Raw genomic sequence first — 112,286 nt, forward strand, 5'->3', positions numbered from 1 at the left:
CGTGTAGCGCCGCCAGGCTTGCCGGGCCGTACACCTGCAAACTCACCACGCTGCGCGAGTAGCCGGCCAGGGTGAAACGGGGCGGGTCCGCGGCGCCCGGGAAGGTGGTGATCGCGTTGACGCCCTGCTGGATTTCCTGGTAAACGCGCATGGTGTCCACGCCGTCGATCAGCGTGGCGCGCACCACGCCGCTGCCTTCGCTGGCGGTGGCGGTCAGCTCGTCGATGCCCTCCACGTTGGACACCGCCGCCTCCACGGGCAGCAGCAAGCTCTGCTCGATATCCTCGGGCGTCGCGCCTGGGTAGCTGATGGTGACCTGCACGGTTTCGCTCTCGAACTCGGGGAACACCTCTTTTTTGATCGCAAGCGAAGCCATCAACCCCCCGACGATGAACAGCACCATCAAAAGGTTGGGGGCGACGCCGTGATCCACCATCCAGGCGAGCGGGCCTTTGCGCATCATGAGTCTTCCTCTGACTGCTGGGCGGGGGTATTCGCCGGCGCGCGCGGACGAACCTGCTGGCCGACGCGGGGCTGGGCCAGCCCGCCGGTCACCACGCGCTGACCCGGGGAGAGCCCCGCGCTGATCAGCGCCTGCTCTTCGCCGCGGTAGGCGAGTGTCACCGTGGTGTTTTGCAGGCGGTCTTCGTCATCGAGCCACCACACCACATCCCCCGGGCGCAGCGCCGCGGAGGGCAGGGCAATCAGCGGCTGGCGGGCGGTGGTGTGATAGCGCAGGCGCATGACGTCGTTCAGGCGCAGGGCCGGGCCGGAGGTGTCGAGGGCCAAGGGGTCATCGATCGAGACCAAAAGCTGCGCCTGTAGGCCATTCTCTTCCAGGCCCGGCAAAATCGAGGTGAGCCGGCCTTCGCGGCTTTCCCCCGGCGGCCAGCTCTGGCTGGTCAGGGTGACCCGGTCGCCGGGGGAGAGCCAGGTCAGGGTCTCGCCGGGGAGTGAGGCGCGCACCCAAAACTCCTCCACGCCCACCAGGCTCAGCACTTCGGTGCCCTGGCTTAAAAGTGTACCGGCGCCTACCGTGCGCTCGGTCACCATGGCGCGCCAGGGGGCGCTCAGGGTGGCGCGCTCCAGGTTCAGCGCCGCCTGGTTACGTACCACCCGGGCCTGGCTGAGCGCCGCTTCGGCCTGGCGCAGTTGGGGTTCGCGCAGTACCAGCGCGCGGCGCTCGGCGCTTAGTTCGCGCCCGAAACGGGCGTAATCGGCGCGGGCGCGCTCCTGCTCGGCCTCCTCCAGCGCAAGGCCAGCCTGGGCGGTGGCGACCTGGGCGTCGGCGTCCTCGAGCGTTAGCTCCAAATCCGCTCGGTCGATATACACAAGCGGGGCACCCGCTTCCACCACTTGGCCTGGCACCACGTTGGGGGCGAAACGGTCGAGCTGGCCGGCCACGCGGCTGGCAAGCTGGGTCGATTTTTCCGCCTCTACCCGGCCGAACCCGGTGAGTTCCGGGGCCTGGGTTTGCTCGTCGACGGTGATGGTATCGACCACCGGCACGGGCGCCGGGGGTGGCGCGCGGCGCTCGATACGCGGAGGCTGGGTCATAATCCACCAGGCCAGGGCCAAACCCCCGACCATCACGAACAGAGCCAAAACAGCGCCAAGGCGCACCCGGCCAGACTGGCTGGCAGCCGTCGAATCAAAAAGAGTCATTGCCGCGCGTCATCCGTAATAAAGACTAAAATGCTTGAAGAGAAGCCTGATATGCTAGCATCTACGTTCGTTAAGCAGTGACTGGGCAAGTAATATGTAAAGAACGTGCAAGCTGGCGCCCAGCCCCACGGCATGCCATTTTTAATAAATATACCGGCTTCAAGATCGGTAGCGGTATCCGAACGACAGGCTCAAACAACGCTATGAAAAACATCGCAACCCGCGACAAACTGATTAATACCGGTGCCGAGCTGATCTCTCAGCACGGCTACACGGCCACCGGGATTAACGCCGTTCTGAGCACCTGCGGGGTGCCCAAGGGGTCGTTTTATCACTACTTCTCGAGCAAGGAAGATTTCGGCCTGGCCGTGATCGAGCGCTTTGGCGAAGAGTACGACGAAGACCTTGCTGCCTTGCTGGAAGACGACTCCCTCGACCCTTGCGAGCGGCTGCGCCTCTATTTTGCCCAGGGGCGCGCCTACATGAGCGACTGCAACCATAAAACCGGCTGTTTGATCGGTAACCTGGGCCAAGAGCTCTCCGGCCAGAGCGACACCTTCCGCGACGCGCTCAACAACGTGTTCAAGCGTTGGGAGAAGCGTTTTGCGGTGTGTATCGAAGCCGCCCAGGCCAAAGGCCAAATCGCGTCTCAGGCGCCCGCCGAGGCCCTGGCCAGTTTCATTCTCTCCGGCTGGGAAGGCGCCATTCTGCGCTCCAAAACGCTCAAGTCGGCGGCGCCGATGGAGCAGTTCGAGGCCATTTTGTTCGAGGGCGTGCTGGTCGATGCGCCGGTTGCGCAACCGGCCTGATAGCGCTTTTACGCCGCTTTAGAGGCCTCGCTTAGCGGGTTAGTGGACCGGGCTGATGATCAACGCAGCGTTCACGCCCCCGAAACCGAATCCGTTGCACAAGACATGCCGGGTAGCGTGGCTCCGGGCAGCGGTGACGAAGGTCAAATCCTGCATGTCATCATCGCACTGCTCCATGTTGAGGGTAGGCGGGAGCGTTTGATGAATGGCTGTCAGGGCCGAAAAGATGCTTTCGATGCCCCCGGCGGCGCCCAGCAGATGCCCCGTCGATGCCTTGGTGGCTGAAATGGGAATAGAGGGCAGCCGCTCGCCGAAGGCCGCCCGGAGAGAGGCAATTTCCGCACGATCGCCGACCGGCGTCGAGGTCGCGTGAGCGTTGACGTGGTCGATGTCGGCCCCGCTCAATCCCGCCATGTCGAGCGCGCTATTAATCGCCAGGGCAGCACCGGCGCCATCTTCTGGGCCCGCCGTCATATGATGCGCATCGGCGCTGGTACCATAGCCGCTAAGGACGGCAAGCGGCGTAGCGCCCCGTGCCTGGGCGTGCTCCAGCGTTTCGATCACTAAAAGCCCGGCCCCTTCTCCCATGACGAAGCCCGAACGCGCCCGGTCGAATGGCCGCGAGGCGCGCTGCGGCGCCGTGGACTCGGTGGATAGCGCTTTCAACGCGTTAAAGCTTGCCAGGGACAAAGGGTCGATACACGCCTCGGCGCCGCCGACCAACGCGACATCCGCCTCGCCGCTGCGAATCAAGCGCATGCCATCGCCAATGGCCTGCAGGCCGGCGGCGCAGGCGGTGACCGGGCACCCCAGCGGCCCTTGAAAACCGTAGCGAATGGAAAGATTACCGGCTGCCAGGTTGGCCAAAAAGGCCGGCACGGTAAAGGGGGAAAGCTTGCGATGACCCCGCGTGCTCAGCGTTTGCTGCGCCTGGGTGATCGTCGGAAAGCCGCCGATCCCCGAGCCCACGATGGTGGCGGTGCGGCGTTTATGAAACGCCTCGGTCGGGTGCCAACTTGCCTGGTCCAGCGCCTCTTGGGCGGCGGCCAACGCATAGAGGCTGAACAGATCGAGCTTGCGCCGCTCCTTGGGGTCGGCAATCGCGTCCAGGTCCAGGCCGTGCTCCGGGTCCTGGTCCAGCGTCTTGACGGCGCCGGATATCTTGACCGGGAGCTCGCCGGTATCAAAGCGTTCGATGGCGCCAATACCGGACTGGCCATCCAGCAAGCGTTGCCAGCTCGTATTGACGCTACTGCCCAGAGGGCTGACCATACCCATGCCGGTAATAACAATTGGTGATTGCATAGCGGTTCCTGAGTGATTGATGCCGCCACCCTAGCAATCCGCATTATATGATCAAGATAATATTAAGCGTGCCCAGTCCGAGGTCACTATGCCTTACCCCAAGAGTCGTAAGTCGAAAACGAAAGAGCGTATTTTAGCCTCGGCCACCGAGCTTTTTAGCCGCAACGGGTTTCACAAGGTATCGATTGGCCAGATCATGAAGCTCGCTAAAATGACGCATGGCGCTTTTTATGCCCATTTTGCCTCGAAAGAAGCCTTGTACCACGAGTCCGTACGTTTGACCTTGAACGAGAGCCGCGCTGCCCGGTTGGTGAAAGGGCCGCTTTCGCTTCAGCACCTGACCGAACTGGTCGCCAATTACTGCAATCTTCAGGAGCTCGAAACCCGGCAAAAACCGGGCCCGGAAGCGGTGCTGTTCAATGAAATCGGCAGCGAACAAGCTGAAATTCGCACCCTGTTCGAAGCCTCGTATCTGAGTATGAAAAAGATGCTGGAGATGCGCCTGCGTGCGTTGGGCCGGCTCAATAAACTGCCGCTAGCGGATGACCGCCAGGCGATTGCGGATAAATCCCGCGTCATTCTGGCCGCTTTGGTGGGCGCGGTCGCCATTGCCAAAAGCCTGCCCGGCGAAGCGGAGCGCAAGCAGGTACTGGTCGCCACCCAGCGCTATATCTTGCAAATGCTGGGCGTCAGCGACGATGACGCGGATACCATGATTCAAACCTGACGCGAGCATTTAAAAGGCCGGCTTTAAAAGCCGGCCTTTTGGCGTACGGGGTTTTGAAAGCGTACCCCTACGTATTCAGTACGACCCCGCCGTTCAAGTGCAGCGTTTGCCCGCTCATGTAGGAAGAGTCCTGGCATGCCAGATAGACGTAGGCGGGGCCCATTTCGCTGGGCTGACCCGCGCGTTTCATGGGCACCTGGGCGCCGAAACCGGCGACTTTGTCGTCATCCATGCTGGCGGGAATCAACGGGGTCCACACAGGCCCTGGGGCCACGGCGTTGACACGAATGCCGCGCTCTACCAGCGACATGGCAAGCGAGCGTACCAGCCCCTGAATCGCGCCCTTGGTCGCGGTGTAGTCGATCAGCGTATCGTTACCCTTGAAGGCGTTGATCGACGAGGTAGCGATAATGGTGTCGCCTTCGTTTAGGTGGGCCAAGGCCGCCTTGACCATGTAGAAGTGGCTGAAGATATTGGTCTGGAAGGTACGCTGCAACTGGTCATCGGGAATGTCGGTGATGTCATCCCAGTCGTACTGTTCGGCGGCGTTGTTGATCAGGATGTTGATCTGGCCGTATTCATCGAGGGTGCTTTGTACGATCTCGCGACAAAAACCGGGTTCACCGACATCACCCTTGAGTACCAGGCACCGCCGGCCTTCCGCTTCCACCAGCCGCTTGGTCTCTTTGGCGTCTTCGTCTTCTTTGAGGTGAACGATCACGCTGTCGGCGCCTTCCCGAGCGTAATGCACGGCCACGGCGCGGCCGATACCGCTATCGCCGCCGGTAATGATCGCTACTTTATCGAGCAGCTTGTTGGAGCCCCGGTAGCTCTCCCGAATGTACTCGGGTTCCGGGCGCATGGCGTGCTCGTCGCCTGGCTGCTTGTTCTGATGTTGCGGGGGTTGCAGTTGATCGCTCATGGTGTCTTTCTCCTTGGCTAACGGCGTAGGGCGGGCGCCTGGCTCAAAAGCCGGCCGGCGGCCGCTTCCTCGGCCGCGGCTATGTTTATAAATGGATGCTTATGGTCATCCTAAGCGCCTATGTTCACCCTAGTCGAAAGCCGTAAAAGGGCCAAACCCACGACGCACCACGGCACACTTTCGTTTAATAACCTTTGTTAATTTAATCAGGCCGGTCTAATGGCGCTTTAAATAAACTGTTTATTTTTCAATGAGGTTCTTTTTGCAAATAAGTTAGTTATATTTAACCCTCTTTTATGAGTTTCGATTTCTAAAGCTTTTTAATTATTCAACTGTTTGAAGTTAAAGTTAAAATCCATGGTTTTATTTGAGGTTTTGGGTTTTTATAGCACTTTTTGAATGCCGTATTTATAAATTGACAGTTTTCGTTGCCTCGCTATATTTCAATGGTGGCGTATTATTAATTTCCACTAATAATTATTCTTTGTTTTAAAAAGGAAGGCGCTTTTATTAGCGCTTGAAGTTCATTTTGTTTATTACCACCAGCTGCAACGCATGGAGGATGCAATCAATGAGCGATCAAGGAAAGTACTCCCACTCCGGCTCGAGTGGCGGCAGCGCCCATCAAACGCCCGGCGCGCATGACCACCTGGATACGGAACGCCTCAAGGAGCAGGGCCGGGAAGCGGCTCATGATATCGGCGGCGCCGCCCAGCACCAGGCCGAACACTTCTATGACAGTCAGCGCCAAACGTTTGCCGAACACGCCAGCAAGTTTACCGGTGTGATGAAAAAAACGGCGGACGAGTTCGATAGCCAGCAGCAGCCGTTCTTTTCCCAGCAGGCACGTAAAGTGGCCGACCTGGCCGACGGCTTCTCCCACCAACTGCGCGACAAGGACCTGCGGCGTATTTGCCACGATGCCCAGGACTATAGCCGCCGTGAACCGGCGGTTTTCATCGGCGGGGCCATCGCGGTGGGCTTTTTGGTTGCGCGCTTTTTGAGAAGCTCGAGCGACCATCAGCACGGTTCCTATAGCGAGCGGCGTACGGACATGAATGCCTCGGGGTCGCGCTACGCTTCCCAGCACCCGGCGTCTCGCCATCCTTCGTCGTTTGATAATGACAGTATGCGACCGAGCGGCGGCGGCGCGCCCCTCCAGCGCGAGCCCGCAGAGCCCAGTGCTTACGGCTACGGCGAGCCTGCCCGGCCGATTACCACGCCAAGGCCCGGCGATGACCCTTTAGCCGGTGATAACGGCCCGCACCGTTCACCCCGCTAAGGGTTACGTGGTTTAACGTTCATCGACTTGCCAGTACGCACGAGGCTTATATGGAAACGCAGCATAATAGTACGACGCAGGGAGCGTCCGTTGGCTCGCTTTTAACGACGTTGACCCGTGAAGTCACCGATTTGGTTCGCAACGAGGCCGAGCTTGCCAAGGCCGAGGTATCGGAAAAAACCCACCAGGCCATGACCGGCATCGCCGCCATCGCCATTGCCGGTGCGGTCATTTTTGCCGGCTTTCTGGTGCTGTTGGCAGCGGCGGTCTTCCTACTCAATGAAATCCTTCCCCCGGACATGACACCCTGGCTTTCCGCCGCCATCGTGGGCGTTATCGTGGCCGTGGTGGGCATGATCATGCTCAGCGTAGGGCTCAACAAGATCAAGGCGCGCAGCCTGATGCCCCATCGCACCATGCAAAGCTTTAAGCAGGACAAGGCGCTTGCGAAGGAGCATCAGCACAACGTCAAGGAGGAGTTGAAATGAGTGAGCATCCGGACCAACGAAGCCCCGAGGAGATCGAAAAGGATATTCACCGCTCCCGTGAGCGTCTCGACTCCACGCTTAGCGAAATCGAAGAGCGTTTTTCGCCCCAGCGCCTGCTCAACGCCTCCTACGACTACCTGCGCCACGGCGGCGCGAACGAGTTTTTCACCAACCTGAGCACGACCATCAAGGAAAACCCGGTGCCGTTTTTGGTTACCGGGGCCGGGCTTGGTTGGCTGGTGACCGCCCAGCTCAGCGCCAATACGCAGCGCCAAAGCGGGGCAGCGCACTTCGCCAACTCCGAAGCCTACCCGCATAGCGGCCCGACCGGGCGCTTCGATAACACCGGTTACCGCGAAGGCCAGGCGACGGGCTTTTCGGCCGGCCAGGCGCCTGGCCGTGGCCCGCGGGAGCAGGAAAGCGACGCTTTTGGCGGTGGCCATGCGGCCGGGTTGGAGGCGGGCTCACCGCCCCGGCCTTTTGGGCGCCCGGCGCCCAGCGCGTTCTCCCACCCGCCGGCGTTTGACGAGGCGTATGGCGATGACCCGGCTGCTTCCCGCCACAACGAAGGGCCGAGCATGAAAGAACGCATGGCCGAACGAGCGCGTCATTTTGGCCACGGCGCCAGCGACGCAGCGCACCACTTGAGCGACCGGGCACACGATATGGGAGGCAGCATGCGCGACAGCACTTCGCATTTTTACGAATCATCCCAACACGGCGTTCAGGACGCCACGCAGTGGGCGCAGGACGCCGGCCGCCAAACGTCTGATTTCATTCAGCAGCACCCGCTGGTGGCCGGTGCGTTGGGGTTTGCCATTGGCGCGGCGCTGGGCGGTATTCTACCCTCTACACGTAAAGAGGATGAGTACATGGGCGAGTATCGTGACCGCTTCATGAGCGAGGCGGCGGATAGGGGCCACGAGCAAGCGGACAAGATGCAGCACACGCTTCACGAGAGGACCGAGAAGATGAAAAACGACACCGATAAGGACCATCAGGAACACGACCCCAAGCGCACGCCAAGCGATACCGAGGGCGAATCGATGCGCTACACCGACGAAGCCATGCCCGGGCACAACGCGGCCTCTGGCCCGGCGGGTAACCCGGGCAAAGAGCCCACGCCCCACGAGAAGGACCGCCGCAAAAACGAGCACGGCCTGGCCGACTCGGATACGCCTTCCGGCAATACTCAGGGCGACGATACCCTCGAGCCGCCCAAGCGTTAATCTGAAACACCCCACTTAAAGCGATACTTTGAGTATCGCCATAGCGCCCGGCCCACGCCGGGCGCTATTTTTTATGGCGGCGTTTTACCTCGACGCTCAAACGCCCCTCACCCAGGCGCAACGAAAGCTTCTGGCCCGGTGCGGTGTCCTGGGCGCGGTGTATCACCTGGCCCTGGTCATCCTGAGCAATCGCGTAGCCCCGGCCCAGTACGGCCAGTGGGCTCACCGCGTTCAGTTCCCGCGCGGCGCTGGTCAGCCTGGCCCGGCGCGCTTCAAGGGTGCGCTGCATGGCGCCTTTTAGGCGCCGCTCGAGCTGGTCGATGCGCGTTTGCTCTGCCTGGTGAAGCCGCGCCATGTCTTGGCTTGCCAGGCGCTTGCCAAGCTGGGTGGCGCGGCCCTGCTGTTGCGTCAGGGTCAACTGCATGGCGCGTTGAAGGCGTTGGCCTAGCTGCTCGACCTGCTGGCGCTTTTGGGCGAGCTGCTCGCCGGGGTGTTTAAGCCGGGCGCGCAGGTTGTCCAGCCGCTGACTTTCGCGTTGAAGCTTTTGCTGCATGGCCCGGCGCAGGCGCGCCTCGCTCTGGCCAAGCGTTCGGGCAAGCGCTTGGCCGTCCGGCACCAGCCGCTCCGCCGCGGCCGAGGGCGTGGGGGCGCGCACATCGGCGGCGAAGTCGGCAAGGGTGGTGTCCACCTCATGACCCACCGCGGACATCACCGGCAGGCGCGAGTTGAAAATCGCCCGGGCCAGGTGTTCGTTGTTGAACGCCCACAGGTCCTCCAGGCTGCCGCCGCCCCGGGTGATCAGTATTGCGTCCTGGTTCGGGTCCAGCCGCGTTTGCCGGTTCAAAAGCGCCAGCGCCGAGACCATCGCCGGCGCGGCCTCGGCCCCCTGAACCGGCACCGGGATCAGCGTTACGTCCGTCAGCGGCCAGCGCGCTTTGAGGACCGCCAATACATCGCGAATCGCCGCCCCGGTGGCGGAGCTTAGAATCAATAGCTTGCGGGGCGGGTAGGGGAGTTCCCGGGCGTTGGCGAACACCCCCTCGCCATCCAGCTGCGCTTTCAGCCGCTCGAAGGCCGCTAAAAGCTCGCCAAGGCCTGCCGCCTGCACCGCCTCGGCAATCAGCTGATAGTCGCCCCGGGGCTCGAACAGCGAAACCTTGCCGCGCAGCTTGACCTGGTCGCCGTCGCGCATGGGCGCGGCCACGAAACGCGCGCGCTGACGAAACAGCGCGCAGCGCACCTGGGCCCGGTCGTCCTTCAAGGTGAAGTAGATGTGGCCCGAGGCGGGTTTGGAAACGTTGGAGAGCTCGCCCTCGACCCAGACCTCGCCCATGTCGCGCTCCAGCGCCTGGCGGGCCTGCTTGTTGAGGGCGCTCACGGAAAGCGCTTGGGAAGAAGGTGAGGTCATGGAAGGCTTAGGATCGAGAAAGCGCTTAGCCTAGCATTAATTGCGCGTGAGCAAATGGTCCAGCTGGCTATGGGCGGTGAGTTCCTGCTGGCCGCTTGCCGAGAACGTGACGCCATCGAGCTCGCCGAGTAGCTGGAGCGACTCGCCCTCCCGGCGAAGCGCCGTGCCTTCACGCAGGCCGACCACCAACGCCTGGGGGGTGAGCGCCAGGTACTCGCTCAAACGCTCTTCACGGCTTTCGCCGTTGTGCCCGGCGGGTTTACCGGCAAGAAAGTGCGGGTTGAGCTGAAACGGCACCAGGCCCAGGGTTTTAAAGCTGGGCGGCTCGACGATCGGCATGTCGTTGGTGGTACAAAGCGTCGGCCCAGCGATATTCGAGCCCGCGCTCCAGCCCATGTAGGGCATGCCTTGGCCCACGCGCTCCTGAATGACCGGGAGTAGATCCGCCTCGTAAAGGCGTTTGACCAGCGCGAAGGTATTCCCCCCGCCCACGGCGATAGCTTCGGCGTTGCGCACCGCTTGCTGAGCATCCGGGGCTTGATGAATGCCCTCGACCTCGAGGCCCAGCGCCTCGAAGGCCGGGCGTACTTGCGCGAGATAGTCATCGAAGGTTTTGCCTACACCGGCGAAGGGCACGAACAGCACCCGCTTGACCGGGGTGGGGTTGTCGCCCAAAAAATCACCGATGAGGGGCTTTGCGTGGTCGAGATAGCCGGTGCTACCGGCGCGGGAGCTGCTCAATAAAAGTAAACGCGACATGGTGTGACTCCTAAACAGTGCGGGCGGCGCAATCGCGTCGCCCGTAACCTTAGATTACCGGGAACCCAGTTTAAGGGTCGAGGAGAAGAAACTGTAAAGCGCCGAACCGGTAATGAAACCCGCCCCCAGAATATAGAGCTTATGGCCGCCGTCGGTGCCAAAGCGCTTGACCACCAGCCAGCGGATGACCAGCGCAATATAGATCACGATGCCCGCCACCGGCGATGTGATGAGCAGCCCCGTGGCCAGCAGCACCCCGATCTGGCGGGACATACCGCCCACGGCCTGAATGATGGCACCTACCACGCCCCAAATCAGTAGCTGCTGGGCGACTTCCATGCTGGCGCCGGCATCGATGGTGGCGACATAAACGCGGGCGACCGGCGGCACCAGGTCGGCGGCGAAATACGCGTTGAAGACCAGCGCCACGATGACGATGGCCACGCCGAAGCTAAAAAGCTCCGCAAAGTACTGCTGACGGCGACCGTCCAGTTCGTATTCCCGGTCGGTGCCTTCGCCACGAATCACCCAGCCGGCTTTCAGGTCGTAGGCCATATCCGCAAACGCCGGGCCGGTGGCCACGGTAAAGGCGACCAGTATGCCCAGCGCTTCGCTTGGAAAACCGATCAACATGCCGATGACCAGAAAAATGAGCGCCGTCGCGAAGGAGGGGAACCACCCGGAGTGCATCGCGGCGATGCCGACGATCAACTCCGAGGCCATGGCCGCAAGGGCCGCAAATACCATCCAGCCGAACAGCATACCCAGCGGCATGTCGGTATAGATGCCCGTCCCCAGCGCCAGTGTCATCGCGATAATCAAGTAAACGCCAAATCCGTTCAGCATGGCGGTGCGCATTTGAAGCGCTGACCGCGTGGGCCGCTGGGTCGACTCGCCCTCGTTCGACTTTTCGCGACGGTCTCGACGCATCAATAAAAGGATTTGAACCAGCGCCACCAACCCGGCGCCGATCATGATGCCGTGGGGGATATAGGCGGTGCTGATATCGAAGCCGAAAAACTGCTCCGAGTAGCCGCGCAGGATCAGCCCAAGGCCCAGCGCGCACATGGCGAAGACGTTGGCGATCCAGGCGATACCGAACATTTCCGCGGGAATGCCAAAGGCCTTGCCGGTCAAGCCGCCCACCATGCCCACCAGCAGCAGAAGGGCGTTACGCCCCTTGTTGGCCGCTGCTTTCAAGGCTTCTGCCGTCGCAAGCCCCGGCGGCCAGGCCGCCCGGGCGGTGAATATCTTGCTGTCAAAAGAGAAGTAAAGAATCGAGGCATCGGTAATCACGGCCAGTGCTGCGCCAAAGAGCATGGGCACCAGCATTTGCGATTCGCCCATCAAAAACGGGATCGCCAGGGGCAAGAGCAGACCGTTGGCCGCCGAGAAGGTCGCCCCGGAAATCGTGGTTTGCACCAGCGTTTGGCGCTCGAGGGAGCGGTAGCTGCGAAAAAGGCGCAGCGGGATATACGAAAGCAAAATGGCGATCAACGCCCCGATGATCGAGGTGTTGGGCGTAATACCGACCCGGGTGATCAACTCGAGGCCGATGATCGCCCCTAATACGCAGACGATGACGTTGGTGATCATCTGCCAGGGCGAGAAGAATTTTGGATGTTGGCGCGCGAACTGTGGGGGCTCGCTATCGGCCTGCGCCGACGAGGTCGTATCGTTCATGATGGCTGTTTCCGTGTCGATGTCGTGTTTTTTTATGTAGCGAAGGTGCCGGCTAGCTCAAGAGCAGATTGGCGGCGCTGAAGACCAGTTGGCGCGGTGTCAGCGTGCGATGGCCGGAGAGCTTTGCGATGCGCGCGCGCTGGGCCAGGGTGTACCCCATGCAGTCAAGGTAGAGCGCCTCGCCTTTCAGCAAGGCGGCCTCCCGGGCGGCGCGTTCTAGTTCCTGTGTTTCGCCGTAGGGCGACGCGCTGAGCATCTCGATCTCGAAGCCCGCTTCTTCCCACCGCGCCTGGGCGTAGGCCATCTGGCGTGGCTCCGGGGTCATCACCAGCAGTTTGCCCCTGGGAAAAAGCGCTTGAAGGCCGTGGCGGACCAGCCGCTTGGGCGAGAGAACGGGCACGGGGAGTTCGCGGTAGTCGGGCAGCTCGCCGGTGCACAACACGACGATGGCATCGACCCGCTCATCCTCGGCCATCGCGCGGATCGCTGTGTCCAGCAAGGGCTCCAGGTCCTGTTCGGCGATGGTGACCTGGCGGCCATCGCGCATGCGCGAGACGAGCACCTGGGCTTGTTCGGGGATGGGGTAGCGGTGCTCGACCTCCTCGAGGGTTAGCTCATCCAGCGCCCCGCGCTCGATTACCTCGATATGTTCAGCGAGTAGCGTGGCAAGGTCCTCGTGAAGGTCGGTGCGCGGCGCCTGGCCGATCGTCACGATGCCCAAACGTGTGGGGGCGATGCTCATTGTCGTGCACCGCCTTGCTGGAAGTGGGTCTGCTCGCCGTAAAGCGCGATAAGCCGGTCGAACTCCTCGGCATCGAAGAACTGGCAGATACCGGCGGTGAAGTCTTTGGCGACCTCGACGGCGAAGCGCGCGGCCTGTTCGATATCGACTTCATGGCTTGCGCCGGTAGCGCAGCCGGCAACGGCGGTTTCCGCCGACAGCGCCAGGCCGATCACCGGCGCCTGGGTGGCCACCGCAGGCTGGAGGATGCTGTTTAGATGATGCAGGCCGTTGCCGTAGGGCGTGATGTCTTGCTGGGTCAGCGCGAAAATATCGGGCAAGCGGCCGGTCACCCGGGAGAAGACATCCATCAGGTCTTCGCTGGTGCGCAGAATGTAGCCCTGCTTGACCGTCGGCGACATGGCCACGCCGCGCACGTTGATCACGCGATTGCCCTTGGTGGTATCGATCGAGACGATGGCGTCCATCGCGGTGTCGATTTCGTGCTCCCAGGTATCCTCGAAGCTGATCGGCGAATCCATGAACGGCACCGGGTGGTGCTCGCGGGTGGGGGCATCCGGGCAGATATGTGTGGTGATGATCACATCGCCGGCTAATTGGTCACCGTTGGCTGCCATGCCAATCAGCTTGGCCGCGGCGGCCAGGGCCGCCAGCGCGCCGTCGCCGTCGGATACGAAGCCGGTAATGTCCGGGCGGGCGCCAATGCCGCCCAGGCGGCCGATCACCCCAAGCGTAGGGGCCTCTTTGCCCGCCTGCTTACCGCTGTGGCCGGCCACGGTGATATGCAAAAAATCGCTCGCGCCTTTCTCGGACTCTACTCGGGTAACGCGAATGCTCTCCGGCGCCGCGCCGCAGGCGATGAGATGCTCCTTGACCCGTTCCCCGCTGGCGCTAGGGGTATCCAGAATTTCGTGAAGATCGATCACTTGCTTAAGCATGGGCGCTGCCTCGGTAGAGTATTAGACGTAAGTAGATTACGCTTAAGCATTGATTGTATAAATTTGAATAAAAGATGGATTGATTGGTATCGCCAATGAATAACGTGACCGCCCGCCAACTCGAAGCCATCATCGCCGTGGCCGATTTGGGTAGCTTCACCGAAGCCGCTGAAAAGCTTCACATGTCTCAGCCGTCGCTTAGCCAGCTGGTGCGTCAGCTCGAGGACATGTTGGGCGTACGCCTGTTCGAGCGCACCACGCGACAGGTGAGCTTGTCCGCCGCCGGGCGGGAGTTCTTGCCGGTGGCCGAGCGGGTGCTCTCAAGGTTGGATCGTGGCCTGCAAAGCATGCGCGCCTTCGCTAAGGGCCAGCAGGGCCAAATCAGTTTCGCCGCACTCTTGACGGTGGGAGGCAGCCTGGTACCGGCGGCCATGGCGGAGTTTCAAAAGCGCTACCCGCAGATAGGCACGGAGTACCTGGAGGAGAGCGACGAGCCGATCTATCAGCAGGTGATGGCCGGCGACGTCGATTTCGGCGTGAGTGTGGCCCCCACCCATTCCGAAGAGGTCAATTTCCATCCGATCTACAAGGATTATCTTTATTTCGTCTGCGCGCCGGATCACCCCTTGGCCGGGGAGGAAGAGGTGAGCTGGCATCAGATCGTCGAGTGGCCGTTCATCGCCATGAAAGCGCGCACCAGCATGCGGCGGCTAACCGAACAGGGCTTTGCGATTGCCGGTAAACCGATGGAACCGGTGCAGGTGGCGGGGTATCAATCGACCATTCTGGGCATGGTCGCCAACAATATTGGCGTGAGTGCCTTGCCGTCTTCGCTCAAGCTGATGTTTCACCGGGACGACGTGTGCTTGATCCCCATCAGCGAAAGGCTTTACCGCGACATCGGCGTGCTGACCTCTCGCCGCCAGGAACTAACCCCCGCCGCGCAAGGCTTTATCGAAGTGTTGATGGAGCTGGTCGAAGCGAACCGTTCGCTGCTGCCAAGCCCGGAATGACCAGACCGGGTGTCGAAAAGCGCTCAGGGAACGCGCCCTCAAAGTAGAGCACCGTGGCAAAACCGGGGCGCTATAGCCAAACGCTATTCACCAGGATGCAGCCTCCACATTGATGGCGAGGCCCTCGAAACGCTATAATGGTCGATTAACTTTACCACGCCCCATCTTCCCACTTTCCATTGGGTGTTGCCGCTATGCTACGTATGGCCCAAGAAGCGCTTACGTTCGATGACGTACTCCTCGTTCCTGGCTTCTCCGACGTTCTTCCCAAGGATGTCAGCCTCAAAACCCGCCTGACCCGCAATATCACGCTCAATATTCCGCTCGTCTCCGCCGCCATGGACACGGTGACCGAAGCGCGTTTGGCGATTGCAATGGCCCAGGAAGGCGGCATTGGCATCATTCACAAGAACATGACCATGACCCAGCAAGCCGCCGAGGTGCGCAAGGTCAAAAAGCATGAAAGCGTGATCGTGAAAGACCCGGTCACCGTGAGCCCCAAGGCGAAGCTCGAAGATCTGCTGGCCATGGCCCGCGAGTACGGCTTCTCCGGCTTCCCGGTGGTCGAAGGCGAAACCCTGGTGGGGATCGTGACCGAGCGGGACATGCGCTTTCAGCCCAACGTGGGCGACAGCGTTGCCGACATCATGACCCCGCGCGAGCGCCTGGTCACCGTCGCCGAAGGCACTGATCTCGAAGCCAGCAAAGCCAAGATGCGCGAGCACCGCATCGAGAAAATGCTGATCGTCGACGACGCCTTCCACCTGCGCGGCCTGGTCACCTTCCAGGATATCGAAAAAGCCCGCACCTACCCGAACGCCGCGAAAGACACTGACGGCCGCCTGCTGGTGGGTGCTGCCGTAGGCACCGGCCCGGAAACCGGCGACCGCATCACGGCACTGGCCGAAGCGGGCGTCGACGTGGTGATCGTGGATACCGCCCACGGCCACTCCCAGGGCGTGATCGACCGTATCCGTTGGGTGAAACAGCACTTCCCGGACATTCAAGTGGTGGGCGGTAACATCGCCACCGCCGAAGCCGCCAAGGCGCTGGCCGAAGCGGGCGCCGACGGCGTGAAAGTGGGCATCGGCCCCGGTTCTATCTGCACCACGCGTATCGTCGCCGGTGTGGGCGTGCCGCAGATTACCGCGGTTTCCAACGTGGCCGCTGCGCTCAAGGAGTTCGACATTCCCTTGATTGCCGACGGCGGCGTGCGTTTTTCCGGCGACCTGGCCAAGGCGATTGCCGCCGGTGCCAGTGCGGTGATGGTGGGTGGCCTGCTGGCTGGTACCGAAGAAGCGCCGGGCGAGGTCGAGCTTTACCAGGGCCGTACCTACAAGGCGTACCGCGGTATGGGCTCTATGGGGGCGATGTCGCAAAGCCAGGGCAGTGCGGACCGTTACTTCCAGGATAAGAGCGCTGGCGCCGAGAAGCTGGTGCCGGAAGGCATCGAAGGCCGCGTGCCCTACAAGGGCCTGATGAGCGCCATCGTTCACCAGATGATGGGCGGGCTGCGCGCCTCCATGGGCTACACCGGCTGCCACGACATCGAAGAGATGCGCACCAAGCCGGAGTTCGTACAGATCACCGGCGCCGGCTTCAACGAATCCCACGTTCACGACGTGCAGATTACCAAGGAAGCCCCTAACTACCGGGTGGGCTAACCGGCACGTGAGTTAAACGGCGGCGGGCTCTGGCCCGTCGCTTGCTTTTTATAGCCCTTGTTAGAGCCCCTGTAAAAGCCTTAGCGGCCGCGCCTACACTGCTTGAGAGATACCGCCATGACAGACATTCACGCCCACAAGATTCTGATTCTCGACTTCGGCTCCCAGTACACCCAGCTGATCGCCCGCCGGGTGCGCGAAATCGGCGTTTACTCGGAAGTTCGGGCTTTTGACATCACCGAAGAAGAGATTCGCGAGTACAACCCCAACGGCATCATCCTTGCCGGTGGGCCGGAATCGGTCACCGAGCTCGAGTCCCCGCGGGCGCCGCAATCCGTGTTCGAGATGGGCCTGCCGGTCTTTGGCATCTGCTACGGCATGCAGACCATGGCCGAGCAGCTCGGCGGTAAGGTGCAGGGTTCCAATAAAAGCGAGTTCGGCTACGCCCAGATCAGCATCGACGCGGACAATGCCCTGTTCAACGGCATCAAGGACCACGTGGACAGCCAAACCGGCAAGGGCCTGCTGGATGTATGGATGAGCCACGGCGACAAGGTGGCCGAAGCGCCCGCCGAGTTCACCGTGACCGCCTCTACGCCGAGCTGCCCGATTGCCGCCATGGTGTGGGAAGAGAAGCAGTTTTACGGCGTACAGTTCCACCCGGAAGTGACCCACACCCTGCAGGGCCAGCGGATGCTCGAGCACTTCGTGCTGGATATCTGCCAGTCCGAAAAGCGCTGGACCCCGGCGCAGATCATCGAAGACCAGGTCGAGCGCGTACGCGAGCAAGTGGGCGACCGCCACGTGCTGTTGGGCCTCTCCGGCGGCGTGGACTCTTCTGTCGTTGCGGCCCTTCTCCACAAGGCGATTGGCGACCAGCTCACCTGCGTATTCGTGGATAACGGCCTGCTGCGCAAGGCGGAAGGCGACCAGGTGATGGAAACCTTCGCCAACCACATGGGCGTGAAGGTGATCCGTGTCGACGCCGAAGACCTGTTCCTGGATAAGCTAAAAGGCGAAAACGACCCGGAAGCCAAGCGCAAGATCATCGGCAACACGTTTATTGACGTATTCGATGAAGAAGCCAGCAAGATCGACGGCGTGGATTTCCTGGCCCAAGGCACCATCTACCCGGACGTGATCGAATCTGCCGCCTCCAAAACCGGCAAGTCGCACGTGATCAAATCCCACCACAACGTGGGGGGCCTTCCGGAAACCATGAAGCTCAAGCTCGTCGAGCCGCTGCGCGAGCTGTTCAAGGACGAAGTACGCAAACTCGGCCTTGAACTCGGCTTGCCCTACGACATGGTCTACCGCCACCCCTTCCCGGGGCCGGGCCTGGGCGTGCGTATTCTGGGCGAGGTGAAGAAAGAGTACGCCGACATCCTGCGTGAAGCCGACGCCATCTTCATCGAAGAACTGCGCGCCTCCGGCTGGTACGAAAAAACCAGCCAGGCGTTCGCCGTGTTCCTGCCGGTGAAATCCGTCGGCGTCGTCGGCGACGGCCGCCGCTATGAATGGGTCATCGCGCTACGCGCCGTCGAAACCATCGACTTCATGACCGCCCGCTGGGCGCACCTGCCGTATGAGCTGCTGGAGAAGGTGTCCAATCGGGTGATCAACGAGCTGGAGGGGGTGTCGCGGGTGACTTATGATGTTTCCAGCAAACCGCCTGCGACGATTGAGTGGGAGTGATTTTTTCCCAACGCGTTGTATCCAAAAACCCGCCAAAAGGCGGGTTTTTTGTGCGCTGAAACAATGGCATGTCGTAGTTGGCTGCAGTAGCATAAGTTTAACTATCTAATCCAAGTGAATGATTAATGCAAAGTACCGAACAGCAATTTTTGAAAGCGCTTGAAGACAAGCTCTGGAGCGCCGCCGACAAGCTGCGCAACAACCTCGATGCGGCCAACTACAAGCACGTGGTGCTGGGGCTGATCTTTTTGAAGTACGTCTCCGACGCGTTCGAGGAGCGCCAGCGCGAGCTGCTGGCGCTTTTTAAAGACGACGCCGACGACAACATCTACTACCTGCCGCGAGAGGATTTCGACAGCGAGGCCGAGTACGAACAGGCACTCGCTGACGAGCTGGAAATTCTCGATTACTACCGCGAGGCCAACGTGTTCTGGGTGCCGAAAGAGGCGCGCTGGAACACGCTGAAAGAGAGCGCCGCACTGCCCACCGGCTCGGTGCTTTGGCAAAACAGCAAGGGCGAAGATGTGCGCCTGCGCTCGGTGGGCTGGCTGATTGACAACGCCTTGGAGGCCATCGAGAAAAGTAACGACAAGCTCAAGGGCGTGCTGGAAGGCATCAGCCGCTTTCAGGTCGATAACGACAAGCTGATCGGGCTGATCAACTCCTTCTCGGATACGTCTTTTACTCAGCCGACCCTCGACGGCGAGCCGCTCAACCTGCGCAGCAAGGACATCCTCGGCCACGTCTATGAGTACTTCCTCGGCCAGTTCGCCTTGGCCGAAGGCAAGCAGGGCGGACAGTACTACACGCCCAAGAGCATCGTCTCACTGATCGTCGAGATGTTGGAGCCCTACAAGGGGCGGGTGTATGACCCGGCGATGGGCTCGGGTGGCTTCTTTGTCTCTTCCGACAAGTTCATCGAAGAGCACGCCCGCGAGCACCACTACGACCCCGCCGAGCAGAAAAAGCACGTGTCCATCTACGGGCAGGAATCCAACCCCACCACCTGGCGGCTGGCGGCGATGAACATGGCCATTCGCGGCATTGACTTCAATTTCGGCAAGAAAAACGCCGACAGCTTTCTCGATGACCAGCACCCGGACCTGCGCGCCGACTTCGTGATGGCCAACCCGCCGTTCAACGTCAAGGACTGGTGGCACGAATCGCTGGCCGACGACGTGCGCTGGCAGCACGGCACCCCGCCCAAGGGCAATGCCAACTTCGCCTGGTTGCAGCACATGCTGCACCACCTCGCCCCTGTGGGCAGCATGGCGCTGCTGCTCGCTAACGGTTCAATGAGTTCCAACAGCGGCGGCGAAGGCGAAATCCGTCGCCGCCTGGTCGAAGAAGATCTGGTTGAGTGCATCGTCGCCCTACCGGGCCAGCTCTTCACCAATACCCAGATTCCCGCCTGCATCTGGTTTCTGACACGTGACAAATCCGGCGGTTTCTCGCCCAACGGCGTCGAAAAGCGCCGCCGTAAAGGCGAGGTGTTGTTTATAGACGCCCGCCAGCAGGGCTATATGCGCGACCGCGTGCTGCGCGATTTTACCGCTGATGACATCGCCAAAATCAGTGACACCTTCCACAGCTGGCAGCGCACCGACACGTTTGAAGACGTGCCGGGCTTCTGCGCCGCAGCCGAGCTTGCCGCGATTGAAAAGCACGACTTCGTGCTCACACCGGGGCGCTACGTGGGCGCCGCTGCGCAGGAAGAGGACGACGAACCCTTTGCCGACAAGATGACGCGGCTAACGGCACAACTGAAAGGGCAGTTCGAGGAAAGCGACCGGCTGGAAGCCGAGATCAAGCGGAATCTTGGAGGGCTGGGTTATGAGTGCTGAGTGGCCTTTGGTCGTCTTGGGCGAACATGTTGATTCTTGCCTAGGAAAAATGCTGGATAAAAATAAAAATAAAGGTGTCGATAAACCCTATCTAGGGAACAGCAATGTTCGCTGGGGAGAGTTTGAGTTATCTGATTTAGGCAGAATGAAGTTTGAAGATGGTGAGAGCGAGAGGTATGGAATTAATGATGGTGATCTAATTGTCTGTGAAGGTGGAGAGCCAGGGCGTTGTGCTATCTGGAAAAACGATCTACCTAACATGAAAATTCAAAAAGCGCTCCATCGTATTAGAACAAGAGAATCTCTGAACAATTATTACCTTTATTATTGGTTTCTTTACGCAGGTAAACACGGACTTCTTGAGCCATATTTCACTGGTACAACAATTAAACATCTAACTGGCAAGGCGTTAAACTCTTTAAAGATACCTTTGCCGCCTCGCAGCTTTCAAGATTTTATAGCTAATACTCTTAGTGTTTTTGATCAAAAGATCCAGGCTAATAAAAAAATCAACCAAACCCTCGAACAGATGGCCCAGGCCCTCTTCAAAAGCTGGTTTGTCGATTTTGAGCCGGTCAAGGCCAAGATCGCCGCGCGCCAGCGCTGGCAGGCGCTCCAGCCAGAGAATGAATCCGCATCCCCCGTCTGCTACGCCGCCGAGTTTGACGAGCCGCCCGCGGTAGGCGATCTAGAAACGACCATGAACCGCGCCGCAATGCAGGCGATTGCCGGTAAGACGGCGGCGCAGCTCGATGCACTGCACGCGGAAGATCCCGAGCGCTATCAGGAGCTGTATGAGACCGCCGCGCTGTTTCCCTCGGCGATGCAGGCGAGTGAGCTGGGGGAGATTCCGGAGGGGTGGGAATGCTCAACCATTGGCGCGGAAGTCGAGATCAAAGGGGGGGGGACGCCGCCCACAAAAAATAAAGAGTATTGGGAAAGTGGTAGTATCAACTGGACTAGCCCAAAGGATCTTTCTGGTGCTCAAAGTAAGGTCATGATTTCGACAGAAAGAAAAATCACGGAGGCTGGTTTAGCAAAGATAAGCTCTGGTCTACTTCCTATAGATACGGTTTTGATGTCTTCTCGTGCGCCGGTTGGCTACCTTGCTTTGGCAAAAGTTCCTGTGGCCATTAATCAAGGCTATATTGCCATGATTTGCAAAAAAAGGCTGCAGCCCGAATTTGTTCTTCAATGGGCTGAATCTGTTATGGATGATATCAAGCAGCTCGCTAGCGGAAGTACATTTGCGGAGATAAGTAAGAAAAGCTTTCGCGGTATTCCTGTTGTGGTGCCTGCCGGCAATTTAGTATCGGTTTACTCCGATACTACAAGGCTAAAGTATTTAGCTGTAGAGCTGAATTTAAAAAGCTCAGATAGACTGTCAGATATGCGCGACTCATTGCTCCCAAAACTTCTTGCGGGAGGAATAAGCCTCTCTTCCCAAGAGGTTTAGACATGGAGTATTTAAAAAGTATGTTTGATTCCGAATTGCGCTGGGTTGAGGGTGCGGGCGAAAACGAGGGTAAGTTAGGTTTTGGAGATATTTATTTCTACCCTAGCGAGATTCTAAAAGGCCTTGATACTGCAGGGTATGAAAATGCTTTTATAGAATGGTGTAACCAAAGACGTAATGAAAGACTTCAAAAAGCTGATGAAATATTGGCACTTTACGATAATAAAGATCGTTTTGTTAGGCTCAAGGAAATATACGCAAAAGGAGCAGTAACTCCCTTTATAGGAGCTGGCTTGTCGAGGCCATCGGGTTACCCAGGTTGGACTGAATTTCTAGAAAGAGTTCTTCCAGAAACAGACGTTGACAAAACTAAGTTTGATAGCCTTATTGATGATGGTGATTTTGAAGAGGCTGCTGAACTCTTATGTAATGATCTTCCAAGAGGGAGTTTTCTAGAGCAAGTCGAAAATGCATTCGGTGTGTCAAGAGATATTGATGGATGCGTCCGAAAACTTCCTTATGTTTTTACATCTGCTGTAATTACAACAAATTTTGATAACGTATTGGAAAGAGTTTATAGCGAGAGCGATCTTGGAGCATTTGATGAGAACTTGTTAGCTGGTGACGCTGAAGAACTGCCTAGAGCGTTAGGAGAAGGTAAAAGGACCTTAATAAAGCTGCACGGTTCAGCTAATAAGTCAAAAAACCGGATTCTAACAAAGTCTGAATATGATCGACACTATCAAAAAGAAGGGAGTCTCGAAAGCGTGATAGAGGCTCTTTCTACGAGAACACTTCTTTTTTTTGGGTGTAGCTTGACCGTAGATAGAACGCTGACGTGTCTGAAAGAGATAGTTGCGCGCAAAGGGGTAGAAAATTCACCAAAGCATTATGCTTTTTTAAAAACATCAGATTTAAAAGCCAGGAATAGACATAAGCGTCAGTTAGCAGAATGCAATATCCATGTTATCTGGTATACCGATGACCATGACGAGTGCTTGGACGCGCTACTCGAAAAGCTAATGGAAGGAGTAGACGCATGACAGAAGATCAGTTGGAACAGCTATGTCTTGGGTGGTTTTGCGACGTAGGATGGGAAGCCGTTCACGGGCCGAACATCGCCCACGACGGCGCCAACCCTGAGCGCGACGATTACAAACAGGTGTTGCTGCGCGCCGATCTCGAAAAAGCCATCACTTGGCTCAATCCGCAGTTGCCCGATGATGCCGTTCAGCAGGCAGTGGCGCAGGTCAGCAAACCGCAAAGCCCTGATTTGACCATAAGCAACCGCGCCTTCCATCAGTGGCTGCTCGACGGCGTGCCGGTGCAGTATAAGCGTGATGATGACGAGGTCATTTATGACCACGCCTTTCTGATTGATTTCGAGCGCGTCGAGGCCAACCGCTTCCGCGCTATCAATCAGTTTACCCTTCAGGGTAGCAAGCAGCCCCGCCGCCCGGATATTGTCTGTTTCGTCAATGGTCTTCCTCTGGCGGTGATTGAGCTGAAAAGCCCGAGCAGTGAAACCGCCGATGTCACCGGCGCCTTCAATCAGCTGCAGACCTACAAGACAGAAATTCCCGATCTGTTCGTCACCAACGAAGCGCTCATCATCAGTGACGGCTACACCGCGCGGGTCGGTTCATTAACGGCAGATCAGGAGCGCTTCATGCCGTGGCGCACCATCAAGGATGAAGATGACAAGCCGCTCATGGAGTGGCAGTTGGAAACTTTAGTGCGCGGATTTTTCGACCGGGCGTTGTTCCTCGATTATCTGCGCTACTTCGTGCTGTTTGAGACCGACGCCGAGCGGGTGATTAAGAAAATCGCCGGGTATCACCAGTTTCACGCCGTGCGTGAAGCGGTGAAAGCGACCGTGATTGCTTCTGAGAAACTTACAGCGGGCGTAGATGAGAAGCGTGCGACTTACGGTGATGAGGTTAAGCCCGGCAGCAAGAAGGCCGGGGTGGTGTGGCATACCCAAGGCTCAGGCAAAAGCATTTCGATGGTCTGCTATGCGGGCAAGCTAGTGCAGCAACCGGCGATGCACAACCCCACGCTGATCGTGGTGACCGACCGCAACGACCTGGACGGCCAGCTGTTCGGCACGTTCAGCAGCGCGCGAGATCTACTCAAGCAGGACCCAATCCAGGCCGAAGACCGCGAAAGCCTGCGCCAAAAGCTCGCCGAGCGCGAATCTGGCGGTATTATATTTACCACGGTGCAGAAGTTCGCTCTGCTTGAAGACGAGAGCGGCCACCCGAGCCTCAATGACCGCCACAATATCGTGGTGATTTCGGACGAGGCCCACCGCAGCCAGTACGGCCTGAAAGCCACGCTCAAGCAGGATGGCACTTATACATTCGGCTTTGCCAAGCACATGCGCGACGCCTTACCTAACGCCTCGTTCATCGGCTTTACCGGCACGCCTATCGCTAGTGAAGACAAGGATACCCGAGCCGTCTTCGGCGATTACGTCTCGATCTACGACATCCAGGACGCCGTGGACGATGGCGCCACTGTACCCATCTTTTACGAATCCCGCTTGGCGCGGCTCGATATCAACCGTGAGGAGATCCACCAGCTCTCCGAGCAGGTTGACGAGGTCATCGAGGACGAGGAAGATACCGGCGCGCGGGAGCGCACCAAGGGTGAGTGGAGCCGTCTGGAAAAGTTGATGGGTACCGAGCCACGTTTGCAGCGCATCGCGGCGGACCTCGTCGAGCACTTCGAGACGCGCAACGAGATCGTTGAGGGCAAGGCGATGATCGTTGCCATGAGCCGTAGCATCTGCGCGCAGCTCTATAACGAAATCGTCAAACTGCGCCCCGAGTGGCACGACGACGATCCGGAAAAGGGCGCGATCAAGGTCATCATGACCGGCTCGGCGGCCGACAGTCCGCTACTGACACCGCACATCTATAACAAGAAGACTAAGAAGCGGCTGGAGAAACGCTTTAAGAATCCGGCGGACCCGCTAAAGCTGGTGATCGTCCGCGATATGTGGCTGACCGGTTTCGATGCGCCGTGCTGCCATACCATGTACGTCGACAAGCCCATGAAAGGGCACAACCTGATGCAGGCCATCGCCCGGGTGAACCGGGTGTTCAAGGACAAGCCCGGCGGGCTGGTGGTGGACTACATCGGCATTGCCAACGAGTTGAAAAACGCCCTCAAGACCTACACCGACTCCCGCGGCAAGGGCCAGCCCACCTACAGCGCCGAGGAAGCTTTCGCGGTGCTCGAAGAAAAGCTCGATATCATCCATGGTATGTTTGCCAAGGGGGCCAACCGCGAGGGCTTCGACTACAGCGGCTTTGAAGAGGCGCCGCATAAGCTACTACCCGCGGCGGCCAACTATATTCTGGGCCTCGACGATGGCAAAAAGCGTTTTCTCGATACCGTGCTGCAACTCACCAAGGCGTATTCGCTGTGCAGCACGCTGGATGAAGCAAAAGCGCTGCACAAGGAGATCGCGTTTCTCTCGGCGATCAAGGCGGCACTGGTCAAACACACCAGCACGAACCGCTCGCTGAGCGAGGAACAGAAGAACTCGGCGCTCAAGCAGATTCTTGATAACGCCGTGGTGGCCGACGATGTGACGGACGTGTTCGCGCTCTGCGGGCTCGACAAGCCTAACATTGGCCTGCTCTCCGATGAATTTCTCGAAGACGTACGCCAGATGCCGCACCGCAATCTGGCCGTTGAACTATTGGAGAAACTGCTCAAGGACGACATCAAGGCCAAAACGCGCACCAATGCCGTGCAGGAGAAAAAGTACTCTGACCGCCTGCAGGATACGCTGCGCAAGTACAACAACCGCGGTATCGAAACGGCACAGGTGATTGAAGAGCTGATCGAGATGGCCAAGCAGTTCAAGGCCGATATGGAACGCGACGAGGCGCTTGGCCTGAGCGCTGACGAGATCGCCTTTTACGACGCCTTGATTACCAATGAAAGCGCCGTGCTGGAGCTTGGCGATGATCAGTTGCGGGCACTGGCGGTTGAAGTCACCAACAAGCTGCGCGGCTCGACCACTGTCGACTGGCAGGTGCGCGAAAGCGTGCGCGCCAAGCTGCGCATTCTGGTGCGCCGGACGCTCCAGCGCTACAAGTATCCGCCGGACAAGTCACCGGAAGTCATCGAGCTGATTCTGAAGCAGGCTGAGTTGCTGTCGAATCAATGGTCATCCTGATCATCACCGTTTTGGAGTTTGTATGACATCGCCGCAGGGCCGCCCAACCTCCATCCGTATCTTCCTCGCCGACGGCACGCCCGAAGGTCTGCGCATTGTCGAGAAGTCCAATTGGACAGGCCGGGCGGTGGTGGCCAACCGCTCCCAGCTCGAAGGGGCGCTTAAACGAAACGAGATGACCCAGCCGGGCGTCTATGTCCTCACGGGGCAAACGGACGACGGCGCGGCCAAACTCTATGTCGGCGAGGCCGATGCGCTTTGCGAGCGAATCAAGCAGCACGTGGTGGGCAAGGAGTTCTGGACCCGAACTATTGCCTTCACAAGCACTAACGAAGGCTTGAACAAGGCTAATGTTCGCTATCTGGAAGCGCGCTTATTGGGCTTAGCGAAGGCAGCCAATCAGTGGGCGGTGGAGAATACGGCTTATCCCACGCCACCTCCGTTGAATGAAGCGGATCGTGCGGATGCCGAGTGGTTTCTGGCCGAGATGCTGGTGATCTTTCCGCTGCTCGGGATCGATGCCTTCGAGTCGGCGAGTAGCCAAACCGATGTTTCATCGGCTGAACCGGTAGAGCCGCCGTTGACGCTGCACCTTAACGAGCGAGGCGCGAACGGGAGTGGTAGAGAAGTAACAGGAGGCTTCGTGGTACTCAAGGGCTCATTGGCGCGTGCCGAAGAGACGGTTTCTATCCATGAGTACATGCGCGAGCAGCGCCAGCTGCTGAAAGATCGCGGGGTGCTGTCGCCGCAAAAGGATAAGCTGGCCTTTACCCAGGATTTCCGTTTTTCCTCTCCTTCTACCGCCGCCGGTGTTCTGGTGGGCGGCGCTTCAAACGGGCGAATAGCCTGGAAGGATGTTAGCGGCAAAACACTGAAGGCGATTCAGGAAGCCCGGTTGGAAAAACTATAGAAACGTTACCCGAGATTGCGGTGTTTTCGGCCAACACTAAGAGCCATAGATTGCCTCGCCCCAGCTGATTGATTATGCAAATGCAGGACAAGTTTATATGACTGAAATTCATCACTACTCACAAGTGTTTGATAATGCTTTTGATCAATTGCCACATTACCAAGCTTATCCGCGGATGCGCCCTTTTGTGGGGCGGCTTTATGGCCAGGATGGCCCAAAAATTCTGTTGGTTGCGGAAAGCCATTATCTGCCACCGGAAAGTTCGCTTCACCTTGATTCACAACGCTGGTATTCAGGCTCTGAGAAAGAATTAGGAGTTGAGGATAAACCAGGCTGGATACACACCCGAAAAATAATCGATAAAGAAAACGGCAAGTGGACAGCAAGAGGCCATGAGATCTATAGGCGTATAAACCGTGCGCTAGGCGAAGCAGGTTATCCGGAAGGAGGAAATCTGTTCAGGCACGTTGCGTTTATGAATGCTTTCCAACGGCCTGCCGCTACCGGGAAGAGCCTTAACGTCCAACGGGCGGACCTGGAAGTTGCCAAGCAGACACTCAATGGTGTGATTAATGCCATTGAATCTGACTGTGTGATTTTCGTTTCCATAAAAGCAAAAAGGCACTTGGCCAGGCATATTGAAATTGACTCAAAAGGCGTTCCTCATCCTGCGTGTGCCTGGTGGTATAGAGCTTCGAAACATGGGCCAGGTAAAGAGCGATTTATTCGTTATATCTCAGAAATTCTAAGCCGTTAGCAAGGTGCGGATAGGCGAGCTTCGTGGTCACCATTCCATGCAGGTCGTTTCCGGTGGGATTGACCGGCCCACCTCGACAGCGCCCAGAAGGGCGGGCTGAATATCAAGGGCTGGCCTGGAACGCGCTTCGGGCAGTAACGGATAGGGGAGTGATAACGCCGCGCTAGTTAAGCGTCAGGTCGCCATCGTACTCAATGCACCTGGGCTCATGTGTCACAGGATCAGTGAACGCGAAGCCCTTGGAGAGCAGCTGCAACGGGCGCGTGACGTCATCCGGCGAGAGCGGCTGCAGCACCGGGTAGTAGCGGTCGTTCAAAATCGGCCAGCCGAGTGATTGCATGTGCAGGCGCAGCTGGTGGCGGCGCCCGCTGACGGGGTGTAATTCGAACAGCGCCTGCGCGTCGGTTTGCTGCACGCAGCGGATCACCGAGTGGCTGTTGGCGTCGCCCTCACCAATGCGCATGCGAAAGCCCTGCTCGCTTGGCTCGATGCGATTCTTGACCTCCCACTCGCGACCCATCCATGACGTATGGCCGTCTACCTCGGCGATGGCCTGATAGGTCTTGTGAATCTGTTGTGATTTGAACAGCTGGTGATATAGCGCGCGGGTCTCGGGATTCAGCGAGCAAAGCACCAGTCCTGCCGTCACTCTATCCAGACGATGCACCGGCTGCAGCGCCTCGATCCCCGTGCTTTTACGCAGCCGCTGTTGCAGGCACTCATTGACGTAGCGCCCGCCGGGCGTGACGGGCAGAAAGTGCGGTTTGTAGGCCACCAAAATGTGCTCATCGCGATAGACCGTATGCTCGGCGAAGGGGATGCTTGGCTCGCTGGCCACTTCGCGATAATAGAACACGCGAAGATGTGGCTTGAAGAATGAGGCCGGCGTAATCCAGCTGCCGTCATCGCGATGCACCTTGCCGGTGGCCATGCGCTCACGCCATGTCGCCTCCTCGATGGCCGGAAACTTGAGCAGCAGATACTCAAGCACCGTTGACACACCGGGATTGACCTGCGGCAGGCTCAGCTTCGAAGGGCGTTGGGAAATGGACATGGAATGCATCACAGGTTGGGAAGGGGATGGGGGAAAAGTGGTGAGAAAACCTCACCCTCCAGGCAGTCGCGCTAGTGTAACCGAGAGAAGTATTCGTGTCGGGCGAGACATGCCTCTTCTGTCAGCCTGGTTGTCCGGTTGGCGCTATCGTCTTCGTGAACTGGCTGCGAGAGCGGTAGGGAAGGCGAGAAGCTCACCGTTAGGGTGGCGTCACTCGCCATGGCGATTAGCCCCTTTGCGCTTCACGACGACCTCAAGCCCCATCAGGTCCAACACATCCAGCACCTTTTGCAGCTGCAGGGTGGGCTTGCCGCGTTCCAGGTCGACGATAAATCGGTTGCCGGTGCCTGCAAGGCCGGCCAGGTCCATCTGTAACAAGCCTTGTTCAGTACGGAGTTTACGGACCAGTTGGCCCAGCTCTTCGCTTTGGCGAATGGTCGTGGGGGAAGGGGCGTTATCGATTGGCATAGGGCGCCTGCTTGTGATTACCGTTCGGTAATAATAGGCGCGGTTTTGGTACGTAGCAATCACATAATTACCGTTCGGTAACTTTTACGCTTATAAAGCGAAAAGCGGCCTTTTAATTACCGTTCGGTAATTCTTTATGCACGACGGGATCACGATACTGGAACGTAACCGCTGTACTGCTTAAAAGATCAAAAACAGCTGCCAGGGGCTCAGTAAGCAACGCTCACACAATTGTCCTGATACAGCGGGTCATCGGTGCCAAGCGCTAGCCGCTTGGTGGCGGTGTTGTAGTAGAAGCGACCGGGATCAAAGCCTGAAAGCGCGTAGTCGCCGCACACCCCATAGCCCTTGTTGACGCGCTCCAAGTCGGAGATGTCGGCCGGTGCGGGGCGGTCAAGGCGTTCGGCTATCGTCGCGGCGATGTGGGCATCGCGCTGGGCCTCGGAGTAGGCTTGGCTTCCGAATATCAGGCCCGCCACGACGAAAATGGCGACGACGGGAATCCATAGGTTGTGCATAGCGTGTCCAGTGAGAGGGTATGGAAGTGTATCAATTCGGCCGAGAAATTATTTAGCAGGATAATAACTTTTTGCGCAGCCCATTTCATTGATTGGCGAGGGTTTGGTCGTCACTAAGGGCGTTCGAGAACCTGAAGACACTCAACGGTTGTACGAGAATGAAGGTTTCAGGGTAGCTCTTGTCAGCTTCATGGCGGTTTACTTAAAGTCGATGCGTTGGGTCGGCCGACAACGTTGGCTTTGCCGTCGATTAGCGCTTGAGCCGAATAAACGCCATAATCGGCTCATAATTTGATTCGAATAAGCGTGGTAATCGGCTCATGTATATTTGGGAGCAGCGCAACTGGCCTTCGTTCGAGTGGAGTGAGCCCGCTTTGCGCCCCCTGCTGGATGCCATAAGGCTGCTGCAAGGCCGCGTGGTGGGGCGAACGGATGCAACGTCTGAACACACGGATTTAACCGTGGAAATGGACGCGCTCATTCAAAACGCTATTCGCACCAGCGAGATCGAAGGGGAGCGTTTGGACGTGGGGTCCGTGCGCTCATCGGTGGCTCGCCATTTGGGGTTAGAGCAGGCGGGCGTTACTCACCGAACCACGCCGGAATCTGAAGCGCTGATCGAGCTGCTGCTTCAATCGACCCATCAGCCCGATGATCCCCTCTCCCTGAAGCAGCTATGCCACTGGCAGTCTTTGCTCTTCGTGCAGCGTCCTGGTCTGATAAGCGAGGTACGCGTTAATGAGCTACGCGGCGATCATCCCATGCAGGTCGTTTCGGGTCGGATAGATCGTCCGAAGGTACATTTTGAGGCGCCACCGCGTGCCCGATTGGCAGGGGAGCTTGAGGCGTTCCTGGAGTGGTTCAACCAGCCGCCGGAAGGGCTCGACCCCCTGGTTCGAGCCGGTATTGCCCACCTTTGGCTGATTACGCTGCACCCGTTTGATGACGGTAACGGGCGCGTTACGCGTGCAGTGACCGATCGAGCGCTGGCCCAGGCTGAGCGGCAGTCCGTGCGCTTTTATTCACTCAGCGCGGCAATCATGGCCCGGCGCGAGGCCTACTACGATCATCTTGAACGTACTCAGAAGGGCGGGCTGAATATCACACCCTGGCTTGCGTGGTTTCTGGATACACTCAAAGAGGCACTCGAACAGGCACTATTGCGTATTGACCGGGTGCTGCTGAAAACGCATTTCTGGCAGCGCCATGCCACCACGGTATTAAGCGCGCGGCAGATCAAGATACTTAATCGGTTACTGGATAACGCGGGGGAAGAGTTCGTACAAGGTATCAATGCGCGCAAGTACCAGGCACTGGCTAAGGTGAGTAAGGCGACCGCCACGCGAGATATGACCGAGTTGGTGGAAAAGGGCTGCTTTTACAAGCTGCCTGGTGGTGGGCGTAGTACGCGTTATGCGGTGTTACTTGGGCGAACTGTGGAGGGCTCTTTGTAGTGGCGATCTTTGCTGTTTAAGGGTGATCGTTACTGAAAGGGGGGGATTAAGCAAGCAGCTAACTCATACTATGACCACAAGGCACTTCAAGGATTTGTTTATTAAATGCCTTATAAAGTCACTCTGAGTGACTTTTTTTGTTGTTTATTAAACTCCGCCCATTGTGTCGGTTTATAGAAAGTGTATTTTAGTCATTATGAGTGATCAAAATGATGGAAAATTAAACCGCCTGCTGACTGGACTAAACGATACCGGCGTGGTTTCCAGCCGGTGGCTAAGAGCGCATGGCTATTACAGTAGCTTGTTGGCCCGCTATGTCGCTAGTGGTTGGCTGGTCTCCCCGGCGCGTGGTGTGTACATGCGTAAAGGAGGCTCTTTGAAATGGGAAGGGGTGGTGCGCACGGTGCAAGAGACGGAGGGTTTGTCGCTGCATATAGGTGGGCGCTTTGCGTTGGCTTGGCTGGGGCATGAGCACTACCTGCGGTTGGGCGAAGCCGCCGTTATCACACTCTTCGGGCCGGATCGCTTACCAGGGTGGGTATGCAAATTGCCGTTGGTGGAACGGGTCGACTACTGCGGCAAGGGACCTTTTGATCTACCCGATATTCCGCTTACTGATGAGACAACGGATCAGGCGTTGCTGAACCTTGGGCTGGAACGGCGTGAAGCGATGCCGAGCGGTGTGCTGGTGTGTTCGACACCGGAACGAGCCATGCTGGAGATGTGTGATGAGGTGTCTGATGCGGGTGGGGTCTACGAAGTGGATGCATTAATGCAGGCCATGGCCACCCTACGCCCTCAGCGGCTTGAAATGCTGTTGCGCCATTGCCACAGCATCAAGGCTAAGCGTCTGTTTCTCGCGCTGGCCGAGCGTCATGGGCACGCCTGGTTTTCACACCTATCGATAGAGGGGGTGAATCTCGGCAGTGGGAAGCGTTCGCTGGTGCCTGGTGGCCGCCTGCATCCCACGTATCACATTGTTCTGCCGGGAGACCTTGATGAGCAGCTGGGATAAACGCTACAGCGACCGTGTGCAATTGCTGGTAGATATCCTGCCGGTGCTGGCAAAGGAAACCCGCTTTGCACTGAAGGGGGGGTACTGCCATCAACTTGTTTGAGCATGATCTCCCCAGGCTATCGGTGGATATCGACTTGACCTGGCTTCCTGTGCAGAATTTTGAGGCAGGTGTGGCGGATATTGCCGCAGCACTAGAGCAGTTGGCGGAGACCTTGCGTGCCCGTCCTTTGCAATTACAAGTGCAAACATCAGGTGGCGCGAACACAGGGGGGATCACACGCTTAATTTGCAGCCGTGGCCGGGCGCGTGTGCAGATTGAAACAACCCCAGTGATGCGCGGCACAGTACACCCGGTTCGAATGATGGTGGTCCAACCGGAAGTCGAACAGGCCTTCGGCTTTGCCTCAACGCAGGTGCTCGATTTTGCCGATCTCTACGCTGGAAAACTGGCGGCGGCCTTGTCTCGTCAACATCCCAGGGATCTGTTCGACCTTGGCTTGCTGCTGGAAGATGAACGGGCCGATGCGACATTATGGCGAACCTTTCTGGTGTATCTAACGTGTAGCCCTAAACCGGCCTGGGAACTTCTGGCTCCCAGGGAACCAGTGGATTTTGAGACGCTCTTCGATGCCCATTTCAAGGGAATGACCGCCAAGCCGGTGACGGCGGCGCAACTGCTTGAGAACAGAGCACAGCTACTGCTATGGATTTCTAAAAAGCTGGATAAGCCCTCATGTGACTTTCTATGGTCCGTCGAAGATGAGCAGCCTGATTTTGAATTGATCCATTTAGAGGAAGCAGCAGCATTGCCAGGGGTAGGGCGAAAGCTGCAAAACCTTACCCGTCGCTCGAAGGCCAAGCGCCAGGCGGATCGCCATGAACTTGAGCAGACCCTGGCACGAATAGCATTTGATGTGTGAAGAGACGCGCTCCGTCCAAGCCGCTATGTGCTTTACTATCTACAACTGTTATTCACGGAGAAAACATCCATGGCCATAGGCGGCTTGATTGGATTGCTGGATGACATTGCCGCCCTGGCGAAGCTGGCTGCCGCGTCACTGGACGATGTAAGTGCAGCCGCTGGGCGGGCAACGGCGAAGGCGGCCGGGGTGGTGGTCGATGATACGGCGGTAACGCCGCAATATTTGCACGGGGTAACGGCAGAGCGTGAGCTTTCGATCGTGAAGCGGATCGCGCTGGGCTCCATTCGCAACAAACTGATAATTATCCTGCCGGCGGCGCTGCTCCTGAATCACTTTTTGCCCGCGTTATTGCCGATCATCCTGATGGTGGGCGGCACCTACCTGGCCTTCGAGGGCGCGGAAAAGGTCTGGCACAAGCTATCCGGCGAGCATGACGATGACAAGCCAGCGGTCGAAAAGGGGCCGGAGGCCGAGAAAAAAATCGTGAGTGGTGCCGTGCGTACTGACCTGATTCTGTCTGCGGAAATCATGGTGATCGCGCTTTCCACGGTTTCTCATCAAGGGTTCTGGTCTCAGCTGGTGAGTCTGATCGTGGTCGCGTTGGTCATCACCATTTTGGTGTATGGCGTGGTAGCGCTGCTGGTCAGGATGGATGATATCGGCCTGAAACTTGCCAAGCGCAAGAGCCCCGGAATACAAACACTGGGTCGTAGCCTGGTGACGGCCATGCCCAAGGTGCTGGCGACCATCTCGGTGGTGGGTACCATCGCTATGCTCTGGGTGGGTGGGCATATTCTAATGGCCAACCTGGGGGCGGATGGCACGGGGTGGTTCAACGCGCCCTACGAATGGGTTCACCATATCGAGCATGACATTGGCGAGGCAACCGGTGCCTTGGGCGGCCTGCTGGGCTGGAGCTTCAATACGCTGTGTTCTGCGGTGATTGGCTTTTTGGTGGGCTCGGTGGTAGTGGGAACGTTTCACCTCGTCGTTCCCTTCAAGAAGGCACATTCGCCGTAGTGGGCGGCCGCAACGGGCGTATCAGGCTGCTTCGACTTCGTTTGCACCACAATCCGCGCAGCGTGGGTGGGTGATGGCCTGCGGTAAAGGCTATTTAAATCCAATATTTTATTGGTTAAAGCGCTTTTATATCGATTAGACGCTAAATATTGGATTTAGAGCCAAGCGGGTAGAGTGGTTTATCGGTTTGGTCGTGAGGGAGGCGGCATTATTCGTTGTATCGGTTATCTACTTAAACACTATGTGCGGCTACCGGCCAGCCGAAGGCCCATGCCGATAAATAGTGTGCCGCTGATACGACTGAACGCTGCTTTCCATCGCGGACTTTGAAAGTGATGCCCCAAGCGCCGTACCGCTAGCGCATAGCTTGAGTGTACGCCAATTACGATCAGCGCGATGGTGAGGTACATGAGGGCGAATTGGCGGGTCACGTCTACCGTGTGATCAAGAAACTGCGGCAGAAAGGCGGATAGAAACAGCAGGGTCTTGGGATTACTGATAGACACCAAAAACGCTTCCAGCAGCAGAGAGCGGTGCCTTGATGGCGTACTGCCCACCACCTGTTGGGCCGCAGCGGGTGTCTTGAAAGAGGTCACTAACTGAGCCACGCCAAGATAAACAAGGTAAGCCGCCCCGATCACCTTCAATACCGTAAACGCGGTGGGCAGGGTGCTGAGCAAGGTGCCCACGCCCAGTGCCACCAGCAAGATGGTGAACAGTTGGGCAAGAAGGTTACCAGTGAGCGCGATCACCGTACCGGTCGCGCCGTACCTTAATGTATTGCGAATGACCAACAGCACGTTGGGGCCTGGTGAGAGGGTAATCAGAAGGTAGGCAATGAAAAACGTCAGCCAAACGTGCAGAGACATAGGGTGTTTTTCCTGACAGGGCTCGCGTTTATTCGAATTTCTTGATTCTGCGCCGGTCTGTAACGCTTATGCAAACAAAGCTTGCCTTTCGCCGTTTTAATACCTGTGCTTCCAGGCTGTTGGATGATGCAGTGAAAATTGATTGCTAATGTGTTTTTATCTTTTGGGTCTCTTCATACGGCGTATCGTAACAACCATAGCTACCGTTCGGTGACTATACGGTCACTTGGACGATCTCGGCCGGTCGGCCAATGGCTAAGTAGAGGAAGGTGCCTTGGCAGGCCATTCCACCCGTCATCTTGAGTAAATCGAGATAGGCAGCGGGAACCTCTGTAGCCAACGCTTGCTGTATTACTGACTGAGCGTTCGGATAACCTTGTCGCTTAGTGGCGCGTAAAAGTTGTTGCACGCGCTATTGTGATCTCTTCACTATCGCCAGAAAGACAATAGCGACTTTTCATCTCGTTTCGTATATGGCTACTATAAGCGCTTTCATTGATAATCTTATTTTTGCTCTCTTTAAGAGCTTATGAGTGCGTTAAATTACTTGCTTGCCGCCAAACGTGCAGCAAGGCCTATAAAGATAATACCCAGTATTCCGTCAATATGGCGCCCTAGCGTAACTTTACTGCTTAAGTAAGCGCCTAGCTTGCTAAAAGATAATGAGAAAAATGTGTTGATAAGTAGAGCCGTGGAGCTCAATAGTAACCCGAGTATCAGGATTTGAGCTGTTAGATTGAAGTCGGCGCTTGTGAATTGCGGTAAAAACATGCTGAAGAAAAGCAAGGCTTTAGGGTTCATTAAATTGTTTAGTAAGCCTTGATACAATAATTGCATTGAGTTTAAAAAATTTGCCTTGGTGTTGTTTTTTGATGCTTTGTCGTTGTTAATCCATGATTTTAATAGATTTAAACCGAGCCAAGCGAGATATAATGCACCGATTGTTTTTATTATTAGTCCCAAGGTAGGTATTGCTTGCATTAGCTGTCCTAAGCCAAAAGCAACGAGAAGGGTTTGAAATATTCCAGCAATAAATACGCCAAGCGATATCATGAAGCCCGCTTTAAATCCACGTGATGATGAGTACGTGGAAATAAGCAACAAGTCTGGGCCGGGAGATATGACCAGGAAAATTGTTGAAACGAAAAAAACGGAGAGCATACTTAAATCGATCATTTTATAACCAGCGTTTATTTGGTTTGTCGCCTGCATAAAAGGTATGGAAGGCAGCATGAAAGCGAGACGGCGTATAGGATACGCCCATGATCTTAAATTGAGTAGATGGCAGTGCCATGCCAAACGCGATTAACAAAACGCTAAAAAGTATAAATGATCATTTGAAGAGTAGAAAGCGCGGATGATCGTGCGGGTATCGTTGTCCAGGCAAGCCGCCTTACCAGCTAGTGTAGGTTCCTGGATAGCAATGCTGGTCGAGTTGGGTTCAGCGCCAATGAAGAGGAGGCAGCAATCTGTTACCCCTTCAGTTTTCCTCATGCGGCGTAGCGTCGTAATCAGAATTCAGCCGCTTGCGTAGTGCCGGGTACCCGTTAGCCACCAACGCCGCCAGCACAATGCTTCCAAAGACATAGCCGGTAATGATCATGCCCTGCATGAGGGGGCTCTGCTGCACCATCCAGCCGTTCGAGGTCGGATGCATGAAAAACAGCAAAGCGAGTGCCGCGAAGAAGCCAAAGCCCGCCGCCAGTTTGAGCTGGTAGCGCAGCAAGTAATAGCGCCCGTACTTTTCGAGTGCGCCGTGTACATTGATCGCTTTCTGGCATTTGAGCACCACGCCCAGGCCCGGGCTCTTCTCCTTGTCCGGGTCGATGCCAAAGCACTTCACCAGCGCCTGCAACCGGGGGCGGCTTCTGATGTCGATCATGGCCACCGTCAGGGTGATCGTTTGATCGATCAGCGGCTTGTAGAGGCGTTCGGCCCCGGGCGGCCAGGAAAGCTGCATGTCGTTGATGAAGTAGGTGTAGACGGTGTAACGCCCGCCGCCGTTGCCTGCGCTGGCGGTACGTTTTTCTTCGATCAGCCGGCCGCGCACTTGGGTGGTGGTGTGCCTGAGCGTGGTGGCCCGCCCCAGGCCGTGGGCGATACACAAGACGCCCAGCGCCGCCACGACCAGATCCAGCACGATCAAAAAGCCGATAAGCAGCAGGGACGCGCGGATATCATCAACCACGAACGCCACCGGCAGCGCCACGCTGAGCACCAGAAAGAACATGCCGAACAGTACCAGTAGGCATTTGAACAACATCATGCGCAGGTAAACCGTGCGGGCGTGGTGCTTTTCCAGCGCCGTTAGAGGGCGAGTGTGCTTGCTCAAGCGGGGCTCCTTATCAGTTGAAAAAGGTCAGTTGAAAGAAAGGCCAGTTGGAAAATGGTCGGATCGTAACGGCCAGCCGCCGTCACTCACCCCTTCAACCTTTCCTCGTGCGGGGTCTCGTCAAAACCTGGGTCGAAGCGCCGGCGCAGCGCCCGAACCACTTTGCTGACAAGCAGGGTGATCAGGAGGAGCCCCGCCAAATACCCCAAAACGGCCAGCAGGCTCAAAAAGAAGTTGATGCGTATCAAAAAATTCGTCGTGGCGGGCTGCATCAAGACGAACAGGCTCAGCGCCACAAGGGCAATGATCACCGCCGTCACCGTGGCGTGGTAACGCAGTAGGTAGTGGCGCCCGTACTTTTCGAGCGCGGCGTGGAGTTGAATGGCTTTGCCGTACTCGAGCACGACCGCCACTTTTCGCGGGCGTGCCTTGGCACAGCCCAGGAAGTCACGAAGCCGGGTCCACGGGCCGCGGTGGCGAATTTCGATCATCGCCACCATCAGCTCGACGTACTGGCCTTCCAGCGGGTCGAAAATGAGGTCGGCGCCGTAAGGCCAGCGCAGCTGAATGTCGTCGATGAAGTCGATACGTAGCGTATGGCGGCCACCGGTCACGGCATTGACCTTTCGGCGGCGCTCGCGTGTGAGCGTTCCGCGCAAGGGGGTAGCGGTGTTGGCAAGGGTGATCTCGTGATATCGGGCATAGGCGATCAATAGCGCGCCCGATGAAACGAGAAACAGCGTCAGCAACGCAATCAAGAGCATAACGGGAGGCGCGAACAGCTTGCCATCGGCAATGAACGCAACGGGCGCCGCCAGGCCAAGCAGCAAAGACGTAATGCCAAGGGCCATGGCCAGGGCGTTGACCAGCGTAATCCCCCGGCGCACCGTCCGGGCGTGAGAGCGTTCAAGCGTTGTCAGTGGGCGAGCATCGTTGCTCAAGCGGGCCTCTCTCGGTCTATCGGTTATTTTCGGGAGCGCGATATAGTATCAGAAACGCACGATGCTCTAACGGGGGCTTTCGTAAGTGATGGCTCGGGCGCTTTCAAGCCATGGCTGGCTGCTTAACTAACTGGCCCCCGCCATCACCAATACCGTCGCTAATAAAGACAACCCAATCCCCGCCATCGCCATCGCACTCACCGCCTCGCGGCGTACCAGCGAGCCCAGCACCACGGGAATCAGCGGATACATCGCCCCGCGTCACGTTAACCGAGCTTGCCCGCTACCCGCTGGTAATGTCCTCCGGCGGGTGTGAAGCGTTGATCCAGCAGTTGTTCGTGAGTACCCAGCAAGAGCGTGAAACCTTCACGGTAGATTTTTGGGTGCGGGATACGCACACCCTGCTACAGATGGTAGCCGGGGAGGTAGGCGTCAGCCTGATGCCCCGGCTGGCCCTGAGCAACAGGCCCGCGGCGGGCGTGACCGCACTGCCTTTATCGCCCACCCGTCAGCGCAACCTGATTGCTTTCTGGCCCCAAAAGCGGCCCTTGAACCCGCTAGGCCAGCAGTGGCTTGGTGAAATTACTCAGCAGCGCGACTCGGTAGCGGGTTTGGCACAATGATGGGAAACGGCGGCAGGTACTGCCGCGTGGCCATGTGCTCATTCTTCCCGATCCCGATCATGGCGCGCCACACCGGGAAAGGGCGGTAGCCACTCTTCACGGCGAAGAGTCCAAAGCTCATATGTCGGCTGTAGCTGATTCGGAGCGTCGAGGGCGCCAAGGTGGATTTCGATCTCCTCTTCGCTAACCGAGAAGACCGATGAGCCGCACACCGGGCAGAAGTAGCGCCCCTGGTAGCTTTGCGGCTCGCCTTCGATCGTGACGGCTTGCCTAGGGTAATCCGCTGCTGCGTAGAAAAGCGCGCCGTGGTGTTTGCGGCAATCCAGGCAGTGACAAATGCCTACACTAAGCGGTTCTCCAAGGGCTTTGAACCGTACCTTGCCACACAGGCAACCACCGGTTAGTTGCTTCATTTTTCACCTCTGCAAGACGTATGTACCCAAGGTAGGCGGCTCTTCACTTTTGTTCCATGGGGCCGTTTCGTATTTCATGAGAAGGGTGTTTTTGAAAAAGCTCCATTTTGTGAACCGTGAGTAAGCCTAAAGAAAAGCTAAAGGAAGAGCCTTGAAGCATAGGAAAGCGACTATGTGAGCCAAATACAAACCCTATTCGGCTCATTAAGTGCGCCGAATGGCCGCCGTAATCGGCTCATTGGTGCCCTGTCGGGCAAGACACGCCTTATTCGATGAACGCATCGCTGTCGGCGGCGGGCGTAACCGCTGTGTGAGCGCTTCATGAATGCTGTGATAGGCCGTGCTGCCTAACGCCAAGCGCAGCGGGTGTGTGGCCAGATTGACGGCATAGATGATGGCGTTAACGGTTTTTAGTGCATCCGGGCGTTCATTGATTTACTGCGCGAGTGATACGCCTTTAGCACCGAGTTCGCACCAGGTTTGTGCTTGGGGCGCGCTATTGGTGCGTAAATAGTCGCCTTAAAGCCAGCCAGCCCCTCAATACCGCGGGTTTAGAAATGGCACAGTCCTTGCTAAGTACTGAGGTAAGTAAACAGTTACTTAACTCAATCAACCTGGAGCGCGACTTCCATCGGCGCCTCGGCAAGGGATCACACCATGAAAACGCAACTCAAGAACGCCAAGCTGAAAACACTCGCCTATAGCGTGGCATTGGGCGCTTTGACCTTCGCCGGCGTGGCAAATGCCAATACGCACATGAAGTTCCACCACGACCTGCCCGAAGATAGCGCCCAGCACCTGGCGGCGGAGCGCTTCAAGCAGGCCGTGGAGGAGCGCAGCGACGGTGAGATCACCGTGCAGCTCTTTCCCAACAACACGCTGGGTGACGATGTCGAGGTGACCCAGCAGATGCAGATGGGCGCGGTGGAGGCGGCCATCATCCCCACGGCCAAGCTTTCGGGCTTCGTGCCCGCCATGCAGATCGTCGACTTGCCGTTTCTGTTCCCGTCGCCAGAGGTCGCCCACACCGTGCTGGATGGCCAGGCCGGTGACGATCTGCTCGCTACCACCGAACAGGTGGGCCTGAAGGGCGTCACGTTCTGGGAGAGCGGGTTCAAGCAGTTCACCTGCAACCACGCCATCGAGGGCCCGGAAAGCTTCGACGGCCGCAAGGTGCGCGTGATGCAAAGCCCGATCATCATGGAGCAGTTCAGCGCCATGGGCGCCAACCCGGTGCCCATGGCTTTCGGTGAAACCTACAACGCCCTGCAGCAGCGCGTGGTGGACTGCCAGGAGAACCCGCTGGTCTCGATTACCCAGATGCGGTTTTTCGAAGTGCAGTCGGATGTGGTCATCAGTAACCACGCGTATCTGGGCTACGCGTTCCTGTTCAGCCAGCGTTGGTTCGATGGCCTAAGCGAAGACGACCAGACGCTGCTGACCGAGGTCGCCCGCGAAGCCACCACCTTCCAGCGTGAAGAGACCGCCCGCCGTGAAGAGGGCTACATCGCCACCATCGAAGAAAGCGGCACTAACGTCAGCTCCCTCGATGACGAACAGCTGGCGGCGTTTCGCGAGGCGACTGCCTCGGTTCACGAGGCCTTCGCCAGCGAGATCGGCATGGATCTGATGGACGAGTTCCAGCAGGCGATCGCCAACGCCGAGTAATACGCCCGCCGCAAGAGGGTCGGTATTCCTCTAGCCCCCTTTTCTTTGAAGTGTTCCTCATTGGGAGTGCGCCATGCGCAAACTTGATGCTTGGCTGTCGCGCAGCGAGGAGGTCGTGATCGGCCTGCTGATTCTATCCGCCGCGCTCATTCTCTTTGCCAACGTGGTGGCTCGCTACGTGTTCAACGACGGGTTCTCCTGGGCGGAGGAACTGGTGCGCTACCAGATCGTCTGGATGGTGCTGCTGGGCGCCAGTGTGGCCGCCCGCCAGGGTATTCACATCGGTATCGATATTCTGCGCCGTTTCAGCCCGCCGCCCATCGCCCGGGGGCTTGAGCTGCTTGTGCACGCGATCTCGATCGGCTTCTGCGCCTTTCTGGTGTTCTACGGCTTTCAGCTCACCGAACAGACCCATCGGTTCGGCCAGGTCAGCTCGGCGCTGCAGGCGCCCATGTGGGTCGTGCAGCTGGCCATTCCCGTGGGCGCTTTGCTGATGGGTATTCGCTTTACCCAGCACTTTTTCCGCGTCCTGCTCGGCCGCCGCCAAGCCGACACCCACCTCGATCAGATTGGATGAATCCATGGTTATCACGTTTCTAGTGCTGTTGGCGGTGTTGATGCTGGTGGGCGCGCCGATCTTCATCGCCCTGGCCGGCTCGGTGATGGCGGCAATGGGCAGCTTCAGCCACATTCCGCTGGCCATCGTCGTCGAGCGGCTGTTCGCGGGGCTGGATAAGTTTCCGCTCATGGCCATTCCGTTTTTCATCCTCACCGGCAGCTTGATGAGCGCCGGCGGGCTTTCGCAGCGCATCATCCGCTTCGCCAACCTGCTGGTGGGCCGCTTTACCGGCGGCATGGGGATGACGGCGGTGTCGTCGAGTATGTTCTTCGGCGCCATTTCCGGCTCCAGCCCGGCCACGGTGGTGGCGGTGGGCTCGCTGCTCTACCCGGCCATGCGCAAGGAGGGCTACTCCGGGCCGTTCTCGATCGGCGTGCTGGTGTCGTCTGGGTCGCTTGGCATCATCATTCCACCCTCGGTGGTGATGATCGTCTACGCGGCGGTCACCGGGGTGTCGGTCGGGGCGTTGTTCATGGCGGGGGTAGGGGCGGGGCTTTTATACGCCGCGTGCTTTCTGCCGTACTGCTGGTACCGTGCCAAGAAAGACGGCGTCGCGCCGATGGACCCGCCCAGCTGGCGCGAGGTGCTGGCCGGGCTGAAAGACGCCTCCTGGGGCCTGGGCGTGCCCGTCGTGGTGCTGGGCGGCATTTACCTGGGTATATTCACGCCCACCGAGGCGGCCGCGGTGTCGGTGGTCTACGCATTGCTGGTCTCGGCGCTGATCTACCGCGAAAAAAGCTTCAAGGAACTGTTCCAGAGCATGATCGATGCGGCGACCACGACCGCCCAGGTAATGATCATTCTTTCGGCGGCGTCGGTGCTGGCCTGGTTTCTGACCAGTAACGGCCTGGCGACCACGCTTGCCAATACCATCCTGTCGCTGTCCGAGAACCCCTACCACATCTTCTTGCTGATCAACGTAACGGTGTTGATCGCCGGTATGTTCCTGGACGCCTCCTCGATCATGGTGATTCTCGCGCCGCTGTTCTACACGGTGGGTATGCGCATCGGTATCGACCCGGTTCACCTGGGGGCGGTGCTCACCGTGAACGGGGCGATCGGCATGTTCACGCCGCCCTTCGGGCTCAACCTGTTCGTGGCGGGCACGTTGGAAGGCGTGGATTACATGCAGACGGTGCGCGGGGCGCTGCCCTTCATCGGCATCGCGCTCGTTGCCTTGCTGCTGCTGACCTACATTCCGGCGGTCAGCATGTGGCTCCCCAATATGGTGTACGGCGGCTAAACGCCTGGAACAAGGATAATCTCAGTGGCAACTTCCACGAAGACGGCCTCGGCCCTGGCGCACTCCCAGGAAGGCGTGGTGACCAGCCCGCACACCCTGGCAACTAGAGCCGGTCGCGAGGTACTGCGCCAGGGCGGCAACGCCGTCGAGGCGGCGATTACCATGGGCGCCTGCCTGGCGGTCACCTACCCGCACTTTACCGGCCTGGGCGGCGATGCCTTCATGATCATTGCCGACGCCCAGGGCGGGGTGCACACGCTCTCCGGCATCGGCCAGGCGCCCAAGGCCAAGCTTGAACACGCTGGCGCGCTGCCCGCCCGGGGGCCAGGCTCGATGCTCACCACGGCGGCCACGGTGGATACCTGGGGGCAGGCCCAGGCGATATCGCGCCAACACTGTGGCGGCCAAATGAGCTGGCAGGCTTTGCTTGAACCGGCCATTGGGCTGGCCGAGGCGGGCTTCGAGGTCACGCCGTCGCAGCGCTTCTGGCTCGATTTCCGCCGTGACGAGATGGCGACGATGCCCGGCGTACAGGCGTTATTCACGGCAAATGGAAAAATGCCCGAGCAGGGCGATATTCTTCGCCAGCCGGAACTGGCCGCGTCGCTGCGCTCGATGGCCACGAACGGCTACCGGGATTTCTACGAAGGCGCGCTGGGCGCAAAAATTGCCGCGGGGCTTGCGGCGGCGGGTTCGCCGCTGACGGCAAAGGACCTGGCGGCCACCCGGGCGCGGGTCGAGGCACCGCTTTCGATGCCTTACCGCGGCGGTGAGCTGCTGGCGCATCGCCCGCCTACTCAGGGTATGACGACGCTGGAGATCATGGGCATTCTCGAGCGCTTCGATTTTACCGGCATCGAAGAGGGCAGTGCGGACTACTACCACCTGCTGGTCGAGGCGGTGAAGCGCGCCTTTCTGGATCGCAACGCCCACCTGGCCGACCCGGACTTTGCCTCAGTCCCCGTCGATGAGCTGCTTTCGCCAGCGCACTTGGAGACGCAGGCCGCCCATATCGAGACGGATAAAGCATTGGCGTGGCCGCACGAATACCAGCATGGCGATACGGTGTACCTGGCGGCTTCGGATCGTTTCGGTAACGCCGTTTCGATGCTGCAGACGATCTACTACGACTGGGGCAGCGGCGTTAGCGTGGGCGATACGGGCATTCTGTGGCACAACCGGGGGGCGGCATTCAGCCCGGACCCAACGCATCCCAATGCGCTGGCGCCGGGCAAGCGCCCCTTTCATACTCTGAACCCGGGCATGTACCGCGTCGATGGCAAGCCGCGCTTGTTGTACGGCACCCAAGGCGCGGACGGCCAGCCGCAAACCCTGGCGGCGGTGCTGACCCGCCTGATCGACTACGGCCTGGACCCGCTCACCGCGCTGAAAAAACCACGCTTTCTATTAGGGCGCACTTTCTCCGACGGGCGTGATACGTTGAAACTGGAAGAGGACGCGGGGGAGGCGGTCTTTTCCGAGCTGACCCGGCGCGGCCATCAGGTGAGCCCGCTGCCCGCCCAGAGCGCGCTGGCCGGCCACCCCGGGGCGGTGGTCATCGACCCCGCCAAAGGCCTTTACGCCGCCCACGACCCGCGCAGCGACGGCATCGCGCTAGGCCTGCCGTGATAGCCAGTTCGAGACAGCAATAGACAACAACAGAGAACAAGGATGTCCCCATGAACGACCGCGAGGCGCTGGGCGAGACACCGCCCGCCCGCCCCGAGAAAACCCGTCGCAACGCGGGTGAGACGCGTGAGCGCCTGATGCAAGCGGCCACGCAGGAGTTTTGCGAATGTGGTTTCGACGGCGCGCGGATGCAGCGCATCGTGCGCGCCGCGGCGTGTAACGTGCGTATGGCGTACCACTACTTCGGCGACAAGGAAGGTCTTTACCTGGCGGTGTTGGAGCGCGTCTACGAGGAGCTTCGGGCCAGGGAGAAAGCGCTCAACCTGGGCGGCCTGGAGCCGGTGGCGGGTATGCAGGCGCTGGTCGAGTTCACGTTTGACCACATGGCCGAGCACCCTGAGTTCACAAGCCTGGTGCGCAACGAGAACCTGCTGGGCGGGCGCATGCTGCGAAAATCCGCCACGGTGGTGCAGCAAACCACGCCGCTGGTGGGCATGATCCGCGATACTCTCGAACGCGGCGAGGCGGCCGGGGTGTTTCGTAGCGCCGTCGACCCCACCCAGCTCTACATCTCGATTCTTTCGCTATCGATCATTCACATCAACCAGCGCGACACGCTCTCGATCATTTTCGAGCAGGACCTGGCCGATGCGCAGTGGCTTTCTCAGCGTCGCACCCACGCAGTCGAGGTCATTCTCTCTTATCTTTGTGTCGAGTCTCGGGTGACTTCATGACCCCGCCCCTGACCCGATCCACCAAGCTTCAAAAAGCCGGTCGATGCATGAGACGGGCATGACGCTGCGCCACCTTCAACTTCGGTAGCAGGGTAATCGTTTACCCGCGGTGGTAGGGTTGAGTGGGCTCGAGGCTTTGTGGCTCGGGCCACTCGATTAACCAAACCAGCGTTGAGGAGGCGTGTATGAAGGCGAATGGCAGGTGGGTAGCAGGCTCTATGCTGCTGACGGTCATGGCGGCACCGGCGATGGCGGAAAACCGCATCGATACGGTGCGCCCGGATGCCCCAGAATTGGCGGCCTATGGCGAGTACCCGGTGGGCGTGCGCGAGTTGACGCTGACCCACGAGGATCAGATCGATATCGCCAACGTGGCCGAGGACGCGACATCAACGGATGAGATGCCGCGCTACGACCGCCCGCTGCCGGTCGAAGTGTGGTACCCGGCAAGCGATGACGCCGAGGGGAGTACCACGCTCGAGGCGTACCTGCGCGATGGCAAGACGCGGGTCGAACTCCAGGGCCAGGGGATGCGGGACGCACCGCCGGCTCAAACGGATGCGCCGTACCCGCTGGTGATCGTATCCCACGGCTATCCGGGCAACCGCTTTTTGCTTTCTCCGCTTGCCGAGAACCTCGCCTCCAAGGGGTATGTGGTCGTCTCGATCGACCATACGGACACCACCTACAGCACCTTGAGCTCCTTCGCGTCGGCGCTGGTGAACCGCTCGAGCGACCAGACGTTCGTGCTCGATGAGATCGCCCGGCTCGGCCAGGCGCCGGAGAGCTTTCTGAACGGCCTGGTCGATGACAACCATACCGCGCTGGTCGGCTACTCCATGGGGGCTTACGGCACGCTGGTGTCCGCCGGGGTTGGGCTTACGGCGCAGGCGGTCGAGGCGCATGACGGCACGTGGCACGCGCCCGCCGGCACCCTCGAGCAGTACCGCTTCGATACCGCGGCTTTTCAAGAGCGTTTCGACCCGCGCATCAAGACCGCCGTCGTGTTTGCCCCGGCCGGGTACTCCTCGGGCTTCTTCGATGAAGAAACGATGAAAGGGCTGAATGTGCCTACGCTCTTCGTGGGCGGCTCGAACGATGACACCGTCGGTTATGAAGACGGCGTTTTACCGGCATGGCAAAACGCAGAAGGCGTCGAGCGGGGCTTGTTGATCTTCGAAGGCGCCAACCACAATGTCGGTGCGCCGATGCCCGCACCAAAAGAGGCCTGGGTAGAGAGCGAGGCGGTGGGCTTCAACCTGGCCATGCACTACACCGATTTCGTTTGGGATAGCGTGCGGATGAACAACGTGTCGGCGCATTTCGTGACGGCCTGGCTTGGCCAGTACCTGAAAGACGAAGAGGCCATGTCGGCGTATCTGGACCTCGTACCGTCCTCCAACGACGGCGTATGGCGCATGGAAGAGGGCGAGCCGACCCCGGAGCACACCTACTGGACCGGGTTCCCGGAGCGCTCCGCCCAGGCGCTGCATTTTGATTTTCTGGAGGCCGACGGTAATCCAGGCCGGTAATGGCCATCGGCCCCTTGTTGGGGGCCAGGGTGTTTTCTTGATCGGCAAAGCCGTCGTCTGCTCTTTGGTAATCGGCGTATCGGTTGGCAGAGAAGGCGACGGCGACACGCGCCAAAAGCATTGGATAACGGAGTTTCGAGGGCGCTGATTGCGGCGAAGGCATTCGGTGGACGTGGCCTGCCGGGCGGGTTATTGTCTTTAAACGCTGCACCAAGGGCTGGCCAATGCTAGTTACGATAAAAAAGATTGGGTCATTGGGCGTGGAGGGAAACTCCGTCAGGGTCCGCCGGCAAATAGAGCTTTGTAACCAGCTTGGCCTGTTCGGCGCATTGGCCACCGTCCCCTATCAACTGTTCTATATTGGCTACGACCTCGGCTTCTATCGCGGCATCTTTACGGCTAATCTGCTGTTCATGGTGGCCTACCTTTCGGTGTTGCCGCTTAACTATTGCCGATTCTACAGAAGCGCTAGAAAGTTGCTGGTCGTGAATGCGTGTATCCAGCTGTTCGTCGTGACGCTCTTCATTAGCGCTGAAGCCGGCGTGCACCTTTTCTACTTTTGTTTGGCGTCGATTCTGGTGTTTCTGTTCGAGCAGCTACGGGTCGTTACCTACCTGGTGCTGATGACCCTGGTCGGCGCGCTCTACATTACCGCTCACTTCATGTTTCCACTGTCGGTGGCGCTCACGCCGGTGCCATCGCCTTGGGTCGATGTCATGTACGTCGCTAGCGTCGCAGGCGTGCTGTCTTTGCAGGCTGGGCTTTTGTATCTGTTGCGCCAGCAGATCGACAGTGCCGAAGATGAGCTGACGCACAAAAACGAGCATCTCGAGGTGCAGAGTAATACCGACCCTTTGACCGGGCTGGCGAACCGGCGGCTGCTCGATAGAACCCTCGAACGGGAATGGTCGAGGCTGGCGTTTGAGGCGGGGGAGCTCTCCCTGATCATGTGCGATATCGACCACTTCAAACGCTTCAATGATCGTTACGGCCACGGGGAGGGAGACAAGTGCCTGGAGCGGATTGCCGCAGCACTCGAGCTTACGTTCGCCCGGCCGACGGACCTGGTGGCGCGCTATGGCGGTGAAGAGTTCGCCTGCGTGCTGCCCTTTACCGATGAGCAAGGCGCTCGTTATCTGGGTGAGAAGCTCGTCGAAGCGGTTCGCGACCTGAATATTTTAAACGCCGACACGCACGCTGGCCGGGTGACCATTAGCGTAGGCGTCTCCAGCATCGCCCCGTCGTGTCGCAAGGCCCGCTCGATAAGCGAGAGGCAGCTGCTCAATTGTGCGGATCAGGCGCTTTACCAGGCCAAAGCCCAGGGCCGCGATCAGGTCGCGTTTTTGGCATGCCAAGAGGCCGAGCATTCGCCCGAGCGGCCCACGCCACCGAGTGACAGACGCAAAACGTAATTTTTATCGACGTAATCTCTGTTCGCGTCGTCCCCATCACTGCTCATTTGCTCGGCCGGGTATCAAGAACCCCAGGGCCCGGCCGATAAAGTCTGATCGGGGAGCGATTGTCGGTGTCGGGCGGTCGCTGCTTCCCCATTACCGTTGCCTCTTGTTTTAAGTCTTTATCCCACGTTTTTTTGAACGCGTTTTAACGAGCCGCGCAAGCGCCGAGCGCAACGAAAAAACCGTAAAGGGTCGTCGAACGCCGCAACGGAGCTTAAGCCCATGCTGGATGTAGTAATGAAGTGTTGGTCGCCGGGAGTGGCGGGCAATTCGATTCGGCTGCGCCGGCAGATAGAGCTTTGCAACCAGCTCTGTTTGTTCTGCATCGTGGCCACCTTGCCGTACCAACTCTTCTATATTTTTTACGAAGTCGCCTTTTATCTCCCCATTTTGATCATCAGCTCGCTGTTCGTCGTGAGCTGTCTTGTCATCATGTACCTCAACCACCGGCGACGGTATAACGACGCCCGAAATATGTTGGTCGCCGTGCTTGCAGTGTATTTGCTGATCAAGACGTCCTTTTTGGGGGCCAGCTCCGGGGTGCCACTTTATTATTTTGCGCTGGCGGGCGTGCTGATTTTTTTGTTTCCTCACTTTACCTGGCAAACCTACGGCGTGATGATGGGAGGATGCGGCGCGCTTTACGTCATCGCGCATTTCGTGTTCGAAAGCCGCTCGTTTACGCCGATACCCGCGCCCTGGACCGACATCATGTATGGCGTCAGCGTGACGTGCGTTTTGGTGATGCTGGGCGTACTGCTGTATCTTTTTCGACAGCAGATCGAGCAGGCCGAAGACGAGCTAACGCTGACCAATCAGGCGCTGCTCACGCTTAGCAGCACCGATCCGCTGACCGGGCTTGCCAACCGGCGGGCGATGCACGAAACGCTCAAACGGGAGTGGCGAAGGCTGACGCGAAAGCCCAACGCGCTCTCTATCATCATGTGCGATGTGGACCACTTCAAGCAGTTCAACGACCACTACGGCCATAACGCCGGGGATGACTGCTTGCGGCGCATTGCCCGCGTCTTGGAGGGGGCCGTGTCGCGCTCCTCCGATTTAGTCGCCCGCTTTGGCGGTGAAGAGTTCGTGTTTATCCTGCCGGGTATCAATGAAAAGCATGCTCGCCATCTAGGCGAAAAACTGTGCAAGGCGGTACGTGCGCTCGATATCCCCAACGCGGGTACGGCTTCGGGGTGGGTGACGATCAGCCTTGGCATAGCCAGCCTTGATCCCGCCAATTGCCCGGTTCAGCGTACCAATACCGGGGAGGGGCTTTTGAACATGGCCGACAAGGCGCTTTACCGGGCGAAAGACAACGGCCGTAACCGGGTCGAGTTTTTGCCCTACCCACGCACTGACACACGCTAACGGAGAAAGAATGCAGATTGCGCTTTATCAGGTAGATGCCTTCGCCACAAAGCCCTTCGAAGGCAACCCGGCGGCGGTATGCCCGCTGGATACGTGGCTCGACGACAGCGAGCTTCAAGCGATCGCCGCAGAGAACAACCTGTCCGAAACCGCTTTTGTTGTACCGCTGGAGACGGGCTACCACCTGCGCTGGTTTACCCCCTCCGTCGAGGTGGATCTATGCGGCCATGCGACCCTGGCCGCCGCCTGGGTGATTTTCAACGAACTGGGCGATACGCGCGATGTGCTTCATTTTGAGACGCGCAGCGGCGTGCTGATCGTTCGCCGGGAAGGCCAGGCGCTAGCCATGGATTTTCCGGCCAAAACGCTTGCGCCTTTCGACCACCATGACGCGGTGGCCGCCGCGCTTGGCGGTATCGAACTCGAAGCGCTTTTGATCGCCGATGATATCGTGGCGGTGGCGCGGGACGCGGCGGCGATCGAAACCCTCGAGCCGGACATGCAGCTGCTGAAAAAGCTGCCCGGGCGGGGTCTGGCGGTCACCGGTCAAGGGGAGGACGTGGATTTCATCTCCCGCTGGTTTGGCCCCAACGTCGGCGTGGAAGAAGACCCGGTCACGGGCTCGGCGCACACCGCGCTTGCGCCTTACTGGGCCGAACGGCTGGGTAAGCCCTTACTCACCGCCCGCCAGGGCGGCGCGAGAAAAGGCGAGCTTGGCTGCACCGTTCAAGGCGAACGCGTGGTGATCAAGGGCCAGGTAGCACCGTATTTGAAAGGCATGATCACCCTGGGCGAGCGTTAAGCGGCCATGTAAATACCTTCACGAGCCAGAAAATAAAAAGGCCGTTCGCGGATGCGCGAACGGCCTTTTACATGGCGTGGCTTTTTACATAGTGTTGCTTTTTACATGGCTTGCGGCGTTTTACGCCTCTTCGAGCCCATCGACAAGCAGCACCCGGTAGTCCGCGCCCTGAAAACGGTGCTTGCGCGCCGCCTGGTAGGCGGGGCTTTGGTACCAGGCGCGGGCGGCGTCCATATCCGGGAAGCGCAGAATCACCGCGCCTTCCATGTCGCTGCCTTCCATCACCTCGAAGTCACCGTAAAATGCCAGCGGCTCGGGGTCGTGGCCTTCGCGGGCGGCCTGGGCTTTCTCCGCATAGCGGGCCAGTTCATCGGCGTCGTGGGTGCGTTCACGGATCAGTACGACATAAGCGGACATTCGATTCTCCTTTTGTGAGCCGGCGCTTAGGAAAGCTTTTTCAAAAGCGCTTGAGCGGTGGCTTCAGAAGAGCCCGGGTTTTGGCCGGTGATCAGCAGGCCGTCTTCTACCACGTAGACGCCCCAGTCGTCGCCCTTGCTGTACTCACCGCCGTGCTGCTTGAGCATGTCTTCGACCAAAAACGGCACGACGTTGGTCAGGCCCACGGCGTCTTCTTCACTGTTGCTGAAACCGGTGACCTTACGGCCCGCCACGAGCGGCTTGCCGTCGCTGTCTTTAACGTGGCGCAGTACGCCCGGCGCGTGGCATACGGTGGCCACCGGCTTGTGGGCAGCCATGGCGTCTTCGATCAGCTTGATCGAGTCCGCGCTTTCGGCCAGGTCCCAAAGCGGGCCGTGGCCGCCGGGGTAAAACACGCCGTCGAACTGGGAAAGGTCGACATCGGCCAGTTTGTGCGTGTTGGCCAGCGCCTTTTGCGCTTCGTCGTCGGCCTCGAAGCGGTGGGTGGCGTCGGTTTGGGCATCCGGCACGTTGCTGTTGGGGTCGAGTGGCGGCTGGCCGCCGGCCGGGGAGGCCAGGGTCAGGGTCGCGCCGGCGTCCAGAAAGGTGTAGTAGGGCGCCGCCAGCTCTTCCAGCCAAAAGCCGGTTTTGTTGCCGGTATCGCCAAGCTGGTCGTGCGAAGTCACTACCAAAAGAATATTCATCATTGAATCCTTTACAGGTTGAGGCTGGTTTAGCCGGTTGAATAAAGCCGTTGATTTAATAAAGCGTAGGTGGCATTCAGGGCGGCCTCCAGCGGTACGTCGTCCCGCGTGATTTTGGCGCGCAGGCTGGCGCCCAGCCACAAGTGATAAAGCGTGGCGGCAAGCGCCTGCGCATCGCCCTCAACGCTTGTGGGCAAATCAAGTGAACTATCCGCCGTGGCCGCGTTGATAGCCAGCGCCAATCGTTCGATCACGGCGTCGGTGCCGCGCTGGAGTACGTGGCGCATGTTCTCGGAGAGATCACTCACTTCCGCGGCCAGCTTGACCGCCAGGCATTTGCTGTTTGGCGCATCGAAGCGCTGGGTATCGCGCCAGTGATGCCAGTAGCTCAAAAGCCGCTGGGCGTTGGACGCGCCGGGCTGGGCCAGGCGCTCTTCGAGCTGGGCGAGATAGCCTGCGAAGTACTCTTCCAGCAGCGCTTCGCCAAACGCCTCCTTGGAGGCGAAGTAGTGGTAAAAGGAGCCCTTGGGCACGCCGGCGGCTTTGAGAATTTCATTGAGGCCCACCGCCGCAAATCCCTTGCCGCCAATGATGCTCTGGCCGGTAGTAAGAATGCGTTGCCGGACATCGCCGGTGATTGGTGTCATGGTCATAGCCGTTAGACTACTCTTCATTAGACCAGTCGTCTAGAGGGGCTGAGATTTTTGCCACCCTGGCCTCGACAAAAGCGGGCTTATCGTGTGGGCTTCCAAAGGGTAGGCAGCGTTCCGCCGACGGGGTCACCGGCGGGCAAGGCCACGGCGGCGATCCGCTTTTGGGCCGCCTCCAACCTGGCCGGGTCGCCCCGTTCCAGGTCCGGCGCCTGGTTGGGTGGGTAGGCGCCGACCATGCAAAAGCCGTCGCTATCCGCCAGGCAGGCATGGCCGGTACCGGCGGGCAGCACCAGCACGTCACCGGCCTCGAGCGTTACCTCGGGCCCGTTGGGCCCACCCAGTTGCGCCCGGGCGTGGCCGCGAAAAACGCCCAACGCCTCGTGGGCGTTGGTGTGGAAGTGCTGAAAATCATACAGATGGTAGCGCCAGGCCGGTGGCCAGCCGTTTTGTTCGAACATGGCCTCGCAGTCCCGGGCGCGCTGCTCGGGGTCATCGGCTTGCAGCACCTGGCGGTAAATCAGCACCGGCAACGGCGAGTTGGGAAAGCCGGCCGCCTCGTCGCGCTCCAGATAAAGGGTCTCGGGGTTGGGAAGCATCATCCTGTCCTCTTTTCGGCGTTGAGCACTCACCTTACTCTAGCAGTCGATCGCCAAGGACGGGTTGTGGGTTACGTGGGCAGGGTGGCAATGACCTTGATTTCGAAATCGAAACCCGCCAGCCAGTTGACGCCGACCGCAGTCCAGTTTGGGTAGGGCTTGTGCGCCTGTTCGATGACTGGCATTTAGAGCCCATGCCGATGTTCGTTGCCTTTCGGCCCAATCGCCACGTCAGCGCCAAGCTGCGCGTGTTCATCGAGTGGGTGGCCGCGCTAATGGAAATGCCGCTGCCTACCGCCGATCACTCCCATCCGGTAAGTGGCCAAGGCGAACGCCGCCCGGGTGCGCCTGGCATAGACTAAAGTTGGGGGCAGGGAAGCGCTCGCCCAGCGGGTTTACTTGGTACGCTAACCGGTAGCGTAAGGCGTTGGATGTACGGACGCTTCCCCGTTTCCCGTATCGAGAATTAAGGCGATTCCATGATCATTTCAAGCCCGTCGGATTACCGGCAAGCCGCCCAGCAGCGCATCCCTCGCTTTCTTTTCGACTACCTGGACGGCGGCTCGGTCACCGAGAGTACGCTGCGCGGCAACGTGGAAGCGCTGCAGGGTATTCCGCTGCGCCAGCGCGTGCTGAAAGGCGGCGGCACGCCCACCCTCGATACCGATATTCTGGGTAGCCAGTGGAAGATGCCAGTCGCCCTCGCCCCGGTGGGTGCCACCGGCCTGTACGCCCGGCGCGGCGAAGTGCAGGCGGCCCGCGCCGCCGAGAAAGCGGGTATTCCCTACACGCTCTCGACGGTGTCGGTCTGCTCGATCGAAGAGGTCGCCCGGGAGGCTCACGGCGAGCAGTGGTCGCAGCTTTACGTCTTGAAAGACCGCGGCTTCATGAAAAACGCCCTGGAGCGCTCCTGGGAGGCGGGGATGAAGACGCTGGTGTTCACCGTGGACATGCCGCTGCCCGGCTCGCGCTACCGCGACCGCCGCTCGGGCATGTCCGGGCCCAATGCCAAACTGCGCCAGTACGCCCAGGCGATTACCCACCCGCAGTGGGCGTATGACGTGGGGCTTAAGGGCAAGCCGCTGTCGTTTGGCAACATCGAAGCCTACACCGGGCGCAAGATGGGCATGGAAGACTACATGGGCTTTCTGGCCAAGAACTTCGACCCCTCGATCAGTTGGGACGAGCTTGCCTGGATTCGCGAAAGCTGGAAGGGCAAGCTGATCATCAAGGGCCTTTTGGATAAAGACGACGCCCGCGAGGCCCAGCGCATGGGCGCTGATGGCATCGTGGTCTCCAACCATGGCGGCCGCCAGCTCGACGGCGCGATCTCCACCGCCCAGGCGCTGCCGCACATCGTCGAGGAAGTGGGCGACGAGCTGACCGTGCTGGCGGACTCCGGCGTGCGCTCCGGGCTCGACGTGGTGCGCATGCTGGCCCTCGGCGCCAAGGGGGTGCTGCTGGGTCGCGCCTACGCCTACGCGCTGGCCGCCCGGGGCGAGGCGGGGGTGTCGCATCTGCTGGAGCTGATCGCCGCCGACATGCGCGTAACCATGACGCTGATCGGCGCCAACTCCCCCGCCGAGATCAACCAAAGCCACCTGGATGCGGTGGTGAAAGAGCTCAAGATGAGCGAGTAAGTAGTTGGTCGAAGAATCTTAAATTTAATTTGAACCTCCTGCGGTGGCAGCCATCCAAAGGCCAGATTCTTCGAGGTTTTTCGCTTGGCAAACACCTCGAAGGGCATTATGCAGGCTCTGCAATGAGCCTGACGGGCCTCTTGCGAAGTGGTCGTTTTACTATCGATAAGGAGTGTTGAGCCGTGCTGCACAACGTTAAACCGCTAAAAAAGTACCTGCCATTGGTTATGCTGGGCGTCGCTGTCTCGGTGCCTGCTTTCGCGCAGACCCTGGACCCATCCGACCCTGACGATATGGCCGAAATGCAGCAGCAGATGGTCGAGATCGCGCTCATGCAGCCCGGCGCTACCACCACGAGTGACGGCGCCACCTTACCGCTTTACCCGGATGCCGAGGTTCGGGTCCATTTCACCGACCCAAGCGTTATCCCCAGCATGGATGGCGGGACCCTGGGTGAAGATGCGCTGCCGACGATCATGATGGCGTCCGAGGATTCCGTTGCTGAGGTCACCGACTTTTATGAAGAGCAGCTCGACGGCTTTACGCGGCTGGACTACGAGGCAGAAGGCGTGACCTTCGGCAAGGGCTTGCCGGAGGATTTGAGCCCGATGGAGTTCGAGCGCTGGGCCAACCTCGTGCCGTATCATGAGCACGTGTCCATTTACGACCAGTCCGGCGAGACGATCATCGAAATGGCCTACCAGCCGGAGTAACGCAGCGCCCTTCGTGATTCATAAGCGCCCTTCTCGAGCCGGTCGAGAAGGGCGTTTTGCATTTAATGCCCTGGCCGAGCGGTTTTCACGCGGCCGTGGCGCCCCAGCGGAACCATCATTGGTTTGCCGGTCACCGGGTCGTCGATCACGCGGCTTTCCAGACCAAACACGTCGAATACCATCTGCTCGGTGAGTACCTCCTCCGGCGTGCCGGCCGCGTAGACGCGCCCGCCGGCCATGGCGATGAGCGTATCGGCGTAGCGGGCGGCCAGGTTCAGCTCGTGCAGTACCATCACGATGGTGGTGCCCCGGGTCTGGTTCAGGTCGGTGAGCAAATCCAGCACGTCGATTTGATGGTTGATGTCCAAAAAGGTGGTGGGCTCGTCGAGCAGCAGCACGCGCGTTTGCTGGGCCAGCGCCATCGCGATCCACACCCGCTGGCGCTGGCCGCCAGAGAGCTCGTCGACCTCGCGGGTGGCAAGCTCGACGAGGTGAGTCGCGGCCAGCGCATCCGCCACGGCGGCGTCATCAAAGCGGCTCCAGCGCTTGAATAGCCCCTGATGCGGGTGGCGGCCGCGGCTGACCAGATCGAGCACGCTGATGCCTTCCGGTGCGATGGGCGACTGCGGCAAAAAGCCGAGCTCTCGCGCCAGGTGGCGGCTTTGCAGTTGGTGAATGTTCTCGCCGTCGAGCACGACGCGGCCCCGGCGTGGGGTAATCAGCCGGGAAAGCGCGCGCAAGAGCGTGGACTTGCCGCAGGCGTTGGCCCCCACGATGGCACTCGTATGGCCCGCCTGCACGGCGAGGCTCACGTCTTCGAGCACGCGGCGCTCGCCATAGCTCGCCGAAAGCCCCTCGGCCATTAGCGTGGTTGCACTCATAAGGCGCCTTTGCGTTGGTTGTCGCGAATGATCAAATACACCAGGTAAGGCGCGCCCAGCACGCCGGTGACGATGCCCACCGGGTAGCGGGCGGGCAGTAAAAACTGCCCGGCGTAGTCGCTGAAAAGCACCAGCAGCGCCCCGATCAATGCCGAGGGAAGCAGCAGTGAGCCGTTTTGGCCGACCACCCGCGCCGCAATCGGCCCCGAGAGAAACGCCACGAAGGCGATGGGGCCGGACACCGCCGTGGCAAAGGCCACCAGCGCCACGGCGCAGAGCACCACGATGATCCGCGTAGCGGCCAGGTGCACGCCGAGCCCGGCGGCCAGCTCGTCGCCCAGGCGCAACGTCTCCAGATCGCGCCGGCGGCTGACGAGTAGCCCGCCCATCAGCAACAGCGCGATGAAAAGCGAAAGCGTCTGTTCCAGCCCCACGCCGTTGACACTGCCGGTGATCCAGCGAAGCGCTTCTTGAAGCGACCAGTTGGGCGCCTGCATCAAAAGATACGCCGTCACGCTTTGCAGCATGGCGGCAAGCCCTATGCCGATCAGAATCAGCCGAGCACCGGTCACCCCGTCGCGCCAGGCGAGTAGATAAATCAGCAGTGCCACGCCAAGCCCGGCGGTAATCGCGATCAACGACACCGCCGGCCCGCTCAAGGAGAGCACGACGATGGCGAACACCGCGCCGGTGCTGGCGCCGGTACTGATACCGATGATATCCGGGCTCGCCAGCGGATTGCGCAGCATGGTTTGAAAGGCAACGCCCCCAAGGCCGAAACAGGCGCCGGTCAGAAGACACGCCAGTGTCCGAGGCAGGCGCAGCTCGCGCACGGTGAAGCTTGCCCCCGGTATGTCGGTGCCGGTCAAAATGCGCGCCACCGTGGCCGGCGGCGTAAAGGATTGGCCAAGCATCAGGGTGAGCATTGCCCCGGCGAGCAGGGCGATGGTCAAAAGCCCCAGGATACGCGCGCGGCGCCTGGCCTGGTCGCGGCGCGTGCGTCGCAAGGTGTCTGCCAGCGGGGCCGTCGTGTTCATAGCGCGCCCACCTTGCGGTGACGCACGATCCAGATAAACACCGGCGCGCCGATAAAGGCGGTTACGACACCCGCATCGAGCTCCGCTGGGTGAGCCACCAGCCGCCCGGCGACATCCGCAAGGGTCAGCAGCGCTGCGCCGCCCAGGGCGGAAAACGGCAGCAGCCAGCGGTAATCGCCGCCCACCAGCAGCCGGCAGGCATGCGGCACGACCAGCCCGACAAACCCGATGGGCCCGCAGACCGCGGTCGTGGCGCCACACAAAAGCACTGCCCCCAGGGCGGACATCATTCGCGCTCTGGCAACGCTTTCGCCAAGCCCGACGGCGGTATCGTCCCCCAACGCGAGCAGGTTGAGCTTGCGCGCCGCCGTTAGGGCGATGACAAAACCGCCCAGCAAAAAAGGCGTAACGGGGAGTAGTTGCGCGTAGGTCGCGCCGCCCACGCCACCCACCAGCCAGGCCTGTACCAGCCCGGCGATATCGGTGCGGGGCAGGATGACCGCCGTAGTCAGCGAGGTAAGCGCGGCGGTAATGGCCGCGCCGGCCAGCGCCATGCGAAGCGGCGTCGCACCACCCCGGCCCAGGCTTGCAATGGTGTAGACCGTCACGGCGGCAACGCCCGCGCCTGCCAGGGCGCAGGCAATGAAGCCCAGGCTCGTTTGAAGGTCGAACCACGCGATACCGATGACCACCGCCAGCGCGGCGCCGGCGTTCACGCCTAAAAGGCCTGGGTCCGCCAGCGGGTTACGCGTCACACCCTGCATGACGCCGCCGCCCACGCCCAGCGCGGCCCCGGCCAGCAGCGCCAAAAGCGTGCGCGGCAGCCGGCTGGCCACGGCGGCGTCCCCTACGGTGTCGATGCGAGCGCTGAGTGCGGCGCTGATTTCCGCAAGGCCCACGCTTCTCGCGCCCAAGGCCACCGAGAGCATGGCCGCCAGAACCAGCAGCGTCATCAGCAGCGCGCCGGCCGTCAGCCGCCTGGCCACGTGGCGCCGGCTTTCGCGCAACGCGTAGGTGGCGCTGTTAGCGTACCTTGCGGGCGGCGCGGGCGAGTAGCTCGGCATAGTCATCCAGTACCCAGGCAATCGATAAAGGGGTGGGGTTGGCGGCGGTGCCCAAAGGGCTATTATCCAGCATGACGACGGCACCGTTTTCGACGGCCGGCAGCCGAGAGGTGAGCGGGTTGGCGTCGAGCTCTTCCATTAGCTCGGCGCCGCCGTAGGTGACCAGCACGTCGACATCGTCGAGCTCATCGATCAGCTCGGCGCTGATTTCACCGGAAAACTGCCCCGCGTTCGAATGCTCGCGCACCACCCCGGGCGAGATAAGGCCAAGGTCGTGGAAGAACTGCACCCGGGCGTCGTTATCGGAGTAAAACGCGATACGCCCCAGGTTACCCGGGTCCAGGTGGGTGACGAACATCGCAGTCGTATCCGCAAGGGCTGGGTAGCGCGCGGCGGTCTCGGCGATTTGGGCTTCCAGCGTCTCGATGAGCGCCTCGCCTTCATCGCTCATGCCCATGCCGGCGCTGTTGAGACGAATCATCTCGCGCCAGCTACTCGCCCAGGGGCCATCCGGGTAGGCCACGACCGGGGCGATGTGGCTGAGCGTGTCGTAATCGCGCTGGCTAAGCCCGGAGTAGGCGGCCAGAATCACGTCCGGGCGGCTGGCGGCGACGGCTTCGAAGTCGATACCGTCGCCTTCGTCAAAAAGCGCCGGGGCGGGCTCACCAAGTTCATCCAGGCGCGCTTCGACCCAGGGCAGCAGGCCGTTGCCGCTCGGGTCGCCGAAGTTGGCGGCGGCAAAGCCGACCGGCACCACACCCAGCGCCAGCGGTACTTCGTGATTGGCCCAGGCGATGGTGGCGATGCGCTCGGGCTTTTCGTCGATGACCGTGGTGCCCAGGCCATGTTCGATCTGCTGCGGGTAAGTCTGGGCGTTGGCGGCGGTGGTGGCGTAAAGCGCAAGCGTGGCGACCAGCGAAAGCCCCATGCGGCGGCGGTGCTTGTCCATCATGACTCTCCCATGAATACGTAGGCCGCCCGAGCAGTGCCCGGGCGGCCGCGGGGTAACGTAGCTTGCCTAAAAGTCGTAGCGCAGCGTGGAGGAGATGCTGCGCGGCTCGCCGTACACGCCGTAGCCGCCTACGTGGCTGTAGTACTTCTCGTCGAAGAGGTTTTTCAGGTTGACCTGCAGGCTAAGGTCCGAGGTGAACTGGTAGCGCCCGAACAGGTTGGTCAGGGTGTAGCTTCCCTGCTCGAACTCGCTGGGCAGGCCCACCGGGGTGGTCAGGCCGTTGGCGACCAGGCTGCTTTGCCAGTTCACGCCTCCGCCCAGGGTCAGCTCCCGGTGTTGGGGAACGCTGTAGCTTGCGAAAAGGTTGAAGAGAGAGCGCGGCTGGTCGATGTTGAGGACGTCTTCGTCGTCCTTGGCGGTGAAGTGGGAGTAGCCTAGGGTCATGTCCAGGTCCTCGGTGACCGCGCCGCTAAGCTCTACTTCGAAGCCTTCGCTGACCACGCCGTCCACACCGGTGTAGAAGGTTTCGGTTTGGCCCGGCGCCATGGGCAGGGCCGCGGCGACGTTGTCCTGCTCGATGCGAAATATCGAGGCCGAGCCGTTCAGCAAACCGTTGAACCAGGCGGCCTTGAGGCCGGTTTCGTAACTTTTGCCCACTACCGGGTCCAGGTAGGTGCTGGCGGGGTCGCGGAAATCCTGGGGCTCGAAGATTTCGGTGTAGCTTGCAAACGCGGAGTAGGTGTCGTTGAAGTCATACACCAGGCCGCCGTAGGGGGTGACTTCGTAGGTGCTTTGGCTGTCATCGCTGCGCGCGGTTTGGGTCATGCCGCTCCATTCGGTGTAGCGCGCCCCGGCAATCAGGGTGAGCGGGTCGGCCAGTGAAAAGCGCGCGGCGGTGTAAACGGCTTTTTGCCGCGTGCTGGCCGCCTCGGACGCCTCGAAGGGCGCCCAGCCTTCATTGGGCGCCGCCCCGTTGTAGTGGTTGAAATCATCGGCCTCGAAGCCGTCGATGAAGGTGTTCTCGTAGTCGTTGGTTTGCTCGCTGTAGTTAGCGCCGACGACCAGCTCATGCTCGCGGCCCAGCAAGGTGAAGGGCCCGCTTGCCTGGGCATCGACGGAGTCGACTTCGCGCTGGCCGCGGTTCCAGCCGGTATAGAAGGACACGCCGCTGCCATCCAGCCGGTCGGGCAGGGTGCCTTCCACGTAGGGGTAGGCCAGTTTGCCGTCCATGTCGGTCTCTTCATGGGTGCCCACCACGCGCACCTGCCAGTCGTTGGCGAAGCGGTGGCTTAGCTCGGCGAAGACTTTCTCCGACTCGAAGTCGTAGTAGGACCAGTCCGGCGCTACGCTGAACGAACGCGAGTAGTCGGTGGGGGTGCCATCGCTGTACCAAAGCGGCAGCCCGCCCCAGGTGGGCGAAGAGGTGTGGCTGTCCTGATAATCGAAGCCCAGCGAAAGCGTCGTGTTGTCGGTGACGTCAGCGTCGACCACCCCGTAGCCGAAGGTGCGGCGCTTGTCCTGGCGGTCCAGGTGCGCGCCGCCCTCTTCATAGCCGCCGATAAAACGGGCGCGCACGTCGCCCGAGGCGCTCAGCGGCGTGGTGAGATCCACGGTGCTACCGCGCTTGTCCCAACTGCCCAGCGTGCCGGAAACCGAGCCTTCGAATTCACGGCTATCGGCGCGTTTGCGTACGAAGTTGACCGAGGCCCCCGGGTTGCCCGAGCCGGTCACCAGCCCGTTGGCGCCGCGAATGACTTCGACGCGATCGTAAATCGCCGTATTGAGCCGGCCCTCGCCGAAATACCAGCGGCTGTCCCGGTTGAGGGTCGGGATCCCGTCATACTGGTAGCTGTTGATCCGAAAACCGCGGGAGTGAAAGCCGACGCGTTCGCTGTCGATAGGGCGCGCGGCGATACCGGTGGTATTGGCCAGCACGTCTTCGATGGAATCGAGGTTTTGGTCGCGAATGCGCTGCTCGGTCACGATGCTGATCGCCTGGGGCAGCTCTTTTTGGCTAAGCGTCAGGCCCGTGCCGGCGGTGGTGCTTCTACGCGTGTAGCCAACGTTTTCGTAGAGGTTGGTGCCCGTCACCGTCAAGGTTTCGAGTGCCTGAACGTCGTTATCGGTTTGCGCCATGGCGCTACCGGCGCCTAGCAGGCTTACGCAGGTTAGCGCCGAAACCGCCGTGTGAACGGCAAAAGGTGCGGTTTTCATAGGATCCCTTGAGCGAGCGTTATATGCCTTATAAAAAGGCGTTATATCTATGGCTACGCTGGATCATATAAAAACGATTGTCTTATGTAAATGCATATGAGAACTCTTTGTATTTGCTTTCCTTCAATACTTTTGGCGGCGGTTCTCTCATCACTGCTGATAAAGCGTTTGAATGATTTGGCAGTGGGCGGTGTCGCCGCCGCGGCACTGGCCGATCACCTGGCGAAGCTCGCCTGCCAGGGACTCGAGCGCCTTGATGCGCTCTTCCAACTGCGCCAGGTGGCGGCTGGCGATGGCATCCACCGCGGCGCAGTCGTTATTTGGCTGGTCGGAAAGCGCCAGCAATTCTTGAATGGTAGAAAGGTCGAGGCCCAGGTGGCGGCCGTGGCGAATAAAGTTGATACGCTCGAGGGAGGCCTGGCTGTAAAGCCGATAGCCCTGCTCGCCCCGGGCAGGCGGCGTGATGAGCCCGCGCTTTTCGTAATGGCGGATACTCTCCGGTGAGCAGCCGGTCTTTTTGGCGATTTCTCCGATACGGTAGGACGGTTTCATTGGCTTGACCCTGTAATGGTTACAGGGTTTATCCTGGTGCATATCTACTCGGTCCACCAGCGGGAGACGACGATGGAGATGATGACGAGTTTGCTAAGCGTTGCACTAAGCGCGGCGCCTTGGCTTTTGCTGGGGCTGTTCGTGGCCGGGCTGGTCAAGGCCTGGCTTTCCGAGCGCTTGCTGATGCGCTGGCTGGGCGGTTCGGGCCTTGGCAGCATTCTGCGTGCTTCGATCATCGGCATGCCGCTACCGCTTTGCTCCTGCGGCGCCATTCCCACGGCGATGGCGCTGCACCGCGGTGGCGCCGGGCGCGGGCCCACCACGTCGTTTTTGATCAGCACCCCCGGCGTCGGCGTGGACTCGATTTTTCTCACCAGCGCGCTACTGGGGCCTTTAATGGCGCTTTTGCGCGTGCTGGGGGCGCTAGTCACCGCGATCGTGACGGGCATTCTGGTCAGCCTGACCGGTGAGCGGGCCGCACCCGCCGCGCCGGTTTCGAGCTGCTGCGCCTCGGGTGGGTGTGGCTCGGCGCCTAAAGAAGCCAACCCGCCCGGTGGCTTACGAGCCGGGCTTCGCTACGCGTTCAGCGATTTGCTGGATGACTTCAGTGCCTGGATATTTGCCGGGCTTCTGCTGGCCGGCGTGCTCATGACCTGGGTCTCGCCCGAGGCGCTCGCCCGGTTTTCCGGCGGGCCCCTGGCGCTGGGTTTGATGGCGATTATCGGTATTCCGCTTTACGTATGCGCGGCGGCGGCCACGCCTATTGCGGCCGGGCTTTTAATGGCCGGCATCACGCCGGGCATGGCGCTGGTCTTCTTGCTGGCCGGCCCGATTACCAGCCTGGCAACGCTCGGCGTTTTCCGCCGTGAGCTGGGTAGCCAGGCGTTGGCGGTCTACCTGGCGGCCATTTTGGTGGTTACGGTGCTGATTGGTTGGGGCGTGGATATTGTGCTGGCGCGGACCGGGTTCGACCCGGTTAGCCAAGCGGGGCAGGTTCAGGCACTTTTGCCCCCGGGGCTCGAGTGGGTAGCGCTGCTGGTGCTTGCGTTTTTCGCGCTGCGTCCGCTTCGCCGGCGAGCGCTGGGGTTCTAAACCTGCCCCGTGATTGAGGCGGCCTCAATCGTCGTTGCGTGACTCGACCGGGGCCGGAGTGATGTCGATGGGCTCGCGCTCGCTCAGGCGGCGCTGGTCCAGCGTCTCGTGGGCGATGCGGTAGCAGTCCTCGATATGTTTATTGCCCATGTACTTCATGGCGGTATAGCTGATGCTGCCCGCCACGGCGCTGCCGATGAACGGGACGAACTTCGAGGCGCCCTTGGTGGCCACCTTGAAGCCCATTTTCTGTAGCAAATTGATGACCAGGGTACGGGTGATGTACTTGCCGGCCATCTGGCTGCCCGCGTTTGAAATCGCGGTCATCATCATTACCTTGGATTCGGTATCGAGTTCGTCGATCTGCTCGGGGGTCAGGCCGAACTGCTCGTTGATTTGGGGAATCAGGCGCAGCAGAATCGCCACGTCGGAGCCGATATCAAGCCCCGGAATGGGAATCACGGCGGCCCCGGCGGAAAGGGTCGAACTGCGTTTCACCTTCTTTTGGCAGACCCGTTTAATGGCCTCGAGCTCTTCGATTGTTTCGATCATGGCAGGTTTCTCCTTGAGTCTGCATTGCAAGCACGCGTATCGCGGCTTTCCTTGCCGCTCGTCACCCTTGGCTTAAACGCTCGGATTAACGTTTGGGCTTCAGGATTAAGCCCTTGCACGAACGCATCATTCAACGTCCGGGAATAAGAGCGTAGTCAATATGGGCAGGCCTTACACCATAATACGCGCCAGCGACGCCGTTATGTGACGCTGCATGGCGTACCGGGCGCCTGCCTCCTCCCGCCCCCGAATGGCCGAAACGATGGCATCGTGCTCTTCGGTTACTTGCTGCGAATGTAGGATTCGGTCGCTTTCGGATCTTTTTTGATTGAACGTGGCGCCGAAAATGACGTTGGTTTGCAGAGCGAGCAGCGAGCTTAGCAGGAATTTGTTACCCGACGCCTGGGCGACCTGCAGGTGAAAGTCAAAATCCTCCTGGGTGCCTTGTTTGTCTTTACGAAAAAGCGCGCGAAGCGCCTGGGCTTTCTCGTCTATACGTGTGATATCGCCCACGCGTTGGTGGCGGGCGGCAAGCGCTGCCGACTCGGTCTCGATCAGCAGGCGAAAATCGAACAGTGCCTCCAGGTCGCTGCGGTTGTCCACGAAGTTTGGGGCATCCAGCGCCGTGGCCGGCCGGGCCGCCACGAACAGCCCCGCTCCTTGGCGCGAGGCGATCAGCCCTTCGGCTTTCAGGCGGGCCGTAACCTCTCTTACCGCGCTTCGGCTAAGCGCGTAACGAACCGAGAGTTCGGCTTCCGTGGGAAGTTTCGAGCCGCGTAAATATTGCCCCCGCAATATCCAGTGATGCATGTCGTCGTATAAGTCTTTGGTCTTTTCGACCTTGGTCTTTGTTGTCATGTATTCAGACCCATTGAATGCTTTTTTATTGAATAAAAACAGTAGTTTGATGTTGTTAAGTGAGTTTGATAATAAACAAATTGCGCGGAGTTACTATTCCAAGTGTACTGCATGTGTTGGTTACCGTTTCTAATAAGGAGATAACAATGCGTGCACGTCGCCAGCTCACCACACTTCTTCTTGCGCTTTCTTTCGGAGTTAGCGCCCAGGCCAATGATTTCGTTTTCGGGCATATCTACGAAGCCAGCCACAGCCATCATAAATGGGCGCAGTGGGCGGCCGAGGAGATCGAAAAGCGCAGCGATGGCCGCCACACGGTCGAGGTATTCCCTTCGTCACAGTTGGGCAATGAGGTAGAGCTCAACGAAGGCCTCGACCTAGGCGTGGTCGATATCATCTACACCGGTAACGCCTTTGCCGGTAATGCCTACCCACCTATTGCGCTGGGCAGCGCGCCCTTCGTTTTCAGAGATTTCGATCATTGGCTGGCGTACTCGCATAGTGATCTCTTTCAGGAACTCGCCCAGGGGTACGAAGAAGCGACCGGGCACGTGCCGCTGGGGCTTATTTACTTTGGCCAGCGCCACGTCACCGCCAATAAACCGGTACTGACCCCGCAGGACATGCAGGGGATGAAAATTCGCGTACCCGATGCGCCGCTGCTGCTCATGTTTCCCCGGGCCGTGGGTGCTAACCCAACGCCCATTGCCTTTGCGGAGGTGTATTTAGCGCTTCAACAGGGCGTGGTCGACGGGCAGGAAAACCCGCTACCGATCATCGAGGCGATGAAGTTCAACGAGGTGCAGTCGGATATCTCCCTGACCGGCCATATTTTCGATAGCCAGCCGATCATCATCAGCGGCGACGCCTGGTCACAGCTTTCCGAACAGGATCAGACGATCTTCCGGGATGTCTTCCGGGAAGCGGGGGAGCAGGGCAGTCTGGATATTCAGCAGCAGGAACAAGAGCTGGTCTCCTGGTTCGAGGACAACGGGACGAACGTGCACGAAGTAGACCGCGCACCCTTTGCCGAGCGCGTGCGCCCCTCGCTCACCGCCGATGACGTAGGCTGGAGCGCCGAGCAGTTGCAAACGCTCGAGGCGATCGAGTAATGAGTCGCCCGAAAGACAGCGCTTGTGAGCCAGTGGCCGAGCCTGACGCCCCCGCGTCTTCGCTCGACCCCATGCCCGTCGCGCCTGCTCAGAAGTGGGTGTTCGAGGACCATGTCGCACTGGGGGTGTTGATGTTGCTGGGCGGGGTGGTTTTTGCGCAGTTCCTGTCGCGCTACGTTTTCAACCACTCGATCGGGTGGACCGAAGAGGGCGCGCGTATGCTGCTGGTCCTGCTGGTGTTCATCGGCGCCGCGGGGGCGGCCTCCCGGCGGGGGCATATTTATGTGGAAATCCTCGAGCTCGTACTGCCCGTTCGGGCGCGGCGCTGGCTAAGCGGGTTCAATCACCTGCTTAGCGCCGCTTTCTTTGCTTACGTGGCCTGGCTTGCCTGGCAGGTGGGGCAGCGGGTCTGGCACTCCAGTATGAGCACCCTGCCCATCTCGAAAGGCTGGATCTACACCATCGTGGCCGCCGCCATGCTGATGATGGCGTACCGGCTAGCGCGACAGGGCATTACCTGCTGGCGCGGGGAGAAACAGCCATGATCCTGCTACTCTTTGCTGGCCTGGCAACGCTTTTGTTGATGGGCGCACCGGTGGCGGTGGCGCTGGCCGGGTCGTCGCTTTTGTATCTGCTGGCTGCGGACCGCATCCCGGACATCATCCTGATCCAGCGCATGGTCGGCGGGGTGGATAGCTTCCCGCTGCTGGCCGTGCCGTTTTTCATTCTGGCCGGCAACCTGATGAACGTGTGCGGTGTGACCGAGCGGATCTTTCGCTTCGCCGATTCGATGGTGGGCTGGGCCCGGGGCGGCCTTGGCCACGTCAATGTGGGCGCATCGGTGATTTTTGCCGGTATGTCCGGCGCCGCCATTGCCGATGCCGGCGGGCTCGGGGCCGTCGAGATCAAGGCGATGCGCGATAAAGGCTACGACGTGGATTTCGCCGTGGGCATCACCGGCGCTTCTTCGACGGTAGGGCCGATCATTCCGCCTTCGCTGCCGCTGGTGGTGTATGGCGTGGTGGCCGGGGCGTCGATCGGCCAGCTGTTCGTGGCCGGTATCGTGCCGGGGCTTTTGATCGCGGCGCTGTTGATGCTCATGGTCGCGGTGATCTCGCATCGGCGCGGCTACCCGGTGGGAGAGCGCTTCTCGGTGAAGCGGCTAATCGCGAGCTTTCTCCACGCGTCGCTTTCGCTGCTGATTCCGGTGATCATCGTCGGGGGCATCGTGCTGGGCATCTTTACGCCCACGGAAAGCGCGATTGCCGCGGTGGCCTACGTGCTGGTACTCGCCACGCTCGTCTACCGCAGCGCCGGCTGGCGCCAGATCATTACGGTCTTTCGTGAAACCATCGAAATGACCTCGGTGGTGCTGTTGATCGTGGCGGCGTCCTCGATCTTTGCCTGGATACTTACCCGTGAAGGCGTACCCACCGCGTTTGCCGGGGCCGTCATGGCGGTAGCCGACAACCCGATCCTCATTCTCATCCTGATCAATTTGATCCTGCTGGTGGTGGGCTGCTTCATGGAGACCGTGGCGGCGATCACCATCTTGACGCCGGTATTGCTGCCTTTGGCCGTGCAGGCCGGGGTCGACCCGGTACAGTTCGGCATCATCATGGTGCTCAATTTGATGATCGGGCTTTTGACCCCGCCGGTGGGGCTGGTGCTGTTCATTCTGGCGCGGGTGGCGGACATTTCGTTTCCCCGCGCCGTTCGCGCCACCTTACCGTTCATTGCCGCGCTTTTGGTATCGCTGCTGCTGATCACCTTCATTCCGGCGCTGACCCTTTGGCTGCCCAGTCTCATCTAGTTTCGGAGTCATCTGCATGAACCAACCTCAACACAACGCCTCGATCGCTCAGGATGCGCGGATCGAGGCCATCGACATGGTGCCTATCGCAAGCTTTCTACCGGCGAACGGTGGCTACGGCAGCGCCCGGGAAATCGGTCATGCCCGTATGGCCACGCTGGTGTTCGTGCGTTTTTCCGCCGGTATCCTGGGGATCGGCGAATGCTATGGGCCGCCCAAAACCACGCTTGCCTACCTGGATATTCTCCGCGAGGCTTACGTCGGCCAGAGCGCCTTCGACCACCGGGTCATCTGGCGGCGCATGACCAACGTGCTCTACCACGTACGCGCGCAAAGCCAGCTGGCCGCTGCCGTCAGCGGGCTGGATATCGCGCTTCACGATGGCCTGGGCAAGCTTTTGGGCCTGCCGGTGTACCGGCTGCTGGGCGGCGAAGAGCAGGCGGCGGTACAGGTCTACGCTTCGGGAGGCTACTTTCACGAACCCGCGGCGCTGCCCCTTGAAGCCCAGCTCGAACGCGTGGCGGGGCAGTTTGACGGCTACAAGATCAAAATCGGCCACGGCATCAAAAGCGATCTCGAGCGGATGCAGAGCGCGCGGCGGATTCTTGGCGACGACGTGGCCATCATGGCCGATATAAACGGCGCCTACACGGCGGATATTGCGCTTGAGTCGATCGAGGCATTGGCGCCGCTTCGCCCTTACTGGATCGAGGAGCCGGTCGCACCGGAGGACCTGCCCGGGTTTCGGCGGCTGGCCTTGCGCCACCACGGGCGCATTGCCGCCGGGGAGGCCTCGGTCAACGCGGTCGAATTCCGCGAGCTGGCCGCCACTGGCGGGGTCGACGTGCTGATGCCGGATCTCAACCTGTGCGGTGGGTATGTCGAGGCGCTGCGCATTGCGGATATGGCGCAGCTAAACGGTTTGAGAATTTCCCCCCACGTATGGGGCAGTGCGGTAGGCATTATGGCGGCAGCGCACTTTGCCGCCGCGCTGGCGCCGCATCCGCATCCGGAGCGCACGCATACGCCGACCTGGGTCGAGTTCGATGTCTCGGCCAATAACCCGCTGCGTGAAGCGCTGCTGACAACGCCGTTAAGCCTGGAGCACGGCCAACTGGCGCTGCCCACCGAACCCGGGCTTGGCATCGCGATCGATGAAGACCGGCTCAAGGCGCTGAAGCTCGATATCTAAAGGGGAAGGGAAAGCAGAGGGGGGAAACAGAGGGGAAAGGCAGGGATGCCCGGCGAGCATGGCTCGCCGGGCAAAGGGCTTATGACTCGGACGTGTCCGCGTCGGGATCTTGCTCGTCGGGTGCCTGGGCGTCCGCTTCCGGGGCGTCTTGTAGCGTTTGCTCCGAGGCGTCTTCGTCTTCCTCAGTAACCGACGGCTCGTCAGTGCTCTGCTCAGAGGCGGTCACCGGCGGGTTGTCCGGCGTAATCCGCCACACCACGTTGGTCAGGTCATCGGCGACGATGACCGCGCCATCCGGGGCCACGGTAACGCCGACCGGGCGACCAAGAGCGTTGCCGTCTTCGGTCAAAAAGCCGCTGGCGAAATCGACCGGGTCACCGGCGGGGCTGCCGTTCTCGAAGGGGATGAACACCACCTTGTAGCCGACCGGGTCGGTGCGGTTCCAGCTGCCGTGTTCGCCAACGAACACGCCGTCGGCGTAGTCATCGCCTACCTCGGGAATCGAGAAGGCGACCCCCAAGGGGGCGACGTGGGAGCTCAGGCTGTAGTCCGGGGCGATGGCGGCGTCGACCAAATCCTGCCTTTGCGGCTGCACGCGCGGGTCGACGTGCTGGCCCCAGTAGCTGTAGGGCCAGCCGTAAAAGCCGCCTTCCTGCACCGAGGTGAGGTAGTCCGGCACCAGGTCCGGGCCCAGCTCGTCACGCTCGTTGACCACGGCCCAGAGCTGGTCGGTCTCCGGTTGAATGGCGAAGTCGGTGGGGTTTCGCAGGCCCGTGGCGTAGGGGCGGTGCGCCCCGGTCTCGGCGTCGATCTCCCACACCTCGGCCCGGTTGACCTCGGCGTCCATCCCGCGCTCGGTGATGTTGCTGTTCGAGCCGATGCCCACGTAGAGGTACTCGCCGTCGGCGCTGGCGACCATCGCCTTGGTCCAGTGGTGGTTGATCTCGGCGGGCAGTTGAGCAATCACTTCCGGGGCGCCCTCGGCCTCGAGCTGGCCCTCTTCGTAATCGAAACGTACCAGCGCATCCTGGTTGGCCACGAACAGACCATCGTCGATAAGGGCGAGCCCGTAAGGCGCGTTGAGGTCTTCGGCAAAGATGGACTGCTCGTAGGTGCCATCGCCGTTGGGGCGCAAAATCGTCAGGCGGTCGCCGCTTTCGACCGAGGTGTTGCCCTGGTCCTTGATGTAGCCGGCGATGACGTCCTTGGGCTTGAGCTGCGGGGCGTTACCGCCGCTGCCTTCCGCCACCAGGATATCCCCGTTAGGCAGCACGATGGTTTGGCGCGGCACCATCAGATCGGTGCCGATGGCGGTAATCGTATAGCCCTCGGGCACGGTGGGCTTGGCATCGCCCCATTCGGCGGGCTCGGGCACGGTCATGTCCGGCAGCAAGCCGCGCTCGGGCTCGGGCAGAGTCGGGTTGGGGCCATAGGGCTGTTCGACGTCGGCGGCGTTGACGCTGGTGGCCACTAAAAGCGCGGAAAGCGGGGTTAAATATTTGAGACGAAAGACATTCATGAGGCTACTCCAACAGCGCGCGTACGGGTAAAACCCAAAAAAATCGCTACCAGGCTCAGCAGGGTGATCACCACCGATAGCACGAGCCCGGTGGGCATCATCGCCCAGGCATCCCTGGCGTGGACGAGCGCGTTAACGAATCCCAGCGCCCAGGTCACGACCAAAAGCGCCAGGTAAAGAAAGGAGCGCGTCGTGCGGTGGTCGGCGCGAAACAAGCCGATCAAAGCGGCGAGAATCGCGAAGCCGTTGAATATCAGCCCTCCTGCGATCAGCCAGGAGGCAAAGGTTGCCCACTGAATATGGTAGCTCGACGAGTAGGCGTAGTCGGTGAGCGCCGCCCCCAGAAAAAGCGGTAGCATACCGGCCAGCAGTACGGCGTGAAGCGGGTGGATCCCGCTACGGTAAGTAGGGTGTGCAGGTGCCTGCATGGTGCGCTCCTCCTTGATGAATGACCCGATGCGGTTGCCGCTTGGGAAGACCGCGTTCCAGACGGGCGAGTGATTTGGCGCTCTATGAGCCGCCAGGCTGAGTATAGGAGACGTTTAGCGGGCTTAGAAAGCTTTCCTTGTCGGCACGCTCTTTTAACGAGCCAGCCGGGCCCTGGTAAAAGCGTGCGGCGGCGGCTATTTTTTCGATAATTGACAAAAATGCGTTTTTATGAAAATTCGCAGCCTTCTTTTAGTGCTCACCGAACACCGTAATCAACTAATGTCTAACATAAAAGAAAATCGTTTATAATCAAATTTATAAGCCAAATTAGCCGGCGTTTTCGGATTTTTGTATTGTTTTTTCCAATGCCCCCGATAGGATGCCAAAAAGAACATGGTATTTTCGGAATTGAAAATACCGCCGCTTCCAGTTGCACCGCGCGGGCAGGGCGGGTGAAGCAATAAACCCAAAAGAAGTAATAAACCCAAAAGTTGGACAACGATGTTTGCAACCATTTTTCTACACGAAATCGCCGGCACGGCTATCCTGACGCTTCTGGGCTGCGGGGTCGTGGCCAATGTGCTGCTCAAGGACACCAATGGCAGCGGAAGCGATAGCATCGTTATCTTTTTCGGTTGGGGGCTGGCGGTGTTTTGCGCGGTGTACGTGGCCTTCGATACCGGGGCGCATATCAACCCGGCGGTCACGATCGGTTTATTGATGAGCCCGGCCAGCGAGTACGCGCCAGGCATTCCCGTGAACGCGATGACCACCCTGGCCTACCTGATCTCGGAAGTGATCGGCGCCTTTTTGGGCGCGCTCGTGTGCTATTTGGCTTACAAAAAGCATTATGATGCCACCGAACAGGCCCCGGCTATTTTGGCGACGTTCTCCACGGGCCCGGCGATCCCCGCGTTGGGGTGGAACCTGGTCACCGAGATTATCGGTACCTTCGTGCTGATCTTTGTCATTATCATGTTCGGTAACACGCCGTCCGGACTTGGGCCGCTTGCCGTGGCGCTGCTGGTGGTTTCGATTGGTGCCTCGCTTGGAGGCCCCACCGGCTACGCGATCAACCCGGCACGGGATCTGGGCCCGCGCATCGCCCACGCGCTGCTTCCCATCAAACACAAGCAGGGCAGCAATTGGGCCTACGCCTGGGTCCCGGTCCTGGGGCCATTGATCGGCGCCTCGCTTGCCGGGCTGGCCGCTCACGTTTACTAATTCGTTTACACTTTACCGTTACTTTCTTACTTAAACGCCAACGCTTGAGAGGCATTTCATGAGCCAGAAAAAATACGTTCTCGCGATCGATCAAGGCACCACCAGCTCTCGGGCAATGCTATTTGATCATGAAGGCCGCGTTGCCAGCATGGCCCAGCACGAGTTCGAGCAAATCTTTACCAAACCCGGCTGGGTCGAGCACTGCCCGCGGGAGATCATGACCAGCGTGCTCACCACGCTGACCGAGGTGATCAACCAAAGCGGCGTGGACGTCACCGAAATCGCGTCCATCGGTATCACCAACCAGCGCGAAACCACCGTGGTGTGGGACAAAAATACCGGCCAGCCGGTGCACAACGCCATCGTTTGGCAGTCGCGCCACTCCGCCGAAATCTGCGACGAGCTTCGCGAGGCCGGCCACGCCGACATGATTCGCGAGAAAACGGGCCTGGTGATCGACGCCTATTTCTCTGCCACCAAGCTCAAGTGGATTTTCGATAACGTAACGGGCGTCAAGGAGAAAGCCGAGAAGGGCGAGCTGCTCTTCGGCACGATCGACTCCTGGCTTGTGTGGAATTTGACCGGCGGCAAGGTGCATGTCACCGACGTCAGCAACGCCTCGCGCACCATGCTGTTCAATATTCGCGATCGCCAGTGGGACCCGGAGCTTCTGGAGCTCTTCGGCGTGCCGGCCTCGATGATGCCGGAAGTAAAATCCTCCAGCGAAGTGTACGGTCAGATTCAACCGAAGTACCTGGTGGGCCAGGAGATCCCCATTGCCGGTATCGCCGGCGACCAGAACGCGGCGCTGTTCGGTCAGGCCTGTTTCGAGCCGGGTATGGCCAAGAACACCTACGGCACCGGTTGCTTTACGCTGATGAACACCGGCACCACCGCCACCCCCTCCAAGAACGGCCTTTTGACTACCGTCGCCTGGGAAGTGGATGGCACTTTGGAGTACGCCCTGGAAGGCAGTGTGTTCGTGGCGGGCTCGGTCATTCAGTGGCTGCGCGATGGTATGCGCATGCTGGGCAAGGCCTCGGATTCGGAAGCCTACGCCACCCGCGCCAAGGATAACGACGGCGTTTATATGGTGCCTGCGTTTACCGGCCTGGGGGCACCGTACTGGAACTCCAACGTGCGCGGCGCCATGTTCGGGCTCTCTCGGGGTACTCAAAAAGAGCACTTCATCCGCGCAGCGGTCGAGTCGCTGGCCTATCAAAGCACCGACGTACTCAAAGCCATGCAGGCCGACGCCGGGCTCGACCTGAGCGAGCTGCGCGCCGACGGCGGGGCGATCGGTAACGACTTTCTCGCCCAGTTCCAGGCCGACATGCTGGGCGTGGACGTACTGCGCTGCGAGGTGAACGAAACCACTGCGCTGGGCGCTGCGTACCTGGCCGGTTTAGCCGTTGGGTTCTGGGCGTCTCGCGAAGAGATCTCCGAGCAGTGGGCCATCGAGCGCCGCTTTACCCCGGAAATGAAGGCGGAAAAACGCGATGCGCTCTACGCCGGCTGGAAACAGGCGGTCAACGCCACCATGGCGTTTCACGTCGAGTCCTGAATCGCGGGTTTAAACACGATTTGACCCAAAAAGCCTCTGGTTCGCCCAGAGGCTTTTTTCATATTCGTATCTCAAACGGCGAAGGTAGTGTAAGCGGATGTTCGGCGTAGTATTCTGAAAAACGCCCGATAGCCTAAAGAGACGACGCATGACAAGAGCCGAGCTTTATCGTCAGTTGGCACCGGAGGCGCGCCCGCAGTTAGGGCTTTCCGGCGTTAACCGGGTGATCTGCCTACTCATTCTACTCGCTTCGCTTACGGCCATTTTGGAAACCGAGTCGACGTTACGCGACCCGGCGTCGCCGCTTTTTACCGCGCTGGAGGCGCTGTTTGTCGCGCTATTCACCGTCGAGTATCTGGTGCGGCTTTACGCGGTAGGCGAAAATCCGCGCTATCGCGGCGTGAGGGGGCGGCTTCGCTATATCTTTTCGTTTTGGGCGCTGCTCGATCTTGTGGCTATTTTGCCTTTTTTCATCGGCTTCATGCATCACGACAACGCGTTTTTGCTGCGCCTTCTACGGCTGGTGCGCATGCTACGCTTGGCGCGTTTGGGACGCTTTAGTCAGGCCTGGTCGTCGCTTGCCGAGGCGTTGAAAACGCGTGCCTACGAGCTGTGGCTAAGTGCAGGCGTCGCCGGGCTTTTGCTGCTGTTCTCTTCGTGCTGCCTCTATGTGGTAGAGGCCGATGTGCAGCCAGAGGCTTTTGGGAGCGTTCCTCGGGCGCTTTGGTGGAGCATCGCGACCTTGACCACGGTCGGCTATGGTGACGTAACGCCGGTCACCGCACTGGGCAAATCCTTCGCCGGGCTCACGGCGGTGGCGGGTATCGGGCTTATCGCCATGCCCACGGGCATTCTAGCCGCAGCGTTTAGCGAAGCGTTCAGGAAAAAATAAGCGCTATTTCCCTTTGGCGGGAAGACATCACACTCCACTCAGGTGCGCTTCAAGCGCTGACGCAGCCTGGGCAGCGCCCGGGCAATGGGCGGCAGGCGGGTGGCCAGCAGTAGCGCACCGATAGCGGCGTACACGGCCCATTCCTGCATGTCGGCGCGCACCACCCAGAAAAAGTGCAGTAGCATCAAACCCAGAATCGGATAGGCGAGTTTGTGCAGCGTTTTCCAGCGCTTGCCAAGTTTGCGCATGGCGGCGCGATTAGACGTAGCCCCCAGCAGCGCAAGCCCGATGAGCGCCAGCATCCCCACGATGATGTAGGGGCGTTTGACGATCTCGGCCCCCAAAAGCGCCCAGTTGAGCCCGAGTATGAAAAGCGCATAGCAGCAAAGGTGCAGGGTGGCGTAGGCCAATGTCCAAAGGCCCAGCTGGCGGCGAATCAGCGCAAAGCCTTTCCAGCGGGTGAGTTTGGAAAGCGGCGTCAGGCTAAGTGTTAAAAGCATTAGCCAAAGCCCGCCGATCCCGATATTGAGCAGCAGGTAGCGCCCGGGCTCTGGGCCGGCCGCGTTTTGATACACCTGCCAGCCCCAATAAACGAGCGGCGCCAACGCGGCTAAAAACACCGCCCCGCGCCATAGCCGCCATTTGCCTTGTCCCGCCATGAAGCGCGCCCCGCCCTTAATAGTTGGTCCTTAAATCCATGCCGGCGTAGAGCTCAGCGACCTCGTCTTCGTAACCGTTGAACATGCGCGTATCGATGTTGTTCGGGCTGAACAGGCTGTTGGGCAGACGCCGTTCGGTTGCCTGACTCCAGCGCGGGTGGTCGACCTGGGGGTTCACGTTGGCGTAGAAGCCGTACTCGTTGGGGGCCAACAACTGCCAGGAGTTGACCGGCTGCTCTTCGACCAGCGAAATTCGCACGATCGACTTGATGCTCTTGAAGCCGTATTTCCAGGGCACCACCAGGCGCAGCGGCGCGCCGTTCTGGTTGGGCAGCTCGCGGCCGTACATGCCGAGTGCGAGCATCGCCAGCGGGTGCATGGCTTCGTCCAGGCGTAGCCCTTCCACGTAGGGCCAGTCGATCAGCGCAAAGGAGGAGCGCTGCCCGGGCATTTGCTCCGGGTCGACCAGCGTCTCGAAGCGCACGTATTGGGCCTTGCTGGTGGGGTCGGCCCGGCGGATCACATCGGCAAGCGGAATGCCCAGCCAGGGAATGACCATCGACCACGCCTCGACGCAGCGCAGCCGGTAGATGCGCTCTTCGAACCGGGAGGGGCTGGCGATATCTTCCAGCGTAAAGCGCCCGCCGTTGTTGACCTCGCCGTCGACCACTACGCTCCAGGGTTCGGTTTGAAGGCTCCCCGCGCGCTTGGCCGGGTCGCTCTTGCCGGTGCCGAACTCGTAAAAGTTGTTGTAGCCGCTGGCGTCGTCAAAGGGGGCCAGCGCGTCCTTGTCCGGATCCTGGGGCGTGACGGCGCGCCACTCGGTCTGGGCGATTTTTTGATCGAGCCAAGCCGGTGCCTCTCCGCTTGGCACATCGGCGTAGTCTTCGCTTGCCTTAACGTTCCCCGAAAGCGCAAGACCCGCGCCCAGGCCCACCACGCCGCCTAAAAAGCGGCGTCGGTTTAGGTAGACGGATTCGGGTGTGACGTCGGATTCGTGCAGGTCACCGGGTTTGGCGATTTTGATCAGCATCGGTATCTCCCTGACGCTAGCCTTTAGGGCGTCGTACCCCAGGGCGCGTTCTGTTCAGTTTTTATGCTTCTAGCCGGGTTGTCTAACCCTTTTAGTCAACGGTGCTTCGATAGGCGGCCAGGCGAAAAGTTCGTTGATAACGCCCGGTGCCAGCGGCCTAACCCGCCGCCGCGGCGCTGGCGCTTGGGCGATGGCCGGGCTGGCTCGCCATGGTGTCGGCCAGGCGGTCGAGGGACAGCGCCAGGCGTTCGACCAGCCCGGTTAAAAGCTCGCGGTGGGCGCCACTTTCTTCGTCGTGGTTGCTCAATGCCTTATCGAGCTGCTGGCCCGCCTCGAGGATGCCTTGCGGCGCGTGGCCCCGGGCGCTCTGTTCGAACCCCTGGGCGAGGGCGCGCAGCAGCGTTTGGTGCGCGTGTTGAATGGCCAAATGAGGCGTGTTGTCGAAACGGTGGCGCAGGCGCAGGGTGGCCGTGCCGATATCGAGCCCGGTAAGCCCCAGGATGAAAAGGTGGCGCTGCTCCTGGGCGAGCATGTCGTCGTGCTGGGCCAGCTGTAAAAGTCGGTCGGCCATATGGCCGCTAAAGCGGGTTTCGCTTTGGGTGATCGAGCGCCGCTGCAGGCCGTGGATATCGCGGGAGATCGCGCGGATCAGGCGCCGCCGGCGAAGCCGCGTGCCAAGCCCCGGCAGCAGGCGAAAGGCGGTGACCACCGTGGTCAGCCCGATGATGGCCGCCACCGCGCGGTTGGCAAAGCTATCGAAGGAAAAATCCATATCGTTGCCCGGCATGGTGAGCAGGATATTGAAGATGGTGAACGCCAGACAGTAGCCCATGGTGGCCGGGTTGGTCGCCCCCAGCAGCCCTAAAAACAGCGGTGTGCCGAAGACCACGGCCATCAGCGGGAAGTCGTGCACCTGGGCGAGCAGCACGTGGCCAAAAATGAACGCGCTGGGAATGGCGGCGAGCATGCCCTTATAGAACATAACGGTGACCGTCACCGGGTTGTCTCGGGTGGCGAAAAACGCCGAGAAGAGCGTGCCCAGCATCATGGCGACCATGGCGCTGTCCCAGGCCGTGACGATCCAGAACGTGGCGAGCCCGGCGAACACAAGCCCGGAGCGCACCCCATTGATGGCGGCGGCCACGCGGTCACGGTGCCAGGCAAGCGGGCCCGCCTTCAACGTATAGGCGCCGGGTGCGGCGATCGCCTCGCGGGCGTCCAGCATGATCATCGCATGGCCCAGTACTTCGCGTAGGCCCAGGCGCAGGCGACGGTCCAGCGGGCTGAGTGGATGGGCCTGCGTTTCATCGTTTTCGTGTACCCGGGCACGCAGCCCTTGCAGGTGCTTGCGGGCGTTGGCCACCCCATTGACGTCCTCGGCGTCGCGAAACCCTTGGGCGAGCTCGCGGGCAATGGCCACGCTCGTGGGGTCGAGCCGTTGGGTGTGTTCGAAAAGCAGCTGATGCAAAGCGTAAAGGCTTGCCAAAAAGCGCAGCGTACGCCGCGTGAGCACGTGGGAGGCGCGAATGCGCCCGGGGCCTTCCGGGCCTTCGAAACGCGCTGCCTGGCTGTCGGTTTCGAGCATGGTCAGCGCCCCCAGGCTCTCGCGCATCGCTTTGAGCATGGCGTCGCGGTCGTCGCTTGCCTCCAGGCGCAGGGCCGCGTGAGAGAACGCGCTGTTGATGACCGTATCCGCCTGCTGCGCCAGGTGGCCGCCCACCCGCGAGGGCCAAAGAAGCGAGCTGACCAGCGTCGCGCAGATGGCGCCCAGGCCAAGCTCGGTGAGCCGGGCCATCGCCACGTTGAAAATACCCGCCGGGGTACTGCCGCCGGCGATCACCACGATCAGCATGGCGGTCACGGCGGCCATCAGGCAGCCGTAGGTGTAGTTGTTGCGCCAAAGCGAGCCGACGTAGGTGCACAGCGCAATCCAAAGCGTCAGCGAAATGAGCGCGGGCACCCGGGCCTGGGCAAAAAACGCCATGATCACGATACCCGCCACCACGCCGATAAAGGTGCCGCCCAGCTGGCAGATGCCTTTCTCGATCACCATGCCGCTCATCGGGCGCACCTGTAAGAAGGCGGCGGAAATCAGCGCCCAGTAGGGGCGCTCGAGATCCAAAGCCAGGGCGATATAGAGCGCCAGCATCATCGCAAGGGTCGCCTTGATGGCGAACTTGACCGCCGACATCTCGGGCATCAGGTAGGTTTTGACAAGCGGCGGCATGGGGCTACTCGTTATCCTGGCGGATACGCACGGTAGCGGTCATGCCCACGCTCAAAAGCGTTTCGTCGGGAACGTCCTCCAGGGCAATACGTACCGGAATGCGCTGGGCAAGGCGCACCCAGTTGAACGTGGGGGCGACCTGGGGGAGAAGCTGGGCATTGAGCGTGGTGTTGGAATCGGCGATGCCGCGGCCGATACCCGCGACCCGGCCCTGGATACGGGTATCGCCCTGCATCAGCGTGACCACCGCCGGGTCGCCAACGCGGATCGTACTCATCTTGGTCTCTTCGAAGTAGCCCACCACGTAGTAGGAATTTTCGCGAATCAGCGCCATGATCGGCGTACCGCGATTGACGAAATTGCCCGCGCTGAACTGAACGTTGAGCACGTGGCCGCTGGCCGGCGCGGTGACGTTGGCGCGCTCGAGATCCAGCTCGGCGCTGGCCAGTGCCGCCTGAGCTTGTTCCAAATCCGCCGCCGCGACCTGGGAGTTGATCTGGGCGATCTGCTGATTCTCCTCGCTGATCGCCCGGCTGTTACCCAGCTGGTTACGCCGGTTGGCCTCGGCACGGTTGAGTTCGAGGGTGGCCTGGCGGTGGGCGACTTCGGCCCGGGCCTGGTCTAGCGCTGCCTGGTAGCGCGCCTGGTCGATTTGAAAGAGGGGGTCATCCTGGCTTACGTAGTCGGTGTCGGTCACGCTGAGCGAGCGCACCCAGCCGGAGACGTCCGGCGAGATGGTGATCACGTCGGCGTGAACCCGGCCATCGCGGGTCCAGGGCGTGTAAAGATAGTAGCGCCAAAGCCAGGTGCCGGCGGCAATGGCCAGCGCCACCATGACAAGCGTAAGCAGTATGCGAAGCGAAGAGCGCATCAGGCAGTCTCGAGTAAAACGGTGAATATGAACGCGATAAGCGCCGTGATAATAACGAACAGCGATACGTCGAACCACGCTTCGAACCAAAGCGCGCGGGTGGAGAGCGTAACGTGCAAAAGCGTCCGTAAAAGTAGCGTCAGGATAAAACCCAGCAGCGCATACACAAGCAGTGGGCTAATATAAATCCCGCCAAGGGCGAATTCTTGAAGACCCATAGTGTCCTTTTTAGTATCGACCTGTTTTAGGGGGCAGCCAGGGCGCGCCTGGTGTTGGTATGACCCGCTTTAAACGATGCAGTGTAGCGGTTAACTCATGTTGTCGCGCTAACCTGCTGGTACGTTAAGCTCTGCGCCGCCTCGAACCCGGCGCGCGCTCATGCAAGGATAGCAGGCGGCCCGCCGCCGTTCGTCACCGTTTTAAACGCTGCCGCTAGTGGCTGCATTCTCGCTCGACCAACGTTATCAATGGACAACTGCATGAAACGACGTATCTCTTGGCCGCTCTGGGTGTTGGGGCTGTTGGCCTTTTTATTGATTGGCTCGAGTGCGGCACAAGCCCAACAGGAGAATAGCGAAGAGGGGCTTTGGTTTAGCGCAGAAGAGCTTAACTCAGGCCTTGGCGAGCTGCCCGAGGACGTATCCCGCGTTACCCCGCGCGAGGCGATCAGAAGTTTTTTAAAGCTCACCGACGACGAAGACTACGCGGCGGCGGCGCACATTCTCAATCTTTCGAATATCGACCCCGGTGAGCAGCAAGAACGCGGCGCAGAGCTTGCCATGCAGCTTTCCCAGGTATTGAAGCGCGGCGACTGGCTGACCGCTTCCAACCTGCCTGCCCGCCAGGATGCGGTGATCGAAAGCACCACCGGCGAGAACCCGCTGGCGGGCGAGCCGCGCCGGGATATCGAGCTCACCGCCCTGGAGACCGGCGGCGAGATCTACGATATCCGCATGGGCCGCTATCATGTCGAGGACCAGGAGCCCGCCTGGCTGGTCATGCCGGAAAGCGTTGCCTCTATTTCGATACTTTACGACGCCTACGGCCCTTCCTGGCTCGAAGAGCAACTGCCCGAGCGCTTAAAGGTTTCTCTGGGCCCGTTGATGCTCTGGGAATGGATCGCCATTCCGCTCTTTTTGGTACTGATCGGCTCGCTTGGGTGGGGGTTATATAAGCTCGTCGAGCTGACGTCAAAGCTAATGCCCTCGGGCGGCGTCACCATTTTCTTCCTGCGCATCAAACTACCGATCGCGCTGTTGGCCATGGCCTTCATTATCCAGGTGCTGCTGGACTACGTGGTGTCGTTTTCGGCCATGGCAACGACCAGTTTCCGGGTGCTGCTGGTGTTGGTCATCGCCTGGGGGCTTGGCTCCATCGCGCTGCGCCTGGTGGATACGATCCTTTTGAGCATGGCCAAACGGTTGATCGGCGAAATAGACGATACCAAGTCCCGGGACGAGCGGCGTTTTCTGACCTCGCTTTACGCCCTGCGCCGGGCGATCATTTTGTTGACCGTGGTCGGGACGTCCATTTATGTGATCAGCCAGATCCAGCTCTTCGAAACCCTGGGGCTGTCGATTCTCGCCTCTGCCAGTGTACTTGCCGTGCTGGTGGGTATCGCTGGCCAAGCGGTCCTGGGCAATATTCTCTCCTCGTTTCAGCTGTCGCTGGCCAAGCCCATTCGCATCGGCGACCTGATCATGTTCGAAGGGCAGTGGAGCTACGTCGAAGGCATCTTCTACACCCACATTCGCCTACGGGTGTGGGACGAGCGGCGCCTGGTCGTGCCGGTCACCTACTTCGTTTCCAAGCCGTTCGAGAACCTGTCGGTGAAAAGCTCCAAGCTCTACCGCTACTTCGAATTGACGCTACATATCAGCGCCAATATCGACACCCTGCGCAAGAAATTCATGACGTACGCGGAGCAAGAAGAGAATATCGTCGAACATCACCGCCTCATGTGCGCGGTGACGGCCCAGAACGGCCCGCAGCAAACACTGACGTGCTATTTCGTGACCTCCGAGCCGTTGGCCGGCTGGTACGCGGAGGTGAACCTTCGTGAAAAAATGCTGACCTTCATGCGCGATGAACATCCCGAATGGTGGCCCCGGGATATCATGGTGCTCAGTCACGAAGACATCGCAAAAGGCGAAGGTGCCAAAATGCAGAAAACCATCATGGCTACCTCCAGCCCCAAAGAGAGTAGTAGCGATTAAAGGCCGCCTGGCCGTGCTAAAAAGCCCCGCCAGTGAGCGGGGCTTTTCAATATACGCGCCTTTTAAAGCGTGTATCGTGTTGTATGGCATGAGTAAACTGAACACGAGGGCATGGGGTTTTTTGGCTTCAATGACGCTTGCGATAACGCGTTGACCCTACATTAAATGGAAAAGCGCATGAAGAAGATGATCGTGTGGCCCGTATGGGTCGTCGGGCTGCTCGCCTTTTTATTGGCCGGCCCAGGCTTTGCGCAAAGTGAGTATCAAGGCAGTCATGACAGGCTTTGGTTTACCCAGGACGCACTGAATGCTGGCCTTGGGGAGGTTCCTGAAGACGTGGTGCGTGTCACCCCGCGTGAAGCAATACGCAGTTTTATGGAACTCACCAACGAAGGCCGTTATCAGGCGGCGGCGCATATTCTCAACCTCTCTGCTATAGACCCTGATGCGCAGCCCGATCAGGGGGAAGAGCTCGCAAGGCAGCTCGCTGAGGTGCTAAAGCGCGGTGACTTGATCGCCGCCTCCAGTCTGTCGGCTCGCCAGGATGCGGTGATCGAAAGCACCGCCGAGGAAGACCCGATGGCGGGCCAGCCGCGTCGGAACATCAAGCTCACTGCCCTTGAGGTCGGCGGGGAAACCTACGACATACGCATGGGGCGTTACTACGTTGAAGGTCAGGACCCCGTGTGGCTGATCATGCCTGAAAGCATTACTTCCATTGCTTTGCTGTTCGACGAGTATGGGCCTTCATGGCTGGAATCGCACCTGCCCGAGCGTTTCCAGACCCCTATGGGTCCCTTGATGGTCTGGGAGTGGATCGCCATTCCCATTTTTTTGATGCTGATCATCTCACTGGGGTGGAGCGTGCACGCTTTGATCGGGCAACTGCCGCGTTACCTGTCCGCCGGTAGCGTGAGCATTTTTGTTGGCCAGATCCAGGGCCCGGTCACGCTGATTGCGTTGGCGCTGGTCACTCAAACGTTGTTGAACTACGTCGTTTCGTTTTCGGCCATTGCGACCGCTACGTTTCGCATACTGCTGATCATCGTGATGGCCTGGGGAATGGGCACGATCGCACTGCGCCTGGTGGATACCCTCATGTTGCGCATGGCGCGCAAACTGGTGGGCGAGATCGACAACACCAAACCCCGTGACGATCGCCGGCTGTTGACCACGCTTTACGCGATTCGTCGCATCATCATTTTGCTCACCGTCACCGTGGTGGTCGTCTACGTACTCAGCCAGATTCAGCTGTTCGAGACCCTGGGGCTGTCGATTCTGGCCTCGGCCAGCGTACTAGCGGTGCTGGTGGGTATTGCAGGCCAAGCGGTGCTGGGCAACATTCTTTCCTCACTGCAGCTTTCTTTGGCCAAGCCTATTCGTATCGGCGATTTGGTCATGTTCGAAGGCCACTGGTGTTACGTGGAGGGTATTTACTTTACCTACATTCGGCTGCGGATATGGAACGAGCGGCGTCTGATCGTGCCGGTCACCTATTTTATCTCAAAGCCGTTCGAGAACTTATCGGTCAAGAACGCCAAAAACTATCGCTCGGTCGATATGAGTCTGCATATCAACGCGGATGTCGAAGTGTTGAGACAGCAGTTTTATACGTTCGCCAAAGACAACGATAAGGTCATCGAGCACCACAATCTCTATTTCTATATGACCGCGCAGCAGGGCTCACAGCAAACCGTCACCGGTTACTTTGTGGCCGTCGACCCGTTCTCCGGCTGGAAGGCGGAAAACGAGCTGCGCGAGAAAATGGTGATTTACCTGCGCGATCACTACCCCGAGTGGTGGCCTCGTGAAATCGTGGTGCTAAGCCACGAAGACATCGCGCGAGGAGAAGGTACCAAAATGCATAAAACCGTTACGGCTACCTCCACCCCTAAACAGCAAAACGATTAACAGTAAATCGATTAAGACCCATGAAAACGCAAGGGGCGCTAATGATATAGCGCCCCTTGCGTTAGTGGTGGGGGGTTGTTTAGGAGAAAACGCGGAAACGCTCGCTATCGTCCATGAACTCTTTCTCACCGAAGGGCGCTTCGTGAGAGCCAAACGGCATCTGCGCGCGAAGCTTCCAGGTGGTGGGCAGGTCCCACTCCTTGGCGACCGCATCGTCGATGATCGGGTTGTAGTGTTGCAGGCTCGCACCGATGTTGGCTTCAGACAGCGCCGTCCAGACCGCGAACTGGGCGATACCGGTGGAGTGCTCCGACCAGACCGGGAAGTTGTCGGCGTAAAGCGGAAACTTCTCCTGCAGGTTCTTGATTACGTCCTGCTCTTCGAAAAACAGCACCGTACCGGCGCCCGCGGCAAAGCGGTTGACCTTCTCCTCGGTCGGCGCAAAGGACTCCGGCGGCACCATTTCGCGCAGGGTATCCATGACGATGTCCCAGAACCGGTCGTGCTGCTCATTGAACAGAATCACCGCCCGCGAGCTTTGCGAGTTGAACGACGACGGCGCCAACTTCACCGCTTGCTGGATCAACGCGGCCGTCTCCTCTTGGCCGAGCGGAATATCCTTACCAATAACGTACTGGCTACGGCGGTTTTCAAAAACGCTAATAGCAGAGTTGGCCATTCAACCTCTCCTTGTATTGCCGATGATCGATGGGCGGCGCCCAAATTAGAATACATTAATCTAGCTCAGTGCTGCTGGGCAATCCATGGGGAAAATCCGGCGATAAGGACGAATAAAAGTATAAGGTAGACTCTTGCAGGCCGATGAGGTCGGGTTTGAAACATCATTTGGGCAAACGCGAAATTACCCCCTCGACGGGCAGCAAATGTTTTTCCAATAGGGTCGCGACTTCGCTTGCATCGCGACGAGACAGCGCATCGATGATTTGCTGATGTTGATCGGTCACAACGCTTAACCGATCCGGGCGTATCGACAGGGCCGTATAGGCAACACGCATTTTCCTTTCTTGTATGGATCGATACACGTCCGATATGACGGGGTTGCCAATAGCATCTACCATGGTGCCGTGAAAGCCGCTATCGTTGATGATATGTTCGTAAAAATCGATATTGTCGATGTCCACCATCATGGCTTCATGATATGAATACATGGCATCCGGAATGTCGATATTTTCCTTGCATATCCTTATGGCCGCGTGAATTTCTATGAGTCGCCGAGTCTCATAGATATCGATGATTTCCTGTCCGGTAATTTGGCGAACGCGGGCTCCCTTGCGTGGTATCAAGTCTATAAAGCGTTCTGCCTCCAAACGAGAGAAAGCTTCACGCACCGGTGTTCTCGATACGCCTAACTCATCGGTGACTTCTTCTTCCTCTATGAACTCTCCACCCAAGATATCGCTTTTAATGATCTTGTTCCGGATGTGAAAGTAAACCTTCTCTTTTATAGAGGAGGTGCTTTGTTTGGCTTTTTTTCTATCCATTTAAAAACCTGAGATATAACGATCGAATGAAGCTGGCATGCTTTTAAGCCATTGTAACAGGGTTTGAAAGCGCGATTTATACTTGCCCCTGTTTTCAATAAGTTGCATGTTTGAAAATGAATAGTCGTTGCCCGCAGAAAGCTCCCGGCTGCTTTATTAAGCGCGCCGGGAGACACCTGGTTCAGGATGCGCCGGAAAGGCCGGGTAAAAGGGTTACGATCCCTGGGATAAGAATCAACAGGGCGACGACAAAGAAGTCGGCGATGATGAACGGGAAGACCCCTTTAAAGGCCTCGCTAATGGGAATCTCTTTGACCGTGCCCGAGTAGACGAAGACATTCATCCCTACCGGTGGCGTGATCAGCGCCATCTCGGCAACTTTCACTATGATGACCCCCAGCCAAATGCCGTCGAAGCCGTAGCTGGTCAGTATGGGGTGTAAAATAGGGCCTGCGATGAGAATCATCGATATGCCATCCAGAAACATACCCAAGGGCAGCAGTAGAAGCAGGCAAATGACGAGCACCCCGTAGGGCGGAAGGTCCGCTGATACCACCAGGTTGACCAGCGACGTCGAGGCACCGGAAAGCGCGAGGAAATAGGTAAATACTCCCGCGCCGGTCAGCAGTAAAAACGTCATCGCCGTTAGGCCAATGGTTTCACTCAAAGGCTCTTTAATAGCCTTCGATAGATTGGAAAATTTGACGCGAATGGCAAAAATGATCAGCGCGGCCAAGGCCCCAAAAGACGCGGCCTCTGTCGGAGTGGCTATCCCCAGATAAATAGTACCGATAGAGACCAAAAAGATAATGAACAGATAGGCACCGCCCATTATATCCAACGCGGGCTTCTGGGTGGCCGAACCGGTATCTACCGGACGCTCGGCGGTCGAAGGGGCACCGTGACCAGCGCGGCGTCGAGACATTAGCACCAATACCACGATGGTCGATGCGTAAGCGGCAATGGTTAAAAGGCCTGGACCAATACCAGCGAGCAGCAGTTGCCCGATGGATTCTTCGGTAATGATGCCGTAAAGCACTAATACGATGGAAGGTGGAATCAGTACGCCCAGCGTGCCGCCTGCGCATACCACGCCGGCGGCCAGTCGAATATTATGTCCGGCCTGCGTGATCGCATCGGTCGAGACTCGTGCCAGAGTGGCGACCGTTGCAACACTCGAGCCGGTTACCGCTGCAAAAAGGCCGGAACCTGCCAGCGAGGAGAGGGCAGCGCCACCGGGAAGCCTGGCAAGTAGGCGTGAGGCAATATCGAAACCGGCCTGTGCCAGCCCTGCGCGCACGGCTAAAACGCCCATTAGAATAAACAGCGGAATAATGACCAATGAGTAGTTGAACGAGGTAGTGTAGGGGGCATTGGTGACGGCGGATATGGCAGCGTCCGTGGTTCTCAGTACCATGACACCAATAAGTCCTGATAGCATCAACGATAGACCGACATGAAAGCGTATCGCGAGCAGACCAAGAAACGTCACGAGTACGAGTACAAGTGCCAGTATACTGTCTGGAGACATGTTCGTTATCCTGTAGAGTCGATATTATAGTTTGTTAACGAGTACGATATTTGCTCTTAAAATTTCGTACTTCTAATCGGCGTTGCTTTTAGAATGCTGGTGCGTTTTTATTGAATGCTTTAAAAGTCTCATGTTGTTATTTCGTTAGTTGTCTTTGAACTCACTAATACTCGTTAGTATGGCGACGACAAAGTAAAAAGAGAAAGATCCGAACAGGACGAGTTTCGCTGGCCACGTGGGGAGTCTTAAAATACCGTTGGTCGTCTCTTGCCGGTCGATAGCGGATAAAAGAACGTTAAATAGCCCCCAGGCAACGATCAAAAAAAGAGCCACTAACAGTAGTGTGCGAACCACGATGAGTACTTTTCTTGAAGCAAGAGGAAGCTTCGCTTCTATAAGGTTGACGGCCACGTGGCGACCATCGATTTCAGCCGAGGCCAACCCCAGAAACGCAATGGTGACCAGCAGCAGGCTCGATATCTCCACGGTGCCCAAAATAGAAGCGCCAAAGACATTGCGTGAGAAAACATCGGACACCGTCAATAGAATCACTGCCAGCAGTAGCAAGCCCGCCGCCATACTCAATGATGACGCTATTTTATGAGTAACGTTGGATGTCTTCATCCCGATCTCTCCATGCAGCTTAACAAGGGATCCGCGTAAGACGTGTTGCGCTCTTCCTCATCGATGATGCGCCGGTAGTCGTTGAGCACGGATTGAGCGTCGTAGCTTCTGCGCGTGTAGCGGTCGACCCAGTTCGAGGCGATATCGACCTGCTCTCTCCAGCGGTCGATATGCTCGTCGGAGAATTGTGAGAGCGCGGCGTTGGATGCCAAAAGGTCGTTGCAGGCCGCGTCGCCAGCAGCGTCCATCTCCTCGAGCCCTATATTGATGCTCTTGGCGGACGCCTGTTCGATCGCCGCTTGGTAATCGGGCGGCATCGAATCGAATAACTCGTTATTCATGATCACGATAGAGCTTGCAAAGGTACCAATACCGGGATTGACCAGATAAGGCGTCGCCTCGGAAAGACTGAAGGCCGGTAAATTGGCTGCGGCAATCGCGGAGTATCCGTCGATGATGCCTCTCTCCATCGACTCGTAAATATCGTTGGCGGTCATGGCCACCGGGTTGACGTCGGCCGTTAAGAGCACTTCCGAGGTAAGCCCGCCGGATCTGATCGAGCGTCCGCTTAACGCGTTCGGGCTTTCGGCGGGTTCGTTCAAGCCGAGTACGACGGCGCCCAGCGGCAGCGGGAAAAGCAGCTTGGCGCCTTGGCGCTCGAAATCTTCTCTAAAAGTAGGGTTCTCCTGGTAAAGACGCTCTATCGCGAGCATTTGCGCCTTGGGGTTTTGGGTTTCAAAGGGCAGTTCCGTCACCGTGTACATCGGCAGGTCCGAGGCGGCATACATCGAGCCGACCTGAGCCAAGTCGGTACGCCCGTCAAGGGTCGCCTGAAGCGCCGAGTCGGCACCGATCAGACTTTGACTATAGTGAAATTCGACCTGGACCTTGCCATCGGTCAGGGTTTCTATCTCCTCGGCCCAGCGCTGCACGGTTTTTGACTGATCGGAGTTGGCGCTCGAGTAAGTGCTGTAATGGAGCACATAGTCTGCGTCGCCGTGGGTGCAGCCGGCGAGCGCGCCGGCCATCAAAACCGTTAAAGTGGTCAAAACCGCTTTTGTATTTGTCGTTTGGATGGGCATGGGCCTACTCCATTGCCGAGACTTTGAAACGGCGTAGTTCGAGTGCGGGATTAACGGCACGTACGGCGCTTAGCCGCTCGGCGGTAAGCTCGGCAACGCCGACACCTTCTGCTTCGCCCAGCGCGCTCAAGGCGATTCCCATCGGGTCGACAATAGCGCTATTACCAGAACCGGTAGGGGCGCACTGATCCGCCGCCAATACATAAATCGTGTTCTCGATGGCACGGGCGCGAATCAGCGTATTCCAGTGGTACTCCTTGAGCGGCCCCGGGATCCATTCGGCGGGCAGCGCCACTACGTTGGCGCCCTGGTCGACCAGCGCCCTGGTCGTTTCCGGAAAGCGAAGGTCGTAGCAGGTATGCATGCCGATGGTGTAGCCGTCTACTTCGAACACGGAGCCGTTATTGGGAGCCGCGGCGTTTACCCTATCCGATTCGCGATACCCAAAGGCGTCGTAAAGATGCACCTTCCGGTAAACGGCCTGGATCTTGCCTTTATCCATCGCTACCAGCGTATTGTGGATACGCCCACCCCCCGCCGTTTCGTTGATACCCGCGACCACAGCGATCCCCAGCTCGCTGGAGAGCTCGTTTAGTCGTGTCAGGCTTGGCCCCTCCAGGGGTTCGGCATTTTCGACGAAGCGGTCGTCCATCTTGGGAACGGTATAGATGGCGTATTCGGGCAGTATGGCAAGGCGTACCTTTTGACTTGCCGCTTGGTACAAGAGCTTCTCTATCGTCGCGAGGTTATCGGCTTTATTTTCCGTTGGGGCGTATTGAATAACAGCAGATATCAAAGACATTACCGCGTTTCCTCTTCCATTTTATTGAAGTCAGACAGCGCTTGGCTAAAGCCATTTAGTAGCGCGCCATACTGCATTGTCAGCACGATAATGGCGGCTTTCTCCTCGATGGCTACCTGACGCTCGGCCTCGCTCCAGGCAGGTAACACCCACGGCTTATTGGCTTTGCGGGCGGCCCGCGCAAGGTGGCGGATATCGTCCAGATCACCTTCAGTTACGCTGTAGGCCCCACGGCCTCGCCGCATGCTGAGATCTGACGGACCAATGAAGATGCCATCGACACACTCGAGGGCGAGAATGTCTTCAACGCTGTCAAAGGCGCTGCCATCCTCGATCATGGGAAAGCACTGGTACTCGGTGTCCTGTGTGGTCAGCCAGTCATCTGAAAAGCCCCGATACCCGGAGACACGACCACCAGCAAAGCTTCTATCACCCAGCGGTGGGAACTTTGCATAGCCACAGATCTGTTTGGCGTGCTCTGCGGACTCGATATGCGGGATCGCCACGCCGTTGGCGCCGAAATCGAGTGCTTGCTGAATGGGGCCGCGCTCCGGACCTAGTACTTTTACGATAACGCGCATACCTCGGGCCCTAATGGACGGAATGAGCCAATCCAGCGCCGCGAGATCGAACAGGCCATGCTCGACATCCAGAACGATCGTGTCGTACCCGGCCAGCTGGGCAATTTCTACCGCGGCCGTCGAAGGCTCTGTTAGCCAAATGCTTAAACTCGGTTTACTCATCGTCTTACCTCGGTTGCTGTGCATCATTGTTTCTGTGTATACATGAAGTATAAATAAAATATACACAGTTTTTAGTCAATAGAGCCAGTACACCGTAAGGAAAGAGTGAACGGTAAAACGGGAAGTAATTGCCTATAAAAGCTGGAAAAAAGATACGAAGAAAAAATTGTGTAACTCGTAAGATCTACGTCCAAAAGGCAGGAAAGGCAGGAACGGAGCTGTCTATATGTCGGAGGCAACTGGCCAATGTCAGGGTAGGCGGTAGGGACGGGGCGCAGTATCTGCCCATTCGGCGCCTACCGCTTTGGCTGGTTTTGCTAGCGCGCTTTATCAGTCGACTGTTTCAACGGGGCTGGCCCTCAGGAGATAGCGATTGAGCACTTGTCGAGAGCGTCAAGAAACCGTCTTCGTCCAGGTAGCCGCTGTCCCCGGTGACAAGCCAGGTGTGGCCGCCCTGTTCGTGAAACGCCCGGGCGGTGCCGGCTTCGTCGTTCAGGTAGCCTTGCATGACCTGGGGGCCGCTGATGAGTATGGTGCCGGTTTCCCGGGTGGCCTTCTCTTCGAGGCTCTCGGCGTCGACGATCTTGATACTGGTGCCGGGCAGCGGCATGCCGACGCTGCCTACCTTGGCGCCGCGCTGTACCTGCAGGTAGTTGGTATCCAGCGCGTCGGGCAGGTTGACCGTGGCCACCGGCGCCGTTTCCGTTACGCCGTAGCCTTCCAGAATCAGCTTGCGAAATTTACGCTCGAAAGCGTCGCGCAGCTCGGGGCTAACGGTGTCGCCGCCCGCCACTACCAGGCGCAGGCTGTCCAGCATGAGCGGATGCACATCGTCGCTTTGGGTAAGCCTTTGCAAAAAGGCGGCGTTGGTGCAAAGAATCGTCGCCTGGTGTTTGGCCACGGCTTTGGCGATGCCGACGGCGTCTTCCGGGTCCGGGTGGCACACCAGCGGCAACCCTTCCACCAGCGCGAGTAACTGCGTCGCGGTCAAGCCGTAGGCCTGATGCGGCGGCAAGGGCGCCATCATGACGTCGTTGTGCTCGGTATTGAGCGCATCGGAGATCTGGCCCACGTTGGCCATCAGGTTACGGTGGCTCAGCTGCACGCCCTTGAGCGCGCCGGTGCGCTCTAATTTGAAGACGATCACCGCCGTGGCGTCCGGGCGGTGTGCGCGGCTGAGTAAACGGCGCAGCACGCCGGTGGGCAGCAGGCGTATGCCAAGCCAGGTGAGCGCGCGCTCGCCCCGGCCGGTTTTTAGATCTTCCAAATAGACGATGTCGGTGCCGGCCAATAGCGTCGTTATCGGGTGCCCGCGCTGGGCAAGTTCCCCGGCAAACGCGCGGGAGGTGACGACCGTGGTGATACCCGCCTGGTCAAGTTGGCGGGCGAGTGCCTTTTGACCGGCCGTGGCGTCGAGGTGGACCGCAGTTTTATTCGCCATGAGCGCGGCCATGGTGGTCAGCACGCCCTCATTGCTGCTGGGTAGTAAAAGCCCTAACGGTGCTGCCGAGGCCCGCTTTTTTAATCGCCTGGCGAGCATCGCGCTTTCACCCAGTGCCTGGGCGGCGGTCAACGTGCGGCGCGAGGTGTCGGTCAGGGCTAGTTCGCTCGGGCGGCGCTTGACGCTTTGGATCCAGGCGTCGGGCAGGGTAGCGAACTCCTCCACGGCGTGCTGCCAGGAGCGGGTCGCCTGATCGAAAATGCGCCGTTTGAGCACATCCGCGGGGGTATCCTTTGAAAGCCCCTCGCCGAAGGCGACGATCACCGAGCGGTGGAGGGGGGCGCTTCGCAAGGTTTTCAGCTTTTTTGATGAGCGTGAGAATTGGCTGCCCCATAGCCCGCGCAGGTAAAACGGCACGATTTTGACGTCCGGGTTGGCCATTTCGCAGGCACGCTGATAGCCGCGACGAAACTCGCCCAGCTGGCCGGTGCGGCTAATGGCACCTTCCGGAAAAAGGCAGACGACCTCGCCGGCATTGAGCTGCTCGGCAACGCGCTCCAGCGACTTGGTGGCGTTTTCGCCGCGCTCGATCGGAATGCAGCCCAGCGCTTTCAAAAAGCCGCGCAGGTACCAGAGCTCGTACACGCTTTTAAGCATCACAAAGCGCACCGGGCGGGGGGAGGCGATCTGAACGATCGCCCAGTCCACCCAACTGATATGGTTGCCCAGCAGCAGTATGCCGCCCTGGGAGGGCATGTTCTCCAGCCCCTGAACCCGCACGCGGTAGTGGCGAGTGAGCAAAAAACTTAGCACGAAGCGCACCAGGCTCTGGGGCAGTTTCACTACGGTATAGGCGCCGCCCAAAAGCGCTACGGCGGCAATCAGTAGCAGCAGGTAGCGGCTGTCGAATCCGGCCAGTGCCATCAGCGCGGTGATGATCAAAAAGCCCAGCATGGCCAGGTTTTGAAACCAGTTGTTGGCGGCCAGCACGGTGCCAAGCTCGCGCTCGTCGGCGTGAAACTGAATCAGTGCGTTCAGCGGCACGATAAAAAGCCCGCCCATGGTGCCGATAAATACGAAGTTGAGCGCCTGGCTCAGCGGCGTAGACAGTAGCGGCAGGCAGCCAAGGCCCAGCGCCACGCCAAGCGCGCCCACCGGAATCAGCCCGGTTTCGATACGGTTGCGCGAAAAACGGCTGGCCAGCATCGAGCCCAGCGCGATCCCCACGCCGCTGGCGGCCAATATGCCCTGCAGTACCAGAGTGTTGTCGATATCCAGCGCGCCCTTGGCGTAGGCGGGAAACGCGGCAAGCAGTACCTGGCCGACCGACCAGAACGTGGCGAGTCCAATGATCGAGAGGCGAAGTACCGGCTGGCGGGCCACGACCTTCAGGTTGCGCCAGCGGGTGCGCCCGCCCATGGGGCGCTGGGTCTCGTCTTCGGTGGCTGGCTTGGCCGGTGAGTCCAGCGGCAGGCGGTAGAGCAGCAGCGCCTGGATCACGCTATTGACCACCAAAAGCCAGCCAAGCGGGGCAACGCTGGTGAGCATCTGCCCCGGGTTGGCGCTGGCGCTGGCCCACCGCTCGAACAGCGCCGTAAACGCCACGGTACCGGTTAGAATGGCCGTGATGGTGATCGCCTGGACCACGCCGTTGGCTTCGGCCAGGCGCTGCTTGCCGAAAAGCCCTTTGATCAGGCCATACTTGGCCGGCGAGTAAAACGCGGACTGAATGGCCAGTAAGAGCGTCATGGCAAACGCCAGCCAGAAAAGCCCGGCGTAGTAGGCGGCGGTAATCCCTAATGATACGGCCACCGCCCCCCAGGCCGAGAGGCGCAGCACCCGCACTTTGGGAAAGGCGTTCGCCGCGTGACCGGCCGGGGTGAAGAGCAGAATGAACGGCAATAGAATCAAGCCATTCACCAGCGCGGTCAGGGCAATTTGGGTGGTGCCCTCAAAGCTTTTGAACAGCGTATTCTGGATGACGATCTTGTGACCGAGGTCGACAAAAGCGTTGAGAAAAATCGCGACCAGGTAGGGCCAGGCATTTTTTGTTTGCAGTACACGTTGCATGGGAAAATCAGCCTTGTCGTCTCGAAGTCATCGAACTGTCCTTTATAGGTGCGTATTACGCAACCTTTTAACCCCGGGTTGCGTTATGTGCGCGCTTAAGTATCGTTATAAGATACTTAAGGAGAGCCCGTCATGTCACAAACCGCCTCGTTGATCGACGCCTTGAAGCGTGAGTTGCGCGCCCAGGGGAAAACCTATGCCGATGTCGCCGGGTGGCTTTCGCTTAGCGAGGCGTCGGTCAAACGGCTGTTCGCCGAGCGCCATATCACCCTGGCGCGGCTCGAGTGTATCTGTGAGCACCTGACGCTCGAATTCAGCGAGCTGGTCCAGACCATGCAGGCGGATACCCACCGCTTGCAGGCGCTGAGTCACGCCCAGGAGCAGTGTATCGCCGACGACCAGGAGCTCTTTTTGGTCGCGGTGTGCGTGCTCAACGGCTATAGCTTTACCGATATACACCGCCAGTACCAGCTAAGCGAAGCGCAGTGTACCCGCCATCTTTTGAGCCTGGAGCGGCTGGGGGTGATCGAGCTGCTGCCGGGCAATCGCATCAAACGCCGGGTTGCGCCGCACTTTCACTGGCGCCCGAACGGGCCGATCCAGCAGTTTTTTCAGCAGCATATCGCCAACGAGTTCTTTCGCTCGCGCTTTAACAGCGAAAGCGAAAAGCTTTTGGTGCTCAACGGGCTGCTTTCCCGGGCGGGCAACAGCGAATGGCAGCAAATCATGCAGCGTTTGGCCAAGGAGTTTCACGCGCTGTGCGAGCGCGAGCAGGCGCTGCCCATCACCCAGCGCTTTGGCACGACCTCGGTGCTGGCGGTGCGCCAGTGGCAGCACGGCTTGTTTCAGCACTACGCCCGCTAGGTCGCAATGGGCCAGGGTCAAGGCGTCGGTGTCTCAAGCAGGGCGGCCTGGGCAAGGAGCCACTCGCAAAATTGGGCCACCGCGGGTGGCGGCTCGCCACTCGCTGGCCGTATCAGGGAGTAGGAGAGGCGCGAGGTGAGCGGGTAGCGCGCCTGGAAAGGGCGCACCAGTACGCCGCTTTTCAAGCGGTCCTTGATGAGCGGATAGCTTGCCAGCACGACGCCCTGACCCGCAATCGCCTGATCCAGCGCTAGGCTGTAGAGAGAGTAGTGGCGCTGCCGGGAGATTGGCGGCTGCGTTACCCCCGCCTGTTGAAACCAGTCGTGCCACCCGGGGATGGGGCTATCGGCGAACGTTTGCCATTCAACCGTCAAAAGGGTCTGCGACAGCAGGTCTTCGGGTGTTTCGATGCGATGTTGGGCAAGAAGCCCGGGGGAGCAAACCGGAAAGAGCACATCCTTGAAAAGGTGGGTGCTTTCGACCCCGGACCAGGGCGCCTGGCCGTAGCGCAAGGCTAGCCGAGCCCGGTTGGGAAGCCACATGGGCTCGGTTTGGCGCGCATCGGCGTCCAGCGATACGTTGACCTGCTGCTGGCGGGCCTCGAACGCCGGCAGGCGCGGCAGCAGCCAAAGCTGCAAAAGCGACGGAGGCGCGCTGATCAAAAGCTCGAAGGCGCCATCGGCGGGCTGAGTGATCTGCTCGACACCGCCGGCAATGCGCGAAAGCCCTGCCTGCACCTCCTGGGCTAGCCGTTGCCCCGCCTGGTTCACTTTGATGCCGCTGGCATGGCGTTCGAACAGCACGACGCCCAAGCGCTGCTCGAGCTGCTTGACCTGGCGGCTAACGGCGCCGGGTGTCACGCCGAGCTTGTCCGCCGCGCGCTTGAAACTCTGCTCTCGGGCGGCCTCGTTAAAGGCGCGCAGGGCATTGAGGGGTAATCTCTCGACTCTCATGGCATGAGTTTTCCTGAGTCCAGGCCTGACAACTAATCGTTTGTAGAGGGTAACGCTTCTTGCTGCAATGGCGTCTTCATTGTAAGGGAGACGCCCTATGAGCCGCCAGGAAGTGGTTGATGACTCAAGTAATTACACATGCTATAGCCCTGTCGAGCGCCGTCGCGTCGGTGGCGCGGCGGCCTCGCTCATGCTGGTTTTTTGCGTGGTGCTGGGATTTCAGCAGGTCGCCATTAAAGGCGTGGCTGAGGATATATCACCCCTGGCGCAAATTGCGCTGCGCTGTTCCGGGGCGGCACTGCTGGTGGTTGCGTTTGCGTACTGGAAGGGCGTGCAAGGCCGGGCGTTTTGCCGCCATTGGCGCCCCGGCGTGCTGGTAGGGCTTGGCTTTACCGGCGAATTCGCTTTCCTGGCCTGGGGGCTCGATTACACGCTTGCCTCGCATATGTCGGTGTTTCTTTATACGGCGCCTATTTTCGCCGCGTTGGGGTTGCACGCCTGGGTGCCCGGCGAGCAACTCGGCGTGCGCCAGTGGTGGGGTGTGGGGCTGGCCTTTTTGGGCATGGTGATCGCCCTGGCGCCGGGGCTTGGGCAGGGCCTGGGCCTCGAGATACTACTCGGCGATATGCTGGGTCTATTGGCCGGGTTTTGCTGGGCGGCGACCACGGTCGTCATTCGTAAGAGTTCACTGTCCGAGGCCCCGGCGGAGCTGACCTTGAGCTATCAACTCGGCGTCACGGCGCTGCTGTTGTTGCCCGTCGCGGCGCTCTCGGGGCAGTTGACCAGCGCTCGATGGACCTCGATGGCGCTATGGAGCCTTGGCTTTCAGACGCTGATCATCTCAGTGGCGGCGCTGCTGCTGTGGTTTTCGCTGCTGCGCCGCTACCGCGCATCGCAGCTGGGTATCTTCTCGTTTCTGGCGCCGCTTTTTGGGGTGATTTTTGGTACGCTACTGCTCGATGAAACGCTGAGTATCCATTTTCTGTTGGGGGGCGGCGTCATTTTGCTGGGCATCGTGCTGGTCATGCGCTCGCCTGGCTGATGGTGCCGCCCTCGACGTTCTGCCTTCAAGAGCCTTCATGTTAACCACCCCGTTCGAATCGCTGGCCTGCCCGCTCGATGGCCACCCGCTCACCCGCCATGAGGGCGCTCTGCGCTGCCCGGCGGGGCACAGTTTCGATATCGCCAAACAGGGCCACGTGAACCTGCTGCCGGTACAGCAAAAGCGCTCCACCGACCCCGGCGACAGCAAGGCCATGGTGGCGGCGCGCCAGCGTTTTCTAAGTGCGGGGTATTATCAGGGCATTGCCGATGCGGTGAGCGCGGCGGTGTTCGAGGGCGTGTCTAACGAGTCGCTGCGCTGCCTGGACGCCGGCTGCGGCGAAGGCTACTACCTGCGTGCGCTGGCGGGCTCGGCCGGCAAGGTAGCGCTCGAGCGGGTCGGCCTCGATATTTCCAAGTGGGCGGTGCTTCAAGCAGCCAAACAGAGCCGGGGCGATGATAAAAGCTGCTGGCTGGTGGGGAGTAACGCGAACCTGCCGCTGCAGGACGGCACCATCGACCGGCTGTTGTGCATGTTCGGCTTTCCCGTAGCCCCGGAGTTTTCGCGCGTGCTGGTACCCGGCGGGGTATGGCTGCAGGTGGAAGCGGGGCCGGATCATCTTCGCGAGCTACGCGATATTATCTACCCGCGTCTCAAGCCCGAGCGCGAAGGCGAGCCTGACACGCCGGCCGGATTCAGCGCCCGCGGCGTCGAGTCGATTCGCTATTCGGTGACGCTCGAAGATCAAAGTATGATTGGCGACCTGCTGACCATGACCCCGCATCTTTACCGCGCAAGCGTGGAAGGGCGTACGCGGGCGCAAGCGTTAGAGACACTCACCGTCACGGTCGATGTGCGTGTGATCAAGTGGGTAAAGGAAGGCTGAGAATCGATGCTGTCTGAAAAGTACGCGCTTACGGCTTTTTAGACAGCATTGGGGTAACCCCAAACGCAACAAGGCCCGCATAAGCGGGCCTTGAGGGGGCGGATCGAAATCCGCTCAAGCAGTTAATCTAAACGATTAAGAAGTCTGCTTGATGTTAGAAGCCTGAAGGCCTTTCTTACCCTGGGTAACGTCAAAAGAGACGCTAGCGCCTTCTTGCAGGGTTTTGAAGCCGTCGGCTTGAATTTCGGAGAAGTGTGCAAAAAGGTCGTCGCCACCGTCAGAAGGAGCGATGAAACCGAAACCTTTAGTGTCGTTAAACCATTTAACTGTGCCAGTTGCCATTTTTAAATCCTTTCGCGCAAATGCGCTGTCGTAAAGTTCCTGGTATTACCCAGAGGAAGTAGCGGGTGAAACAAGGAATACACTATCAGGCTGCCGAAAAGATCGTACGCTTCTGAAACCATGCTGCTTGCTAACCAACTGACGACACAGTGTCATGATTCGACCGATGCGTCAAAGCCTTTCTGCAAATATTTTATAATCCCCGCTGTGAATCTTCGCCTCGCGCCGCTCGGTTTATGCCTGTTCGGCCCCTTCAAACCGCACGATTCAAGCCGTGCGGCGGCGAACGAACAGCTGCAATAGCGCGCCCGTCCCGGCGAAAGCGGCGGCGCTTACCGCCAGTAGCCAAAGCGGTAGCGCATGGGAGAGTAGCAGCCCGCCAAGCGCCGCCCCGATAGCACTTCCCAGGTACAGGGCCGATTCGTTGAGCGCCACCGCGAGGTTGGCGTCACCGGTGGCCTCTCTTACCGTCATGAGCTGATTGTTCTGCGGTACCTGTAGCGCCCAGCCCACTGCGCCCCATAACGCGATGGGGGCCAGGGCAAGCCAGGGGTGCTGCGAGGCCGTAAGGGGAAACGCCAAAAGCGCGGTTGCTAAAAGCAGCATGATCACCAGTGTGACGTTGGCCTCCCGGTACTTGTCGGCCAGCGGCCCCACCAGAAAACTGCCAGCGATGCCCCCCAAACCCCATACCCAAAGATAGAGCGTAATGGAGGAGACTTCGCCAAAGGCAGGGGCGGCCAAAAAGGGCGCGATAAACGTATACATGCCTAGGCTCGCCGTCGCCGCCATCAGCGAAACAGCCAGAATGGCCAGGGTGGTGGGGTGTTTCAAAAGGGCGAGTTTGCGCACGAGCGAGACGGCGTTCGGGGTCGCAAGTGTGGGTAGCTGGAAATAGAGCCCGGCCCAGGCGATGGCGCCGAGTGCGGTGATGAGCCAGAGCGCGAACTGCCATCCCAACTGGCTTGCCAGTACAAGACTTAGCGGCACACCCAGCACCGTGCCGCTTGCCATGCCGCCCATGATCACGGCAATCGCCTTGCCGCGCTGTGTGTCGGGTGCAAGCGCCGCTACCGCCGCGATCCCCATCGCCAGATAAACCCCGGCCGCCGCGCCGGCAACGCCCCGCCATACCAGTAGTGCGGTAAAGCTTTCGGCCAGCGCGCTTAGTGCATTGGCCAGCGCAAAAACGGCCAGTGCGCTAACCAGCCCTTCGCGCTGCCAGCGCCCGGGTAGCAGCGCCACCACCAGCGGCGAGCCTAACCCGTAGGCCAGGGTAAAGGCGGTCACCAGCTGTGCGGCTGCCGCGTCTGATACGTCAAACGCTTGGGTGATCAGCGGTATCAGCCCCGCCGTTACGTAGGAGGCCATGCCCAGGGCAAACGCGCCCAGGGCGATCAGGTAAAGGGATAGTCGATAAGAGGGGGTCATTGAGCTCTCCATATAGCGCGGTGGTCGTGAACGGCGCTATTTTGGCGAGCTCTTTAAAGGGGTACAATTTAACCCTTTATACTATTACTAAAGGCAACAGCGTGGCCCAGACCCGTTCGCTACAACGCCGCCATCCGGAACTTGGCGAGTTTCTCAAGAGCCGCCGCGAGCAGATAACCCCGCAGGACGTAGGCCTGCCGAGCGGGGTGCGGCGACGCACGCCCGGGCTTCGCCGGGAGGAAGTCGCAGCCCTTGCTGGCGTGGGATTGACCTGGTATACCTGGCTGGAGCAGGGGCGCGATATCCGCGCCTCGAGCGATTTTCTCGAGCGGCTGGCGCGTATTTTCAAGCTCGATGCGACCGAGCGGCGCCATCTTTTTTTACTGGCCCACCAGCGCCTGCCCTCTGAGCCCGGCAAAACCTGGTGTCAGGTGCCGCCTTTAGTGCACCGCTTGCTGGAGGATTTAACCCATCGCCCGGCCTACGTGCTCAACCTGCGCTGGGACGTGCTGGCCTATAACCCCGCCGCCGATGCGCTGTTTGGCTTTTCGCGCCACGCGGGGCCTGAACGTAATCTTCTCTGGCTGCTGTTTACCGATGCCGCGGTACGTGCACTTTTCTGCCCTTGGCAGGACCAGGCGCGCCAAATGCTTGCCAGCTTCAAGCGCGACATGGCCCGTGCGCCAAAGGACCCGGCGATCAACGCGCTGGTCGAAACGCTCGAGCAGGTGGATGCGGATTTCAGGGCCTTGTGGCCAGGTCAGGATATCCACGGGCCTTGCCTGGGCGTGCGCCATCTGCAGGTAGCACCTCTTGGGGCGGTGGACGTTGATCACATTTCGCTGACGATCGACGAAGACCGCCACCTGCGCCTGGTGTATTACGCGGCTCAGGATCCCGCGCTGGATGATTGGCTAACGGCGCGTTAGCCGATAGTGTCTATACTCGCTGCCAGGCCGTGGGCCGCTAACGGGGCGGGCAGGGTTGTGTTGGGCGTAGGCGAACGCCATATAAGGCGGCATTTGGCTGGGCAACCACCCAAACACTCTTTTTACCGAGGCAGGGATTATGAAAGCGTTGTTAAACGGCTATATGCGCACCTCGCTGATTTTGCGCGTCAGCATTGCGCTGGTGTTAGGGGTCGCGGTGGGCCTTTTCGGCGGCGAGACGCTGGCCGGTTGGCTGGCGCCGCTGGGCGATCTGCTGCTGCGCCTTCTGACCTTTCTGATCGTACCGATCGTGCTGTTCACGCTGATGGTCGGGATCAATCAGTCCCAGGAGGGCAGCGTTGGGCGAATTGGCGGCAAGGTGCTGCTCTATTATCTGGCCTCGTCGGCGCTGGCGATCATCGTGGGTTTGGCCGTCGCGTCGCTTTTCAGCCCCGGCAGTAACACCACGCCCGAGGAGAACATGAGTTTCTCGGTGCCGGATAACCCCGGCGTGGTGGATGCCCTGCTGAATATCGTACCCAACAACATGTTTGGCGCCTTCACCGAGTTGAACATGCTGGGCATCATCTTTACCGCGCTGGTGTTTGGCATCGCGCTTTTGAAAATGCGCCAGTCCCCGAGCCAACAAGCGATGGGCGATCGCCTTTACGGGGTGATCGAGGCGCTGAACGAGGTCACGCTCAAGGTGATGGCGGGGGTTTTACACTACGTGCCGATTGGTGTATTCGCTATCGTGGCGGGCACCGTAAGCCAGCAGGGGCTCGATACGCTGCTGGCGCTGGGCGATATGGTCGTGGTGCTCTACATTGCGCTTGCCGTGCAGCTCGCCCTTTACTGCGTGGCGATGCGCCTTTTCGGCGTGCGTCTGGGCACGTTTTTCCGCGAGGCGCGAACCCCCATGGCCACGGCGTTTGCCACCCAAAGCAGTTCCGGCACGCTGCCGCTGACCGTGAACGCGGCGCATCGGCTGGGCATTTCGAAAAGCATTTACGGCTTTAGCTTGCCGCTGGGCGCCACCATGAACATGGATGGCGCGGCCATTCGCATCGCGATTTCTGCGGTATTCGCCGCCAACGTGATCGGTGCGCCGCTCGATTTTGCCAGCATGGTGCAGATCGTTTTGATCGGTACGCTGGTGTCGATCGGCACCGCTGGGGTGCCCGGCGCGGGCATCATCATGATCTCGACGGTGTTCACCCAGGTGGGGCTTCCAATCGAGGTGGTGGGGCTTTTGACCGCCATCGATGCGCTGGTGGGCATGGGCGCGACCGCGCTGAACGTCACCGGCGATTTAGCGGGTACGACGCTGATAGCGCGCAGCGAAGGCCAGACCCTTCACGATGAACCTCAGGCCTCTGAGGCGCCTGCGCCGGAACGAACATGACAAGGCCATGGGTTTGAAAACGACAAGGGCGCCGAAAGGCGCCCTTGTCGTTTGATACGTTTAAACGGGGTGAGTCAGTACTTCAATATGACGTAAAAGGCGTGGATGATGCCCGGAATGAAGCCGAACAGGGTGAGCAGAATGTTCAGCCAGAAGTGACCTTTGAGGCCGACTTCGAGAAATACGCCCAGCGGGGGCAGTAGTATAGCGAACAGCATCTTGATGGGGTCTGTGGCGGTCAATGCCATGGTAAGCCTCCTGTGCTTATCAACCTGTGCTTTTAAAAAAATAGCGGCTTGTTACCTGGCTATCTGCACAAGTGTAGTGACCGGTGCTCGGCCCAGCGAATATTTTGCGTTAATTTTTATGCGGCCTTGCCGGTTTCTTTCAAAGCGCAGTCTCGGTTTACAATAAGCGCTACCTTTTCGTAAGGGTTCTGCCTTTTTACCGTACGACCACGATGAGATGCCATGAATAAGCTGTTGTCCTCCTCCGTTATGCTTGCAAGCGCCGTGGCTACGAGCCCCTCTCTGGCCCAGGCCCCCGCATCGGAGGCCACCGCGCTCCCTACGCTTGAAGTGAGCGCCCCGCGCCTTTCGCGGGAGCTTTACGCCACCCCCGCCGCGGTTTCGACGCTGGAAGGTGACGAGATCAGCCGCGGGCAGCAGCGCGTACGTCTGGACGAGTCCCTCGTTCGCGTGCCTGGGGTGTTCGTGCAAAACCGCGATAACTTCGCCCAGGGCCAGCGCATCGCCATTCGCGGCTTTGGCGCCCGCGCTCCGTTTGGCGTGCGGGGTATTACCGTGCGCGTCGATGGCATTCCCTACACCCTCCCCGATGGCCAGGCCCAGCTCGATGCCATCGACCTGGACAGTGCCGAGCGTATCGAAGTCATTCGCGGGCCCTCATCCGTACTTTACGGCAACGCCGCCGGCGGGGTGATCGATATCACCACCGCCGATGGCCGGACCAACCCGGGCTCGAGCGTGCGCGTCGAGGCGGGTAGCGATGGCTACCAGAAGCTTTCGCTGCAAAACGGTGGCCAAAACGGCGACTGGTCGCACCACGTGAGCCTTTCCGGGCTGAATGTGGACGGCTACCGCGATCAGAGCTCTACCGAAAAGTACCTGCTCAACGCCAAGCTGCGCCGGGAACTGGGTAGCGACCGCGCGCTGACCGCCATCGTCAACCTGCTGGAAAATCCGCGCTCGGAAGACCCGGGGGCGCTCAACGCCTCTGAGGTCGCTCGTGGTCGCGACCAGGCCGCGCCGAACGCGAATGCCCTGGATGCCCACCAGAACGTGGACCAGCAGATGGTCGGTTTGCAGTACGAGGACTTGAGCGCGGGCCCGGGCGAGCTTTACATCAAGGGCTTTTACGCCCAACGCGATTTCGAGCAGCAGCTCCCCTACGTGGGTGACAGCCGCCTGGGCTACGAGCGCGACTACATGGGGGTGAGCACCGAGTACCACCACTCCGTAGAGTTGGGCGCGTTGCCGCTGGATTACATCGTCGGCGTGGACGCTGCCCGCCAAAAGGACGACCGCTTTCGTAACGACGTCGGTTCAAGCGGTGCGGTCGGCGAGCAGGTCAATGATGAAAAGCAGACCGCGACCTCGACCGGCGTGTTCGCTCAGGGCGACCTAGGCCTTTCGGAGGCGCTGACGCTTTCGCTGGGCGCGCGCTTCGATCGAGTCAAGCTCGAGGTGGATGACCGTTTTCTCGCGGATGGCGACCAAGGCGGCGACCAGACCTTCAACGAGTGGAGCGGCTCCGCCGGGCTTAGCTACCGCTACCGCCCGCAGCATCAGGCGTACATCAATACCGGTACGGCGTTCGAGACGCCCACCTTTGCCGAGTTCGCTAACCCCGCCGGCGGCGGCGGCTTCAACCCAAGCGTAGAGCCGCAAAAATCCTGGAATCGCGAAGTGGGCCTGCGCGGCTACGTGGCGCCCTTGGCGCTGGATTACGACCTGGCGCTCTTTTCAGTGCGCGTGCGCGATGAGCTGGTGCCTTATGACGAGGGCGGGCGCACGTTCTACCAAAACGCCGGTAATACCGACCGCGACGGCATGGAGCTCTCGCTTGGCTGGCAGTTTTTGGACCAGTGGCGCGTGGACAGCGCACTCACGCTTGCCCGCTACACCTTCGATGAGTTTGCCACGCCTTCTGAGCGCTTCGACGGCAACCGGATTCCGGGTCTGCCGGAGCAGACCTGGATCAGCCAGTTGACCTGGGAAGGCGCAAACGAGCGGTTTGCCACCCTCGAGACCGAGTACATCGGTGACTTGAAAGCGGATAACGCCAACGAGGTCGAGGCGGACAGCTACTGGCTGGTGAACCTGCGGGTGGGGGACGGCTGGCAGCTCGACGAGCGCTCGCGGCTCAACGCCTTCGTCGGGCTTAGAAACATTTTCGATCGGGAGCACTTTTCCAACGTGCGCCTGAACGGCTCCTACGCGCGCTACTATGAGCCGGCCCCCGGGCGCAGCGTCTACGGCGGCGTGGAGCTTGCGTTCTAGACAGCCAGGCCGGTCGTTAAAGTAAAAATGGGCAGCCCTGGGGCTGCCCATTTTCGGTGACTGAACCAACAGATGCCAGCCTGGGTGCGGTCTCGGGCTACCCTTCGCGGGGGCGCTGTGAATACCTCCTTGTACGCTACTTTCGCCATCCCTGGCGAAAGACCCCCGCTACGGGCAGCCCGAGACGCGAATGAGTAGCAAGCCGCGCTTTGCACTAAAAAACGGGCAGCCCAAGGGCTGCCCGTTTTGGTGGAGGACGACCGGATGAAGCATCCGGTCAGGCGGGGGTTACTCGGGCAGCGCGTAGCCGATCACGTAATCCCCCATTTTGGTGCCGAAGGTGCCGTGACCGCCGGCGCTGACCACCACGTACTGGCGGCCGTCGGCGCCGGTATAGGTCATCGGGGTGGCCTGACCGCCGGCGGGCAGGCGGGCCTTGAAGACCTCCTCACCGGTTTCCAGGTTGTAGCCGCGCAGGTACTGATCCAGCGTGCCGCTCATGAAGGTCACGCCGCCGGCGGTGGTCAGCGGGCCGCCAAGTGCCGGCACGCCGACCGGCAGACCAATGGGCAGGCCGAAAGGCATGCTGTCCCGGGTGGTGCCGTTGGGATGCTTCCAGACGACCTCGGCGCTTTGCAGGTCGATACCGGCGACGTCGCCCCAGGAGGGTGCCTGGCAGGGCAGGTTGAAAATCGACAGCAGCGGGCCGAGCTCGACGGCGTAGGGCGCACCGGCGTTAGGCTGAAGGCCCTGTTCGCTGGCCGAGCCCTGTTCGCCTTCGACTTCGTCCCGCGGTACCAGGGTGGAGACGAACGCCAGATACTTGGCGCCGGTGAACAGTGCCTGACGCTGCGGGTCGATGGCCACGCCGCCCCAGTTCATCACGCCCACGTTACCCGGGTAGACGATGCTGCCCTCGAGCGACGGCGGCGTGTACTGGCCTTCGTAGCGTAGCGAGTTGAAGCGAATACGACACATCATCTGGTCGAACGGGGTGGCGCCCCACATGTCGCGCTCGGTGAGCGGCGCCGGCAGCAGGTTCAGTGCCGAGCGGGGCTGGGTTTCGGCGGTCCAGTCGCCTTCTACCGCGCCTTGCGGAACGGGAATTTCCTCGATCGGCACGATCGCCTCGCCGGTCTCCCGGTTGAGCACGTAAAGGCTGCCCTGCTTGGTGGGCTGAATCACCGCGGGCTGGGTGCCGTCCGCGGTGGCCAGGTCGATCAGAACCGGCTGGGCGGGCATGTCCATGTCCCAAAGGTCATGGTGAACGAACTGATAGACCCAGGCCACCTGGCCGGTGTCGAGCTCCAGCGCCACGAGACCGGCGCTGTAGGTTTCGTCGTTCTCGGTGCGGTTGGCGCCGAACTGGTCCGGTGTGGCGTTGCCCATGGGCAGGTACACAAGTCCCAGTTCTTCATCGACGCTGATCGGCGGCCAGACGTTGGGCGAGTTGCGGGTGTAGGTTTCGTCCTCGGCGATCGGCTGAGTCTCTTCCGGATTGCCGCTGTCCCAGTTCCAGACCAGCTCGCCGGTGCGCACGTCAAAGGCGCGGATCACGCCGGAAGGCTCGTCGGTGGAGCTATTGTCGGTCACGTGGCCGCCCAGAATCACCAGGTTTTCGGTCACGGTAGCAGGGGAGGTGGAGTAGTAGCCGCCCGGATCGAAGCCGCCGATATTGCGGGTCAGATCGACCTCGCCGTTGTCGCCAAACCCGGCACAGCGCTCGCCGGTATCGGCGTTCAGCGCGATCAGGCGGGCATCGGCGGTGGGCAGGTAGAGCCGGCGCGGGCACATGACATCGGTCTGGCTAAGCAGCAGGGAAGGCTCGCTGCCGGTAGAGCCCGCCAGTTCTTCGAGCAGCGCCACGTCGACGGCGAAAGCGCTGGCATCGGCGTAAAGCTCCGAAGAGCCGGCTGCTTCTGCGCTGGTCTCGGTGGCGCTTTCGTCGGACTCGCCGCCGGCGTAGTTGGCGGCGTCATAATAGGCAAGCCCACGGCAGGTCATGTGGGCCCAGCCGGAGAAGTTCTCGGCGCCCATGGTGCTGATCTCGGGGTCGAACTGCCACAGGGTTTCGCCGGTTTCCGGCGACAGTGCCACGGCGCGGCTGTGCGAGGTGCAGATATACAGCGCGTCGTTCACCTTCAGCGGCGTGTTCTGGTTGGTGATCTCCGGCGGCGCGTTGGGGCCGGGCTCGTCGCCGGTTTGAATGCGCCATACCTCTTCGAGCTCGCCAATATTGTCGAGCGTGATCTGATCGAGCGAGGAGTAATGGGTGCCGGCATTGGTGCCGCCATAAGCGGGCCAGTCATCGCCGGCTACCTGGGCGGGGTTGATGTCGCCATTCGAGCGGTTCTCGGCCAGATTGCCTTCCACAACGCCGGGGGAGGTGAATTGGCTAGCAATGGCCACGCCAATGGAGGCAACGACGCCAAGCGTCAGCGCCAGACTTCCGCCGCGAGAATCGAGCGGCTTGCGCCACCAGGGCAGCAGCATAATGATCGCGATCAAACAGGGAATCGCCACGCGGGGTACCAGCTGCCACCAGTCAAGGCCCACTTCCCAAAGCGCCCAGACCAGCGTGGCCAGCAAAGTAGCGGCAAAAAGCCAAAGCGCGGCGCCTTTGCGCAGTGCCAACAGTAAGCCGGTGGCCAGTACGCTAATACCGGCGATCAAGTAATAGGCGCTACCGCCCAGGCTGAGCAGCTTTACGCCGCCGATGGCCAGCGCCATCCCCGCGATGCCCAGTACAACACCCAGCAATAGGCCCGGCCAGGGGCTGCGGGCGCGTCTTTTATCGTTCATAGAATTCCCTTGTGATAACGCTTTAGCGGTTAGCGGACACCAAGGCCGGCTAACCTTCTTGACGTGCGCTAACCCATCGATAGGGTCAATTATCGATAGGGTCAATCACCGATAGGGGGCAATCATCGATAGGGTCAATGGGTTAGCGCGCGTTGGAGGACGTCGTATTTTAAGCGTCAATTCGCTATTGGTCGAACGAGTTTAACGCTCTTTTCACAAGAAAAGGCCGCCGCTCGAGGGCGGCGGCCTTGGCAGGCGGGAAGAAAAAGTGGTTAAAAAGAGGGCGTTAGTCGGTCAGCTTGACCAGCATTTTGCCGGTATTGCCGCCTTCGAAAAGTGCCAAAAAAGCGTCCGGCGTGCGCTCGAGGCCCTCTTCCACGGTTTCCTGATAGTCGAATTTGCCCTCGGCCACATGCGGCGCCACCTCGTTGAGGAAGTAGCCGTAGTTGGACCAGTGGTCGGCCACGATAAAGCCCTGCATTTTCGCCCTGCGCGCCACGATCTGAAACAGGTTGCCCGGGCCGTGGCCGGGTTTGCGCTCGTTGTAGCTATCGATCATGCCGCACACGGCAATCCGCGCGCCTTCGTTGAGCTGATCGAGGGCGGCCTCAAGGCAGGTGCTGCCGACGTTTTCGTAGTAGACGTCGATGCCTTCGGGGCTAGCAAGCTTGATGGCGTCGCTGAGTTCCTGGGCGGTGCGATCCTTGTAGCTGACCGGCTCGACACCCATCGATTCGAGCCAGGCGAGCTTGTGCGCCGCACCGGCAATGCCCACCACGTGGCAGCCCTTGGCCTTGGCGAGCTGCACGGCGAGCGAGCCTACTGCGCCGCTGGCCGCACTCACCAGCACGTTGTCGCCGGGTTTGCACTCGGCAATCAGATTAAGGCCGGTCCAGGCGGTCATGCCCGGCATGCCCAGCACACCCAGGTAGGCCTGGTCGGGAACGTCGTGATCGGGCAGCTTGGTAACGCCTTCGCCGGGCACCTGGGCCACATCGCGCCAGCCACCCATGTGGCTGACTTTATCGCCGGCTTTCAGTTTCTCATCGTTGGATTCGATGACCTCGCCGATCGCGCCCCCTTCCATGGGCTTGCCAAGCTCAAAAGGCGCAACGTAGGTACGCACGCCGCTCATGCGCCCGCGCATGTAGGGGTCAACGGACAGCCAGTGGTTTTGGATGCGCACTTCACCCGGGCCGAGGGGTTGAAGCTCTTCGGTTTCCAGCTTGAAAAGCTCGCGGCTGGGTAGCCCTTGCGGGTAATCGGTCAACGTAAAATAGCGTGACTGCATCGTCGCCTCCTGCTGGATAGGTCGATTCAAAAGCTGACATTAAGCCAGGTACCATTAAAGACTATAAGTACTGGCGCTAGTTCGCCAATCGCTCATGAATTAAAAAAGCGGCCCGATGGCGGGCCGCTTTGTAGCGAGAAGGTCTTTTAAAATAATGGGTTAACCCAAGGGGTAGCGCACGAGGGTGGGTGCGTTAGCCGTTGAGTTCGGCGGGCGGCTAGTTGATCAGTGTGAGCATCACCGGTGCCGTACCGCGGCGCACCATGCCTAGCTCGCGGGCGGCGCGTTTGGAAAGGTCGATGATCCGGCCTTGAACGAAGGGGCCGCGGTCGTTGATCAGTACTTCGACTTCCTGGCCGGTATCCGGGCGGGTCACCAGTACCTTGCTGCCAAAGGGAAGGCTTGGGTGGGCGGCGGTCAGCGCCTGCTGGTCGAAAGAGTCGCCGCTGGCGGTGGTCGCTCCCTGGAAACGGTCGCTATAAAACGAGGCCTCGCCTCCCTGTAGATCGACGCCCTGGGCCAGGACGCTACTTGAAGCGATGCTCAATAAAACCGCGAATAGGCTTTTCTTTAGGGTTCTTGCATGGGCTCCCATTGGAGTACCTCAGCTATTAATGTCGATCCGGCATTCTTTTGGAAAGTTGCCTGATAGGCCCGGGAATGTTACCGCCCTGGTTTACATTCAGCAAGCTTTGCGATATTCGGCGAAGATGTACCCCAAGTTACGATTTTAGTTCAATGGAGCACTCTTTAAGTGAGATCAGTCAGTTAAAGCGCCCCATTCATCAAGGGGATAGGCGTTGGCCCGCGATTAAAAAAATGGCTGCGCGCTTTATAAGTAAGGTGTCATGTAAGCAAAGCTATGCGACTATATTTCGCACTCGAATAGTGGTCCTAAAAGGGTATCTCATGGCTAATAATTCTTCGTTAACGCTCGTAGTGGGTGTTTTAGGCGGCGCCCTGGCCGGCTTTTTGATCGCCCAGGTCGTGCCAGGGCTGGATCTTGTCTCCGACCCCGAACCCGAGGCGTCCGAGACCGAGCAGGGGCCCGAGGCGCTTCGCGGGCTCGATCATTTGACCCTCGATGAGCGCCTTCGCGGCGAGCTCACATCAAGCGCCGAGCTCAATGGCAAGGACGGTAGCCGCTCGATGCGCTATGCGCTGTCGCTTGAAGAAGACACCCTTGTCGAACTGAGCCTGAGCGGGGCGCTTTTAGGGGTGACTTCGCTTTATGACGACCAGCTGCAACTGTTGGATAGCGCCGAGACGCTGCGCTACCGCGTTGAAGAAGCCGGCGATTACATCGTGGTCGTGAGTGGCCAGGACGCCAGCAGCTACGGCCCGTTCACGCTCTACCCGCGCACCGTCGAGCTAAGCGAGAGCGATACGCTCACGATGGGTGAGCCCTCGGATCGTTGGTTGCAGGGCCGGGAGGAGGTCGTGACCCTCACCATCGAGGAAGCAGGTCTTTACCAGATCGATATGCGCTCGGAGGATTTCGACGCTTATCTGACCATCGAAGGCCCGAACGGCTACCAGCGTGAAGACGACGACAGCGGCGGCAATCTCGATGCGCAGATCGCTGACTTCCTGGCGCCGGGGGACTATACCGTCAGGGCACAGACTTACGGCTCGGGCAGCGGCATGTACACGCTGACCGCCGAGGCTAGTGACCTTCAAGCCGGGGAGCTTCGAAACGATGGCCCGATCGCGCCGGGTGAAACGCTCAACGGGTGGTACAGCGACCAGCCGTTGGCGTACACGCTCGACATCGAAGAGGCGGGTATCTATCAGATCGATATGACGTCTGACGATATCGACGCGTTTTTGGAGCTTGGCGACGAAAGCGGCTACTACCGTGAAAACGACGACGGCGGCGACGGTTTGGACGCTCGGTTGAGTGACTTTTTGGCGCCGGGCACCTATCAGATTACCGCGCGCACGCCTTATGAAAGCGGGAGTGGGGGGCTTTTCTCGCTTTCAGTAGAAAGCAGCGAGCTACCCGACGACGTCGAACTTAAAAACGGTGGCGACCTTGGCATCGGCGAAACGCTCAACGGCTGGTACAGCGGCGAAGACGTGCTCTATCAGATCGAGCTGGAAGAGAGCTCGGCGGTGACGATTGCCATGGACTCCACGGATTTCGACGCCTACCTGGAGCTCACCGGCGATGGGGTTTCCTACACCGATGACGACAGCGGTGGTGGAACCGACGCGCTGCTCGACGTATCGCTTTTGCCGGGACGCTACACCGTGCACGCCCGCGGGTATAGCTCCTATGGCAGCGGTCTGTTCGAGCTCTCCTTCGAGGCCGAGCCCACCGAGATGCAGCCGGACGCCTAGGGTCTGTCTGAAAAGCCGGCGAGCGAAGGCAAGACAAGGCAAAAATTGGCGAAGAAGCGGAGTTTACACCGAGTAAATGAGCATTCTGAGCCCATTTTTAACGCTGTATTGTCGAGCGCAGACACTTTTCAGACAGAGCCTAAGCGTCGATAGCCTTCATTGGCTCTCCGTAACGCCCTTGTTCGCTTTGTGCGGCAAGGGCGTTTACATTTATAGGGTCGCTACGGTTATTGAATGGTGACCGGCGACGCTACAAGGATAGAACTCAAAAGGGATCTACTATGCAACGTATTACAGGGGGCGTACTGGCCACGGCCGCGCTGGTACTTACCGGCTGCCAAAGTCATCCAAACGCGCCGGTCGAGCCTTACGCCATCGTAACGCTGGCCCAGGAGAAGCAGTTCGTCGCGCCCGAGTGTCAAGGCGAGAACTGCGCCCAGGTGCGCGTCTCCGCACTCGAGTTCCCCAAGTCCCTAGGGCTTACTCGCGAGCTTCGCAGCCGCCTGATCGCGCTGGCCCCGAGCGAGCGCGCAAATACGCCGGTCGAGGGCAGCGCGTCCGCACCCACCTGGGCAGGCTACGCCAACGACTTTTTCGAGCAGGCAAACCGCCACGGTATGCCCATGCCCGATGGCGGCGCCAGCGAGGTGTTGCTGGAAGCCGATGTCGTGGGTCGTTACAACGATGTATTGATCATCGAACTCAATAGCGACGCCTACTTCAACGGTCAGGCGCATGGCTTGCCCGCCACCGAGTTCATGGTGATCGATGAGCGCCAGGCGCGCACGGTCGGCCTGGACGACATGCTGATCGACGGTCGCGAGGCCGCCTTCGAGCAGTTGGTAGGCGAGGCGCATCAGCGTTGGTTGAGCGACATCGACCAGGACGACACCTTTGCCGCCAACTGGCCGCTGAGTGATCATCGCAACGTCGCGCCCATGGAGGATCACTGGGTGGTGAAGTTCGACGTCTACGAGATCGCCCCCTACGCGGTGGGCCAGCCAGAACTGGAAATTCCGCTCGACGCGCTCGAGGGGATTGCCAAGCCGCGCTATCTGGATCAGTAAGCCGGGGTAGCGTCTCTGGCGTTTAACAGAGGTCCTTGAAGGGCAGAACGAAAAACCGCCACGTTGTCGTGGCGGTTTTTTTGTTGATAGAAAGGCGTGTTTTGGGCTCGCCGAGTAAGAGAAGGTGCCTTGATTAGCGGCCCGCTTTTAGACAGCCAACCACGACCAATACGGCGGCGGTGGGCAGGCGCCAGTCGAGTACGCTCATGCCGGCCAATACCAAAAGCAGCGCGGCGAGAATCGGCACGCCGTAGGCCAGACTGCCGACCAGGCTCGAATGCCCCCAGCGCAGCGCCTTGTCCCAGGCGACCATGGCGATGCCGTAAGGCCCAAGGCCCAATGCGATACCGGCCAGTAGCGCTTCGCCGCTTGGCAGGGTCAGGTTGGCTTCAAGGGTCAGGCTCGCGCCGGTGGCCAGGGCGCAGGCAATCAATAAAAGGCGCGGTAGAAGCGGAGTCAGCGCGACCGGGGCGGTTTGCCCGAACCAGGAGTAGAGCGCCCAGCAGCATGCCGATAACAGCGCGATCGCGTAGCCGGTGACTTCACCACCCAGCCCGCCGCTAATGGCCTGGGGCAGCAACAAGAGCGAGGCGCCGGAAAACGCGATCAACGCGCCGATCACGCCTTCGATGCGCAGTTTCTTGAAGCGGCTGTACTGGCTAAGCAGTACGAAAAGCACCGGCCAGGTGTAAGTGATCAGCGCGGCTTCCGCTGCCGGGGCCAGCCGCATGCCGATAAAGTAGCTGCTCACCGCGCCTAGAATGAGCAGTGGTACGCCCACCCACACGCTAATGCGCCATCCCATGCTCAACGTGCTCACACCGGTCTTGCGGCTCAGCGGCAGTGTGGCAAGCGCCCCGGCCAAAAGCGTCAAAGCGGTCAACTGTAGCGGTGTCGACGTATGCGCCATCTCCGCCAGCAGCGGTGCTACGCTCCAGAGCGCGACCGCGATGAGGGCGGCGCCGATACTGTATCCGCGAGAGGGGAGGACGGGGGTGTGAACGCGTTGCATGGAGCAGCTCCTTCTATATAAACAAACCTTGCCTTCTGTCAGTGGTGATAAGCATAATCCTTAGTGAAACATCACAATATCGATCTTTAGTGATGATACCTATCAATAGTGGTGATATATGCGCGCACCCATTTTTGACCTGTCGCTGCTTCGCACGGTGGTGGCCATTGCCGACACCGGCAGCGTCACCGCGGCGGCCAAACGCTTGGCCTATACCCAGTCCACGGTCAGCATGCAGCTGCAACGCCTGGAAGCGCAGCTGGATTTGACGCTGCATGAACGGGAAGGCCGGCGGCTACGCTTTACCCAGGAAGGGGAGCGGCTTTTAGCCCACGCCAGGCGCTTGCTGGCGTTGAACGACGAAGCCTTTAGCGATATGCAGGCCCGCCAGGTAACCGGGGATCTGACCCTGGGCATTCCCGAGGATTACGCCTCGCTTTTGCCGTCGGTGTTCGCCTACTTTCACCAGCTTTATCCGGCGGTGGGGCTGACGGTGATCTGTGGAACCAGCGCGCACCTGGTGGAGCAGGTCAAAAATGCCGACATCGATCTGGCGCTGGTCACGCGCCAACGTAACTCGCCGGGCGGCGAGGTGATCCGGCGCGAGCCGCTTTTATGGGCGGTGGGCATGAACCAGCAGCCACTTTTGAGCGACCCGATCCCTTTGGCGCTTTATTCCCCCGGCGCGGACGTGTTTCGCGAAGTGGCCGAGCAGGCCCTGCAGGCGGCGGGGCGCGACTGGCGCGTGGCCTACACCAGCCAGTCGATGGCCGGGCTTGCGCCGATCGTGACCGCTGGTCTTGCGGTGGTGGTGGTGACCCGCAGCATGCTCACAC

At 59.7% G+C, this 112,286-nt stretch carries 103 protein-coding genes (2 of these 103 running past the window's edge); 50 read left to right on the forward strand and 53 right to left on the reverse strand.

The features are described from left to right. On the reverse strand, positions 1 to 463 hold the beginning of the coding sequence (locus tag ACWHVV_RS03510; protein WP_447928096.1) for an efflux RND transporter permease subunit. The gene continues 2,639 nt to the left of window position 1, outside the view; the window shows 463 of its 3,102 coding nt (coding positions 1-463); its start codon is at positions 461 to 463; its stop codon lies off the left edge, out of view. Beyond that, positions 460 to 1,665, reverse strand: coding sequence for an efflux RND transporter periplasmic adaptor subunit (locus ACWHVV_RS03515; protein ID WP_447928097.1), 1,206 nt, complete (start codon positions 1,663 to 1,665; stop codon positions 460 to 462). The genes ACWHVV_RS03510 and ACWHVV_RS03515 overlap by 4 nt, the downstream gene beginning before the upstream one ends. A gap of 203 nt (positions 1,666 to 1,868) precedes the next feature. Between ACWHVV_RS03515 and ACWHVV_RS03520 the strand changes: the two genes are divergently transcribed. Then, entirely contained in the window at positions 1,869 to 2,474 is a 606-nt protein-coding gene (locus ACWHVV_RS03520) for a TetR family transcriptional regulator C-terminal domain-containing protein (RefSeq protein WP_447928098.1), read from the forward strand. 39 nt (positions 2,475 to 2,513) lie between these two features. Here ACWHVV_RS03520 and fabF read toward each other — a convergent pair whose 3' ends face one another. Continuing rightward, positions 2,514 to 3,779: a beta-ketoacyl-ACP synthase II gene (gene fabF, locus ACWHVV_RS03525; RefSeq protein WP_447928099.1), complete on the reverse strand. Its 1,266-nt coding sequence runs from the start codon at positions 3,777 to 3,779 to the stop codon at positions 2,514 to 2,516. Positions 3,780 to 3,867: 88 nt separating this feature from the next. On the opposite strand from fabF, the gene ACWHVV_RS03530 reads away from it, so the two are divergent. Next, positions 3,868 to 4,506, forward strand: coding sequence for a TetR/AcrR family transcriptional regulator (locus ACWHVV_RS03530; RefSeq protein ID WP_447928100.1), 639 nt, complete (start codon positions 3,868 to 3,870; stop codon positions 4,504 to 4,506). 67 nt (positions 4,507 to 4,573) lie between these two features. On the opposite strand, the gene ACWHVV_RS03535 is transcribed toward ACWHVV_RS03530, so the two are convergent. Continuing rightward, complete coding sequence (locus tag ACWHVV_RS03535; RefSeq protein WP_447928101.1) at positions 4,574 to 5,428, reverse strand: SDR family oxidoreductase; 855 nt, start codon at positions 5,426 to 5,428, stop codon at positions 4,574 to 4,576. A gap of 571 nt (positions 5,429 to 5,999) precedes the next feature. Here ACWHVV_RS03535 and ACWHVV_RS03540 point away from each other — a divergent pair. Genes ACWHVV_RS03540 through ACWHVV_RS03550 form a run of 3 tightly spaced genes read left to right on the forward strand, consistent with a single transcriptional unit; the run spans position 6,000 to position 8,427 of the window. Further along, positions 6,000 to 6,710 (forward strand): hypothetical protein, encoded by a 711-nt coding sequence (locus ACWHVV_RS03540; protein ID WP_447928102.1) that lies wholly within the window; start codon positions 6,000 to 6,002, stop codon positions 6,708 to 6,710. A gap of 50 nt (positions 6,711 to 6,760) precedes the next feature. Continuing rightward, positions 6,761 to 7,198: a phage holin family protein gene (locus ACWHVV_RS03545; RefSeq protein WP_447928103.1), complete on the forward strand. Its 438-nt coding sequence runs from the start codon at positions 6,761 to 6,763 to the stop codon at positions 7,196 to 7,198. Next, positions 7,195 to 8,427, forward strand: a complete 1,233-nt coding sequence (locus tag ACWHVV_RS03550) for a DUF3618 domain-containing protein (RefSeq protein ID WP_447928104.1) — start codon at positions 7,195 to 7,197, stop codon at positions 8,425 to 8,427. Before ACWHVV_RS03545 ends, ACWHVV_RS03550 begins: the two co-directional genes overlap by 4 nt. Positions 8,428 to 8,491: 64 nt before the next feature. Here the strand turns inward: ACWHVV_RS03550 and xseA are convergent, their stop codons facing one another. From xseA to ACWHVV_RS03575, 5 genes are read right to left on the reverse strand one after another with little or no spacing between them, the layout of a single operon-like run. Further along, complete coding sequence (gene xseA, locus ACWHVV_RS03555; RefSeq protein WP_447928105.1) at positions 8,492 to 9,835, reverse strand: exodeoxyribonuclease VII large subunit; 1,344 nt, start codon at positions 9,833 to 9,835, stop codon at positions 8,492 to 8,494. 36 nt (positions 9,836 to 9,871) lie between these two features. Next, positions 9,872 to 10,594: a dipeptidase PepE gene (gene pepE / locus ACWHVV_RS03560; RefSeq protein WP_447928106.1), complete on the reverse strand. Its 723-nt coding sequence runs from the start codon at positions 10,592 to 10,594 to the stop codon at positions 9,872 to 9,874. A gap of 54 nt (positions 10,595 to 10,648) precedes the next feature. After that, positions 10,649 to 12,277: an OPT/YSL family transporter gene (locus ACWHVV_RS03565; RefSeq protein WP_447928107.1), complete on the reverse strand. Its 1,629-nt coding sequence runs from the start codon at positions 12,275 to 12,277 to the stop codon at positions 10,649 to 10,651. A gap of 52 nt (positions 12,278 to 12,329) precedes the next feature. After that, positions 12,330 to 13,019, reverse strand: coding sequence for an AroM family protein (locus ACWHVV_RS03570; protein ID WP_447928108.1), 690 nt, complete (start codon positions 13,017 to 13,019; stop codon positions 12,330 to 12,332). Beyond that, complete coding sequence (locus ACWHVV_RS03575; protein WP_447928109.1) at positions 13,016 to 13,957, reverse strand: DUF1177 domain-containing protein; 942 nt, start codon at positions 13,955 to 13,957, stop codon at positions 13,016 to 13,018. The genes ACWHVV_RS03570 and ACWHVV_RS03575 overlap by 4 nt, the downstream gene beginning before the upstream one ends. Before the next feature lie 95 nt (positions 13,958 to 14,052). On the opposite strand from ACWHVV_RS03575, the gene ACWHVV_RS03580 reads away from it, so the two are divergent. From ACWHVV_RS03580 to ACWHVV_RS03620, 9 genes are all read left to right on the forward strand, one after another. Further along, complete coding sequence (locus ACWHVV_RS03580; RefSeq protein ID WP_447928110.1) at positions 14,053 to 14,970, forward strand: LysR family transcriptional regulator; 918 nt, start codon at positions 14,053 to 14,055, stop codon at positions 14,968 to 14,970. Positions 14,971 to 15,164: 194 nt separating this feature from the next. Beyond that, positions 15,165 to 16,634, forward strand: a complete 1,470-nt coding sequence (gene guaB / locus ACWHVV_RS03585; protein ID WP_447928111.1) for an IMP dehydrogenase — start codon at positions 15,165 to 15,167, stop codon at positions 16,632 to 16,634. A gap of 117 nt (positions 16,635 to 16,751) precedes the next feature. Continuing rightward, positions 16,752 to 18,329: a glutamine-hydrolyzing GMP synthase gene (gene guaA / locus ACWHVV_RS03590; RefSeq protein WP_447928112.1), complete on the forward strand. Its 1,578-nt coding sequence runs from the start codon at positions 16,752 to 16,754 to the stop codon at positions 18,327 to 18,329. 125 nt (positions 18,330 to 18,454) lie between these two features. Further along, positions 18,455 to 20,173, forward strand: a complete 1,719-nt coding sequence (locus ACWHVV_RS03595; RefSeq protein ID WP_447928113.1) for a class I SAM-dependent DNA methyltransferase — start codon at positions 18,455 to 18,457, stop codon at positions 20,171 to 20,173. Next, on the forward strand, positions 20,163 to 21,629 hold the full coding sequence (locus ACWHVV_RS03600; RefSeq protein ID WP_447928114.1) for a restriction endonuclease subunit S: 1,467 nt from the start codon (positions 20,163 to 20,165) through the stop codon (positions 21,627 to 21,629). Before ACWHVV_RS03595 ends, ACWHVV_RS03600 begins: the two co-directional genes overlap by 11 nt. 2 nt (positions 21,630 to 21,631) lie before the next feature. Further along, positions 21,632 to 22,672, forward strand: a complete 1,041-nt coding sequence (locus ACWHVV_RS03605) for an SIR2 family protein (RefSeq protein WP_447928115.1) — start codon at positions 21,632 to 21,634, stop codon at positions 22,670 to 22,672. After that, the gene (locus ACWHVV_RS03610; protein WP_447928116.1) at positions 22,669 to 25,824 is read left to right on the forward strand and encodes a type I restriction endonuclease subunit R; all 3,156 of its coding nucleotides are present in this window, start codon (positions 22,669 to 22,671) and stop codon (positions 25,822 to 25,824) included. The genes ACWHVV_RS03605 and ACWHVV_RS03610 overlap by 4 nt, the downstream gene beginning before the upstream one ends. Positions 25,825 to 25,846: 22 nt before the next feature. Next, on the forward strand, positions 25,847 to 26,734 hold the full coding sequence (locus tag ACWHVV_RS03615) for a GIY-YIG nuclease family protein (protein WP_447928117.1): 888 nt from the start codon (positions 25,847 to 25,849) through the stop codon (positions 26,732 to 26,734). Between the two features lie 97 nt (positions 26,735 to 26,831). Then, entirely contained in the window at positions 26,832 to 27,491 is a 660-nt protein-coding gene (locus ACWHVV_RS03620; RefSeq protein WP_447928118.1) for a hypothetical protein, read from the forward strand. 163 nt (positions 27,492 to 27,654) lie between these two features. On the opposite strand, the gene ACWHVV_RS03625 is transcribed toward ACWHVV_RS03620, so the two are convergent. The 3 genes from ACWHVV_RS03625 to ACWHVV_RS03635 form a co-directional block, all read right to left on the reverse strand. Further along, positions 27,655 to 28,545: a pseudouridine synthase gene (locus tag ACWHVV_RS03625; RefSeq protein WP_447928119.1), complete on the reverse strand. Its 891-nt coding sequence runs from the start codon at positions 28,543 to 28,545 to the stop codon at positions 27,655 to 27,657. 210 nt (positions 28,546 to 28,755) lie between these two features. Next, complete coding sequence (locus tag ACWHVV_RS03630) at positions 28,756 to 29,013, reverse strand: helix-turn-helix transcriptional regulator (RefSeq protein WP_447928120.1); 258 nt, start codon at positions 29,011 to 29,013, stop codon at positions 28,756 to 28,758. Between the two features lie 209 nt (positions 29,014 to 29,222). Next, positions 29,223 to 29,531 (reverse strand): hypothetical protein, encoded by a 309-nt coding sequence (locus tag ACWHVV_RS03635; RefSeq protein WP_447928121.1) that lies wholly within the window; start codon positions 29,529 to 29,531, stop codon positions 29,223 to 29,225. A gap of 320 nt (positions 29,532 to 29,851) precedes the next feature. Here ACWHVV_RS03635 and ACWHVV_RS03640 point away from each other — a divergent pair, with 320 nt between their 5' ends. From ACWHVV_RS03640 to ACWHVV_RS03655, 4 genes are all read left to right on the forward strand, one after another. Further along, positions 29,852 to 30,985 carry a Fic family protein gene (locus ACWHVV_RS03640; protein ID WP_447928122.1) on the forward strand — a complete coding sequence of 378 codons (1,134 nt, stop codon included), beginning with the start codon at positions 29,852 to 29,854 and terminating at the stop codon, positions 30,983 to 30,985. 196 nt (positions 30,986 to 31,181) lie between these two features. Further along, a complete protein-coding gene (locus tag ACWHVV_RS03645) occupies positions 31,182 to 32,000 on the forward strand; it encodes a type IV toxin-antitoxin system AbiEi family antitoxin domain-containing protein (RefSeq protein ID WP_447928123.1) in 819 nt (272 codons plus the stop codon). Positions 32,001 to 32,125: 125 nt separating this feature from the next. After that, complete coding sequence (locus ACWHVV_RS03650; protein WP_447928124.1) at positions 32,126 to 32,923, forward strand: nucleotidyl transferase AbiEii/AbiGii toxin family protein; 798 nt, start codon at positions 32,126 to 32,128, stop codon at positions 32,921 to 32,923. 69 nt (positions 32,924 to 32,992) lie between these two features. Beyond that, the gene (locus tag ACWHVV_RS03655; RefSeq protein ID WP_447928125.1) at positions 32,993 to 33,946 is read left to right on the forward strand and encodes a DUF808 domain-containing protein; all 954 of its coding nucleotides are present in this window, start codon (positions 32,993 to 32,995) and stop codon (positions 33,944 to 33,946) included. Positions 33,947 to 34,185: 239 nt separating this feature from the next. Here the strand turns inward: ACWHVV_RS03655 and ACWHVV_RS03660 are convergent, their stop codons facing one another. The 5 genes from ACWHVV_RS03660 to ACWHVV_RS03680 all read right to left on the reverse strand — a co-directional run bounded on the left by ACWHVV_RS03660 (position 34,186) and on the right by ACWHVV_RS03680 (position 38,340). Then, the gene (locus tag ACWHVV_RS03660) at positions 34,186 to 34,815 is read right to left on the reverse strand and encodes a LysE family translocator (RefSeq protein ID WP_447928126.1); all 630 of its coding nucleotides are present in this window, start codon (positions 34,813 to 34,815) and stop codon (positions 34,186 to 34,188) included. A gap of 543 nt (positions 34,816 to 35,358) precedes the next feature. After that, positions 35,359 to 35,991: a LysE family translocator gene (locus ACWHVV_RS03665; protein ID WP_447928127.1), complete on the reverse strand. Its 633-nt coding sequence runs from the start codon at positions 35,989 to 35,991 to the stop codon at positions 35,359 to 35,361. A gap of 304 nt (positions 35,992 to 36,295) precedes the next feature. Then, positions 36,296 to 37,147, reverse strand: a complete 852-nt coding sequence (locus ACWHVV_RS03670; RefSeq protein WP_447928128.1) for a hypothetical protein — start codon at positions 37,145 to 37,147, stop codon at positions 36,296 to 36,298. An 86-nt stretch (positions 37,148 to 37,233) separates the two neighbouring features. Continuing rightward, positions 37,234 to 38,088: a hypothetical protein gene (locus tag ACWHVV_RS03675; RefSeq protein ID WP_447928129.1), complete on the reverse strand. Its 855-nt coding sequence runs from the start codon at positions 38,086 to 38,088 to the stop codon at positions 37,234 to 37,236. 126 nt (positions 38,089 to 38,214) lie between these two features. Next, positions 38,215 to 38,340 (reverse strand): hypothetical protein, encoded by a 126-nt coding sequence (locus tag ACWHVV_RS03680; protein WP_447928130.1) that lies wholly within the window; start codon positions 38,338 to 38,340, stop codon positions 38,215 to 38,217. 44 nt (positions 38,341 to 38,384) lie between these two features. On the opposite strand from ACWHVV_RS03680, the gene ACWHVV_RS03685 reads away from it, so the two are divergent. Next, the gene (locus ACWHVV_RS03685) at positions 38,385 to 38,711 is read left to right on the forward strand and encodes a LysR family transcriptional regulator substrate-binding protein (protein WP_447928131.1); all 327 of its coding nucleotides are present in this window, start codon (positions 38,385 to 38,387) and stop codon (positions 38,709 to 38,711) included. 38 nt (positions 38,712 to 38,749) lie between these two features. Here the strand turns inward: ACWHVV_RS03685 and ACWHVV_RS03690 are convergent, their stop codons facing one another. Next, positions 38,750 to 39,124, reverse strand: coding sequence for a GFA family protein (locus ACWHVV_RS03690; RefSeq protein ID WP_447928132.1), 375 nt, complete (start codon positions 39,122 to 39,124; stop codon positions 38,750 to 38,752). 657 nt (positions 39,125 to 39,781) lie between these two features. On the opposite strand from ACWHVV_RS03690, the gene ACWHVV_RS03695 reads away from it, so the two are divergent. From ACWHVV_RS03695 to ACWHVV_RS03735, 9 genes are all read left to right on the forward strand, one after another. Continuing rightward, positions 39,782 to 40,792, forward strand: a complete 1,011-nt coding sequence (locus ACWHVV_RS03695) for a TRAP transporter substrate-binding protein (protein ID WP_447928133.1) — start codon at positions 39,782 to 39,784, stop codon at positions 40,790 to 40,792. A gap of 73 nt (positions 40,793 to 40,865) precedes the next feature. Further along, positions 40,866 to 41,369 carry a TRAP transporter small permease gene (locus ACWHVV_RS03700; protein WP_447895253.1) on the forward strand — a complete coding sequence of 168 codons (504 nt, stop codon included), beginning with the start codon at positions 40,866 to 40,868 and terminating at the stop codon, positions 41,367 to 41,369. A gap of 4 nt (positions 41,370 to 41,373) precedes the next feature. Beyond that, positions 41,374 to 42,654: a TRAP transporter large permease gene (locus tag ACWHVV_RS03705; RefSeq protein ID WP_447527905.1), complete on the forward strand. Its 1,281-nt coding sequence runs from the start codon at positions 41,374 to 41,376 to the stop codon at positions 42,652 to 42,654. A 24-nt stretch (positions 42,655 to 42,678) separates the two neighbouring features. Further along, positions 42,679 to 44,283 carry a gamma-glutamyltransferase gene (ggt, locus tag ACWHVV_RS03710; RefSeq protein WP_447928134.1) on the forward strand — a complete coding sequence of 535 codons (1,605 nt, stop codon included), beginning with the start codon at positions 42,679 to 42,681 and terminating at the stop codon, positions 44,281 to 44,283. 50 nt (positions 44,284 to 44,333) lie between these two features. Beyond that, positions 44,334 to 45,017, forward strand: a complete 684-nt coding sequence (locus ACWHVV_RS03715; RefSeq protein WP_447928135.1) for a TetR family transcriptional regulator — start codon at positions 44,334 to 44,336, stop codon at positions 45,015 to 45,017. A gap of 185 nt (positions 45,018 to 45,202) precedes the next feature. Further along, positions 45,203 to 46,549 (forward strand): alpha/beta hydrolase family protein, encoded by a 1,347-nt coding sequence (locus ACWHVV_RS03720; protein WP_447928136.1) that lies wholly within the window; start codon positions 45,203 to 45,205, stop codon positions 46,547 to 46,549. A gap of 260 nt (positions 46,550 to 46,809) precedes the next feature. Continuing rightward, positions 46,810 to 47,961, forward strand: a complete 1,152-nt coding sequence (locus tag ACWHVV_RS03725) for a GGDEF domain-containing protein (protein WP_447928137.1) — start codon at positions 46,810 to 46,812, stop codon at positions 47,959 to 47,961. A 267-nt stretch (positions 47,962 to 48,228) separates the two neighbouring features. After that, entirely contained in the window at positions 48,229 to 49,377 is a 1,149-nt protein-coding gene (locus ACWHVV_RS03730) for a GGDEF domain-containing protein (RefSeq protein WP_447928138.1), read from the forward strand. 10 nt (positions 49,378 to 49,387) lie between these two features. Continuing rightward, positions 49,388 to 50,179, forward strand: coding sequence for a PhzF family phenazine biosynthesis protein (locus ACWHVV_RS03735; RefSeq protein ID WP_447928139.1), 792 nt, complete (start codon positions 49,388 to 49,390; stop codon positions 50,177 to 50,179). 120 nt (positions 50,180 to 50,299) lie between these two features. On the opposite strand, the gene ACWHVV_RS03740 is transcribed toward ACWHVV_RS03735, so the two are convergent. The 4 genes from ACWHVV_RS03740 to ACWHVV_RS03755 form a co-directional block, all read right to left on the reverse strand. Further along, on the reverse strand, positions 50,300 to 50,596 hold the full coding sequence (locus ACWHVV_RS03740; protein WP_447895261.1) for a DUF1330 domain-containing protein: 297 nt from the start codon (positions 50,594 to 50,596) through the stop codon (positions 50,300 to 50,302). Positions 50,597 to 50,622: 26 nt separating this feature from the next. Further along, a complete protein-coding gene (locus ACWHVV_RS03745) occupies positions 50,623 to 51,300 on the reverse strand; it encodes a type 1 glutamine amidotransferase domain-containing protein (protein ID WP_447928140.1) in 678 nt (225 codons plus the stop codon). A 29-nt stretch (positions 51,301 to 51,329) separates the two neighbouring features. After that, the gene (locus ACWHVV_RS03750) at positions 51,330 to 51,953 is read right to left on the reverse strand and encodes a TetR/AcrR family transcriptional regulator (protein WP_447928141.1); all 624 of its coding nucleotides are present in this window, start codon (positions 51,951 to 51,953) and stop codon (positions 51,330 to 51,332) included. 80 nt (positions 51,954 to 52,033) lie between these two features. After that, positions 52,034 to 52,552 (reverse strand): cupin domain-containing protein, encoded by a 519-nt coding sequence (locus ACWHVV_RS03755; protein WP_447928142.1) that lies wholly within the window; start codon positions 52,550 to 52,552, stop codon positions 52,034 to 52,036. A gap of 191 nt (positions 52,553 to 52,743) precedes the next feature. On the opposite strand from ACWHVV_RS03755, the gene ACWHVV_RS03760 reads away from it, so the two are divergent. The 3 genes from ACWHVV_RS03760 (at position 52,744) to ACWHVV_RS03770 (ending at position 54,902) form a co-directional block, all read left to right on the forward strand. After that, positions 52,744 to 52,911 carry a hypothetical protein gene (locus tag ACWHVV_RS03760; RefSeq protein ID WP_447928143.1) on the forward strand — a complete coding sequence of 56 codons (168 nt, stop codon included), beginning with the start codon at positions 52,744 to 52,746 and terminating at the stop codon, positions 52,909 to 52,911. Between the two features lie 117 nt (positions 52,912 to 53,028). Then, positions 53,029 to 54,189, forward strand: a complete 1,161-nt coding sequence (gene lldD / locus ACWHVV_RS03765) for an FMN-dependent L-lactate dehydrogenase LldD (protein ID WP_447928144.1) — start codon at positions 53,029 to 53,031, stop codon at positions 54,187 to 54,189. 182 nt (positions 54,190 to 54,371) lie between these two features. Continuing rightward, positions 54,372 to 54,902, forward strand: coding sequence for a hypothetical protein (locus ACWHVV_RS03770; RefSeq protein WP_447928145.1), 531 nt, complete (start codon positions 54,372 to 54,374; stop codon positions 54,900 to 54,902). Positions 54,903 to 54,964: 62 nt separating this feature from the next. Here ACWHVV_RS03770 and ACWHVV_RS03775 read toward each other — a convergent pair whose 3' ends face one another. From ACWHVV_RS03775 to ACWHVV_RS03800, 6 genes are all read right to left on the reverse strand, one after another. Next, positions 54,965 to 55,783, reverse strand: a complete 819-nt coding sequence (locus ACWHVV_RS03775) for an ABC transporter ATP-binding protein (RefSeq protein WP_447928146.1) — start codon at positions 55,781 to 55,783, stop codon at positions 54,965 to 54,967. Next, a complete protein-coding gene (locus ACWHVV_RS03780; RefSeq protein ID WP_447928147.1) occupies positions 55,780 to 56,820 on the reverse strand; it encodes a FecCD family ABC transporter permease in 1,041 nt (346 codons plus the stop codon). Before ACWHVV_RS03780 ends, ACWHVV_RS03775 begins: the two co-directional genes overlap by 4 nt. Then, positions 56,817 to 57,884 carry a FecCD family ABC transporter permease gene (locus ACWHVV_RS03785; RefSeq protein WP_447928148.1) on the reverse strand — a complete coding sequence of 356 codons (1,068 nt, stop codon included), beginning with the start codon at positions 57,882 to 57,884 and terminating at the stop codon, positions 56,817 to 56,819. Before ACWHVV_RS03785 ends, ACWHVV_RS03780 begins: the two co-directional genes overlap by 4 nt. Further along, complete coding sequence (locus tag ACWHVV_RS03790) at positions 57,844 to 58,836, reverse strand: iron-siderophore ABC transporter substrate-binding protein (protein ID WP_447928149.1); 993 nt, start codon at positions 58,834 to 58,836, stop codon at positions 57,844 to 57,846. The genes ACWHVV_RS03785 and ACWHVV_RS03790 overlap by 41 nt, the downstream gene beginning before the upstream one ends. Positions 58,837 to 58,902: 66 nt before the next feature. Next, entirely contained in the window at positions 58,903 to 61,050 is a 2,148-nt protein-coding gene (gene fhuE, locus ACWHVV_RS03795) for a ferric-rhodotorulic acid/ferric-coprogen receptor FhuE (protein ID WP_447928150.1), read from the reverse strand. A gap of 150 nt (positions 61,051 to 61,200) precedes the next feature. Next, a complete protein-coding gene (locus ACWHVV_RS03800) occupies positions 61,201 to 61,602 on the reverse strand; it encodes a MerR family transcriptional regulator (protein WP_447928151.1) in 402 nt (133 codons plus the stop codon). Positions 61,603 to 61,674: 72 nt separating this feature from the next. Between ACWHVV_RS03800 and ACWHVV_RS03805 the strand changes: the two genes are divergently transcribed. Then, a complete protein-coding gene (locus tag ACWHVV_RS03805; RefSeq protein ID WP_447928152.1) occupies positions 61,675 to 62,694 on the forward strand; it encodes an SO_0444 family Cu/Zn efflux transporter in 1,020 nt (339 codons plus the stop codon). Between the two features lie 24 nt (positions 62,695 to 62,718). On the opposite strand, the gene ACWHVV_RS03810 is transcribed toward ACWHVV_RS03805, so the two are convergent. Further along, positions 62,719 to 63,246, reverse strand: a complete 528-nt coding sequence (locus ACWHVV_RS03810) for a hypothetical protein (protein WP_447928153.1) — start codon at positions 63,244 to 63,246, stop codon at positions 62,719 to 62,721. Between the two features lie 171 nt (positions 63,247 to 63,417). Further along, positions 63,418 to 64,104: a FadR/GntR family transcriptional regulator gene (locus ACWHVV_RS03815; RefSeq protein ID WP_447928154.1), complete on the reverse strand. Its 687-nt coding sequence runs from the start codon at positions 64,102 to 64,104 to the stop codon at positions 63,418 to 63,420. Positions 64,105 to 64,250: 146 nt separating this feature from the next. Between ACWHVV_RS03815 and ACWHVV_RS03820 the strand changes: the two genes are divergently transcribed. Genes ACWHVV_RS03820 through ACWHVV_RS03835 form a run of 4 tightly spaced genes read left to right on the forward strand, consistent with a single transcriptional unit; the run spans position 64,251 to position 68,221 of the window. Next, entirely contained in the window at positions 64,251 to 65,216 is a 966-nt protein-coding gene (locus ACWHVV_RS03820) for a sialic acid TRAP transporter substrate-binding protein SiaP (protein WP_447928155.1), read from the forward strand. Then, positions 65,216 to 65,761 carry a TRAP transporter small permease gene (locus ACWHVV_RS03825; RefSeq protein ID WP_447928156.1) on the forward strand — a complete coding sequence of 182 codons (546 nt, stop codon included), beginning with the start codon at positions 65,216 to 65,218 and terminating at the stop codon, positions 65,759 to 65,761. Before ACWHVV_RS03820 ends, ACWHVV_RS03825 begins: the two co-directional genes overlap by 1 nt. Then, a complete protein-coding gene (locus ACWHVV_RS03830) occupies positions 65,758 to 67,029 on the forward strand; it encodes a TRAP transporter large permease (protein WP_447928157.1) in 1,272 nt (423 codons plus the stop codon). The genes ACWHVV_RS03825 and ACWHVV_RS03830 overlap by 4 nt, the downstream gene beginning before the upstream one ends. Positions 67,030 to 67,045: 16 nt before the next feature. Next, entirely contained in the window at positions 67,046 to 68,221 is a 1,176-nt protein-coding gene (locus ACWHVV_RS03835) for a mandelate racemase/muconate lactonizing enzyme family protein (RefSeq protein WP_447928158.1), read from the forward strand. Positions 68,222 to 68,300: 79 nt separating this feature from the next. Here ACWHVV_RS03835 and ACWHVV_RS03840 read toward each other — a convergent pair whose 3' ends face one another. Next, positions 68,301 to 69,740 (reverse strand): PQQ-dependent sugar dehydrogenase, encoded by a 1,440-nt coding sequence (locus tag ACWHVV_RS03840; protein WP_447928159.1) that lies wholly within the window; start codon positions 69,738 to 69,740, stop codon positions 68,301 to 68,303. After that, a complete protein-coding gene (locus ACWHVV_RS03845; RefSeq protein WP_447928160.1) occupies positions 69,737 to 70,168 on the reverse strand; it encodes a DUF2231 domain-containing protein in 432 nt (143 codons plus the stop codon). The genes ACWHVV_RS03840 and ACWHVV_RS03845 overlap by 4 nt, the downstream gene beginning before the upstream one ends. A 502-nt stretch (positions 70,169 to 70,670) precedes the next feature. On the opposite strand from ACWHVV_RS03845, the gene ACWHVV_RS03850 reads away from it, so the two are divergent. The 3 genes from ACWHVV_RS03850 (at position 70,671) to ACWHVV_RS03860 (ending at position 73,849) form a co-directional block, all read left to right on the forward strand. Further along, positions 70,671 to 71,393: an MIP/aquaporin family protein gene (locus ACWHVV_RS03850; RefSeq protein WP_447928161.1), complete on the forward strand. Its 723-nt coding sequence runs from the start codon at positions 70,671 to 70,673 to the stop codon at positions 71,391 to 71,393. A gap of 58 nt (positions 71,394 to 71,451) precedes the next feature. After that, positions 71,452 to 72,957, forward strand: a complete 1,506-nt coding sequence (gene glpK / locus ACWHVV_RS03855) for a glycerol kinase GlpK (RefSeq protein ID WP_447928162.1) — start codon at positions 71,452 to 71,454, stop codon at positions 72,955 to 72,957. 148 nt (positions 72,958 to 73,105) lie between these two features. Next, positions 73,106 to 73,849, forward strand: a complete 744-nt coding sequence (locus tag ACWHVV_RS03860; protein ID WP_447928163.1) for an ion transporter — start codon at positions 73,106 to 73,108, stop codon at positions 73,847 to 73,849. A gap of 38 nt (positions 73,850 to 73,887) precedes the next feature. On the opposite strand, the gene msrQ is transcribed toward ACWHVV_RS03860, so the two are convergent. The 5 genes from msrQ to ACWHVV_RS03885 all read right to left on the reverse strand — a co-directional run bounded on the left by msrQ (position 73,888) and on the right by ACWHVV_RS03885 (position 78,857). Next, positions 73,888 to 74,508: a protein-methionine-sulfoxide reductase heme-binding subunit MsrQ gene (msrQ, locus tag ACWHVV_RS03865; RefSeq protein WP_447928164.1), complete on the reverse strand. Its 621-nt coding sequence runs from the start codon at positions 74,506 to 74,508 to the stop codon at positions 73,888 to 73,890. Positions 74,509 to 74,524: 16 nt separating this feature from the next. Further along, positions 74,525 to 75,541 carry a protein-methionine-sulfoxide reductase catalytic subunit MsrP gene (gene msrP / locus ACWHVV_RS03870; RefSeq protein ID WP_447928165.1) on the reverse strand — a complete coding sequence of 339 codons (1,017 nt, stop codon included), beginning with the start codon at positions 75,539 to 75,541 and terminating at the stop codon, positions 74,525 to 74,527. 157 nt (positions 75,542 to 75,698) lie between these two features. Next, positions 75,699 to 77,768 carry an FUSC family protein gene (locus ACWHVV_RS03875; protein ID WP_447928166.1) on the reverse strand — a complete coding sequence of 690 codons (2,070 nt, stop codon included), beginning with the start codon at positions 77,766 to 77,768 and terminating at the stop codon, positions 75,699 to 75,701. Between the two features lie 4 nt (positions 77,769 to 77,772). Next, entirely contained in the window at positions 77,773 to 78,639 is an 867-nt protein-coding gene (locus ACWHVV_RS03880) for an efflux RND transporter periplasmic adaptor subunit (RefSeq protein ID WP_447928167.1), read from the reverse strand. Next, positions 78,639 to 78,857 (reverse strand): DUF1656 domain-containing protein, encoded by a 219-nt coding sequence (locus ACWHVV_RS03885; RefSeq protein WP_447928168.1) that lies wholly within the window; start codon positions 78,855 to 78,857, stop codon positions 78,639 to 78,641. The genes ACWHVV_RS03880 and ACWHVV_RS03885 overlap by 1 nt, the downstream gene beginning before the upstream one ends. Before the next feature lie 261 nt (positions 78,858 to 79,118). On the opposite strand from ACWHVV_RS03885, the gene ACWHVV_RS03890 reads away from it, so the two are divergent. Beyond that, positions 79,119 to 80,855: a mechanosensitive ion channel family protein gene (locus tag ACWHVV_RS03890; RefSeq protein ID WP_447928169.1), complete on the forward strand. Its 1,737-nt coding sequence runs from the start codon at positions 79,119 to 79,121 to the stop codon at positions 80,853 to 80,855. A 177-nt stretch (positions 80,856 to 81,032) separates the two neighbouring features. After that, positions 81,033 to 82,766 (forward strand): mechanosensitive ion channel family protein, encoded by a 1,734-nt coding sequence (locus tag ACWHVV_RS03895; RefSeq protein ID WP_447928170.1) that lies wholly within the window; start codon positions 81,033 to 81,035, stop codon positions 82,764 to 82,766. 79 nt (positions 82,767 to 82,845) lie between these two features. On the opposite strand, the gene ACWHVV_RS03900 is transcribed toward ACWHVV_RS03895, so the two are convergent. From ACWHVV_RS03900 to ACWHVV_RS03935, 8 genes are all read right to left on the reverse strand, one after another. Further along, positions 82,846 to 83,445: a nitroreductase family protein gene (locus ACWHVV_RS03900; RefSeq protein ID WP_447928171.1), complete on the reverse strand. Its 600-nt coding sequence runs from the start codon at positions 83,443 to 83,445 to the stop codon at positions 82,846 to 82,848. Positions 83,446 to 83,608: 163 nt separating this feature from the next. After that, positions 83,609 to 84,268: a GntR family transcriptional regulator gene (locus tag ACWHVV_RS03905; RefSeq protein WP_447928172.1), complete on the reverse strand. Its 660-nt coding sequence runs from the start codon at positions 84,266 to 84,268 to the stop codon at positions 83,609 to 83,611. 181 nt (positions 84,269 to 84,449) lie between these two features. Further along, positions 84,450 to 85,799, reverse strand: coding sequence for a TRAP transporter large permease (locus tag ACWHVV_RS03910; protein WP_447928173.1), 1,350 nt, complete (start codon positions 85,797 to 85,799; stop codon positions 84,450 to 84,452). A gap of 144 nt (positions 85,800 to 85,943) precedes the next feature. Further along, positions 85,944 to 86,423, reverse strand: a complete 480-nt coding sequence (locus tag ACWHVV_RS03915; protein WP_447928174.1) for a TRAP transporter small permease — start codon at positions 86,421 to 86,423, stop codon at positions 85,944 to 85,946. Next, positions 86,420 to 87,505 carry a C4-dicarboxylate TRAP transporter substrate-binding protein gene (locus ACWHVV_RS03920; protein WP_447928175.1) on the reverse strand — a complete coding sequence of 362 codons (1,086 nt, stop codon included), beginning with the start codon at positions 87,503 to 87,505 and terminating at the stop codon, positions 86,420 to 86,422. The genes ACWHVV_RS03915 and ACWHVV_RS03920 overlap by 4 nt, the downstream gene beginning before the upstream one ends. Positions 87,506 to 87,509: 4 nt before the next feature. Then, positions 87,510 to 88,307 (reverse strand): carbon-nitrogen hydrolase family protein, encoded by a 798-nt coding sequence (locus ACWHVV_RS03925; protein ID WP_447928176.1) that lies wholly within the window; start codon positions 88,305 to 88,307, stop codon positions 87,510 to 87,512. After that, positions 88,307 to 89,050 carry an HpcH/HpaI aldolase family protein gene (locus tag ACWHVV_RS03930; protein ID WP_447928177.1) on the reverse strand — a complete coding sequence of 248 codons (744 nt, stop codon included), beginning with the start codon at positions 89,048 to 89,050 and terminating at the stop codon, positions 88,307 to 88,309. Before ACWHVV_RS03930 ends, ACWHVV_RS03925 begins: the two co-directional genes overlap by 1 nt. Positions 89,051 to 89,393: 343 nt before the next feature. Further along, positions 89,394 to 92,561 (reverse strand): MFS transporter, encoded by a 3,168-nt coding sequence (locus tag ACWHVV_RS03935; RefSeq protein ID WP_447928178.1) that lies wholly within the window; start codon positions 92,559 to 92,561, stop codon positions 89,394 to 89,396. 132 nt (positions 92,562 to 92,693) lie between these two features. Here ACWHVV_RS03935 and ACWHVV_RS03940 point away from each other — a divergent pair, with 132 nt between their 5' ends. Then, the gene (locus ACWHVV_RS03940) at positions 92,694 to 93,425 is read left to right on the forward strand and encodes an XRE family transcriptional regulator (RefSeq protein WP_447928179.1); all 732 of its coding nucleotides are present in this window, start codon (positions 92,694 to 92,696) and stop codon (positions 93,423 to 93,425) included. Positions 93,426 to 93,442: 17 nt separating this feature from the next. Here the strand turns inward: ACWHVV_RS03940 and ACWHVV_RS03945 are convergent, their stop codons facing one another. Then, entirely contained in the window at positions 93,443 to 94,378 is a 936-nt protein-coding gene (locus ACWHVV_RS03945) for a LysR substrate-binding domain-containing protein (RefSeq protein ID WP_447928180.1), read from the reverse strand. A gap of 97 nt (positions 94,379 to 94,475) precedes the next feature. Here ACWHVV_RS03945 and ACWHVV_RS03950 point away from each other — a divergent pair, with 97 nt between their 5' ends. Next, positions 94,476 to 95,420: a DMT family transporter gene (locus tag ACWHVV_RS03950; protein WP_447928181.1), complete on the forward strand. Its 945-nt coding sequence runs from the start codon at positions 94,476 to 94,478 to the stop codon at positions 95,418 to 95,420. 37 nt (positions 95,421 to 95,457) lie between these two features. Beyond that, positions 95,458 to 96,306, forward strand: a complete 849-nt coding sequence (locus tag ACWHVV_RS03955) for a putative RNA methyltransferase (protein ID WP_447928182.1) — start codon at positions 95,458 to 95,460, stop codon at positions 96,304 to 96,306. A gap of 135 nt (positions 96,307 to 96,441) precedes the next feature. Here the strand turns inward: ACWHVV_RS03955 and ACWHVV_RS03960 are convergent, their stop codons facing one another. Both ACWHVV_RS03960 and ACWHVV_RS03965 read right to left on the reverse strand, forming a co-directional pair. Next, positions 96,442 to 96,648 carry a cold-shock protein gene (locus ACWHVV_RS03960; RefSeq protein ID WP_447527937.1) on the reverse strand — a complete coding sequence of 69 codons (207 nt, stop codon included), beginning with the start codon at positions 96,646 to 96,648 and terminating at the stop codon, positions 96,442 to 96,444. A 267-nt stretch (positions 96,649 to 96,915) separates the two neighbouring features. Continuing rightward, positions 96,916 to 98,079, reverse strand: coding sequence for an MFS transporter (locus ACWHVV_RS03965; RefSeq protein ID WP_447928183.1), 1,164 nt, complete (start codon positions 98,077 to 98,079; stop codon positions 96,916 to 96,918). A 101-nt stretch (positions 98,080 to 98,180) separates the two neighbouring features. On the opposite strand from ACWHVV_RS03965, the gene ACWHVV_RS03970 reads away from it, so the two are divergent. Together ACWHVV_RS03970 and ACWHVV_RS03975 are read left to right on the forward strand one after the other, a co-directional pair. Next, complete coding sequence (locus tag ACWHVV_RS03970) at positions 98,181 to 99,008, forward strand: helix-turn-helix transcriptional regulator (RefSeq protein WP_447928184.1); 828 nt, start codon at positions 98,181 to 98,183, stop codon at positions 99,006 to 99,008. A 139-nt stretch (positions 99,009 to 99,147) separates the two neighbouring features. Next, complete coding sequence (locus tag ACWHVV_RS03975; protein WP_447928185.1) at positions 99,148 to 100,413, forward strand: dicarboxylate/amino acid:cation symporter; 1,266 nt, start codon at positions 99,148 to 99,150, stop codon at positions 100,411 to 100,413. A 74-nt stretch (positions 100,414 to 100,487) separates the two neighbouring features. Here ACWHVV_RS03975 and ACWHVV_RS03980 read toward each other — a convergent pair whose 3' ends face one another. Next, entirely contained in the window at positions 100,488 to 100,661 is a 174-nt protein-coding gene (locus ACWHVV_RS03980) for a YqaE/Pmp3 family membrane protein (RefSeq protein ID WP_447928186.1), read from the reverse strand. A 222-nt stretch (positions 100,662 to 100,883) separates the two neighbouring features. Between ACWHVV_RS03980 and ACWHVV_RS03985 the strand changes: the two genes are divergently transcribed. Further along, on the forward strand, positions 100,884 to 102,935 hold the full coding sequence (locus ACWHVV_RS03985; RefSeq protein ID WP_447928187.1) for a TonB-dependent receptor family protein: 2,052 nt from the start codon (positions 100,884 to 100,886) through the stop codon (positions 102,933 to 102,935). A gap of 288 nt (positions 102,936 to 103,223) precedes the next feature. Here the strand turns inward: ACWHVV_RS03985 and ACWHVV_RS03990 are convergent, their stop codons facing one another. The 3 genes from ACWHVV_RS03990 to ACWHVV_RS04000 form a co-directional block, all read right to left on the reverse strand. Then, positions 103,224 to 105,737: a glucose/quinate/shikimate family membrane-bound PQQ-dependent dehydrogenase gene (locus ACWHVV_RS03990; RefSeq protein WP_447928188.1), complete on the reverse strand. Its 2,514-nt coding sequence runs from the start codon at positions 105,735 to 105,737 to the stop codon at positions 103,224 to 103,226. Positions 105,738 to 106,023: 286 nt separating this feature from the next. After that, complete coding sequence (locus ACWHVV_RS03995) at positions 106,024 to 107,028, reverse strand: NADP-dependent oxidoreductase (protein ID WP_447928189.1); 1,005 nt, start codon at positions 107,026 to 107,028, stop codon at positions 106,024 to 106,026. 217 nt (positions 107,029 to 107,245) lie between these two features. Then, entirely contained in the window at positions 107,246 to 107,623 is a 378-nt protein-coding gene (locus ACWHVV_RS04000; RefSeq protein ID WP_447928190.1) for a septal ring lytic transglycosylase RlpA family protein, read from the reverse strand. A 314-nt stretch (positions 107,624 to 107,937) separates the two neighbouring features. Between ACWHVV_RS04000 and ACWHVV_RS04005 the strand changes: the two genes are divergently transcribed. Beyond that, positions 107,938 to 109,371: a hypothetical protein gene (locus tag ACWHVV_RS04005; protein WP_447928191.1), complete on the forward strand. Its 1,434-nt coding sequence runs from the start codon at positions 107,938 to 107,940 to the stop codon at positions 109,369 to 109,371. A gap of 281 nt (positions 109,372 to 109,652) precedes the next feature. Continuing rightward, a complete protein-coding gene (locus tag ACWHVV_RS04010; protein ID WP_447928192.1) occupies positions 109,653 to 110,438 on the forward strand; it encodes an RsiV family protein in 786 nt (261 codons plus the stop codon). A gap of 133 nt (positions 110,439 to 110,571) precedes the next feature. On the opposite strand, the gene ACWHVV_RS04015 is transcribed toward ACWHVV_RS04010, so the two are convergent. Continuing rightward, the gene (locus ACWHVV_RS04015; RefSeq protein ID WP_447928193.1) at positions 110,572 to 111,450 is read right to left on the reverse strand and encodes a DMT family transporter; all 879 of its coding nucleotides are present in this window, start codon (positions 111,448 to 111,450) and stop codon (positions 110,572 to 110,574) included. A 118-nt stretch (positions 111,451 to 111,568) separates the two neighbouring features. Between ACWHVV_RS04015 and ACWHVV_RS04020 the strand changes: the two genes are divergently transcribed. Further along, on the forward strand, positions 111,569 to 112,286 hold the 5' portion of the coding sequence (locus ACWHVV_RS04020; protein ID WP_447928194.1) for a LysR substrate-binding domain-containing protein. Its footprint extends 155 nt past the window's final position; only the first 718 of its 873 coding nucleotides appear in the window; it begins with the start codon at positions 111,569 to 111,571; its stop codon lies off the right edge, out of view.

The organism is Vreelandella sp. EE27, from assembly GCF_968206495.1.

Bases quoted from the DNA above. Each gene is read 5' to 3' on its own strand.
- ACWHVV_RS03515 (WP_447928097.1), bottom strand. From the start codon at position 1,665: ATGACTCTTTTTGATTCGACGGCTGCCAGCCAGTCTGGCCGGGTGCGC.
- ACWHVV_RS03520 (WP_447928098.1), top strand. From the start codon at position 1,869: ATGAAAAACATCGCAACCCGCGACAAACTGATTAATACCGGTGCCGAG.
- fabF (WP_447928099.1), bottom strand. From the start codon at position 3,779: ATGCAATCACCAATTGTTATTACCGGCATGGGTATGGTCAGCCCTCTG.
- ACWHVV_RS03530 (WP_447928100.1), top strand. From the start codon at position 3,868: ATGCCTTACCCCAAGAGTCGTAAGTCGAAAACGAAAGAGCGTATTTTA.
- ACWHVV_RS03535 (WP_447928101.1), bottom strand. From the start codon at position 5,428: ATGAGCGATCAACTGCAACCCCCGCAACATCAGAACAAGCAGCCAGGC.
- ACWHVV_RS03540 (WP_447928102.1), top strand. From the start codon at position 6,000: ATGAGCGATCAAGGAAAGTACTCCCACTCCGGCTCGAGTGGCGGCAGC.
- ACWHVV_RS03545 (WP_447928103.1), top strand. From the start codon at position 6,761: ATGGAAACGCAGCATAATAGTACGACGCAGGGAGCGTCCGTTGGCTCG.
- ACWHVV_RS03550 (WP_447928104.1), top strand. From the start codon at position 7,195: ATGAGTGAGCATCCGGACCAACGAAGCCCCGAGGAGATCGAAAAGGAT.
- xseA (WP_447928105.1), bottom strand. From the start codon at position 9,835: ATGACCTCACCTTCTTCCCAAGCGCTTTCCGTGAGCGCCCTCAACAAG.
- pepE (WP_447928106.1), bottom strand. From the start codon at position 10,594: ATGTCGCGTTTACTTTTATTGAGCAGCTCCCGCGCCGGTAGCACCGGC.
- ACWHVV_RS03565 (WP_447928107.1), bottom strand. From the start codon at position 12,277: ATGAACGATACGACCTCGTCGGCGCAGGCCGATAGCGAGCCCCCACAG.
- ACWHVV_RS03570 (WP_447928108.1), bottom strand. From the start codon at position 13,019: ATGAGCATCGCCCCCACACGTTTGGGCATCGTGACGATCGGCCAGGCG.
- ACWHVV_RS03575 (WP_447928109.1), bottom strand. From the start codon at position 13,957: ATGCTTAAGCAAGTGATCGATCTTCACGAAATTCTGGATACCCCTAGC.
- ACWHVV_RS03580 (WP_447928110.1), top strand. From the start codon at position 14,053: ATGAATAACGTGACCGCCCGCCAACTCGAAGCCATCATCGCCGTGGCC.
- guaB (WP_447928111.1), top strand. From the start codon at position 15,165: ATGCTACGTATGGCCCAAGAAGCGCTTACGTTCGATGACGTACTCCTC.
- guaA (WP_447928112.1), top strand. From the start codon at position 16,752: ATGACAGACATTCACGCCCACAAGATTCTGATTCTCGACTTCGGCTCC.
- ACWHVV_RS03595 (WP_447928113.1), top strand. From the start codon at position 18,455: ATGCAAAGTACCGAACAGCAATTTTTGAAAGCGCTTGAAGACAAGCTC.
- ACWHVV_RS03600 (WP_447928114.1), top strand. From the start codon at position 20,163: ATGAGTGCTGAGTGGCCTTTGGTCGTCTTGGGCGAACATGTTGATTCT.
- ACWHVV_RS03605 (WP_447928115.1), top strand. From the start codon at position 21,632: ATGGAGTATTTAAAAAGTATGTTTGATTCCGAATTGCGCTGGGTTGAG.
- ACWHVV_RS03610 (WP_447928116.1), top strand. From the start codon at position 22,669: ATGACAGAAGATCAGTTGGAACAGCTATGTCTTGGGTGGTTTTGCGAC.
- ACWHVV_RS03615 (WP_447928117.1), top strand. From the start codon at position 25,847: ATGACATCGCCGCAGGGCCGCCCAACCTCCATCCGTATCTTCCTCGCC.
- ACWHVV_RS03620 (WP_447928118.1), top strand. From the start codon at position 26,832: ATGACTGAAATTCATCACTACTCACAAGTGTTTGATAATGCTTTTGAT.
- ACWHVV_RS03625 (WP_447928119.1), bottom strand. From the start codon at position 28,545: ATGTCCATTTCCCAACGCCCTTCGAAGCTGAGCCTGCCGCAGGTCAAT.
- ACWHVV_RS03630 (WP_447928120.1), bottom strand. From the start codon at position 29,013: ATGCCAATCGATAACGCCCCTTCCCCCACGACCATTCGCCAAAGCGAA.
- ACWHVV_RS03635 (WP_447928121.1), bottom strand. From the start codon at position 29,531: ATGCACAACCTATGGATTCCCGTCGTCGCCATTTTCGTCGTGGCGGGC.
- ACWHVV_RS03640 (WP_447928122.1), top strand. From the start codon at position 29,852: ATGTATATTTGGGAGCAGCGCAACTGGCCTTCGTTCGAGTGGAGTGAG.
- ACWHVV_RS03645 (WP_447928123.1), top strand. From the start codon at position 31,182: ATGAGTGATCAAAATGATGGAAAATTAAACCGCCTGCTGACTGGACTA.
- ACWHVV_RS03655 (WP_447928125.1), top strand. From the start codon at position 32,993: ATGGCCATAGGCGGCTTGATTGGATTGCTGGATGACATTGCCGCCCTG.
- ACWHVV_RS03660 (WP_447928126.1), bottom strand. From the start codon at position 34,815: ATGTCTCTGCACGTTTGGCTGACGTTTTTCATTGCCTACCTTCTGATT.
- ACWHVV_RS03665 (WP_447928127.1), bottom strand. From the start codon at position 35,991: ATGATCGATTTAAGTATGCTCTCCGTTTTTTTCGTTTCAACAATTTTC.
- ACWHVV_RS03680 (WP_447928130.1), bottom strand. From the start codon at position 38,340: ATGTATCCGCTGATTCCCGTGGTGCTGGGCTCGCTGGTACGCCGCGAG.
- ACWHVV_RS03685 (WP_447928131.1), top strand. From the start codon at position 38,385: ATGTCCTCCGGCGGGTGTGAAGCGTTGATCCAGCAGTTGTTCGTGAGT.
- ACWHVV_RS03690 (WP_447928132.1), bottom strand. From the start codon at position 39,124: ATGAAGCAACTAACCGGTGGTTGCCTGTGTGGCAAGGTACGGTTCAAA.
- ACWHVV_RS03695 (WP_447928133.1), top strand. From the start codon at position 39,782: ATGAAAACGCAACTCAAGAACGCCAAGCTGAAAACACTCGCCTATAGC.
- ACWHVV_RS03700 (WP_447895253.1), top strand. From the start codon at position 40,866: ATGCGCAAACTTGATGCTTGGCTGTCGCGCAGCGAGGAGGTCGTGATC.
- ACWHVV_RS03705 (WP_447527905.1), top strand. From the start codon at position 41,374: ATGGTTATCACGTTTCTAGTGCTGTTGGCGGTGTTGATGCTGGTGGGC.
- ACWHVV_RS03715 (WP_447928135.1), top strand. From the start codon at position 44,334: ATGAACGACCGCGAGGCGCTGGGCGAGACACCGCCCGCCCGCCCCGAG.
- ACWHVV_RS03720 (WP_447928136.1), top strand. From the start codon at position 45,203: ATGAAGGCGAATGGCAGGTGGGTAGCAGGCTCTATGCTGCTGACGGTC.
- ACWHVV_RS03730 (WP_447928138.1), top strand. From the start codon at position 48,229: ATGCTGGATGTAGTAATGAAGTGTTGGTCGCCGGGAGTGGCGGGCAAT.
- ACWHVV_RS03735 (WP_447928139.1), top strand. From the start codon at position 49,388: ATGCAGATTGCGCTTTATCAGGTAGATGCCTTCGCCACAAAGCCCTTC.
- ACWHVV_RS03740 (WP_447895261.1), bottom strand. From the start codon at position 50,596: ATGTCCGCTTATGTCGTACTGATCCGTGAACGCACCCACGACGCCGAT.
- ACWHVV_RS03745 (WP_447928140.1), bottom strand. From the start codon at position 51,300: ATGAATATTCTTTTGGTAGTGACTTCGCACGACCAGCTTGGCGATACC.
- ACWHVV_RS03750 (WP_447928141.1), bottom strand. From the start codon at position 51,953: ATGACCATGACACCAATCACCGGCGATGTCCGGCAACGCATTCTTACT.
- ACWHVV_RS03755 (WP_447928142.1), bottom strand. From the start codon at position 52,552: ATGATGCTTCCCAACCCCGAGACCCTTTATCTGGAGCGCGACGAGGCG.
- ACWHVV_RS03760 (WP_447928143.1), top strand. From the start codon at position 52,744: ATGCCGATGTTCGTTGCCTTTCGGCCCAATCGCCACGTCAGCGCCAAG.
- lldD (WP_447928144.1), top strand. From the start codon at position 53,029: ATGATCATTTCAAGCCCGTCGGATTACCGGCAAGCCGCCCAGCAGCGC.
- ACWHVV_RS03775 (WP_447928146.1), bottom strand. From the start codon at position 55,783: ATGAGTGCAACCACGCTAATGGCCGAGGGGCTTTCGGCGAGCTATGGC.
- ACWHVV_RS03780 (WP_447928147.1), bottom strand. From the start codon at position 56,820: ATGAACACGACGGCCCCGCTGGCAGACACCTTGCGACGCACGCGCCGC.
- ACWHVV_RS03785 (WP_447928148.1), bottom strand. From the start codon at position 57,884: ATGCCGAGCTACTCGCCCGCGCCGCCCGCAAGGTACGCTAACAGCGCC.
- ACWHVV_RS03790 (WP_447928149.1), bottom strand. From the start codon at position 58,836: ATGATGGACAAGCACCGCCGCCGCATGGGGCTTTCGCTGGTCGCCACG.
- fhuE (WP_447928150.1), bottom strand. From the start codon at position 61,050: ATGAAAACCGCACCTTTTGCCGTTCACACGGCGGTTTCGGCGCTAACC.
- ACWHVV_RS03800 (WP_447928151.1), bottom strand. From the start codon at position 61,602: ATGAAACCGTCCTACCGTATCGGAGAAATCGCCAAAAAGACCGGCTGC.
- ACWHVV_RS03805 (WP_447928152.1), top strand. From the start codon at position 61,675: ATGGAGATGATGACGAGTTTGCTAAGCGTTGCACTAAGCGCGGCGCCT.
- ACWHVV_RS03810 (WP_447928153.1), bottom strand. From the start codon at position 63,246: ATGATCGAAACAATCGAAGAGCTCGAGGCCATTAAACGGGTCTGCCAA.
- ACWHVV_RS03815 (WP_447928154.1), bottom strand. From the start codon at position 64,104: ATGACAACAAAGACCAAGGTCGAAAAGACCAAAGACTTATACGACGAC.
- ACWHVV_RS03820 (WP_447928155.1), top strand. From the start codon at position 64,251: ATGCGTGCACGTCGCCAGCTCACCACACTTCTTCTTGCGCTTTCTTTC.
- ACWHVV_RS03825 (WP_447928156.1), top strand. From the start codon at position 65,216: ATGAGTCGCCCGAAAGACAGCGCTTGTGAGCCAGTGGCCGAGCCTGAC.
- ACWHVV_RS03830 (WP_447928157.1), top strand. From the start codon at position 65,758: ATGATCCTGCTACTCTTTGCTGGCCTGGCAACGCTTTTGTTGATGGGC.
- ACWHVV_RS03835 (WP_447928158.1), top strand. From the start codon at position 67,046: ATGAACCAACCTCAACACAACGCCTCGATCGCTCAGGATGCGCGGATC.
- ACWHVV_RS03840 (WP_447928159.1), bottom strand. From the start codon at position 69,740: ATGAATGTCTTTCGTCTCAAATATTTAACCCCGCTTTCCGCGCTTTTA.
- ACWHVV_RS03845 (WP_447928160.1), bottom strand. From the start codon at position 70,168: ATGCAGGCACCTGCACACCCTACTTACCGTAGCGGGATCCACCCGCTT.
- ACWHVV_RS03850 (WP_447928161.1), top strand. From the start codon at position 70,671: ATGTTTGCAACCATTTTTCTACACGAAATCGCCGGCACGGCTATCCTG.
- glpK (WP_447928162.1), top strand. From the start codon at position 71,452: ATGAGCCAGAAAAAATACGTTCTCGCGATCGATCAAGGCACCACCAGC.
- ACWHVV_RS03860 (WP_447928163.1), top strand. From the start codon at position 73,106: ATGACAAGAGCCGAGCTTTATCGTCAGTTGGCACCGGAGGCGCGCCCG.
- msrQ (WP_447928164.1), bottom strand. From the start codon at position 74,508: ATGGCGGGACAAGGCAAATGGCGGCTATGGCGCGGGGCGGTGTTTTTA.
- msrP (WP_447928165.1), bottom strand. From the start codon at position 75,541: ATGCTGATCAAAATCGCCAAACCCGGTGACCTGCACGAATCCGACGTC.
- ACWHVV_RS03875 (WP_447928166.1), bottom strand. From the start codon at position 77,768: ATGCCGCCGCTTGTCAAAACCTACCTGATGCCCGAGATGTCGGCGGTC.
- ACWHVV_RS03880 (WP_447928167.1), bottom strand. From the start codon at position 78,639: ATGCGCTCTTCGCTTCGCATACTGCTTACGCTTGTCATGGTGGCGCTG.
- ACWHVV_RS03885 (WP_447928168.1), bottom strand. From the start codon at position 78,857: ATGGGTCTTCAAGAATTCGCCCTTGGCGGGATTTATATTAGCCCACTG.
- ACWHVV_RS03890 (WP_447928169.1), top strand. From the start codon at position 79,119: ATGAAACGACGTATCTCTTGGCCGCTCTGGGTGTTGGGGCTGTTGGCC.
- ACWHVV_RS03895 (WP_447928170.1), top strand. From the start codon at position 81,033: ATGAAGAAGATGATCGTGTGGCCCGTATGGGTCGTCGGGCTGCTCGCC.
- ACWHVV_RS03900 (WP_447928171.1), bottom strand. From the start codon at position 83,445: ATGGCCAACTCTGCTATTAGCGTTTTTGAAAACCGCCGTAGCCAGTAC.
- ACWHVV_RS03905 (WP_447928172.1), bottom strand. From the start codon at position 84,268: ATGGATAGAAAAAAAGCCAAACAAAGCACCTCCTCTATAAAAGAGAAG.
- ACWHVV_RS03910 (WP_447928173.1), bottom strand. From the start codon at position 85,799: ATGTCTCCAGACAGTATACTGGCACTTGTACTCGTACTCGTGACGTTT.
- ACWHVV_RS03915 (WP_447928174.1), bottom strand. From the start codon at position 86,423: ATGAAGACATCCAACGTTACTCATAAAATAGCGTCATCATTGAGTATG.
- ACWHVV_RS03920 (WP_447928175.1), bottom strand. From the start codon at position 87,505: ATGCCCATCCAAACGACAAATACAAAAGCGGTTTTGACCACTTTAACG.
- ACWHVV_RS03925 (WP_447928176.1), bottom strand. From the start codon at position 88,307: ATGTCTTTGATATCTGCTGTTATTCAATACGCCCCAACGGAAAATAAA.
- ACWHVV_RS03930 (WP_447928177.1), bottom strand. From the start codon at position 89,050: ATGAGTAAACCGAGTTTAAGCATTTGGCTAACAGAGCCTTCGACGGCC.
- ACWHVV_RS03935 (WP_447928178.1), bottom strand. From the start codon at position 92,561: ATGCAACGTGTACTGCAAACAAAAAATGCCTGGCCCTACCTGGTCGCG.
- ACWHVV_RS03940 (WP_447928179.1), top strand. From the start codon at position 92,694: ATGTCACAAACCGCCTCGTTGATCGACGCCTTGAAGCGTGAGTTGCGC.
- ACWHVV_RS03945 (WP_447928180.1), bottom strand. From the start codon at position 94,378: ATGAGAGTCGAGAGATTACCCCTCAATGCCCTGCGCGCCTTTAACGAG.
- ACWHVV_RS03950 (WP_447928181.1), top strand. From the start codon at position 94,476: ATGAGCCGCCAGGAAGTGGTTGATGACTCAAGTAATTACACATGCTAT.
- ACWHVV_RS03955 (WP_447928182.1), top strand. From the start codon at position 95,458: ATGTTAACCACCCCGTTCGAATCGCTGGCCTGCCCGCTCGATGGCCAC.
- ACWHVV_RS03960 (WP_447527937.1), bottom strand. From the start codon at position 96,648: ATGGCAACTGGCACAGTTAAATGGTTTAACGACACTAAAGGTTTCGGT.
- ACWHVV_RS03965 (WP_447928183.1), bottom strand. From the start codon at position 98,079: ATGACCCCCTCTTATCGACTATCCCTTTACCTGATCGCCCTGGGCGCG.
- ACWHVV_RS03975 (WP_447928185.1), top strand. From the start codon at position 99,148: ATGAAAGCGTTGTTAAACGGCTATATGCGCACCTCGCTGATTTTGCGC.
- ACWHVV_RS03980 (WP_447928186.1), bottom strand. From the start codon at position 100,661: ATGGCATTGACCGCCACAGACCCCATCAAGATGCTGTTCGCTATACTA.
- ACWHVV_RS03985 (WP_447928187.1), top strand. From the start codon at position 100,884: ATGAATAAGCTGTTGTCCTCCTCCGTTATGCTTGCAAGCGCCGTGGCT.
- ACWHVV_RS03990 (WP_447928188.1), bottom strand. From the start codon at position 105,737: ATGAACGATAAAAGACGCGCCCGCAGCCCCTGGCCGGGCCTATTGCTG.
- ACWHVV_RS03995 (WP_447928189.1), bottom strand. From the start codon at position 107,028: ATGCAGTCACGCTATTTTACGTTGACCGATTACCCGCAAGGGCTACCC.
- ACWHVV_RS04000 (WP_447928190.1), bottom strand. From the start codon at position 107,623: ATGGGAGCCCATGCAAGAACCCTAAAGAAAAGCCTATTCGCGGTTTTA.
- ACWHVV_RS04005 (WP_447928191.1), top strand. From the start codon at position 107,938: ATGGCTAATAATTCTTCGTTAACGCTCGTAGTGGGTGTTTTAGGCGGC.
- ACWHVV_RS04010 (WP_447928192.1), top strand. From the start codon at position 109,653: ATGCAACGTATTACAGGGGGCGTACTGGCCACGGCCGCGCTGGTACTT.
- ACWHVV_RS04015 (WP_447928193.1), bottom strand. From the start codon at position 111,450: ATGCAACGCGTTCACACCCCCGTCCTCCCCTCTCGCGGATACAGTATC.